Consider the following 112,400-nt stretch of genomic DNA (forward strand, 5'->3'; position numbering starts at 1 on the left):
GTTTTTCCGCGCGGTCGATAAAGCTGTCACTGAGCATTGCTCGCGCCAGTCCAGCCTGCCGCTGGTGCTCGTTGCGCTGCCGGAGAACCAGGCGGTCTTCCGTACGGTGAGCCATAACCCGTTTCTGTTACCCGACGGCATCGAGCGGGATCCGGCAACGCTTCAGCCCGCGCAACTGGCGGCAGCCTGCGCGGTTGTGTTACGCAAGCGTCATGACGATGGGCTGAACAAAGCATTCGATCGCTATGGCGTGGCGCTCGGTCAGGGAGCGGTGGGGCAACATTTGTCGGAGATTGCCCAGGCAGCGGTAGAGGGCAGGGTAGCTTTGTTGCTGGTTGAGGCCGAGCGTGAAATTGCCGGGACCATTGCGGCCAATGCGCTGAACCGCGAGGCTGCTGATAGCCGCAAAATTCATTCGAAGGACGTACTCGACGAACTGATTCTGGCGGTGATCCGCCAGGGCGGTGAGGTGGTGGTTGTACCGCCGGAACGCTCGATGCCGACTGAGACGGGGGCGGCAGCGGTTTATCGGTATTGATCGATTAGCCGAGACGTTGCTCAGTTACTTACGTCGGTTCAGCGCTGTGACGGCTACCCTCATCTCTGGCAAGCCAGGCTCCACAGGTTGCGCGTTAAACCTCAATCGATGGTTCAACGCAAACCCTGTGGGAGCTGGCTTGCCAGCGATGGCGTCAGCTCGGGCAAACCGTCACTCCTTGACGCTCATATATTCCTTGGCCCAGAGGATGTATTCCTCGGGCTGGGTGTAGGTGTGGGTCAACTCGGTCGCGCTCAAATCGGCGGCCTGGGTGAAGATTTGCCGCTGTTCGCGCAGGCTGTCGTAGGTGGCCTTGATCGCGGCGAAGTAGGCGCCGTGGCCGTCGATGGTCACGCGTACTCCCAGTTCGGCCAGGCGTTTGTCGTCGCGCAGGGCCGGGTTGCCGTAGGTGACCAGCATCAACGGCACGGTCAGATGTTCGGCGATTTGTTCCAGTTGATCGAAGTCCTGCACGCCGACCATGCAGATACCGTCAGCGCCCGCCGCTTGATATTGGCGGGTGCGGCTGATGATTTCCTGGTTCGGCAGAATGCCGGCATTGGTGCGGGCGATGATGGCCATCTCGGTGTCAACCCGGGCTTCCAGCGCCGCGCGGATCTTGCCGACGCCTTCGGCCACGGTGATCAGGTCGGTGGATTTGCGCCCGAATTGCGCGGGCAGCAGGGTGTCTTCGATGGTCAGTGCAGCGACGCCGGCGCGTTCCAGTTCGACGATGGTGCGCATCACGTTGAGGGCATTGCCGTAGCCGTGGTCGGCGTCGGCGATCACTGGCAATTGGGCGACGCGACCGATGCGCGTGGCCTGTTCGGCGAATTCGCTGAGGGTGATCAGGGCGAAGTCCGGTGCGCCGAGCACCTGTAGCGAAGCCACGGAACCGCCGAGGATACCTACTTCAAAACCCAGGTCAGCGGCGATACGGGCCGACATCGGGTCGAACACCGAAGCCGTGTGGTAGCAGGTGTCGGAGGCCAGCAGCTGACGGAAATTGCGGCGCAAATCTTGATGGGAAAGCCTGGTCATACGAGTTCCACCAATACATAAGGAATGGAAAGGCTTGAGCAAAGGTGTCAACGCCGAAGAATGAAAAGGCTATCACGCGAATGGGTCAAGAATCATGACGAATTTGCGCGGCAGGACTGGCGGCTGAAAGGTTTAATCTCCCGTGCTGGAAAATCAGGCCGCCACGGCATGTTGCTGTTGATGGGGCAGGAGCACCGCACGCACCGAATTGCCCGGCTGCAATTGCAGGCGTTTGGCGGTGAGTCGGTCGACCACCAGGCTGTTGCCGACAAGTCGACCGTGGGCCGCGGTGATGCGGCAGTTTTCCAGCCGGCGGTTGTGAATCAGCCACAGTGGCGCCTGCTCGTCGGGGGTGCCGAGGCTCAGGGTCAGTTCGAGGCTGTCGCGTACCGTGCGGATGCTGCGGATTGGCGCCTCGATGACCGGGCCACCGTCGAAAATGTCGATATAGCCTTTGTGCGCGAAGCCTTCAGCTTGAAGAATTTTCAACGCCGGCTGGGTGTTCGGATGCGTCTGGCCGATCGCCGCCTGCGCCTGTTCGGTGAGCAGGCAGGTGTACAGCGGCTGGCGCGGCATCAGTTCGGCGATAAAGGCTTTGTTGCCCAGGCCCGACAAGTGATCGGCGTGGGTGAAATCCATCTGGAAGAAATGCCGGCCGAGGCTGTCCCAGAACGGCGAGCAACCGTTTTCATCGGCACTGCCGCGCAGTTCGGCGATCATCTTCTCGCCAAACAGGTGCGGAAATTCGGCGACGAACAACAGACGACCCAGCGACAACAGGCGGCCATTGCTGCCGTTGCGCTGGTCATGGCGCAGGAACAGCGAGCACAGCTCCGATTGGCCCGTCAGTTCGTTGTTCAGGAACAATGTCGGGATCTGCCGCTGAATGCCCAGATCCGGCGCCGAACTGACGGTCACCCCGAGCCGGTAGTTGTACCAGGGCTCGCGCAAGCCAACGGCGCCGGCCATCGCGCTGACACCGACCACGCGCTGCTCATCATCCTCAAGGACAAACAGGTAATCGGCATCGGCGCGCTCCACCTGTTCGGCGAATGCGCGCTGTGCCCAACGCACTCGGTGCGCCAAGCGGTCTTCGTTCGCCGGAAGGGTGGTGAAACCTGGCCCTGCCTGTTCAACGAGGGTCATCAAGGCAGGCAGGTCGCTGACTTTTACCGGACGGACAATCATGCTCCAACTCCTTTGGCGTACCGATTCAGGCGCGGATGGCTAACGCGGCTCACAGAGCGACCAGCCGTATCGAGCTGCCATCGCTGACCTTCAGCGCCGCGCAGATGGCGGGTGTCAGGGGCAGCGGCTGACCGGGGTGATAGTCGAGTTCGGTGACCATCGCGCGGTAGTCATGCAGGGCGTCGTTGCTCAGCAGGTAACGGCCACGGGCGTCGGTCGATGCTTGTTGGCGGACGATGGCCGTTTGGCTGTCGGCGATCGAGCGAATGTTCGCGGTGCGCGCATACAGGGTCGGGCCGGCGTCGAACAGGTCGATGTAGCTGTTGGTTTCGAAGCCTTCCCGCGCGAGGATGTCGAAGGCTTCCTGGCCGTCCGGATGCACGCGGCCGATGCAGTCCTGCGCTGCTGGCGGCAGCATCGGTACGTAGATCGGGTATTGCGGCATCAGTTCGGCGAGGAACGTGCGGCTCTGCAAACCGCACAGACGCTCGGCTTCCGCGTAGGGCAGATCGAAAAAGTGCTTGCCCAGCGCATCCCAGAATGGCGAATGACCCTGCTCGTCGCTATAGCCGACGATTTCGGTGATCACCGCCTCGGAGAACCGCTGTGCATGCGCAGCAACGAACAGCAGGCGCGCCCGCGACAACAGTTCGGAAAACGGCGTACGCACCAGCGCGGCGTCAATGTGGAAACCGCGTAGCAAGGTATGCCCGCTGAGGTCATGGCATAGCGACAACGCCGGTACGCCGTGCTCGATGTTCAATTCCCGCGAAGCACTGGTGAAATGGCGGTTGCGCAGGCTGTAGAACGGCTCCTTGAAGCCGGCGGTGGCGAGGATTTCCGAGCAGCCGACCAATTGCCGGCGTTCGAGATCTTCCAGCACGAAGAAGTAGTTCTCCGGCCCCTGCGCCTTGGCGGCGCTATCGAAGGACGCGCACGACGCGGCGATTTTTTCGCGCAGGTGCTCGCTGTCATCCGGCAGCGAGGTCACGCCGATCAGGCTCTCGCGGGCCAGGCGCTGTAGCTGGGGCAGATCATTCTGCTCGACTGGGCGTAAGACCAGCATGGATGTACTCCTGTATCAAAAGGTTTGGCCCATTCGCCGAACCTGACTATCACTGTCGGTTTCCACGCGTTGAATCGGCGGTCGCCTGATTTGTTGTCAGGCGCCGCTCTTTTTCTTGTCAGCCTTTGCTCGGATCGGGCAGCGCTGTGCTGGCGCCGAGCTTGTTGAGGAAGAACAGGTACACCAGGCCCAGGGCAATCCAGATCAGGCCGAGTTTCTGCGCATCGACGCCCATGTTGTACATGATAGCGGCGACGATGATGAAGCCGATCACCGGGCAGAGCAGATGGCGCACAAACTGCCCCGACTTCTGCCGACGCCAGTAGTGGTTGATCACCGTCAGGTGCAGCAGCATGAAACCGCTGAGGGCGCCGAAGTTGATCAGCGAGGTGAGAATGTCGACCGCGTCGATGAACAGGTAGCAGATCAGCAGTGACAATACCGCTACCAGATAAATGCTCAGGTACGGCGTGTTGTGTTTCGGGTGGACCTTGGCCAGCACCTTCGGCAGCTTGCCGTCGCGGGCCATGCCGAACAGCAGGCGCGAGACGGCGGCCTGCGAGGTGATCGCTACAGCAACGCCCCAGGCCAGCGCCGTGGCGACGGCGGTCAGGGTCGCCAGCCAGCTGCCAGCGGCGATTTCGGCAATTTCATAAAACGCGGTGTCGGCGGATTTGAAACCCATGCCTGCCGCCAGATCGGTGGCGATCCACGTTTGTACGACGAAAATCGTGCCCATCACTGCCAGAGTGATCAGCGCTGCCTTGCCGACACTGCGGCCCGGATCTTCCTTGATTTCTTCGGCGAGGGTGGAGATCGCGTCGAAGCCGAGGAACGACAGCACGGCGATCGACACCGCTTGCATCAGCAGAGCGAAGTTGAAGGTTTCCGGGTGATACAGCGGCGCCAGTGTCAGCTCACCGTTTCCGCCACCGTTGTGCAGGGCGTTCCAGGCGTAGAACAGGAAGATGCCCAGCACCACCAGTTGTGCCAGCAGGAACAGCATGTTCATCCGCGCGGTGAAGGTGATGCCGCGCAGGTTGACGAATGTTGCGCTGACCAGAAACGCCAGGATGAAGCCGACCTTGGGAATGTCCGGGTAAAAATGGTTGAGCGCCATCGCCGAATACAGGTACAGCAGCGGCGGAATCAGCAGGTAATCGAGCAGCATCAGCCAGCCAGCGATGAAACCGACGTGTTGATTAAGCCCGCGTTGCGCGTAGGAATATACGGAACCGGCAACCGGAAAGGCCTTGGCCATGCTGCCGTAACTCAGCGCGGTGAACAGCATCGCCACCATGCCGATGATGTACGCCAGCGGCACCATCCCCGGTGCTTCGGCGTTGACGTAGCCATACACACCGAACGGGGCGATGGGGATCATGAAGATCATCCCGTACACCACCAGATCGGTCAGCGTCAGGCTACGTTTCAACTCTTGCTTGTAGCCGAATTCTTCAATTTCCATGAAGCGCAACTCCTTGTCAGCTATCGGTCGGTTTATGTTTTATCGGTCCATCGTTTACAGCAAAGGTGCGAGGTAACCTGCCCAGCGCGAGACCGCTTCGGGGCTGCGCAGCAGATCATTGCGCACCTCGATCAGCACCGCCTCAAGGCCCCTTGCATCACCGTGCACGGGCACGGTCATGTCGCCCAAGGGATCAATTTTGTACGGCTGGTTGCCCGCGACTTTCAGCGGGTGCGCTTGCAGCCCGTCGAGCAGGCACTGAGCATAGTCCTGGGCCTGGCCGAACAACACGCCGACTTCCAGTGGTCGCGGCTGGCCGTAATACACCGGGGTGAAACTGTGAATACCGACTACACGCACCGGCAGACCTCTGGCAATGCGCTCGTCGATCAACATCTGCAAGCGCGCATGAAACGGTTTGAACAATGTCTGTCGCCGGTACTCGCGGGTCGCCTCATCCAGCTCGCGGTTGCCGGGTATCGGGTAGATCTCGCTCTGCAGCGGGATGCTGTCCGGGGCATGGCGCGGGCGGTTGAGGTCGATCAGCAGCCGTGAATAATTGGCGCTGAGCAACGTGGCGCCGAGCTGTTCCGATAACTGTTCGGCCAGTTGCAGCGCGCCGATGTCCCAGGCGATATGTTCGCGGGCGGCTGCCTCGTCCAGGCCCAGATTGTTCAGGGCGTCGGGGATGTAGCGACTGGCGTGTTCGCACACGAGGATCAACGGATTCGTCGAATCCTCGCGGCTCAGGTTGTAGACCGGGCGGGTGTACAACCCAAGCTCGGCGGATTCAGTACAGGCGTGCATAGTGCTCACACAGGTCAGCGGGCGAGAGCTGTTCCGTCAGCGCCAATTCCTCGGTTTTCAGGGCGTAATAAGTGTCGAGCAACGGCTTGGGCAGCCATTCGTTGAAGGCTGCACTGTCACGCAGGCAATCCAGCGCCTGGGCCAGCGAGGCGGGCAGGGCGACGATGCCCCGGGCCTTGCGTTGCTCGTCGTTGAGTGAATCGGGAATTTCATCGGTAACCGCGTTCAGCGCCAGACGCTGTTCGATGCCCAGCCGCCCGGCAATCAGCAGCGCAGCCATGGCCAGATGCGGCGAGGCAGTGGCGTCCATGGCGCGGAATTCCAGGTTGAACTGCTGCGCGGCGGACTTGCCGCCCAAGGTCACAGTCGGGCAGATGCGCAGCGCCGCTTCACGGTTCTGCTGCCCCAGACACGCATACGACGCGCTCCAGTGGTGCGGCTGCAACCGCTGGTACGACAGCGGCGTCGGCGCGGTGAACGCGCACAGCGCCGGCAAATAGTGCAGGACGCCGGCAGCCCAGTGCTGACCGATGCTCGACAGACCATTGCTGGTGCCGGCGTCGTAGAGCATCGGCTGACCGGCCAGATCGAGCAGGCTGACGTGCAGATGGACACCGTTGCACACCGCCTCGGCGGCGGTCTTCGGCGCAAAACTCAGCTCCAGGCCCATCTGCCGGGCGATTTCCCGGCTGATTTCCCGCACGTTGACCGCGCGATCCGCCGCCGCCACGCCAAGGGTCGGGCGGCAGGTGATTTCGTATTGATGCTTGCCGTATTCCGGCAGGAACATTTCCGGCTCGACCCCGCCGGCGCGCAGGGCGCTGAGCAGCCAGCCGCCGAATTCGGCGCCTTGGCGCTGCGCCTCGAGAGAGAACGCCGCGTGTTCGGCAATACCTGCGTGCAGGTTGAATTCATGTTCGAAGGCGGCGTTGACCTGCAACCCCAACTCATCGTGATAGCGCTCGATTTCATCACTCAGCAGCGTGCGCGGGCAGGCACCCCACGCCTGGCCATCGGTTTCGCGAATATCGGCGTGAATGAAATCCAGCACCGGTGCATTGGCGTCCGGGCCGCTGCCGACAGTGACGCGGCTGCTCAGATCCGGAATCAGCCGCAGGTCGCCGTACGCGCCCCACGGATTGCTCGAAGCGATGATGTCTTGCGGCGTCAACGCACTGTTGGCCGGTACCCAACCGCAACCCGCGGCCTGGTAGTGCTCCAGCTCATCGCTGGGAAACGAGCGGCCACGGGTGATGCCGATCAGGTCGGTTGTCACCAGTGTGGTCATCGGCAACGGCGTCAGGCGCGGGCTCATGGCTGCATCTCCTGTAAACGCCCGAGCACAGTGTCGGTGTCGGTGATCCAGCAATAACCCTTGATCGCGTTGAGGCAGGCGTGATGGCGTTCGGCGCTGTACGTGGCGCACGCGTCTTCAACCAGCGTCACCAGATAGCCCCGGTCAGCGGCATCGCGCACGGCCATGTCGACACATTGGTCGGTGACGATGCCGGCGATGATCAGATGGCGGGTTTGCAGGTTGCGCAGTACGTAATCGATGTTGGTCGAGTTGAACACTCCGGAGGAGGTCTTCGGCAGCACGATTTCGTTCTCGGTCGGGGTCAGCTCAGCGATGACCTGCGCTTGCACGCTGCCCTTGGGCAAGTGCATGTCAGACAGTTTGTGATCCAGCGAGCGGTCGCGACCGTCGGCGGTCAGGCTTTCGATGATCGTGTGCAGCACGTTCTGCTGCGCCCGGCGAAAGGCGCCAAGCAGACGTTGCTGATTGGGCACCACTTGCTTGCGCGTGCGCTGGAGAAAATACTCGGCATCCGGCTCGCTCAGGTGCGGGTCGAATTGCGGTTCGAGCCAGGCGCGCTGCATGTCCACCAGCAGCAAAGCGGTGTGGTCGGTCGCAAACGGCAGGTCCCGAGGCGAGCGGTGGGGAAGGCTGAACATCCTTATTTGTCCTCCAGCAGGTGAGTCGCAAAGTCGTTGCGCAGGGCATCGATGCCTTCCAGGCGATCGGCCGGGTCCGGCACGCGCAAGGTCAGGCAGGCGATCAACGCCTCGACCTGCGCCAGCGCCGGTACCATGGTGTCGAAAGGCGACGCCGATTCCACCGGCGCGCTGATGATCAGATCGGCCAACTCGCGCAGCGGCGAGGCGTAGACATCGGTGAACAGCACCACCCGCGCGTTGTTGTTCTTCGCCGCCTGCGCAACGCGCAAAGCTTGGGTCTGATAGCGCCGGTAGTCGAACACGAGCACCACGTCCTGACGTTGCAGATCGTATAAACGATCGGGCAGCAGGGCGTTGTCTTCCAGGGCGAAGCAGCCGGGACGCAGCAGGCGCAAGTGGTTGAGCAGGTAATTGGCCAGCAGAATGCTGAAGCGGCCACCGAAACAGTAGACCTGATGGCGGCTGTCGAGCAGCCATTCCACGAGGATGCGCACATCTTCAGGCTGGGTCAGGGCTTGGGTGTCGACCAGCAAACGGTGACTGTCGGCGAGGTAATGCGTCCAGGCATCGTCCTTGTTCTGCTGCGAGCGCGGCTGCAACAAGGTGCGCGGGGAACGCAGGCGATGGTCCATGTCGCTGAGCAGGGCTTCCTGGAATTCGGCATAACCGCCGAAACCGAGCTTTTTCACCAGACGCACGATGGTCGGATCGCTGACGCCGGCATGTTCGGCCAGTCGCGCCATAGGCCCGAGACCGTTGCGCGGATACTGATCGAGCAGGGCGCGAACGACTTTGCGCTCCGACGGCGTCAGGTCCAGGCCGGGATCGGTGATCAGGTCTCTGAGAGGGGGCATCCGGGCTCCTGCTGGATGGGGGTGTCGAATTCGTTTCACAATCCGTTAAACGAGTATTTATGTAATGGGCATTACATGTCTAGCGAATTTTTGTACAGGTTTTCCGAGCACCAAAAGTGTGCAAGGTGCCCGTGTAATAAGGGCTACGTCGAAGTAACGCGCTGTTGTAGTCCTTTGCCGATTGCTATGTCAGACATTGCCTATCCCAAGCTCAGCGACTGGCCGGTGATAACCCTGAACGCCGAGGTTTTACGGCACAATGCGACGCGTATCGGCTGTGTGCCATTGTTTGTTTTATCATTCGACCGAGAACCTGCTCGTGCCAAGTAGCCGTTTGACACTGATTTGCCATGCGCGAACCGTCGCACAGAAACTGGCGCGTTTTCCTACGGACGAGCCTGTTGAAAATCTGGCTGTTCCGTCCGACGCGTTCAGGGCGCGATTGGCGGTAACGCGGCGGCTGGTGTGTGCCCCGGAGTTGCGGACTCAGCAAACGGCGGTGTGGTTTGGCGCTGATGCAGAGATTGATCAAGCCCTGCGCGATTGCGATTGGGGACGCTGGCACGGCCAATCGATCAAGGATCTGCAAGCCAACGAAAACCAGGCTTTGCAAGCCTGGCTGGCCGATCCTGAAGCGGCACCCCATGGCGGCGAGTCAGTCAGGCAACTGACGCAGCGGGTGGCAAAGTGGCTGGACACAATCGCTGCAACGCCTGGGCATGTCGTGGCGGTGACTCATCCGTTCGTCATGCGCGCGGCGCTGATGCAGGTGCTGCAGGGCGCGGCGTTCCACGCAATCGACATCGAACCGCTGGCGATGATCGACTTGCGCTTCAATGGCATCTGGCGGCTACGCTTGCCGGGCATGGCCCTTGACGAGGAATTCTGATGAAGCAGCTGCTGGTCATCGGCATTGGCGCCGGCAATCCGGACTACATCACCATGCAGGCGGTGAAAGCGCTGAATCGGGTCGATGTGTTCTTTCTGCTGGATAAAGGCCAGAGCAAGCAGACGCTGATCGATCTGCGCCGGGAGGTCTGCGAGCGCTACATCACCGGCCACGCTTATCGCTTTGTCGAAGCCAGCAGCCCGGAGCGCGAGCGCGGCGATGTCGACTACACGGCGAGCGTCGATGCACTGAATCGCGCCAAGCAGCAGACGTTCGAACAGCTGATCAATGAAGAGTTGTCCGAAGGCCAGTGTGGCGGATTCCTGATCTGGGGCGATCCGGCGTTATACGACAGCACATTGCGGATTCTTCAGGCGATTCAGGCATCAGGCCGCTGTCAGTTTGAATACGAAGTGATACCCGGGATCACCAGCGTTCAGGCCCTGGCTGCGCAGCACAAAATACCTTTGAACACGATTGGTCGCTCAGTAGAAATCACCACAGGCCGGCGATTGGCGGCGGGGCAGGTGAGTGAAGCGGACAGTCTGGTGGTGATGCTCGATGCCGAGGATTCCTACCAGCGGGTGGCGGATCGGCAGACCGAGATTTTCTGGGGCGCTTACCTGGGCACGCCGGACGAGATACTGATCAGCGGCCGGCTGGCGGATGTCGCCGATGAGATCGAACGGGTGCGCAAAGCGGCGCGGGCCGAGCATGGGTGGATCATGGATACCTATCTGTTGCGCAAGCCTTGAGTTCTCAGTGGCTGTACCGGCCCTATCGCGAGCAGGCTCACTCCTACATTTGAAATGCGTCCCCCCTGCAGGAGTGAGCCTGCTCGCGATGACGGTGGTCCATTCGATACGAATTTCGGACAGGCAAAAAGAAACCCGATGCAACGCAGTCACCAGTTCCCCTCACCCCAGCCCTCTCCCGGGGGGAGAGGGAGCCGACCGAGGTGTCTTGCGTCAGACATCGACCTGAATGACCGAGTCGATTATGGATTCAACTCAGCTCGTTCAGGCCGACATCACTCCTGCGCATTCCCCGATCAGTTCCCTCTCCCTCTGGGAGAGGGCTAGGGTGAGGGGCTTTTGAGCAGGCTAACGCGGATGTCGTGGCTAAACGCGTTCCAGCGCCAGCGCCACACCCTGACCGCCGCCAATGCACAAGGTCGCCAGTCCTTTTTTCGCATCACGCTTGAGCATTTCATGCAGCAATGTCACCAGCACGCGGCAGCCCGATGCGCCGATCGGATGACCGAGGGCGATGGCGCCGCCGTTGACGTTGACTTTGTCCAGATCCCATTGCAGGTCTTTGGCCACGGCCAGCGATTGCGCGGCGAACGCTTCGTTGGCTTCGATCAGGTCGAGCTGGTCGATGTTCCAGCCGGCCTTTTCAAGGCAGCGACGGGTCGCCGATACCGGGCCGATGCCCATGATCGCCGGGTCGACGCCAGCGTTGGCGTACGCAGCGATTTTGGCCAGAACCGGCAGGCCCAGCGCTTTGGCTTTCTCGGCACTCATCAGAATCACAGCGGCGGCACCGTCGTTCAGCGACGAGGCATTGCCAGCGGTGACGCTGCCGTCCTTTTTGAACGCCGGACGCAGTTTTGCCAGGGATTCTGCGCTGGTATCGCCGCGTGGCTGCTCGTCGACCTTGAACGCGACAGGATCGCCTTTGCGCTGCGGGATCAGGATCGGCGTGATCTCATCAACGAAGCGCCCGGCCTCGATCGCAGCGGCAGCTTTCTGCTGAGACGCGGCAGCAAAGGCGTCCTGCTGTTCGCGGCTGATCTGGTATTTGTCGACCAGATTCTCGGCAGTGATGCCCATGTGGTAATCGTTGAACGCATCCCACAGGCCATCGCTGATCATGGTGTCGACGATTTGCGCGTGACCCATGCGCAAACCGGTGCGCGCGCCCGGCATGATGTAGTTGGACAGGCTCATGTTCTCCTGACCGCCGGCGATGATCACCTCGGCGTCGCCGCAACGGATCGCTTGCGCGCCCAGGTGCAGAGCCTTGAGGCCCGAACCGCAAACCTTGTTCAGGGTCATGGCCGGTACGGCATGGGGCAGGCCAGCCTTGATCGCGGCCTGACGTGCCGGGTTCTGCCCGGCGCCAGCGGTCAGCACCTGACCCATGATCACTTCATCGACCTGCGCAGCGTCGAGGCCGGTCTGCTCAAGCAACTGGCGGATCACCGCCGCGCCCAGATCTACGGCGGACACGCTGGTCAGGGAGCCCTGAAAACTGCCGATCGCGGTACGCGTGGCGGCAACAATGACGACGTCTTGCATTTTCGAATTCCTCACTCGGCAGCGAACTGCATTTCCGGTACGTGATCCGGGACGATCAGTTTACCAGCGGTTTTGGCGACGATTTCCTCGACGCTGACGCCAGGTGCGCGTTCCTTGAGGACAAAAGCGCCATTTTCGATTTCCAGATAGGCGAGGTCGGTCAGCACGCGCTTGATGCAGCCGGCACCGGTCAGCGGCAGGCTGCATTTGGCCAGCAGCTTGGACTCACCGTCCTTGGACGCGTGGGTCATGATGACAATGATGTTGTCGGCGCCGGCCACCAGATCCATCGCGCCGCCCATGCCCTTGACCAGTTTGCCGGGGATCATCCACGAAGCGATGTTGCCTTCAACATCCACTTCAAAGGCGCCAAGCACGGTCAGGTCGACATGGCCGCCACGGATCATCGCGAAGGATTCGGCGGAATTGAATATCGACGCGCCGATCCGTGCCGTCACCGTTTGTTTACCGGCGTTGATCATGTCGGCATCGATGGTTTCTTCGGTCGGGAACGGACCCATGCCGAGCAGGCCGTTTTCCGATTGCAGCATGACTTCCATGCCTTCGGGGATGTAGTTGGCGACCAGCGTCGGAATGCCGATGCCGAGGTTGACGTAGTAGCCGTCCTGCATTTCGCGGGCGACGCGCTGAGCCATTTGTTCGCGGGTAAGTGCCATGTTGTTGTTCTCCGTAGGCCTGAATTATTTGCGGATGGTGCGCTGTTCGATGCGTTTTTCGAACGTGCCGCAAATGACCCGGTCGACGTAGATGCCCGGGGTGTGGATCTGCGTCGGGTCGAGTTCGCCGGGCTCGACGATTTCTTCGACTTCGACCACGGTGATCTTGCCGGCGGTGGCGGCCAGCGGGTTGAAGTTCTGCGCGGTGTGGCGGTAAACGACGTTACCGAAATGGTCGGCCTTCCAGCCTTTGACGATAGCGAAGTCGCCGGTGATGGACTCTTCCATCAGGTACTTGCGACCCTTGAATTCACGCACTTCCTTGCCTTCGGCAACTGGAGTGCCGACGCCAGTGGCGGTGAAGAACGCCGGAATGCCAGCGCCGCCCGCGCGCATTTTCTCGGCGAGGGTGCCTTGCGGGGTGAGGATAACTTCAATCTCGCCCTTGAGCAGTTGCTCTTCGAACAGCTTGTTTTCGCCGACGTAAGAGGCGATGACCTTGCTGATCTGGCGGTCGGTGAGCAGCACGCCAAGGCCGAAACCATCAACGCCGCAGTTGTTGGAGACGACGGTGAGATCGCGGGTGCCCTTGCGCTTGATCTCGGCGATCAGGTTTTCCGGAATGCCGCACAGACCAAAGCCGCCGGCGATAACGGTCATACCGTCTTCCAGCCCGGCCATCGCTTCCTCGTAGGAATACACACGCTTGTCGAAACCTGCCATAGGCACCTCTTTTATTATTTGCGGGCGGCTGGCTAGCCGAATGACTGGAGTGTCTCTCTGTGGAATATATTTGTTAAGTTGATTTTTGCGGTTGATTGATTGATAAATCTCACTAATACGCGTTCGGCGATGATCGTTCCCACGCTCCGCGTGGGAATGCCTCCAGGGACGCTCCGCGTCCAGTGACGCGGAGCGTCACGGGCTGCATTCCCACGCAGGAGCGTGGGAACGATCAGGGCCATCGCATCACGGCTTGCAGCTTGACGCTTGCGGCTTAGAACTGGAGCAAAGCGACCATGACCATCAAACAGATCCGTGCCTTTCTCGCCGTGGCCCATAGCCTGAGCTTCGCCGTGGCCTGCGAGCGTCTGCACCTGTCGCAGTCAGCGCTCAGCCTGACCATCAAGGCGCTGGAGGAGGGTTTGGGCGGGCGTTTGTTCAGTCGCAACACGCGCAATGTCGCGCTGACCCCGGAAGGCGAATCCCTGCTGCCACTGGCGCGCCGCTTGATCGCCGATTGGGACAACGCCGAAGACGAGATGCGCCAGCGTTTCAGCCTCCAGCGCGGACGCGTGACGCTGGCGGCGATGCCGTCATTTGCCGGCAATCTGCTGCCGCCGATTCTCAAGAGCTTCCGCGCGCGTTATCCGAACGTCAACGTCACGGTCAACGACGTGATCAACGAGCAAGTGCTGGAAATGGTCCGCGATCGTCAGGTTGAACTCGGTGTGGCGTTCGCGCCGATGCAGAGCACTTCGATGACATTCACGCCTTTGTATGTCGATCGCTTTGTCGCCGTGGTGCCGGCCGATTCAGCACTGGCCGGTCGCGCCGACATCGATTGGCAGACCTTGCTGGAGCAACCGTTCATCACCCTGCAGCGGCCATCGACCGTGCGGGTCATGCTGGAAGAGCATTTGCAGGCGCGCGGAATGAAGTTGCCGGTGGAGTTCGAGAGCCATCAATTGGCGACCGTCGGGCGCATGGTTGCCAGCGGGCTTGGGGTCAGCGCGGTGCCGGCATTGTGCGCGGGGCAGATGCGCGAGCTCGGTGCGCATTGCCTGACCTTGAATGACTCTGTGGAGCGGGCGATTGGCGTGTTGACCGAGCCGGGCAATGAGCTGTCGGCGGCGGCGCAGGCGTTGTTCGAGATTCTCAAGGCTGAAGATTTGCAGCGCCAGTTCGATTTCCCCCTCACCCCGGGAGCGCGGAAACAGAGCGCCGAACGCTGATTCAGTGTGGGAGCGAGCCTGCTCGCGAAGAACGATAACGCGGTCTAAGCCTTGGCCACTCGCCACAGATACCAGGCCGCGACCGTCCGATAAGGCGTCCACGCCTGGCCAATCTCGATCATCTGTTTGCGCGTCGGCTGCACCTCCAGTCCCTTCAGGCGCCGATAACCCTCGCGCACGCCAAAATCATCCGCCGGCAGGATATCCATGCGTTCGAGGCTGTAGATCAACAGCATCTCCACGGTCCAGCGGCCGACACCGCGCAGGCTGGTCAGGCGTTCGATCAGGGTTTCATCGTCCATCGCCCGTGCAGTCGGGTAATCCGGCACCACGCCGTCCAGAGTCGCCTGGGCTATCCCTTGAATCGTCGCAATCTTGCTCGCCGAGAAACCACAAGCACGCAGGCGCTCGACCTCGGTAGCCAGAATCTGCTGCGGACGCGGAAACGCCTGGCCGGGGAATAACTCCACCAAACGCCCAAGGATCGCATCGCCGGCCTTGGCGTGCAGTTGCTGATAGGCAATCGCCCGGACCAGCGATTCATAGGGATCGCGCGCCGGATGTGGCTGATGCAGGCACGGGCCGACGGCGCTGACATGGCGCTGCCAGTCAGTGTCTATCGCGGCCAGAAAAGCGCTGGCCATCTCACACATGTCAGCCATGTTGCGGTGATTCGGACATACCCATCGAAATCCCTGTTTGCGCGTTGGATTGCATGGCTCAAAAAGCCAATTGTTGAGTCATTTGCAGCGCGGCGTTTTCCAGCCTGAGCAGGAACGCCTTGCGCGGTTGTCCGCCACCATAACCGGTCAGCGAGCCGTCTGCGCCGATCACTCGGTGACACGGGACCACGATCGACAGACGATTGTGCCCGTTGGCCAGGCCGACCGCGCGGCTGGCGCCGGGTTTGCCCAGGCCCGCCGCGATAGCGCCGTAAGTGCTGGTATGGCCGTAGGGGATTTGCCGCAGCGCCGCCCACACCTCTTGGGCGAATGCGCTGCCGGGCAGGTGCAACGCCACGCTGAACTCGGTGAGTTTGCCGGCGAAGTAATCCGCCAGTTGCACTTCGATTTGCTGCAAGTGCGCGTTATGCCCCGGCGCGACTGCGTAGCCATAACGGTTTTGCAGGGCTTCGACTTCGCGGGTCAGTGCCGGTCGATCGAGAAATTCCAGCAACACCAGCCCACGGCGCTCGGCCATGGCGATCATCGGCCCCAGCGGCGTGGTCAGGCGGGTGAACAGCAACGGTTCACTATTGGCCGCGCGGCCCGGGGTGATATGGAAGGACTTCTGAAACGCGTCGCGAAAACCACTGAGCGACTCGTAGCCGGAGTCGAACGCGGCGTGATCGATCGAAGTGCCTTGCCTGATCCCGCCCAGGGCCATGCCGAGGCGCCGTGTGCGCAGCCAGGCGTGGAAAGTCATACCGAAGTGCTGCTTGAACCAGCGTCGCAGTTTCAGCGGTTCGATGCCCTCGCCGAGCAATTGCGCATCGCTCCAGCGCCGTTCGGGATCGGCGTCCACCGCATTCAGCAGGCGCTGCACCCAGTCCGGGGCGATGGCCGCTGCGTCCAGCGGTTTGCAGCGCAGGCAGGCGCGGTAACCGGCGCACAGGCATTCGTCGGCGTGGGCGAAGAATTCGACGTTCTCCGGTTTCGGCTTGCGCGCCGTGCAACTGGGGCGGCAAAAGATCCCGGTGGTTTTCACGGCGGTGAAGAACACGCCTTCATAGGCAGTGTCGCGCTCGAGCATGGCGCGAACCATTTCGGCGTGGGGCGGCAGGACAGCGGCTGGTATGTTCATGGCCAGAGAGTAAATCCGCTTTGTCGATGGCTCCACCGAAAAATCGACAGTGAATTTTTTCCCTTGTGCAGCACAATGAGCGGGTTGCCGCTTTCCAGGAAGCCAAACCATGCAGCCGTTTTCCATTCAGCACATCGATCATATCGTCCTGCGCGTCGCCGACCTGCAACGCAGCATCGATTTCTACGCCAGGGTGTTCGGCGCCGAAGTGGTCAGGCATAACCAGCCGCTGGGGCTAGTGCACCTGCGGGCCGGCACGTCGATGATCGATCTGGTCGACTTGCACGGCGAACTCGGGCGCAAGGGCGGTGGCGCGGCGCAGGAGCAGCGACGCAATGTCGATCACTTCTGCCTGCGCATCGAGCCGTTCGACGAAGCGGCGCTGGTCGCTCACTTGCAATCCTTTGGCTTGAGCGTGGAAAAAGCCGCCAGGCGTTTCGGCGCCGAAGGTTACGGCCTGTCGCTGTACTGCTTCGACCCGGACGGCAATCAGATCGAACTCAAGGGCGCGTCCGAGACTGCTCAGCCAGACGTTTCCTGAAGCAACAGTTCGCTCACTTGCGCCAGCGCCGAGCGGCTGTTTTGCGGTTGTTCAGACGCTTGCCCGAACAGCGCCAACTGCCGGTCGGCGCTGGTGCCGCTGGCGATGATCGCCCGCGCACGTTCGAACAACTGCGGCGCGTCCAACGCATGCGCGGTATCGGCAAAGCGCTGCTCGGCCAGTTCCAGCCACTGCGCGATCGAACAGTCGCCGTCGATGCCTTCGACCAGAAAACGCGCATGAATCCCTAAACGTTTGGCGCGCCAGCGGTTCTCTTCCAGCATCGAACGTGCGGTCTGGTCATACAGCAAGCCCGGCCGCCGTTGTGCACTGGCGTGCGCGACCAATACGCGAAAAAACGCCGCCAGGGTCAGTGCATCGTCGACCCGAGGGCAGGCGTCGGTCATGCGCAATTCGAGAGTCGGGTAACGCGCTGCCGGACGCACGCCCCACCAACATTCGCCCGGCTGGCTGATCGCACCGATGCGGATGAGAAACGCCAGATGCTCGTCGTAATGGCGCTGATCGGCAAACAGCGGCGGGATGCCCATGCGTGGCCACTCGTCACACGCGGTCTGCCGATAGCTCATGAACCCGCTGGCGGCGCCATCCCAGATCGGCGACGAGCAGCTCAATGCCAGGAGTAACGGCGTCCACGGCAGCACTTCGTTCATCACCGCGACGCGATCCAGCGGCTCTGCCACCTCGACGTGCACGTGCAGGCCGGACAGCACGCTGCGCCGGGCAACATGGCCGTAGTGTTCGAACAGGTGATGGAAATGCTCTTCGTCAGTCGGGACTTGTTCGCGCCAGTCGGCCAGCGGGTGACTGCCGGCGCTGAGCACGCCCAGACCAAACGGCTCAAGGGCGGCGCGCAAGGCTTGACGGCTGCCGCGGAGGAAATCGCCGGCGTGCTCGAAGTCGCTGAACACCGGCGAAGCCACTTCGATCTGCCCCTGAAACATTTCCGTGGCAAACCGCGGACCCAGCCTCGCCCGGCACGCCTCGATGGCCTGCAGCGACGGGCTGCCGACCATGCATAGGGTCTGCAGGTCAGTGATGAAATATTCTTCCTCAATGCCGAATCGCGGGGCGCTCATGGCGGTGCTCAAAGACTGTTTCTCATGGGAACCGCGCGTGACAGCCGTGGTTCAAGCCAGGCGACCAGCGCCCGAATGCACCGTTGGTCTTTTCCATTGCACTTGAGCGATAACGGCGATTCCAAACAAGTCCGATCAACGTTTTCTGGAGGCAGAAATGACCCATCCATCCAGCAACGACAAAGCGCTCAACGAAGACATTAATCCCAACGACGACGGTTTCGTCATCGGCACCGCCGGGCGCGATGAAGACCCCAACGCCACCACCGACGGGCAGGTCCGTCGTGACAACGAAGATGTCATGACACCCGAAGATACTCGCGGTCTGCCCGGTTATCCCGGCGCGGAAAAGAACAACCCTTCGAAACCGGTTCCCGACAGCAGCGTACCGGCCAATGGTGATCCATCCGTGCAAAACGACAGCGCCGACTAAACTGGCGCTATCGCCGACAGAGCCCAAGGAGGCCCCATGAACAACCCGATGCGCCATTGGGCGCTGCTCGCCTTGACCCTTTCGGTCGGTATCAGCCAGGCCTATGCCGAACCCGCCAAACGCGTCGACGTGATGCTGGTCGGCGGCGGCATCATGAGTTCGACGCTGGCGGTCTGGCTCAGTGAACTGGAGCCGGGTTGGTCGATGGAAATGGTCGAGCGTCTGGACAAGGTCGCCGAGGAAAGCTCCAACGGCTGGAACAACGCCGGCACCGGCCACTCGGCGCTTGCCGAACTGAACTACACGCCGGAAAAGGACGGCAAGGTCGATATCACCAAGGCTGTCGAGATCAACGAGGCGTTCCAGATCACCCGGCAGTTCCTCGCCTGGCAGGTGAAAACCGGCGTGCTGAAGAATCCGCGCTCGTTCATCAACTCCACGCCGCACATGAGTTTTGTCTGGGGCGACGACAACATTCGTTTCCTGAAGAAACGCTACGAGGCGCTGCAGGCCAGTCCGCTGTTCCGCCCGATGCAATATTCGGAAGACCCGCAGCAGATCAAACAATGGGTGCCGCTGATGATGGAAGGGCGCGACCCGACACAGAAAATCGCCGCCACCTGGACGCCGATCGGCACCGACGTCAATTTCGGCGAGATCACCCGCCAGTTCGTCAGCCATCTGCAAAGCCGCGACAACTTCAACCTCAAGCTGTCCACGGAAGTGCGCGACATCACGCGCAACGACGATGGCTCGTGGCACGTTGAGTACAAGAACCTCAAGGACGGCACCACGGCCGCCACCGACGCGAAATTCCTGTTTATCGGAGCGGGCGGGGCGGCGTTGCCGCTGCTGCAGAAGTCCGGTATTGAGGAAGCGAAAGACTACGCCGGGTTCCCGGTGGGTGGTTCTTTCCTGGTCACGGATAATCCCGAAGTCGCGCAACAGCACATGGCCAAGGCCTATGGGATCGCTTCGACCGGCGCGCCACCGATGTCGGTGCCGCACCTCGATACGCGAGTGCTCGATGGCAAACGGGTAATTCTGTTTGGGCCGTTCGCGACGTTCTCCACCAAGTTCTTGAAAGAGGGTTCGTATTTTGATCTGCCGGCCAGTACGACCCTGCACAATCTTTGGCCGATGGTTCGGGTCGGCGTGCGCGAGTTCGATCTGGTGCAATACCTCGCCGGCCAGTTGATGCAGTCCGATGACGACCGTTTCGAGGCGCTGCGCACCTACTTCCCCCATGCGAAGAAAGAGCAGTGGCGACTGTGGCAGGCCGGCCAGCGCGTGCAGATCATCAAGAAGGATGAGCAGCAGGGCGGGGTGCTCAAGCTCGGTACCGAAGTGGTCGCGTCGAAGGATGGCAGCATTGCCGGACTGCTCGGCGCGTCGCCCGGGGCCTCGACAGCCGCGCCGATCATGCTCGACCTGATGGGCAAAGTGTTCAAGGAAAAACTGGCCTCGGCGCCGTGGCAGGACAAGCTGCGCCAGATCGTGCCCAGCTATGGCACGCGCCTGAACGAGCACCCGGACAAGGTCATGGAGGAGTGGCGCTACACCAGCGAAGTGTTGCAACTCACGCCGCCACCGGGCATCGATCAGGCTCCGGCGCAAAACCCTCCGGGCAATATCGACGCTGTGCAGCAGAAGAATCTGGACAGCGATCCCGACCTCAAGCCCTGAGACTGGCAGATGTGGCGCGGGTCGAACTTTTTTGATCCGGCGCCACTCTGAACGTGTCGTAGGGTCGCGGTTCGACAGAAAAAACGCTTCGGCAGGCAGAAAAAGCTGCGTGGCGTGATAAATTCCCCCCACGTCGAGCCCACCCAGAATGGCCCCTGCCGGGTCCCACCAAGAGCGATCTACATGCAAGCAAAGGCCCGTGAGGTTTATGTGCCACCGGTGCTGCAGGATCTGCGGGCCGGCACAGCCGAACTGCACATCGCACTGGAAAAACGCCTTCCTTTTTTCTCCGACACCCTCGATACCCCCGCTTTCGAGCGCTTGATGCAGGCCTATTACGGGTTCTATCAGCCGCTCGAACAGGCGTTGCTCGCCAGTGGCGCGGTCCCGGACGATTTCAATCTGCTGCCTCGTCTGAAGGCTGACACCCTGCGCGCCGACCTGCGCGCACTGGGGGCAACCGCTGATGATTTGCCGCTGTGTGAAGATCTGCCAGTCATTGACTCCAGCGCCGCCAGTCTCGGCGTTTTGTACGTGCTCGAAGGCGCGACTCTCGGCGGGCAGATCCTGCGTCGGGAGATCGCCGCGCGGCTGAATCTGGACGCCGACAATGGCGCTGCCTTCCTCGATGTCTACGGCGCGGCCACCGGGCGGCGCTGGCGCGAGTTCATCGAATACCTGAGCAACCGGCCCATGGCGGCCAGCGAACGCGCGGCCGTGGTCAGCGCAGCACAAATCACATTCAGCTGTTTCGAGCAGTGGCTCGAGCGCCAGGAGGTACTGGCATGAACCCGCAAGACCCACAAGCCTTTGAAGAACTGCTGGCCAACTGTGCCGACGAGCCGATCCGCTTTCCCGGCGCGATCCAGCCCCATGGACTGCTGCTGACCCTGACCGAGCCTGCGCTGCAGATCATTCAGGTCAGCGCCAACGTCGCAACCCTGCTGGCCCGTGCGCCCGAATCCTTGATCGGCCAGCCGCTGCCCAGCCTGATCGGCGCCGAACACACCGCGCAAGTGCTGCAAGCCTTGCAACAGGAGACGTTCTCCGAGGCGGCGCCCCTGCGTTTCGAGCTCAACGGCACTGAATTCGAAGGTTTGCTGCACCGCCATCAGGGCGTGCTGATTCTCGAGCTTGAGATTCATGTAAAGAATTTCCAGCCGCGCAACGTCGCCGGGGTCAATACCCACTTGGGCCGCATGCTCCAGCGCCTGCAAGCGGCGACCACGCTGCAGGCCCTGTACGACATCAGCGTCAAGGAAATCCAGGCGATGACCGGTTACGACCGGGTGCTGATCTATCGCTTCGAGGAGGAGGGCCACGGTCAGGTCATCGCCGAAGCGTCCGATCCGTCGATGGAAGTGTTCAACGGCCTGTTTTTCCCGGCTTCGGACATTCCCGAGCAGGCGCGCGAGCTGTACCGCACCAATTGGCTGCGGATCATCCCCAACGCCGATTATCAGCCGGTGCCACTGGTGCCGAAGCTGCGCCCGGACACGCAGACGCCGCTGGACCTCAGTTTCGCCACGCTGCGCAGCGTCTCGCCGATTCACTGCCAGTACATGAAGAACATGGGCGTGCTGTCGTCGATGAGCATTTCCCTGCTCAAGGGCGACAAGCTCTGGGGCCTGATCAGCTGCGGCAATCGCCAGCCGCTGCACGTGCCGCATGAATTGCGCATGGCCTGCCAGACCATCGGCCAGGTCTTGTCGTTGCAGATCAGCGCCATGGAAACCCTTGAACTGACCCGCCAGCGTGAAGAGAAGGTCGAAGCGCTGGCGCGGCTCAATCAGGCGATGGTCGATTCGCCGCAAAACGTCTTCGACGGCCTCGCCCAGCAGCCAGCGACGCTGATGGCGCTGGTCAATGCCGGCGGCATTGCGATCATCGAAGACAAGCAGTTGCACCGTTACGGCAACTGCCCTGAACCGGAAGAAATTCGCGCGCTGCACAAATGGTTGCAGGCGCGCGGCGAGCCGGTGTTCGCCAGCCATCACCTGTCCAGCGTTTACCCGCCGGCGGCGCAGTATCAGTCGGTGGCCAGTGGTGTGCTCGCCATGAGCCTGCCCAAACCGGTGGACAACGGCGTGCTGTGGTTCCGTCCGGAAGTGAAGGAAAACATCAACTGGAGCGGCGACCCGCGCAAGCCGCTGGATCTGGAAAACTCCGACGCCGGCCTGCGCCTGCGTCCGCGTACCTCGTTCGAGATCTGGAAAATCGAGATGGCCGGGATCTCCACCAAGTGGAGCCACGGTGACCGGTTCGCCGCCAACGATCTGCGCCGCTCGGCGCTGGAAAACGATCTGGCCCGTCAGGTACGTCGCGAGCAGGAGGCCGTGCAGGCACGGGATGATCTGGTGGCGGTGGTTTCCCACGACCTGCGCAACCCGATGACGGTGATTTCCATGCTCTGCGGCATGATGCAGAAAGCCTTCAGTTCGGAAGGCGCGCACACCTCGCGGCGCATCTCCACGGCGATCGACACCATGCAACAGGCCACGGCGCGGATGAACACGTTGCTGGAAGACCTGCTCGATACCTCGAAAATCGACGCCGGGCGCTACTCCATCACCCCGCAGGCGCTGGAGGTCGGGCACATCTTTGAAGAGGCCCAAGCGTTGCTGTCGCCGCTGGCCCATGACAAGGACATCAGCATTTCCTTCCTGGCCGATCCTGACCTGCGCATCCACGCCGACCCTGAGCGGCTGTTTCAGGTGTTGTCGAACCTGGTGGGCAACGCCATCAAATTCACCCCGCGCATGGGCACCGTGGGCGTACACGCGAAATCGGTGGGCGATGAGATCGTGTTTATCGTGCGTGACAGTGGCGAAGGCATTCCCAAGGAGCACTTGCCGCATGTGTTCGATCGTTACTGGACGATGAAGGAAGGCAACCCGACCGGCACGGGCCTGGGTTTGTATATTACCCAAGGCATCGTCGAAGCCCATGGCGGCCAGATCGTCGCCGAGAGCGAGCCGGGGCAGGGCAGCGAATTCCGCTTCACCGTGCCGCGCCTGGCCTGAGTGCCCCCTGTAGGTTTCGATCGTTCCCACGCTCTGAATGGGACGCAGAGCGTCCCGGGCTGCATTCCCACGCAGAGCGTGGGAACGATCAGATTCGCATCCTCAGGGTCATTTTCTTCAATACCGCAAATCCCCCGCTCGCTACCGTAGCCACCTCGTTCCTCGTTTGAAGCAGGTGTGCAATGAGTCTGATTCTTTCCATGGCGGCCTTTGCCCTCGCCGCATCCATCACCCCCGGGCCGGTCAATATCGTCGCCTTGAGTTCAGGCGCGCAGTACGGTTTCCGCGCCAGCCAGCGGCATGTGGCCGGGGCGACGCTGGGGTTTGTGCTGTTGCTGGTGCTGATGGGGCTGGGCCTGCATGAAGTTCTGCAGTTGTGGCCATTCATGACCCGCGTGGTGCAATGGGCCGGGGTGGCGTTTCTGTTGTTCATGGCCTGGAAACTGGCCAGCGATGACGGCCAGCTGCACGCCAGCGAGTCCGGCCGCGCGCCGTCGATGCTCTATGGCGCGGTGATGCAATGGCTTAACCCCAAGGCCTGGCTGGCATGCGTGGCCGGCATGGGCGCATTTGTCGCTGATGGCGAGGCGCGGCTGGTCTGGCAGTTTGCGGCGGTGTATCTGGTGATCTGTTATCTGTCGGTGGGCTGCTGGGCATATGCCGGGACGTTCTTGCGCGGGTATCTGAGCAATGCGGCGGTGATGCGCTGGTTCAATCGGTTGATGGCGTTGTTGCTGGCGGTGAGTGCGCTTTATTTGCTGTTCACTTGATTCACAGGCTCACCACAACCCCCTGTGGGAGCGAGCCTGCTCGCGAATGCGGTGGATCAGTCAGTGAAGTGTTGAATGACACACCGCTTTCGCGAGCAGGCTCGCTCCCACAAGGGTTCAGTGTTCAACTTCGTGTATGAAGTCAGCCGCGATACTGCCCCGGCGTCGCCGCCAGATGCTGTTTGAACGCTCGCTGAAAATGCGCCTGATCGGCGAATCCAGCCTCTAGCGCTACATCGGCAATCAACCGCCCGCTGCGCAAGCGCTCGCGGGCGAACTGGATGCGCTGGTTGACCAGGAAGGCATGGGGCGTCATCCCGTAGCGCTGTTTGAACGCACGAATCAGGTATGACGGCGATAGTTGCGCCGCCGCGCAAATTGCCTCGAGGCTGAGCACTTCGGTGCAATGTTCACGAATGAAATCAGCGGCGCGTTCCAGCTTGAAATTCGGCTCGGCAACGGGCTCGTCCGCCGGATTCAGGCGCCCCTGCAAATCACTGAAAAACTCAACCGCCGCGCTGTGTTTCGCCAGCGCCTCCAACTGGTCGTCGAGCAGAACCTCATACAACCCCATCAATTTGCCAAACAGCTCGGCATCGGTCAGATGCGTGTCGGAGAACCGTCGAAATTCCAGCTCCGCCGCAAACCCCAGCTGATGCTGCAAATCCGTCAGCCACGGCGTTTCGACATACAGCATCACATACGACCAAGGCTGATCATCGATAGGATTGCAGGCATGCACATCACCGGGATTCATCAGCACCACGGTGCCGGCCGCCACCTCATACTGCGCCTGCTCATGCACATAGGTGCTGCGCCCAGCGGTGATCGCGCCGATGGAAAAGTGCGCATGGGAATGTCGCGCGTAACAGACTTCACGCCCATCCGCGATGGCCCGCGCCTCGATGAAGGGCAGGGCGTCGTCGCGCCAGAAACGCGGGGCTTTCTCGGGGTTTTTCGCTGTGGGGTGTTTCATCGTGATCGTCCCGGCAGGTCAGCGTCTGAGTGTATTAGCTCTGGCCAGCGAATGCCCGTTGCAGTGTCGTCACATCAAGCTTTTTCATCTGAAACATCGCCTGCATTGCAGCGCCGACTGTTATAGGCTCTGGGGAGCGTCACACCACGGGCGCGATGGAGCTAAACCATGACTGCATTTACCGGCGGATGCCTGTGCGGCGATGTGCGTTTTCAAGCCACTGGCGAGCCTTACCGGGTTGGACTGTGCCATTGCCTGGACTGTCGCAAGATCCACGGTGCGCTGTTTCATGCTTCGGCGATTTTTCCTGAGGACGCGGTGACCCTCAGCGGTGAAACCCATGAGTATCAAGGGCGGCACTTTTGCCCGCGCTGTGGCTCGTCGGTGTTCAACCGCAGTGGTGATGAGGTTGAGGTGAACCTCGGCGCGCTGGATGCGCCGAATCAGTTGAAGCCGACCTATGAGAGCTGGATTGTGCGGCGTGAATCGTGGTTGCCGGATTTTCCGCTGGCCAGGCATTACCGTGGTGATAGGGACGGCACGGGGCGGCGAGAGGAATAGGATTTATTGCATTCCTGAGCCCACCGAGGCCCCCTGTAGGAGTGAGCCTGCTCGCGAAGGCTTTTTATGGGGCGGTGGGGTATTTTTTGAGTGAGTACATATCCGTTGCTGCGGTAACGGCTGCTTATGGTTCCGCCCTTACGGCGGGTCACCTTTTTCAAACGCCAAAAAGGTAACCCAAAAGGCTTGCTCCTACGTTCGGCCCTCGCAGGCTCGGGTTCCTTCGCTGCGGGATCGATCCGGGCGCAGCGGCTCCGGTTTGCTTCGCTGCACCTCCTTCCGCTGTGTCTGGCTGCGCCAGACGGTCGCTGCGCTCCCACGCCCGTATCAATCCCTCCACTCAGCCTTCCGACGTCGCCGGTGGATCAAGATCAAAAGCGGTACTCGAGCTAACGCTCATCGTGTAGGAGCTGCCGAAGGCTGCGATCTTTTGATCTTGATCTTGATCTTGATCTTGATCTTGATCTTGATCTTGATCTTGATCTTGATCTTGATCTTGATCTGGTAGGAGTGAGCCTGCTCGCGATTGCTATCTCAAGGTACGAAAGAACAGCGGATCTACCCTGATCCCTGTGGGAGCTGGCTTGCCAGCGATGGCGGCCTTATAGCCGACCAGTCCCTGGCGGATATATACCCAATATCAACTGTGGGAGCGAGCCTGCTCGCGAAGGCGTTGGGTCAGTCAACATGCAAGTGGCTGAACGAACGCTTTCGCGAGCAGGCTCGCTCCCACAATTTGTTTTGTGGTGTCCGCTGCTATGGGTACATCCTCAGCTCCGTCACCCGCGAATAAACGCCAACAAATCCGCATTGATCGTTTCCGCTTGCGTCGTCGGCATGCCATGCGGGAAGCCGGGATACGACTTCAGTGTGCCGTTGGGCAGCAGTTTCGCCGATAACGGTGCGGAGTTGGCGTAGGGCACGATCTGGTCATCCTCGCCGTGCATGACCAGCACCGGCACGGTGACTTTTTTCAGGTCTTCGGTGAAGTCGGTCTGCGAGAACGCGACGATGCCGTCGTAGTGCGCCTTGGCGCCGCCGATCATGCCCTGGCGCCACCAGTTGGCGATGATCCCTTCCGCCGGCTCGGCGCCCGGGCGGTTGTAGCCGTAGAAAGGTCCGCTCGGCACATCGCGATAGAACTGCGCGCGATTCGCCGCCAACTGCGCTTGAAAGCCATCGAACACCGATTTCGGCAAACCGCCGGGGTTGCTTTCGGTCTGCACCATCAGCGGTGGCACGGCGCTGATCAATACCGCTTTGCTGACCTTGTCCTGACCATGCCGGGCGATGTAATGGATCACTTCGCCGCCGCCGGTGGAATGGCCGACGTGCACCACGTTGCTCGTACCCAGATGATTGACCACGGCCAGCACATCGTCGGCGTAGTGGTCCATGTCGTGGCCGTCCCAGACCTGGCTGGAGCGCCCGTGCCCGCGTCGATCATGGGCAATCACCCGAAAGCCCTGTGCCAGGAAAAACAGCATCTGCGCGTCCCAGTCATCCGAACTGAGGGGCCAGCCGTGGTGGAAGTGGATCACCGGCGCGTCGCGCGGGCCCCAGTCCTTATAGAAGATATCGACGCCGTCTCGAGTGGTGACAAAGCCCATATTCGTTACTCCTGACCTGTGATGGACAACCGCGATGTACGCGGACCGTTTGCGCAGAGGTACGACGACTCACTGCGAGCCGCTATCAACTGTAGGAGCAATGCCGGGGTCTGCATGACCGCTGGTCACAACGTCTGGCTTCAAGCGCAAATTAGGCTTTGCTGAAAGGGATAAGCGCGGGCGTCCGTAGGTTTTTGCGATCACAGCGACGCCCCTTTGCAATACGTGAGTCTGAGGAAATCACCCGATGCTGACCCTGAATATCAATGGCAAGGATCAGGAGCTCGATGTCCCCGCCGACATGCCGCTGCTCTGGGTTCTGCGCGATGTCGCGCACCTGACCGGGACCAAGTTCGGTTGCGGCATGGCCCAGTGCGGCGCCTGCACCGTACATGTCGACGGCGCGCCATTACGTTCCTGTATCACTCCGGCCACTGCGGTCGCCCACGGGCAGAAAATCCTCACCATCGAGGGCCTTTCCACCGATGGCTCGCACCCGGTGCAGCAGGCCTGGGCCGAGCTGGACGTGGTGCAGTGCGGTTATTGCCAGTCCGGGCAGATCATGTCCGCCGCCGCGTTGCTGGCGAAAATCCCCAAACCCACCGACAGCGATATCGATCAGGCGCTCTCCGGCAATATCTGCCGCTGCGGCACCTATCCGCGCATTCGCGCAGCGGTCAAACGCGCCGCCGAAATCGGCTGAGTCATTCTCTGGGAGAGGAACGATGGACAGTCCCGTATCGCGTCGCGGGTTTCTCAAGGGCAGCGCACTGTTAAGCGGCGGCTTGATGGTGGCGTTCGTGGTGCCGGGGGCCAATCGCTTTGCCCGGGCGGCAGAAAATCAGAACAAGACCTTCGCGCCCAACGCGTTCCTGCGCATCGCGGCGGACAACAGCGTCACCGTGCTGCTCGGCCATTCAGAAATGGGCCAGGGCATCTGGACCGGCCTGACCATGCTGATCGCCGAAGAACTGGACGCCGACTGGTCGAAAATCCGCGTTGAGCACTCGCCAGCCTCGGCGGCCGATTACGGCTTGCCGGCGTTTGGCGGCATGCAGATCACCGGCGGCTCGACGTCGACCTGGATGGAATTCGACCGCTACCGACTGGCCGGGGCGACGGCGCGGCAGATGCTCGTGGAAGCCGCAGCGAAACGCTTCGACGTCGCGCCATCGACGATTCGCACGGAGTCCGGCGTGGTCATCGCCGGGGACCAACGCGCGACCTACGGCGAACTGGCCGATGCCGCCGGGCAACTGCCGGTGCCGGATCCGAAAACCATTACCTTCAAGGAAGCCAAGGACTGGAAAGTCATCGGCAAACCGACCAAGCGCCTCGACACCCCGGAAAAGATCACCGGCCGCGCCAGGTTCGGCATGGACGTGCAGTTCGAAGGCCTGATGACCGCGATGGTCGCCCGCGCCCCGGTGTTCGGTGCCACGGTGAAATCCTTCGAAGGCGCCGCAGCGCTGGCGATTCCCGGCGTGCACAAGGTGGTGCAGGTGCCCAGCGGAGTAGCGGTGGTGGCCGAGCATTTCTGGGCGGCGAAGCTGGGCCGTGATGCGCTCAAGGTTGACTGGGATCTCGGGGCGCTGGCCGACATGAGCAGTGAAAAACTGCTGGAGAGTTTCCGCAAACTGGCGGCGACGCCGGGCACTTCCGCCACTCAGGCGGGGGACGCCAAGGCCAATTTTGGCAAAGCCGCGAAGAAAATCGAGGTCGAATACAGCGTGCCGTATCTGGCCCACGCGCCGATGGAACCGCTCAATTGCACGGTGAAAATCAGCGCCGGCAAATGCGAGATCTGGACTGGTACGCAATTTCAGACGCTGGACCAAATGGTCGCCAGCAAGATCACCGGGCTCAAGCCCGAACAGGTCGAGATACACACCGAATTCCTCGGCGGTGGTTTCGGTCGCCGCGCCAATCCGACTTCGGATTTCGTCGCCGAAGCCGTGCAGGTGGCGAAAGCGGCGGGCCTGCCGGTGAAAACCGTGTGGGCGCGCGAAGATGACATTCGCGGCGGCTACTACCGCTCGATGTACCTGCACAAAGCGCAGGTCGGGCTGGGCGCCGATGGTTTGCCGATGAGCTGGCAGCATGTGCTGGTGGGGCAGTCGATCATGGCCGGGACGATGCTTGAGGCGACGATGGTCAAGAACGGCATTGATGCCACCTCGGTAGAGGGCGTGGCCGACAGTCCGTATATCAAGGATCTGCCTCACCATCAGGTCGACCTGCATTCGCCGCAGACCGGCATCAATGTGTTGTGGCTGCGTTCGGTCGGCCATACCCACACGGGTTTCGTCATGGAATCGCTGATCGATGAACTGGCGACGGCGGCGGGCAAGGATCCGGTGGAGTACCGGCGAACGCTGCTCAAGGCGCACCCGCGCCACCTCGGCGTGCTCAATCTGGCGGTGGAGAAGGCCAATTGGGGCGCACCGTTGCCGGACGGGCATGCTCTGGGCGTGGCGGTGCACGAGTCATTCGGCAGCTATGTGGCGCAGGTCGCCGAGGTGTCGCAGGACAATTTGGCGATCCGCGTGCATCGGGTGGTCTGCGCGGTGGACTGCGGCATTGCAGTGAATCCGCAGAGCATCGCCGCGCAGATGGAATCGTGCATCACCTTCGGTCTCGGCATGGCCTTGCACAGCAAACTCACCGTCAAGGACGGCGGCGTCGTGCAGTCCAACTATCACGATTATCAGGTGTTGCGGCTCAACGAAATGCCGGTGGTGGAAGTGCATATCGTCGCCAGCAGCGAGAAACCCGGCGGCATCGGTGAGCCCGGTGTGCCACCGACCGCGCCGGCCGTGGCCAACGCCGTGTTCGCCTTGACCGGGCAACGCCTGCGCGAACTGCCACTGCAACTGTCGGGGGTGTGAGATGAAACGACATCTTGTGCTGGGCACCGTCGTTTTGCTTGGTCTCGGTAGCTACGCCTCGGACCTGTTTGCCGAAGATCAGGAAGCTCTGAAAGCCTTTGGCACGGTGCAGAAAGTCTTTCAGAGCCCGCGCTGCCAGAATTGCCACATTCCCGGCGATTCGCCGTTGCAGTTCGACGCCGGCATCCCCCACGCGATGAATGTGGTGCGCGGCATGGACGGCAAGGGCGCTGCCGGTTTGCCCTGCGCGACCTGCCACGCCGAAAGCAACCCGCCGGCCAGTTACGGCCCTCATGCGCCCCCGGGTGCGCCGCACTGGAGCCTGCCACCGGCGGCGCACAAAATGGCCTGGATCGGCCTGCCCTCGGACAAGCTCTGCGCGATGATCAAGGATCGTGCGAGCAACGGCGACCGGGATTTCGCCGCACTGTTAAAACACGTCAGCGAAGACAAACTGGTGCTCTGGGGCTGGAATCCCGGGGCAGGGCGCGCACCGGTGCCGGTGCCGCACGATATTTTCGTCGCGCAGTTCAAACTCTGGGCCGATGCCGGCGGGCCGTGTCCGGTGGCGCAGATGTGATGCCCCGTCGATTAAGCGCTACGCTGAACGCATGACTGTCTACGGAGTGTGCGCATGCTGGTGCCCGGAAAACCTGCCAATGAAGCTGCACGAATCGACGCGCTGCATGGCCTCAACCTCGACTCGGCGCCGGAGGAGCGTTTCGATCGTCTGACGCGCCTGGCCAAGCGCTTGTTCAACGTGCCGATCGCCCTGGTCACGCTGGTCGACACGGATCGCCAGTGGTTCAAATCCTGTGTGGGTCTGGATGTCAGCGAGACATCGCGCGACGTCTCTTTCTGCGGCCATGCGATTTTGCAGAACGAGCTGATGCTGGTCCCCGATGCGCTGGAAGATCTGCGCTTTCATGACAACCCGTTGGTCACCGGCGCGCCGAATATTCGCTTTTACGCCGGTTATCCATTGACGGTGCCGAACGGTAACAAAATGGGCACCCTGTGCCTGATTGATACCAAACCTCGCCATCTCGATGACGAAGAGCGCGCGCTGCTGCGTGACCTCGCGGAGATGGCCGAGCAAGAGTTGATGGCGGTGCAGATGGCAAGCATGGATGAGTTGACGTTGTTGTCCAATCGTCGCGGGTTCAAGCAATTGGCCCAGCATGCACTGGACGCCTGCGCACGTTTGAACCGACCGGCGACGCTGTTGTTTTTCGATCTCAACGACTTCAAGCAGATCAACGATCTGTACGGGCATGCCGAAGGCGACAGCGCGCTGAAGACCTTCGCCGATGTGTTGCGCATTGCCTTTCGCGAAAGCGATGTGGTCGGACGCCTGGGCGGCGATGAGTTCGTCGCATTGCTGACTGGCTCCAGCCACGTTGAAACCACGCGGATCATGGCTCGGCTCAAGGAAATCCTCGAAGAGCGCAACGCCACGCTGCACCGCGGTTACGCGATTCGCTTCAGCGTCGGCCAGATCGAATACGACCCCACGCGCCACGAAACCGTTGATCGGCTGCTGGCCGATGCGGATGGCGCGATGTATGCGCACAAACAGGCGTTGAAAGGCTGCTAGCACCGGCACCATCGCTGGCGAGCCAGCTCCCACACACTCCCCGTGGCAGCTGGCTCGCGATGGCGGTGGGTAAGGCAATTTGATGCTGGCTGATCGAATGTCTTCGCGAGCAGGCTCGCTCCCACAGATATGGTGCTGAACTGAAAATCCTCCGCGCCATCGAAACCTGTGGGAACGAGCCTGCTCGCAAAGGGCGTCAGCCGATTCATCCCCGGATTCGCCAGTGCTCAGCGCTTGGGCGGGCTCAGCTTCTGGTAAAACGCCAGCCATTTCTCATGACTGGCCGCGGCATCCTCGAGTTCGGGCGCGACCAGTGCCTCTTGCAGGGCTTTCGCTTCGAAGGCGTCGAACAGATGTCGGACAGCGGTGCTGGCGATGGCGTTGACCTTGTTTGATGCAAAGGTGTCGGGCACGGCGGTGCGTTCCTGTTGCGCCAGGGGCGCGCCGTGAATGTCCAGACGCGTGATGAACGCCTTGCATGTGGCATTGGCAGCGGGAACGGTTCCGCGCCGATATGCCTCGGCGTCGAGTGGCAGTGACTTCGCCACTTCCTTCGCGGCAGAGGCTTTGAGTGAGGCGATGTCGATATCACGCCGCAAGACCACTTCCGATCGGCGGGTGAACACCTCGAACACTCTGGCCGGCGTTCCATGCAGCAGCGCCAGAATGCCAAAGGGCGCCGCGTCATTGGCCATCTGCTTGTTCGCCGCAGCCGAGACTGGCTGCACGGCGAGCAATTCCAGACTGTGGCCTTCAATATCCTGCCGTTGCGCCAGTGGCAAACGGCAGAGCGCTTCCTTGATCAAGGCAATATGCGCGTCCTTCATCTGTTTGAGTCGCGCGCCAAGTGCCGCATGGAAAAGGCTTGTCACCTTGCCGAGCTGGGCAAACGAGGTGCGCAGGGATGCCAGCGGTACTGGTTCGCTGCTCGATTGCCAGCCCTGCATATCGCCTGCCAGCTTGCCGGCCAGATGCAAGTCACTCAGCGAATAAAGCGCCGCTGGAGTGTCGCCGCTCGATGCAGGAATGGACAGAACCTTGTCTTCGAGATGCGTATTGTCGACAAACACTTTGCGCAGATCCCCTTGAGCGACGCTGGTCGGCGTTGCAAATTCTCTGAGAAAAGCATGGTAGTAAAACCCCCGCATCAGCCGATTGTGTTTGCGAAAGGCACTGTCGGCCTTCTTCATCGTAGCGGTGTCGTACAGCGTGACCGGGCATTCGGCATCGCGCTGGACCAAACCTCTGGCAACGGCCCAGTCGACAACGATCGAAGCACAGGCATCCCCGCGCAGGAATTTGTAGAAATCTGCAGGTGCAGGGCCTTTGGTCAGGCTGGCCAGGTGTTCGAATGACATCAGGCGCGTCACGCCCGGAAGACGGCTTTCGATATACAGGACCACCTGTTTCAACCTGACCCAGCGCTGGCTGTTCATATAAGAGAGGGACGCAGGAATGTCGCGGATCAGGAATTCCGGTGCGATGCCGGACAACAGAAGATGGGTTGCCAGTGTCTTGTTCTTGAACGCTGCCAGATTGAACTGATGATCGATGAACCGCCGTACTTCGTCATAGGTTTCGCCCCAGAAATAGCTGTCTTCCAGACGTTGGCTGATGATCCTGTGCACATCCTCACCGGCGCTTGGTTCCAGGCTGAGAATCAATGCGGCGAGCAGCAGGCGTTCGCGATTGCTGGCCATGATGTGTCTGTCCTGAGCCGGTGGCGCGAGTTTTTTCACCAACTGGTTGCCCAGCGTCCGGGCGCGTGGTGTGCTCAGGATGCGGCTGATCAGGTAGTCGGCCTTGGCCTTGAGGGTGGTCAGCGGCAGATCGGTGTCGACCCCTTCGCTCAGATAGTCGATCAACGGTGCTGAGTCCTTGGGCAGGAACGCCTGGGTGGTGTCGATGACGAGCTGGCGTTGCGCTGCGGTAAAAGCCTGGGTTTGTCTGCCAGGCTGGCCCAACAGATGCCAATGGTTCATGTGCCCGGGCGGCATGTGCAGATTGACCTTGTTCCACTGCGCGAGCGCGAGGGCCTGCTGGACTGTTTTTGGTAATGGCAACTGGTAGAAACGCAGCATCTGCCCCAGCGTGACCTGGCCACTGGAGCGCAAGGCCCCGCCCGCCTTGCGCGCCTTGGTTTTGAGCAGATCACGGTAAAGTTTCAGATCAGGATGCTTTTCCACTTGCGGCGTCAATGTCACCCAGCCGTGCGCGCTGGCCGTGCCGACATGTCCGGATTCAGTCAACAGCAACGGACTGTCCCTGGGTAGATCGTGCTGTTGCACGATGGCCTGAAAATCCGCATTTTCCCTGAGCGTCTGCAACCCTCGCTGGCCGGATTCAATCCTCTTCGCCAATGCGGAATCCGGATGGGGTTCGCTGAACTCCTCATAATCCATGCGGGCTGTGGGTTCCTTGTTCCAGCTCAGGGCTTTGAGGCGCCGAACAATATGCCGATCGTCTTCAAGGTTGGCGAAGCTTTCCCGATAGCGGCGAATAGGGTCGGCGGTCTGCACGTAGTCACTGACGTAAGGCAGTTCAGGCCAGCTGTTTTTTCGCAGGCGTAGAGAAAGTGCTTTGGCCGCCGTGGCGTCTTCCGGCAATGGCAATTCGTAGCGGCTGAGCAATTGACCGAGCTTGAAGCGCGGGCCGCCACGGGTGGCGGACACGGACGAAGAATCGAGCGTGACCGGCGTGGCGAGAAAGCCGCGCTGCTCGAAGGGATCGCTGACCAGCAATACCTCATCGATTCGGTCGGCGATTGCCTTGAAATCCGCCAGCTGCCCGTCGCGCTCCTTGACCACAGCCGAAGTGGTTTGGCCGTTCTCATCGATGGCGGCAAGGCCGGTGGTTTTCAGCTCGGCGACGATGATTCTGGCCTGAGCGGTGTTTTGCGGTTCCGGATAACCATAGAACGCCAATACCACTTGGCGTGGAAAGCGATACAGCGGATTGGCCGACTTGCCGCCGATGTACGGCAAACCCAAGCCGGCAGGATCAATCCGTTGTGAGATCGACAACAGCATCGGCGCCATCTGCCACCAGCCGGAGTCATCTTCCAGAGTGAAAGTGCGAACGGCACTGGAACCGTTCGAGGGTGTCTGCGCCTGCAGGGTGTCGCCCTTGATCCTCAGGGTGTCCAGATCGATGTAAAAGCGACTCGCCCAGTCGAGAAATTCAGGGCGTTCGAGGGCGGTCCAGTAAAGCTCCATCCATTCGCGCAGCAGGCATGGCCGAGGAACTTCAAGCATGCGAGGCGGCTCGGCGGCAGTGACCACCGGTACGGCGGTCAATTCCGCGATGAGATTATGGATCAGTGTCTGTTGATGTACCGGTGTGTCGTTCATCTGCGCCTCCCTGGCGGCTGATAAGCATCGAGCGGCGAGTATCAAAGGCAGGGCAGGGTCGGTGGCGGTACATATGTAGTGCGGCAACCGTTCTGCAGGCATAAAAAAACCCACCGGATTCGGCGGGTTTTTCTATTGGCTACAGGAAGATCACTCTTCGATGTTGCCCATCGCGGTGGTGTTGAAGCCGCCGTCGACGTACATGATTTCTCCGCTGATGCCCGACGCCAGGTCGGAGCACAGGAAGGCGCCGGCGTTGCCGACTTCTTCGATGGTGACGTTGCGGCGCAGCGGAGTCTGCGCTTCGTTGGCGGCCAGCATCTTGCGGAAGTTCTTGATGCCGGAAGCAGCCAGGGTGCGGATCGGGCCAGCCGAGACGCAGTTGACGCGGGTGCCGTCCGGACCGAGGGATCCGGCCAGGTAACGCACGCCGGCTTCCAGCGAAGCCTTGGCCATGCCCATCACGTTGTAGTTCGGCATGGTGCGCTCGGCGCCCAGGTACGACAGGGTCAGCAGGCTGCCGTTGCGGCCTTTCATCATTTCGCGACCGGCTTTGGCCAGGGCCACGAAGCTGTAGGCGCTGATGTCGTGAGCGATGCGGAAACCTTCACGGGTGGTGGCTTCGGTGAAGTCGCCGTCCAGTTGGTCGCCCGGGGCGAAGCCGACAGAGTGCACGATGCAGTCCAGGCCGTCCCACTTTTTGCTCAGTTGTTCGAAGACCTTGGCGATTTCTTCATCGCTGGCCACGTCGCACGGGAAGCACAGCTCAGGGCTCGAACCCCAGCCCTGTGCGAACTCTTCGACGCGACCCTTGAGTTTGTCGTTCTGATAAGTGAAGGCAAGCTCAGCGCCCTCGCGATGCATGGCGGCAGCGATGCCGGATGCGATGGACAGCTTGCTGGCGACACCGACGATCAGTACGCGCTTACCGGCGAGAAAACCCATGTGTTGCTCCTCTTTCAGGTTATTGCGCAGTGGCTGGTGCCAGAAAAGCGGCTTCCAGCAACTGCTGTGTATACGGATGTTGGGGGGCGGCAAAAATACTCTGCGCGTCTCCCTGTTCGACCACTTGGCCATGCTTGACCACCATCAGTTGGTGGCTCAGCGCTTTGACGACAGCCAGGTCATGGCTGATGAACAAATACGTCAGGTTGTACTTGGCTTGCAGTGAACGCAACAGCTCCACTACTTGCCGCTGCACCGTGCGGTCGAGCGCCGAAGTCGGCTCGTCCAGCAGGATCAGCGCCGGTTTCAGCACCAAGGCCCGGGCAATGGCGATTCGCTGCCGTTGCCCTCCGGAAAATTCGTGGGGGTAGCGGTGCCGGGTTTCCGGATCCAGACCTACCTCCTTCAATGCCGCAATGATCGCCGCTTCCTGTTCGGTCGCGGTGCCCATCTTGTGTATCCGCAGGCCTTCGCCAACGATGTCATTGACGCACATGCGCGGGCTCAGGCTGCCAAACGGGTCCTGAAACACCACCTGCATCTCCCGCCGCAGCGGGCGAACCTCACTCTGCGTCAGGCAGTCTAGCTGCTTGCCTTCAAAGCGGATCGCGCCTTTGCTGCCGATCAGCCGCAAAATCGCCAGACCGAGGGTGGATTTACCGGAACCGCTTTCGCCGACGATCCCCAGGGTCTGACCCTGCGGCAGGCTGAAATTGATGCCGTCCACTGCCTTGACGTAATCCACCGTGCGCTTGAGCAGGCCTTTCTTGATCGGGAACCAGACTTTGAGGTCCTCGACTTCGAGCAGCGGCGCGCCGATTTCATTGCTCGTCGGGCCGCCGCTGGGCTCCGCGCCGAGCAATTCCCGAGTGTACGGATGCTGCGGCGAACGGAACAGCTCTGCGCACGATGCCTGTTCGACGATGCAACCGCGCTGCATGACACATACGCGATGCGCAATTCTTCGCACCAGGTTCAAATCGTGACTGATCAGTAGCAGCGACATGCCCAATCGAGCTTGGAGATCCTTGAGCAAATCGAGGATTTTCAGCTGAACGGTCACGTCCAGCGCGGTGGTCGGTTCGTCGGCAATCAGCAATTCCGGCTCGTTGGCCAGGGCCATGGCAATCATCACCCGCTGGCGCTGGCCGCCGGACAATTCATGGGGCAGGGCCTTGAGACGCTTGTGCGGCTCGGGAATGCCGACCATCTCCAGCAGCTCCAAAGTGCGCCTGGTCGCGACTTTGCCGCTCAGGCCCTTGTGGATGCCGAGCACTTCGTTGATCTGCTTCTCGATCGAATGCAGCGGATTGAGCGAGGTCATCGGCTCCTGAAAGATCATCGCGATGCGGTTGCCACGGATATGACGGATGGTCTTCTCGCTCAAATCCAGCAGGTTCTGCCCGGCGTAATTGATGCTGCCGGCCGGATGCCGCGCCATGGGGTAGGGCAACAGGCGCAGGATCGAATGCGCCGTGACCGATTTGCCCGAGCCCGATTCACCAACCAGCGCCAGGGTCTCGCCGCGCTTGATGTCGAAGCTCACGCCCTCGACCACGCGGTGGACGCGCTCGCCGAAACCGAATTCGACGGCGAGGTCACGCACTTCGATCAGATTGTCCTGATTCATTTCACTTCCTCGGGTCGAAGGCATCGCGAGCGGACTCGCCGATAAACACCAGCAGACTCAACATCAGCGCCAGCACGGCAAACGCACTCATGCCCAGCCACGGCGCCTGCAGGTTGGATTTGCCTTGCGCGACCAGTTCGCCCAGCGACGGACTGCCGGCCGGCAGGCCGAAGCCGAGGAAGTCCAGCGCGGTCAGGGTGCCGATGGCGCCGGTGAGGATGAACGGCATGAAGGTCATGGTCGAGACCATGGCGTTGGGCAGGATGTGGCGGAACATGATCGCGCCGTTCTGCATGCCCAGCGCGCGGGCGGCGCGCACGTATTCCAGATTGCGCCCGCGCAGGAACTCGGCGCGCACCACATCGACCAGACTCATCCACGAGAACAGCAGCATGATCCCCAGCAGCCACCAGAAATTCGGCTGGACGAAACTGGCGAGGATGATCAACAGATACAGCACCGGCAGCCCCGACCAGATCTCCAGAAAACGTTGCCCGGCGAGATCGACCCAGCCGCCATAAAAGCCCTGGAGGGCACCGGCAATCACGCCGATGATCGAGCTCAGCACGGTCAGCGTCAGCGCAAACAGCACGGAAATGCGGAAACCGTAGATCACCCGCGCCAACACGTCGCGGCCCTGATCGTCGGTGCCCAGCAGGTTGTCCGCCGAGGGCGGCGCCGGGGCCGGGACTTTCAGGTCGTAGTTGATGCTCTGGTAGCTGTAGGGGATCGGCGCCCACAGAATCCACGCGTCCTTGGCCTTGAGCAGCTCACGGATGTACGGACTCTTGTAGTTGGCTTCCAGCGGGAATTCGCCGCCGAACGCGGTTTCCGGGTAGCGCTTGATCGCCGGGAAATACCAGTTGTTGTCGTAATGCACGACCAGTGGCTTGTCGTTGGCAATCAGCTCGGCGCCCAGGCTCAGGCCGAACAGAATCAGAAACAGCCACAGCGACCACCAGCCACGCTTGTTGGCCTTGAACAGTTCGAAGCGCCGGCGGTTGAGAGGGGACAGGTTCATCTCAATGCTCTCTGCTTGCGAAGTCGATACGCGGATCGACAAAGGTGTAGGTCAGGTCGCCGATCAGTTTCACCACCAGCCCGAGCAGGGTGAAGATGAACAGCGTGCCGAACACCACCGGGTAATCGCGGTTGATAGCCGCTTCGAAACTCATCAGGCCGAGGCCATCGAGGGAGAAAATCACTTCCACCAGCAGGGAACCGGTGAAGAAGATACCGATGAATGCCGACGGAAAACCGGCAATCACCAGCAGCATGGCATTGCGGAACACGTGGCTGTAGAGCACGCGATGGCGGGTCAGGCCTTTAGCCTTGGCGGTGACCACATACTGCTTGTTGATCTCGTCGAGAAAGCTGTTCTTGGTCAACAGGGTCATGGTCGCGAAGTTGCCGATCACCAGCGCCGTGACTGGCAGTGCCAAGTGCCAGAAGTAATCGAGGATCTTGCCGCCCAGGCTCAGCTCATCGAAGTTGTTCGAAGTCAGCCCGCGCAGGGGAAACCAGTCCAGATAACTGCCGCCGGCAAACACCACGATCAGCAGGATCGCAAACAGAAACGCCGGGATCGCATAGCCGACGATGATCGCCGAACTGGTCCAGACATCGAAGTGGCTGCCGTGCCGCGTGGCCTTGGCGATGCCCAGCGGGATCGACACCAGATACATGATCAGCGTGCTCCACAGCCCCAGCGAGATCGACACCGGCATCTTTTCCTTGATCAGGTCGATGACCTTGGCGTCGCGGAAGAAACTGTCGCCGAAATCCAGCTGCGCGTAGTTCTTGACCATGATCCACAGGCGTTCCGGGGCCGATTTGTCGAACCCGTACATGTGCTCGATTTCCTTGATCAGCGCCGGGTCCAGCCCCTGCGCACCACGGTAGGACGAACCGGCCACCGCGACCTCGGCACCGCCGCCGGCAATCCGGCTGGTGGCGCCTTCGAAACCTTCGAGCTTGGCGATCATCTGCTCGACCGGCCCGCCGGGCGCGGCCTGGATGATCACGAAGTTGATCAACAGGATGCCGAACAGGGTCGGGATGATCAGCAGCAGTCGCCGAAAGATATACGCCAGCATCTGATTACTCCGTGCCCGCAGGGTCGGCTTGCAGTTGGGTTTCGACTTCTACGGCAGGCTTGGCGTCAGGCTTGACCCACCAGGTGTTGATGCCGATGTCGTACTTGGGCGAGGTTTTCGGGTGGCCGATGTGGTTCCAGTAGGCCACGCGCCAGCTCTTGATGTGCCAGTTCGGCACCACGTAGTAGCCCCATTGCAGTACGCGGTCCAAGGCCCGAGCGTGGGCTACCAGGCTTTTGCGCGAGTCGGCGTTGATCAGGCTTTCCACCAGTTGGTCAACGGTCGGATCCTTCAGACCCATGCTGTTGCGGCTGCTCGGCTTGTCGGCGGCGGCGCTCATCCAGTATTCGCGCTGCTCGTTGCCCGGCGAGTTGGACTGCGGAAAGCTGCCGACCATCATGTCGAAGTCCCGCGAGCGCACGCGGTTGATGTACTGCGAGACGTCGACGCGGCGGATCACCAGATCGATGCCGAGGTCGCTGAGGTTGCGCTTGAACGGCAGCAGCACCCGTTCGAATTCGGTCTGGGCAAGAAGAAATTCGATCACCACTGGTTTGCCGGTGGCGTCGACCATTTTGTCGTCGACAATCTTCCAGCCAGCCTCTTGCAGCAGTTGATAGGCCTCGCGCTGCTGCGTGCGGATCATGCCGCTGGCGTCGGTCTTGGGATTTTCGAAGGCTTCGCTGAACACCTGGGCCGGTAGTTTGCTGCGGAACGGTTCGAGGATCTTCCGTTGCTCGGCGTCGGGCAGGCCGGTGGCGGCCATTTCAGAGTTTTCGAAGTAGCTGCGAGTGCGCACGTAGGCGCCGTTGAATAATTGCTTGTTGGTCCATTCGAAATCGAACAGCAGCCCGAGAGCCTGACGCACGCGCACATCCTGGAACACCGGTCGGCGCAGGTTGAACACGAAGCCTTGCATGCCGGTCGGGTTGCTGTTGGGGATCAGTTCCTTGATCAAACGCCCCTCGGTGACCGCCGGAACGTTATAGGCGCTGGCCCAGTTCTTCGCGGTCATCTCCAGCCAATAATCGAACTGCCCGGCCTTCAGCGCTTCGAGGGCGACGGTGTTGTCGCGGTAGTAGTCGGTGGTCATCGTGTCGAAGTTGTAGAAACCACGGTTGACCGGCAAGTCCTTGCCCCAGTAATCCTTGACCCGCTCGTAACGTACCGAACGGCCGGCCTTCACTTGGGTGACCTTGTACGGGCCGCTGCCCAATGGGATTTCCAGATTGCCCTTGTTGAAGTCGCGGCTGGCCCACCAGTGTTTCGGCAGGACCGGCAACTGGCCGAGGATCAGCGGCAGCTCGCGGTTGTTGCTGTGCTTGAACTTGAACAAGACCTTCAGCGGGTCTTCGGCGATGGCTTCGGCAACGTCGTTGTAGTAGCCGCGAAACATCGGCGAGCCTTCCTTGGTCAGCGTCTCGAAGCTGAACACTACATCTTCGGCGCGCACCGGGTGGCCGTCGTGAAAGCGTGCTTCCGGGCGCAGGTAGAAACGCACCCAACTGTTGTCATCGGCTTTTTCTATCTTGCTGGCAATCAGGCCGTACTCGGTGAACGGCTCGTCGAGGCTGTGTTTGGTCAGGGTGTCGTAGATCTGGCCGATGTCATCGGCGGGCACGCCTTTGTTGATGAACGGGTTGAGGCTGTCGAAGCCGCCGAACCCGGCCTGACGAAACACGCCGCCCTTGGGCGCATCGGGATTCACATAGTCAAAATGCTTGAAATCGGCCGGGTATTTCGGCGGCTCGTTGTACAGGGTCACGGCGTGTTGCGGGGCGGCCCAGGCCAGCCCGGCGAACAGCAAGCCGCTGGCCTGCACGAGCAGGGTGCGAACAGCGTTCATCGATCTTTCTCCGAAGACTTCAGCCACCACGCGCTCAAGCCCAGGGTGTAGGGCGGCGTGGTGACAAAGGCCAACCGGTTGCGGTAGGCCAGACGGTGATAATTGAGGTACCAGTTGGGAATGCTGTAGTGCTGCCAGAGCAGCACGCGGTCGAGCGCCTTGCCGGCGGCGACCTGCTCGTCGCGGGTGCGCGCGGCGAGCAATTGTTCGAGCAGGTGATCGACCACCGGATTGGCGATGCCCGCGTAATTCTTGCTGCCCTTGACCTTCACCTGGCTGGAGTGGAAGTACTGCCACTGCTCAAGGCCCGGGCTCAGGGTCTGGCCGAGGGTCATCGAGATCATGTCGAAATCGAATTGGTCGAGGCGCTGTTTGTACTGGGCGCGATCGACGGTACGCAGGCGCGCCTCGATGCCGATGCTGTTGAGATTCTCGATGTACGGCTGATAAAGCCGCTCCAGGCTCGGGTTGACCAGCAGCAGTTCGAAACGCAGCGGTCGGCCGTCTTTGTCTTGCAGGCGCTGGCCGTGGAGCTTCCAACCGGCCTCGGCGAGCAGGGCGAGGGCTTTACGCATGGTCTCGCGCGGGATGCCACGGCCGTCGGTTTTCGGCAGGGTGAACGGCTCGGTGAACAGCCGGGCTGGCAACTGCTCCTTGTAAGGCTTGAGCATCAGCCATTCATGCCCGATTGGCAAACCAGACGCGGTGAATTCGCTGTTGGGGTAGTAGCTGGTGGTGCGTTTATAGGCATCGCTGAACAGTGCGCGGTTGGTCCATTCGAAGTCGAACATCAGGCCCAGCGCTTCGCGCGTTCTGACATCGGCGAAGGTCGCGCGGCGGCTGTTCATGAACAGGCCCTGAGTCTGCGTCGGGATCTGATGCGGGATCTGCACCTTGATCACTTCGCCACGACGTACAGCAGGGAAGTTGTAACCGTTGACCCAGTTCTTTGCCTGATGCTCGATGTAGATGTCGAACTCACCGGCCTTGAAAGCTTCGAAGGCGACATCGCTGTCGCGGTAGAACTCGACTTCCATGCGATCGAAATTGTACTTGCCGCGATTGACCGGCAGATCCTTGCCCCAATAATCCTTGACCCGCTCGAAAATCAGCTGCCGACCCGGCGTGACCGAGGTGATGCGGTACGGCCCGCTGCCCAGCGGCGGTTCGAAGGTGGTGGCTTTGAAGTCGCGGTCTTTCCAGTAATGCTGCGGCAGTACCGGCAATTCACCCAGGCGCAGGATCAGCAGCGGATTGCCCGAGCGCTTGAACACGAAACGAATGCGCTGCTTGTTGAGGATGTCGACCCGCAGCACTTCCTGCAGGGCCGTGCGATACAGCGGATGACCGTCCTTGAGCAGCGTTCGATAGGAGAATGCCACGTCGTAGGCGGTGATCGGCGCGCCGTCGTGAAAGCGCGCTTCGGGGCGCAAATTGAATACGACCCAGCTGCGATCTTCGCTGTACTCCACCGATTGTGCGATCAAACCGTAGCTGGAGGCGGGTTCGTCGCCGGACGGCGAATACTGCCCGGTGCCAACCATCAGCGGCTCGTTGAGCTCGTTGATGCCGTACTGGAGAAAATTGGCGGTGGTGACCGGGCTGGTGCCCTTGAAGGTATACGGATTGACCGTATCGAAGGTGCCGAACGCCATCACCCGCAACGTACCGCCTTTGGGCGCTTGCGGGTTGACCCAGTCGAAGTGGGTAAATCTGGCCGGGTACTTGAGCGTGCCGAACTGCGCATAACCGTGACTTTCGGTAATCGTCGCGCTTGCGGGTGAGCTCAAGGCCAGGCTGATCAGGAGCAGGGAGAGGGCACGCTTCAAGTCAGATCCGATCCAGCGGCTTGGGCTTTGTGGGCCGTACAGTAACAGCTTGTCTGGACAGGAAAAAGATGCGGGTTAATGCCGGGTTAATCGTTTGCGCGAAGAGCCCCTCACCCTGACCCTCTCCCAGAGGGAAAGGGGACTGATTGCGGTGATTGGAAGAGTTGCAGCGACTTGCAGTCTTGAATCGAACTCGAGTTTGAAAAGCATGGAGATCGGCTCCCTTTCCCCCTCGCCTGCGGAGAGGAGTGGGCTGGGGGGACCTGGCGAAAGATCAAACGCCCCTCACCCTAACCCTCTCCCGGAGGGAGAGGGGACTGATTGCGGTGATTGGAAGAGTTGCAGCGACTTGCAGTATTGAATCGAACTCGAGTTTGAAAAGCATGGAGATCGGCTCCCTTTCCCCCTCGCCCCCCTTGGGGGAGAGGGCTGGGGTGAGGGGGATGGATCCAAAGCACACCACAAAAACTTCATCCAAAAAAAAGCCCCTGAATTCTCAGAGGCTTTTTCAATCAATGCGGCTGATAAACCGTAAGCATCTGCCCCGGCTTCAACGCTTTACCCGCACCCGGGTTCCAGCGCTTGAGATGTTGCATCTCGACGTTGAAGCGCTTGGCCACCACATACAGGGTGTCGCCACGCTTGACCTTGTACTGGGTCTGCTGCTTGCTCTCGTTCTTGCCTTTGGTCGTGGTATTCGCCGCGACCACGGTGTTGACCCGGCCGGACTTGCGCGCCGGTGCACGCTTGGTGTTGTCCTGCATGACCAGGGTCTGGCCGACCTTGAGGTTCTTGCCGGTCAGCTTGTTCCAGCGCTGCAGATCCTTGACTTCGACCTTGTTGGCCTTGGCGATGGAGCCGAGGTTGTCGCCACGCTTGACCCGATAAGCACGTTTGAGCTGCGCCACTTCCGACGGATCGGCGCCTTCGAACACCGGTTTCAGCGAGCGCGGGCTGATCAGTTCGTCCGGGCGCATGGTCTGCAGACTGGCGGTCAGCAGTTGCGCCTTGGACGTTGGCACCAGCAAATGCTGCGGACCGTCGATGGTGGTGCGCTGTTTGAACGCTGGATTGAGCTGGAACAGTTCGTCTTCATCGATGTTCGCCACCGCAGCGACCTTGGACAGGTCCATGCGCTGGTTGATTTCGACGACCTGGAAGTACGGCTCGTTGGCGATCGGGTTGAGGTTGACGCCGTAGGCTTCAGGCGCCAGTACCACTTGCGACAGTGCCAGCAACTTCGGCACATAGGCCTGGGTTTCCGCCGGCAGCGGCAGGTTCCAGTAGTCGGTGGGCAGGCCGAGCTTCTCGTTGCGCTCGATCGCCCGGCTGACGGTGCCTTCACCGGCGTTGTAGGCCGCCAGAGCCAGCAGCCAGTCGCCGTTGAACATGTCGTGCAGGCGGGTCAGGTAATCCATCGCTGCAGTGGTCGAAGCGGTGATGTCGCGACGACCGTCGTAGAAACGCGTCTGGCGCAGGTTGAAGTAGCGCCCGGTGGACGGAATGAATTGCCACAGGCCCACCGCATCGGCGCGGGAGTAGGCCATCGGGTTGTACGCGCTCTCGATCACCGGCAGCAGGGCCAGTTCCAGCGGCATGTTGCGCTCTTCGAGGCGTTCGACAATGTAATGAATGTAGAGGCTGCCGCGTTCGCCGGCATTCTCGAGAAAAGAGGGATTACTGGCGAACCACAGGCGCTGTTGCTCGATGCGCGGATTGACGCCAAGGCCTTCCTGCAACTGGAAGCCCTGGCGCATGCGTTCCCAGATGTCCTGGGGCGCCACGGGAGTGGGCTTCTCGGTCAGCCAGATCGGCTTCTGCTTGGCTCGCGCAGCAATGTTCGGCGTGTGCGTCGCTTCAGTCTGCGGAGCGTGGCTGGAGCAACCCGCCAGCGTGGCGGACACAGCCACCGCGATGGCTTGCGCCAAGCGGGTCAAAGCATCTGAATTGACGGACTTACGTATGGATGACGACATTGGCTGGAAGTAAGTTCCGGGCAAAAATGTCGGGCGATTCTAGAAAGCGCACCCCCTGCGGTCAACCATTGAGAATTTTTGTCCCGGCCGGTGCGCTTGTCAGAACTTGTCCTTCCATGCCCGCAGAGCCGCAAATACCTCGCTCGGCTCCCGGTTTTGAGCGCCTTCCCGTTCGTCCACTTTTTGTGTAACCAATGTTTCAGAAGTGCGTAAAAACGGATTGGTAAGCTTTTCCAGGGCCAAAGTCGACGGCAATGTCATCACGCCGTTCTGCCGTTGCTGCGTGACCTTTTCCAGACGGGCGGCGACTTCCGGATTGCCCGGCTCGACGGCGGCGGCAAATTTCAGATTGCTCAAGGTGTATTCGTGGGTGCAGTAAACCAGCGTATCTTCCGGCAGGGCCGCGAGACGGCTGAGCGAGTGGTACATCTGCTCGGGCGTGCCTTCGAACAACCGGCCGCAACCGGCGGCGAACAGGGTGTCGCCGCAGAACAGCAGGCCATGGTGGTAATAGGCGATGTGCCCCAGGGTGTGGCCGGGCACCGCATAGACGTCGAAGTCCCAGCCGAGCACGCTGACGCTGTCGTTGTCCTTGAGCGCTATGTCACGCGCCGGAATGCTTTCGCTGGCCGGGCCGTAGACCTTGGCACCGGTCGCGGCTTTCAGGCGCTCGACGCCGCCGACATGGTCATGGTGATGGTGAGTGATCAGAATATCGCTGAGCACCCAGCCCGGATGCGCATCGAGCCACGCCTGCACCGGGGCGGCGTCGCCCGGATCGACCACCGCACAGCGCTGGGTCTGATGATCCTGTAACAACCAGATGTAGTTGTCGGTGAACGCGGGCAGGGCACTGATCTGTATCATCGTCGGAATTCGCCAAGCGGAAAACATTGGCGCATCTTAGTAGTTCCTGGCGCGTTGGAGAATGACATGACCGATAAAGCGTTCGCTCAGGCCGATCCCGACTGGCTGGCATTGATCAGCGCCGCCCGCGAATGGCTGTCGGGGCCGCTCGGGCAATTTCTGCTGGATGAAGAGCGGCGCATGCTCGACGACGAGCTCGGCCGGTTCTTCGGCGGTTATCTGGTGCATTACGGCCCGTCCGCCGAAACCCCGCCGGCCGCGCCGCAAGTGCAGCGTAACGTGCGTCTTGGCGCGCCGTTGCCCGGGGTCGAGATCGTCTGCGAAGAGCAGGCCTGGCCGTTGAGCGAGCACGCCGCCGACGTGGTGGTGATGCAGCATGGCCTGGATTTCTGCCTGTCGCCCCACGGTTTGCTGCGTGAAGCGGCGAGCAGCGTGCGCCCCGGCGGGCATCTGCTGATCATCGGCATCAACCCCTGGAGCACCTGGGGGCTGCGGCATTTCTTCGCCAATGATGCCCTGCGCAAGGCGCGCTGCATCTCGCCGTCGCGGGTCGCCGACTGGCTCAATCTGCTGGGCTTTGCGCTGGAGAAACGCCGCTTCGGGTGCTATCGTCCGCCGCTCGCGTCGCCCAAGTGGCAGAACCGTCTGGCCGGCTGGGAACGCAAGGCTGGTGACTGGCAGCTGTCCGGCGGTGGCTTCTATCTGCTGGTGGCGCGCAAGATCGTGGTGGGGCTGCGGCCGTTGCGCCAGGAGCGCCGCGAGCCGATGGGCAAGCTGATTCCGCTGCCGATGGCCAAGGTCAACCGCCGCCGCATCGAACCGTAAATCTTCTTTTATTTGTGGCCGGGCTTGTCCCGGCCGCGGTCATTGTCGATCCGTGATTGGCAGGACAGGCATTTTTCTGGAAAGACTGGCATGAGCGAAAGCGTGGAAAGCGTCGACACCGTAGAACTGTTCACCGACGGTGCCTGCAAGGGCAACCCCGGCCCCGGCGGCTGGGGCGCGCTGCTGGTGTGCAAGGGCGTCGAAAAGGAACTGTGGGGCGGCGAGGCCAACACCACCAACAACCGCATGGAGCTGCTCGGCGCGATTCGTGGTCTCGAAGCACTCAAGCGTCCCTGCGAAGTGCTGCTGGTCACCGACTCGCAATACGTGATGAAAGGCATCAATGAGTGGATGGCCAATTGGAAGAAGCGCGGCTGGAAAACGGCTGCGAAAGAGCCGGTGAAGAATGCCGACCTGTGGAAAGAGCTGGACGAGCAGGTTAATCGCCACAAAGTCACCTGGAAGTGGGTGCGCGGGCACATTGGCCATCACGGTAACGAGCGGGCTGACCAGTTGGCTAACCGTGGCGTGGATGAAGTTCGCGGTTACAAGCAGAGCTGATTTCGCTTCTAACCGTGGCGTAGCCGTTCGCGAGCAGGCTCGCTCCCACATTGGAATGCATTCCAGGCCTTGAATTGCAATGCATTCCAATGTGAGAGCGAGCCTGCTCGCGAAGAGCTCGCCACGGTCTGACTGAAACACCCCGCCGAGCGTGTTAACATCCGCGCCTTTGCCCGATTGACCCGTTGAGAGCTGAGCACTGATGGCCACCAGATCCGTTGTACTCGATACCGAAACCACAGGCATGCCGGTGACCGATGGTCACCGGATCATTGAAATCGGTTGCGTCGAACTGATCGGTCGGCGCCTGACGGGCCGGCATTTCCACGTTTATCTGCAACCGGATCGCGAAAGCGACGAAGGTGCGATCGGTGTGCACGGCATCACCAACGAATTCCTCGTCGGCAAACCGCGCTTTGCCGAGGTCGCCGATGAGTTCTTCGAATTCATCAAAGGCGCGCAGCTGATCATCCATAACGCGGCGTTCGACGTTGGCTTCATCAACAACGAATTCGCTTTGATGGGCCAGCACGATCGCGCCGACATCACCCAGCACTGCACGATCCTCGACACCCTGATGATGGCTCGGGAACGTCACCCGGGGCAGCGCAACAGCCTCGACGCGTTGTGCAAACGTTACGGCGTCGACAACTCCGGCCGTGAACTGCACGGCGCCTTGCTCGACTCGGAGATTCTCGCCGACGTCTACCTGACCATGACCGGCGGCCAGACCAGCCTGTCGCTGGCCGGCAACGCCTCCGATGGCAATGGCACGGGCGAGGGTGCCGACAACTCGGCTACGGAAATCCGCCGCCTGCCGGTCGATCGTCAGCCAGCACGCATCATCCGGGCGACTGAAGAAGAACTGGCGGCGCATCTGGTGCGGCTGGAAATCATCGCCAAATCGGCGGGGGCGCCGGCGTTGTGGACGCAGATTGCCGAGGCTGATGCGCAGGCCTGAAAAACCTGAAGATCAAAAGATCGCAGCCTCCGGCAGCTCTTACCGTGATTGCATTCCATAGTAGGGACCAGGCAGGCAGCGATTTTTTGCGTTTGGCGACATGGAGCCAAGTTGCCACTCTCGCCACATTCGCTGCAACCCACTACCCTGAGTGCACTGGTCAGGTGCAAACCTGCCGCCTCAGGACACTGAGCCTCATGTATAAAGAGTTGAAATTCACGCTGGCGATCATCCATCGCGACAACAAGGTCGACACCGTCGGCTGCGTCAAGGAATGAGGACTTTTCCCAGTATGCAACCGGTCATGAATCCGAAATACCCAGGGTTGTCGGTGCGCGTCGCCGACGAAGGTTTCGCGCCATATATCTGGGGCAGTGACTTCAGTTTCGAAGTCGCTGCCTATGGCGCTGCCGTGATCGGCAAGCCGGTCGAGCAGTGGCCGGTGACGCCGATCGTGCCGTACCGCAAGTGCTACGGTATTGATCCCGAAGAATTCAGCGCCTTTCACAACGCTCCCGATAGCGCGATTTTCATGGCGTATCTGGACGATGAGCCGGTCGGTCATCTGGTGATCAGCACCAACTGGAACGGTTTTGCCCACATTGATGAACTGGCGGTGCATGCCCCGGCCCGCCGCCATGGCGTGGCCAAGGCGTTGCTTGATGTAGCGCAGTTCTGGAGTCGCAAGAAAAAGCTGCCGGGCATCATGCTCGAAACCCAGAACAACAACCTCGGCGCCTGTCGTCTGTATGAGCGTTGCGGTTATGTGATCGGCGGCATCGACCAGTTGCGCTATCGCGGCATCGATCCGCACACCGCCGAAGTCGCCTTGTTCTGGTATCGCCTGTTCGATAATCCGCTGGAAAAACCACTCAGCTCGACAACATCGCCTCGGCTTGTTCCGTGACGATGGTCAGCAGTGTCTGAATCGCCGCCGACGGCGTGGCATGTTTGAAGGTCAGGGCGTAGAGACTGATCGGCACTGCCGGTGACAGCGGGCAGACGTCAAGCCCACCGGCGCGGGCGCCCAGCGCGGTGAAGGGGTCGACGATCGCCAGGCCTTCGCCGGCCTCGACCATGCTGCGCATCATCTGATGGGTCTGCACGCGGGTCTGAATGCTTGGCGCCGGGCGCAGGGCCTGGAGTTTGTTTTCCAGTGCCGGGCTCAGCGGATCCTGACCTTCGGGACCGACCATGGCCTGACCGGCCAGATCTGCCAGGGATATGTATTTCTGCTTGGGTTGCAGCCAGCCGTGCGGAGCGAGCAATTGCAGCTTGCCCTGGGCCAGCGGCTGGCAGTGGATATCGGGATGTTCGGGATCGTGCAGGCTCAGGCCCAGATCGCTTTCGCGCAGTAACAGGCTGCGGACGATGTCGCGAGTCGGCGCGCTGAGCAGGCTGCACGGTGCGTCGGGCAGGCGACGACGCAGGGTCGCAAGGCTTTGTGGCAGTAATTGTTGAGCCAGCGGCGGGGTGCCGATGATGCGCAAGGGCGGGGCGAGGTATTGCTTGAGGCTGCTGGCCAGGCGCTGCACCGGCTCCAGCGCCTCATAGATATGCGCGATTTCCACTTGCAGGGCGCGCGCTTCGGGGGTCGATTGCAAACGCCCGCGAACGCTGGCAAACAGCATGAACCCCAGCTGACTCTCGGCTTCGCGCAAACGCTCTTCGACTTCGGTCACCGGCAGTTGCAGCCATTCGGCGGCGGTGCCCAGGTGACCGGTCTGCAAGAGCGCCTGAATCACTTCGATGTGGCGTAAACGCATGCGTGAAGTCCATGTTCAGCAGGTGGGGTCAGACGCTGAATCCTACCCCAAGTCCGCTCGCATGACTTCTGCTCATAACGCTGGGTTATTGAGCGACGGTTGGCTCAGGTTCGCGAATCAGGGTAATGCCTGATTGAACCAGGAGAAACTCGCTGTCACTGACTTTATTGACCCGATCGCCAATAGCCAGTCTGTAAATGGGCTCCGAGCCAGTGGATCCGTCTGCAGACGGGTTCGATTCCTGGAATTCATGCACGGAATAAACGCGGCCTTCCGCATCTCTTGCATGAAACTGACCGACGAGTACTGCTGCCATCTGCTTAGAACCTCTGGAGATAAAACGCTTGATTTGCGGCTTTGTAGACCGTCACCAAGCTCGGTAAGTTTTCCTACAGGAAAAAAATATTCGCCGCGCAGGAAAAACCAATGACCACTGGTGAAAGCGCCACTGGATCATCTATAACTAGCGACTCTTCCCACGGACCATCGAGAGTCATCCATGAGCAATGTCTACAACGTCGCTGTAGTGGTCGGTAGCCTGCGCAAAGCATCGATCAATCGCAAAGTCGCACTGGCCCTCGCCGAACTGGCGCCGGCCAATCTCAAGCTCGAGATTGTCGAAATCGGTGAGCTGCCGCTGTACAACGAAGACATCGACGGCGCTTCTCCGCCGGCAGCCTACAGCACTTTCCGTCAGAAAGTGGCGTCATCCGACGCGGTGCTGTTTGTCACCCCCGAGTACAACCGCTCGATTCCGGCACCGTTGAAGAACGCCATCGACGTCGGTTCGCGTCCTTATGGCCAGAGCGCCTGGAGCGGCAAACCCGGTGCGGTGATCAGCGTATCGCCAGGCGCCATCGGTGGCTTCGGCGCTAATCAGCACCTGCGTCAGACGTTTGTTTTTCTCGATATTCACTGCCTGCAACAGCCGGAAGCGTATCTGGGCGGTGCGGGCGCCGCGTTTGATGAAGCGGGCAAGCTGAGCGACTCGGTGAAACCGTTCCTGCAAAAATTCATCGATGCGTACGGCCAGTTCGTCGAGCAACACAAGAAATAAGCTCACCGAAACTCACTGTGGGAGCGAGCCTGCTCGCGAAGGCGGACTGTCAGATAACAATTTCTCGTCTGACACTCCGCCTTCGCGAGCAGGCTCGCTCCCACATTTGTTTGATTTCCACCCGTTTCGCTATTTGAAGGCTTCTGCGAATGCTCGCTCCGTCACTGATTTTCCTGCTGACCATCACCCTCGTCATCTGGCAACCCAAAGGCCTCGGCGTCGGCTGGAGTGCAACGCTGGGCGCCGTGCTGGCGTTGATTTTCGGCGTCGTTCACCTCACGGATATCCCGCTGGTCTGGCAGATCATCTGGAACGCGACCGGCACCTTCGTGGCGCTGATCATCATCAGCCTGTTGCTCGACGAGGCTGGCTTTTTCAATTGGGCGGCGCTGCACGTAGCGCGTTGGGGGCGGGGCAGTGGGCGCAAATTGTTTGCCTTCATGGTGCTGCTCGGCGCGCTGGTCTCTGCGCTGTTCGCCAATGACGGTGCGGCGCTGATTCTCACGCCGATCGTGATTTCGATGCTGTTGGCGTTGCGCTTTTCACCGGCGGCGACGCTGGCCTTCGTCATGGGCGCCGGGTTCATTGCCGACACGGCGAGCCTGCCGCTGGTGGTATCGAACCTGGTCAACATCGTTTCGGCGGACTTCTTCCACATCGGCTTCAACCGCTATGCAGCGGTGATGGTGCCGGTCAACTTCGTCAGCGTGGCGGCGACGCTGGGCATGTTGCTGTGGTTTTTTCGCCGCGACATCCCGGCGGCGTACGATCCTGCACAACTGGAAAACCCGCATACCGCGATCCACGACAAAGCGACCTTCTATGCCGGTTGGGCGGTGCTGGTGATCCTGTTGATTGGCTGCTTCGCTCTGGAACCGCTGGGCATTCCAATCAGCGCTATTTCGGCGGTGTGTGCCGCGCTGCTGCTGGGTATCGCTGCGCGCGGTCACAAAATCTCCACGCGCAAGGTTATGAAAGAAGCGCCGTGGCAGATCGTGATTTTCTCGCTGGGCATGTACCTGGTGGTGTACGGCCTGCGCAACGCCGGGCTCACCAGTTACCTCGCCGGTTGGCTGGACGTGTTCGCTGAGCACGGTGTATGGGGTGCGGCCATGGGCACCGGGGTGCTGACGGCGCTGCTGTCGTCGATCATGAACAACTTGCCGACGGTGTTGATCGGCTTGCTGTCGATCGACGCCAGTCAGGCCAGCGGCGTGATCAAAGAAGCGATGATCTACGCCAACGTGATCGGCAGCGACCTGGGGCCGAAGATCACTCCGATCGGCAGTCTGGCGACCTTGTTGTGGTTGCATGTGCTGGAGCGCAAGGGCATTCACATTGGCTGGGGCTATTACTTCCGCGTCGGGATTGTGCTGACGGTGCCGGTGTTGCTGGTGACGTTGGCGGCGCTGGCGGTGCGGTTGTCCCTATAGACCGAGTTGCTCTTTTCGCGAGCAGGCTCGCTCCCACAGGGATCGCATTCCACATTTGAAATGCATTCTCTGTGGCAGCGAGCCTGCTCGCGAATTGGGTCAGACACCACAAATCTCAGGTTTGCCCCGGCACATTCGGCCAAAGATCCGCCACCAGAAACAACCGCTCGGCCTCTTCCCATTCGCCCAGGGTATTCTCGGTCAGGCGCACCATCAACTGCGCCGGGGCCAGTGCTGGCAGGTCTTCCAGCCACAAGCGCAGGTGCTCATCTGTCCAGACCTGATCCGCCGGGTAATGCGCCGGCGCCAGCCAGGCGTGGCGGGGCAGGGGTTGCCAGCGGCCCGGCGGGCGTTGGGCGACAAACGCCGGCCAGTCCTTCTGATGCAGCCAGCTGCCACGCAAATGTTGCGGATGCGCGCCGTGCGGTGAGTCGGCCTGCCCGGGCCACGGATACAGCAGATAACCGCCCAGCCACAGCTGCGCGCTGAAGGTTTCGATATCCAGCGCCGCGAGCACTTCGCGGCTTTCCGGGCGCGCCGAGATCGGCAATTGATGCTCGGCCAGATGCGCCAGTTTGCGATCCAGCCGATCATGACAACCCGGCCCCAACCACTGCGCCGGATCGCGGCCATCGCCATCCTGCGGGCCAAGGTAGAGCTTGATCGCGAGTTCCAGATGGTGCACGCCGTCGCGGTCACGCAGCAGCATGTCCAGCTCGCCGAGGGTGTGCCCGGCGCGGCGGATTGGCAGGTTGGCGGCGATCAGTTCGATGCCCGGCGCATGCGAGACGGCGAACTGCCAAAGACGCTCGTAATACAGACCCAGACGCCGGGTGCGCGCCTGCGCCAGCCATTGCAGCAGGGCGTAACTGTCGTGGTCGAGCTGGCGCAGCCAGTGTTCGAGGTGCTGTGGGTCGTGCACCCAGTCGCTGCCGGCGAGCGGATGGCGCTGCGGCCACGGCGTAGCGGCGAGCATCGGCGGCGCGAGGATCACCCACGCCAGGTCCCGCACTTCGGGATGGCGTAATCGATGGGGCAATTGCAACAAGTCGGGAAACAGGATCATCTTGCGAGCATAGCCTTAAACCTGAGCGCACCCTTGAGGCTGAAAGGATTTTGTCTATCTGGCGCTTTCGCCCATAATCGGGTTTTCGCGTTTTCGATTGTCCGCAGAGGTCCCATGGAGCAATTTCGTAATATCGGCATCATCGGTCGCCTGGGCAGTTCCCAGGTGCTGGATACCGTCCGCCGACTGAAACGCTTTCTGCTCGACCGTCACCTGCATGTGATCCTCGAAGACACCATCGCTGAAGTCCTGCCCGGCCACGGCCTGCAAACCTCGTCGCGCAAGATGCTCGGCGAAGTCTGCGACATGGTCATCGTCGTCGGCGGTGACGGCAGCCTGCTCGGCGCTGCGCGTGCGCTGGCCAGGCACAATATTCCGGTGCTCGGCATCAACCGTGGCAGCCTCGGCTTCCTTACCGATATTCGCCCGGACGAGCTGGAAATCAAGGTCGCCGAAGTGCTCGATGGCCACTATCTGGTGGAAAACCGCTTCCTGCTGCAAGCCGAAGTGCGTCGCCATGGCGAGGCCATCGGCCAGGGCGATGCGCTCAACGACGTGGTGCTGCACCCGGGCAAATCGACGCGGATGATCGAATTCGAGCTGTACATCGACGGCCAGTTCGTCTGCAGCCAGAAGGCCGACGGCCTGATCGTCGCCACGCCCACCGGCTCCACTGCCTACGCCTTGTCCGCCGGCGGGCCGATCATGCATCCCAAGCTCGACGCTATTGTGATTGTGCCGATGTATCCCCATACCTTGTCGGGACGGCCGATCGTGGTCGATGGCAACAGTGAGCTGAAAATCGTCGTGTCCAAAGATATGCAGATCTACCCGCAGGTCTCCTGCGACGGCCAGAACCACTTCACCTGCGCACCGGGCGACGCCATTACCGTGAGCAAGAAAGCGCAGAAGCTGCGCCTGATTCATCCGCTCGATCACAATTACTACGAGGTGTGCCGCACCAAGCTTGGCTGGGGCAGCAAGCTGGGGGGCGGAGGCGACTGATGCTCGATCCCGCGCGCAGTTACGACCTGATCGGTGACGTGCACGGATGCGCCATGACCCTCGAACACTTGCTGGACCGTCTCGGTTATCACAAGCAGGGCGGGGTCTGGCGGCATCCGTCACGCATGGCGGTGTTCGTCGGCGACATCATCGACCGTGGCCCGCGCATTCGCGAGGCGCTGCACATCGTCCACGACATGGTCGAAGCAGGGCAGGCGCTGTGCATCATGGGCAACCACGAATTCAACGCGCTCGGCTGGGTCACCCCGGCGCCACCGGGCAGCGGCAAGCAGTTCGTGCGCGAACACACCAAGCGCCATGCGCGGCTGTTGCAGGAAACCCTGACTCAATTTGAAGACCATCCCGGCGACTGGCATGACTTCCAGCAGTGGTTCTACGAGCTGCCGCTGTTCGTCGATGCCGGGCGCTTCCGCGTCGTCCATGCGTGCTGGGACGCCGGTCTGATTGAGCCGCTGCGGGCGTTGTTCCCCAATGGCTGCGTCGATGAGCATTTCCTCCAGGCCTCGGCGGTGCCCGGCAGCTTCGCCTGCACCGTGTTCGATCGCCTGCTGCGCGGCACCGACATGCGCCTGCCCGGTGGCCTGACCATGACCAGCGGCGACGGTCTGGTGCGTTCGTTCTTCCGCACCAAGTTCTGGGAAGACGACCCGAAAACCTACGGCGACATCGTCTTCCAGCCCGATGCACTGCCCGAACCTGTCGCGCAGACGCCGCTGACTTCCACCGAAAAGAATTCCTTGCTGCGCTACGGCGTCGACGAGCCGTTGCTGTTCGTCGGCCACTACTGGCGCAGCGGCAAACCGGCGCCGATCCGCCCGAACCTCGCGTGTCTGGATTACAGCGCGGTGCTCTACGGCAAATTGGTGGCCTATCGTCTGGACCAGGAAACGCGCCTGGATCCGCAAAAATTCGTCTGGGTCGATGTCGAGCGGCCGGAGGTGCTGCAATGAGTGCGGTAGCGGTATTGCGCCTGCCGTTGGCGGTGGATTTGAGCGGTTTTGTCAAACTGCTGCAACGCATGCAAGTGCCCCATCGGGTCAGCGAAGAGGCGGGCGAGCAGGTGCTGTGGGCGCCGGAGGAAATCAGCGAGGACGTGCGTTCGTTGTACGAGCGCTTCCCGGCCGGCGACCCGGATCAGCAACTGGACATTCCCGTGGGCCAGACCTTTAAACGGCCGGGTTTTGCCGAACAGTTGAAACACGCCAGGGCGACCGGGTTGATTCTGTTGTTGAGCCTGATCGTTGGCGGTCTGACTTTCCTCGGCGAAAACCTTGAGACCCTGCGCTGGCTGACCTTCCTCGATTTTCGCGTGATCGGCGAGTACATCCACTTCACGCCGCTGGCCGACAGCCTCGCGGCAGGGCAGTGGTGGCGGCTGGTCACGCCGATGCTGATCCATTTCGGCATCCTCCATCTGGCCATGAACGGCATGTGGTACTGGGAGCTGGGGCGGCGTATCGAGTCGCGCCAGGGCAGCATCAACCTGATCGGCCTGACGCTGCTGTTCAGTCTGGTGTCCAACTACGCGCAGTTCGTCTGGAGCGGCCCGAGCCTGTTTGGTGGGTTGTCCGGCGTGCTTTATGGCTTGCTCGGGCATTGCTGGATTTTCCAGCTGCTGGCGCCGAACCCGGCCTATCGCCTGCCGCGCGGCGTGCTGGTGATGATGCTGGTGTGGCTGGTGGTGTGCATGTCCGGGCTGATCTCGCTGATCGGTTTCGGCCAGATCGCCAACGCCGCGCACCTGAGCGGGTTACTCATCGGATGCTTCACCGGTTTGTTGGGCGGTATGTATAACCGCCGTAAACTGGCCGTCTAACATTTTTTGTTTCAGCAAAGAGCACGGAGACCCTGATGTCCTCTTTCAACGACATGATCAGCAACATCACCCCGGACATCTACGAAAGCCTGAAACTGGCCGTGGAAATCGGCAAATGGTCCGACGGCAACAAACTCACTGCCGAACAGCGCGAGCTGTCGTTGCAGGCGATGATTGCCTGGGAAATCCAGAACCTGCCTGAAGACCAGCGCACCGGTTACATGGGCCCGCAAGAATGTGCGTCGAAGTCGATCGAAGTGCCGAACATCCTGTTCAAGTCGGATGCCATCCATTGATCGAGATTGGCCGCGGTGCAATCAGCAAAATGTCGGCGCGCCTGGACGGGTCGAACGTGCAATACGCGTTTCGTCTGGATGACGTCGAGGTGCCGGTCAATCCGTTGATCGGCAGCACGTTGCGTCTGGAATTTTTGGGGGCGATCCACTGCACCCATTGCGGGCGCAAGACCAAAACCAGTTTCAGTCAGGGTTATTGCTACCCGTGCATGACCAAACTGGCGCAGTGCGACCTGTGCATCATGAGTCCGGAGCGTTGCCACTTCGACGCCGGCACCTGCCGCGATCCGGAGTGGGGCGAGAAATTCTGCATGACTGACCATGTGGTTTACCTGGCCAATTCGTCAGGCATCAAGGTTGGCATCACCCGTGCTACGCAGTTGCCGACCCGCTGGCTCGACCAGGGCGCGAGTCAAGCCTTGCCAATCATGCGTGTGTCGACACGCCAGCAATCGGGCTTTGTCGAGGACCTGTTCCGCAGCCAGGTGGCGGACAAAACCAACTGGCGCGCCCTGCTCAAAGGTGATGCGGCGGCGGTGGATCTGGCGCAGGTGCGCGATCAGTTGTTCGAAAGCTGCGCCGAAGGCCTGCAAGGGTTGCAGGAGCGATTCGGCCTACAGGCGATTCAGACGATTGCCGATGTCGAACCGCTGGAAATCCGCTATCCCGTCGAGCAATACCCGGCGAAAATCGTCAGCTTCAACCTGGACAAGAACCCGATTGCCGAAGGCACGCTGCTGGGGATCAAGGGTCAGTACCTGATCTTCGACACCGGCGTGATCAACATTCGTAAATACACGGCGTACCAGCTCGCCGTGCATCAATAAGGATTCCCGCATGCGCACCGAACAACCGAAGATGATCTATCTCAAGGACTATCAGGCGCCCGAGTACCTGATTGACGAAACCCACCTGACCTTCGAGTTGTTCGAGGACCACAGCCTGGTTCACGCGCAACTGGTGATGCGCCGCAACCCGGAGCGCGGCGCCGGCCTGCCGCCGCTGGTGCTCGACGGCCAGCAACTCGAGCTGCTGTCGGTGACGCTGGCGGACCAGGAGCTGAGCGCCGCTGACTATCAAGTCTCCGACAGCCACCTGACTCTGCAGCCAACCAGTGAAACCTTCACCCTCGACACCAGCGTGCGCATCCACCCGGAAACCAATACCGCGCTGGAAGGCCTGTACAAGTCCGGCACGATGTTCTGCACCCAGTGCGAGGCCGAAGGCTTTCGCAAGATCACCTATTACCTCGACCGCCCGGATGTGATGAGCAAGTTCACCACCACCGTCGTGGCCGAACAGCACAGCTACCCGGTGTTGCTCTCCAACGGTAACCCGATCGCTTCCGGCCCCGGCGAAGACGGCCGGCACTGGGCGACTTGGGAAGACCCGTTCAAGAAACCGGCGTACCTGTTTGCGCTGGTCGCCGGTGATCTGTGGTGCGTCGAAGACACCTTCACCACCATGAGCCAGCGCAATGTCGCGCTGCGCATTTATGTCGAGCCGGAAAACATCGACAAGTGCCAGCACGCGATGAACAGCCTGAAGAAGTCCATGCGCTGGGACGAAGAGGTCTACGGTCGCGAGTACGATCTGGACATCTTCATGATCGTCGCGGTCAACGATTTCAACATGGGCGCGATGGAGAACAAGGGCCTCAACATCTTCAACTCCAGCGCCGTGCTGGCCCGTGCCGAAACCGCCACCGACGCCGCGCACCAGCGGGTCGAGGCGATCGTCGCCCACGAATACTTCCACAACTGGTCGGGCAACCGCGTGACCTGCCGCGACTGGTTCCAGCTGTCGCTCAAGGAAGGTTTCACGGTATTCCGCGATGCCGGTTTCTCCTCGGACATGAACTCGGCGACGGTCAAGCGCATTCAGGACGTGGCGTACCTGCGTACCCACCAGTTCGCCGAAGATGCAGGTCCCATGGCCCACGCCGTGCGCCCGGACAGCTTCATCGAGATTTCCAACTTCTACACCTTGACCGTGTACGAAAAGGGCTCGGAAGTGGTCGGCATGATCCACACCTTGCTGGGCGCCGAAGGCTTCCGCAAGGGCAGCGATCTGTACTTCCAACGCCACGACGGCCAGGCCGTGACCTGCGACGACTTCGTCAAGGCCATGGAAGATGCCAATGGCGTTGATCTCAGCCAGTTCAAACGCTGGTACAGCCAGGCCGGCACACCGCGTCTGGCCGTCAGCGAGTCCTACGACGCTGCGGCGAAAACCTACAACCTGACCTTCCGCCAGAGCTGCCCGCCGACCCCGGACAAGGTAGAAAAACTGCCGTTCGTGATTCCGGTCGAGCTCGGGCTGCTTGATAGCCAGGGCAACGAAATCGCCCTGCGTCTGGCCGGCGAAGCTTCAGCACAAGGCACCACTCGGGTGATCTCGGTGACCGAAGCCGAGCAGACCTTCACTTTCGTCGACATCAACGCACAGCCGTTGCCGTCGCTGCTGCGCGGCTTCTCGGCGCCAGTGAAATTGAGCTTCCCGTACAACCGCGATCAACTGATGTTCCTGATGCAGCACGACAGCGACGGCTTCAACCGCTGGGATGCCGGTCAGCAACTTTCGGTGCAAGTGCTTCAAGAGTTGATCGGCCAACATCAGAAAGGCGAGAGCCTGAAGCTCGATCCGCGTTTGGTGTCGGCGCTGCGCACGGTGCTGTCCGACGAGTCGCTGGATCAGGCGATGGTTGCCGAAATGCTCTCGCTGCCGGGTGAGGCCTATCTCACCGAGATCAGCGAAGTGGCTAACGTCGAGGCGATTCATGTCGCTCGCGAGTTCGCCCGCAAGCAACTCGCCGAAGGCTTGTTCGAAGCGCTGTGGCTGCGTTATCAGGCCAACCGCGATCTGTCGAAAAAGACTCCGTACGTGGCCGAGGCAGAGCACTTCGCTCGTCGCGCCTTGCAGAACATTGCCCTGTCGTACCTGATGCTCAGCGGCAAGCCGGAAGTGCTGGCGGCGGCGCTGGAGCAGTTCGAGACCGCCGACAACATGACCGAGCGCTTGACTGCGCTGGCGGTGCTGGTCAACTCGCCGTTCGAAGAACAGAAGGCTTTGGCTTTGGCCAGCTTCGCCGAGCACTTCAAGGACAATCCGCTGGTCATGGATCAGTGGTTCAGCGTGCAGGCCGGCAGCACCTTGCCGGGCGGTTTGGAGCGGGTGAAGGCGTTGATGCAGCACCCGGCGTTCAACATCAAGAACCCGAACAAGGTGCGGGCGCTGATCGGCGCGTTCGCCGGGCAGAACCTGATCAACTTCCACGCGGCGGACGGTTCCGGTTATCGCTTCCTTGCCGATCTGGTGATCGAACTGAACGGCTTCAACCCACAGATCGCCTCGCGCCAACTGGCCCCGCTGACCCGCTGGCGCAAATACGACAGCGCGCGTCAGGCGTTGATGAAGGCTGAGCTGGAGCGGATTCTGGCGTCGGGGTCGCTGTCCAGTGATGTGTATGAAGTGGTAAGCAAAAGCCTCGCGTAACCCGATCCTGTAGGAGCTGTCGAGTGGAACGAGGCTGCGATCTTTTGATTTTGATGATCATAAAGGTCCGTATTCCAGCTTCCGACCGCCCCTCACCCTAACCCTCTCCCAGAGGGAGAGGGGACTGACCGAGGTGAATATTCGAGTTACACCGACCTGAAATTCTGGCATCGAACTAAGGTCTTGAAACCAACAGAAATCGGCTCCCTTTCCGCCTCTCCCATTGGGAGAGGGCTGGGGTGAGGGGCTGGTTATCTCCAGCACCACATAATCCCAAGTAAAAAAAATGCCGCTCAACGAGCGGCATTTTCATTTGCACAAGAAACAATTATTTACGCAGGTCAAACCGATCCAGATTCATCACCTTCGTCCATGCCTTGACGAAATCATTGACGAACTGCGCCTTCGCGTCGGAACTGGCATAGACCTCGGCCAATGCGCGCAGTTGCGCATTGGAGCCGAACACCAGATCCACTCGAGTCGCCGTCCACTTTGGCGCCCCGGTCTTGCGGTCACGGCCTTCAAACTCATCGGCATCCCGCGAGGTCGGCGTCCACTCCACACCCATGTCCAGCAGGTGGGTGAAAAAGTCATTGCTCAGCGTTTCGGTTTTGTCGGTGAACACGCCATGCCGCGTCTGGCCGACATTGGTGTTCAATACCCGCAAACCACCCAGCAGCACGGTCATTTCCGGTGCCGTGAGCGTCAGCAACTGCGCCTTGTCGATCAGCAGGGTTTCTGCCGCAACCGTGTATTTGCCTTTGCTGTAATTGCGGAAACCATCGGCGATCGGTTCGAGGAAGCCGAACGATTCGACATCAGTCTGCTCCTGCGAAGCATCGACGCGGCCCGGTGAAAACGGCACCGACACCGAATGCCCGGCGTTTTGCGCAGCTTTTTCCACCCCGGCGTTACCGGCCAGGACGATCAGGTCAGCCAACGAGATCTTCTTGCCATTGGCAGCAGAACCGTTGAACTCGTTCTGAATGCCTTCCAGTGTGCTTAGCACCTTGTCCAATTGCTCGGGCTGGTTGGCCTGCCAGAACTTCTGCGGGGCCAGACGCAAGCGTCCGCCGTTGGCGCCACCGCGCTTGTCCGAACCGCGGAAGGTCGATGCCGCCGCCCACGCGGTCGAAACCAGTTGCGACACTGACAACCCTGAAGCCAGCACCTTGTTTTTCAGCGCAGTGGCGTCGCTGTCATCGATCAGCGGGTGCGTCACGTCGGGCAGCGGGTCTTGCCAGAGCAATTCCTCTTGTGGCAATTCCGGGCCGAGGTAGCGAGAGAGCGGACCCATGTCGCGATGGATCAGCTTGTACCAGGCGCGGGCGAACGCGTCGGCGAGCTGATCGGGATTGGCCAGAAAGCGCCGCGAGATTTGTTCGTAGGCAGGATCGAAGCGCAACGCCAGATCCGAGGTGAGCATGGTCGGCGAGAGCTTCTTGTTAGGATCGTGAGCGTGGGGAACGGTGCCTGCACCGGCGCCGTTTTTCGGTTGCCACTGATTGGCGCCCGCCGGGCTTTTGGTCAGCTCCCACTCGAAGCCGAACAGGTTTTCCAGATAGTTGTTGCTCCACTGCGTTGGTGTGGTGGTCCAGGTCACTTCCAGACCACTGGTGATGGTGTCGGCGCCTTTACCGGTGCCGAAGGCGTTTTTCCAGCCCAGACCCTGTTGCTCCAGACCGGCCGCTTCCGGCTCTGGGCCGACATTGTCGGCCGGGCCGGCGCCGTGGGTCTTGCCGAACGCGTGGCCGCCTGCGATCAGCGCCACGGTTTCTTCGTCGTTCATGGCCATGCGGCCGAAGGTTTCGCGAATATCCTTGGCCGAGGCCACCGGGTCCGGGTTGCCTTCAGGGCCTTCCGGGTTGACGTAGATCAGGCCCATCTGCACGGCGGCGAGGGGATTTTCCAGATTGCGTTCACCCTGATCGGTGCGGCTTTCTTCACGGCCATGCAGATCGGGCTCAGCCACCAGCGTGCCGTCGCCGGGCTCCTGCACCGGGCCATTGCTCTTGCCGTAACGGTTGTCGCCGCCCAGCCACTCGGTTTCCGAACCCCAGTACACGTCTTCATCCGGTTCCCAGACATCGGCGCGGCCCCCGGAAAAACCGAAGGTCTTGAAGCCCATGGATTCCAGCGCGACGTTGCCGGTAAGCACGATCAGGTCGGCCCAGGAGATGTTGCGTCCGTATTTCTGCTTGATCGGCCACAGCAAGCGACGGGCCTTATCGAGGCTGACGTTGTCCGGCCAACTGTTGAGCGGGGCGAAGCGTTGCTGTCCGGAGCCGGCGCCACCACGGCCATCGGCAGTGCGATAGGTCCCGGCGCTGTGCCAGGCCATGCGCACGAACAGCGGGCCGTAATGGCCGAAGTCGGCCGGCCACCAGTCCTGGGAGTCAGTCATCAGCGCTCTGATGTCTTGTTTCAACGCCTGAAAATCGAGGCTTTTGAAGGCTTTGGCGTAGTCGAAGTCCTGGCCCAGCGGATCGGACTTGGGAGAATGCTGGCTGAGGATTTTCAGATTGAGTTGATTCGGCCACCAGTCACGGTTCGTCGTACCGCCGCCGGCGGCGTGGTTGAACGGGCATTTCGATTCGTTTGCCATGTTCGTATCCCTATCAGGTCTGCGGCCGGCTCGTGCCGACTTCGGACTGGTAAGGCTAGACCCGAGTTGGCAAGTCGGCTAATAGGCGCGGTATTGGTCGGTGATAGCCAGACTCTTTTACTGCCTCCGCTGTCGCTATGAATAACAGCGCTTTTACTTCGAATGGGTCTTAAAGACTGTCAGTTCTGACAGTGGTCAGTGTTGAGCGATGACAATAAATTGCAGTCAATGCGAAGCGGTCTTAATCACCTATAAGGGAATAGCGACATGTCTCAGAAAACAGCAAGTGATTATCTGAAAAAACCAAATGCGTCCGGTAACTTTGTCGCGTCTGAAAATGGGAAAGAATTTCTCCGTGGTAATTCATTTGTTTTCCATGATGCAAATACGGAATTTGTAATTATCGGAAACGACGGTAACAAGCACTGGGTCGCTTTTTCTGTTCCGACCTCTCTCGAAGGCGATGGGCCCCACACCGTTCCGTACCCATCAGGACAACTGACGTGGGACGTCGTTATCAGTGGCGAGTCCAAACCCATTCAATCCGGTTCGGTCACTGTAACTTTTGCCGACCATCGAAAATCTGTAAAAGGCACGGTCAGTTTGCTGTTGAAAAAAGAGGGGAGCGAAGTGACAGGCAATTTCAAACTTGATAGATGAAACATCAGTAGGTTGGAGCTGCCAGAAGTCGGGTAGCTGACGGCTCCAACCATTTCTCCTTCGACAAGTAAGACTTCAACTCGATTGCGCGGTATCGTCCTCGGGCACTTCATCAAGTATTTCATCCTGCCCCGGCAGTTCAGTGATCACGCTGAAGTCCGAGACCTCAACCGCGCCATTGCCATACCCCAGCAAATGAAACGAGAACGCTTTGCGCGGCTGCGGGTTTTCAAAGCTGAAATCCATCTCCAGCGGCTGGTCCGCCGTGGCGATCATTTCTGCTGGCAGGCCCAGTTGCACGTCCTGTTCAAATTCCTTGGCCTTGAGCTGAATGTACGCCGCCTGCTGCGGATCGACCGAGCGCACGGTCAGGCGCACGCGGGTGTGCGAGCCTTTGGGCATTTCCAGGTATTGCGCGCCGATCAGGTTGTCGGCCCAGTCATCCTTGATCTGCGCTTGCAGAGGGATGATGTTGTTGCTGCCGAACTGGTAGCGATGATTGAGTGGTGTGCGCAGCAGGGACAGGTCCAGCGCATCGGCGCGCGCGGCGATCTGCCGGGCCGGATGGCCGCTGTAGGTGCCTTTGTAGGTGGCGCTTTCGGCGATGAAGCCGGTGCTTTGGTAGTAGCGGCAGCGGCGCGGCAGGTCGCATTCGGAGAAGATGCCCTGGCCGTCGTGGTAGCGCAGCTTGCCGTTGGTGAACGACATGATTTCTCGCCCGGAATCGTAGTCGCGAAACAGCGAGCGGCCGCTCAGCGCAGTCGGCACCGGCAGGTCGAAATAGTCGAGGATCGAGGTGCTCAGATCGACGTGGCCGTAGACCCCGGCATTCAGACGCGGCAGTTGCGCCTGCTCCGGTGCCAGCGTCAGGTTGAAACCCCACGAGGAGGCCAGTCGCACACCGTCGATGCCGTGGGATTCATCCGAGGTGATCACTACCAGCGTGTCCTTGAGAACGCCCTGGCGCTCAAGTCCGGCAAGAAACTGATCCAGCGCATCGTCGAGATAACCGACGGCAGCCTGCTTGGGCGTCTCATAACGCTGCAGATAATCCTCCGGTGCCGAGTAGGGCTGATGGGTGCCGACCGTCAGCAGCGTGAGCATCCACGGCTGTTTTTGCTTCTTCAGTTGGCCGACGTAATCCAGCGCACCTTCGAAAAACGCCTTGTCGTCCTTGCCCCAGGGGAATTCCAAATAGTTGCTGTTGCTGAACCATTCCAGACCATGGGTCGCATCGAAACCGATGTGCGGCATGATCTTGTCTTTGGCCATGAAGCGCAGGCCGGCGCCCTGCAAATAATGAGTGCTGAAGCCGTGCTCGCGTAGTTGCGCCGGCAGGCAGGCCTGATTGCGCTCGTTGAGGGTGAGCATTTCCACGCCTTTGGGCGTGCCGTTGTTGAGCTTGTCGTAGTCACCGCAGAGCATGGCATACAGACCGCGAATGGTCTGATGGGTGTGCAGCACGTAGTCCGGGGTGTTCATGCCGCGCTCGGCCCAGCGGCTGAGGTTGGGCATCAGGTCTTCCTGATAATGACTGCCGATCGCCTCACGGTTGGCGCGGATGTAGGCGCCGGGGATGCCTTCGAGCGCGATGATCAATACATTGCGCGCCTGGCCCGGCGCGGCGAGCAGCTTCTGGCCATTGAGGTCGACGTCGGTGAGCCCGGCCATCGCCGGTGCGGGTTCCTCAAGGTCACCGTCGAGCCATTCCTCGGCCTGGATCTGCAGGTCGGCGACTTCACTGGCAAGCAACTGATGCGGCAGGTTGTACAGGCGCCAGGCGTCGCCGTCATTCGGCCACAGGTTTAGCGCGCCCCATTGCGCGGCGAACAAAGCGATCGGCGCGGCCCACGCAGCGCGCGGCAACGCCGGACGAGCCAGACCGCGCCCCATAAATTGGGCCAGCAGCCAGAAAACCAAAGCACCCAGCAAAGCCATGGCCAGGGCAGGGTGCGCAAGTCCGCCGCCAGTGGAGTTTTCGACGAATTGCGGGTCGATCAGATAGTGAATATCCGAAGGCGTCGGCAGGCGGCCGACGGCGCTGACCAATTCTGCCGTGGCGATCGCCAGCAGCGCCCAGAACATCAGCACCGGCAAGGCCAGCCACCATGCGCGGCGATGCAGCGTTACCACCAGCAAACTGCCCACGGCCAGATCCGACAAAAAGCCCAGCGGTGTCGACCAGCCCAACGCTGCACGCAGGCACACCGGCACGACCAATACCAGAACGATGAGAGAAAAAAGACGGGCATTCGGCCGCCGCAGCCAATTGAAAAGAGCGCTCACAAAAAGGCCTGCTTGTCATCAAAGGGTCAAAAGAGTGTGGGTGATGATACCAAGGGCAGGAAGGCTGATCGGCTTTTTAAACCTGTGGTTTGCGATCATTGGAAAAGTGTGCGCACCAGCGCTCGCGCGCCTTCTGGCCGATGTGTGGCTTTTCAGCCAAGACAGTTTTTTGTTTCAGACTGTTGTAGGTACTCCGCTGCTCAAGAATTTACTCGGCAGGCATCAAACCGCACAGTGCTATCGATATGCAATAAAGGTATTTAATATCTATTTTTTATAGCTATAAAGTCAGGCCTTTCAGCCCACCCATGCTGCGAGGTTGTCATGGCCACACCGTTCAAACGTTCTGCGCTGACTCTGTTGGCCGCAACTCTGGCAGCGGGCGCGCTGTTCAGCAGCGGCGCCCGGGCCGAGGGCAAAATCAGCATCGCCCAGCAATTCGGCATCGGTTACCTGATTCTCGACGTCGTGCGCGATCAACAACTGATCGAGAAACACGGCAAGGCCCAGGGCCTGGAGATCAAGGTCGACTGGAACAGCATTTCCGGCGCCACGGCGATGAACGAGGCGCTGCTCACCGGTGCGCTGGACGTCGTCTCGGCCGGCGTGCCGCCGATGCTCACCGTGTGGGATCGCACCAAGGGCAAGCAGAACGTCAAAGCCATCGCCGCGCTGGGCTCGATGCCCAATTACCTGCTCACCAACAACCCGAACATCAAAACCCTCAAGGACTTCAGCGACAAGGATCGCATCGCCGTGCCAGCCGCAGGCGTAGGCTTCCAGTCTCGTACCCTGCAAATTGAAACCGCCAGGGAATTCGGTAATGACCAGTTCAAGAAGTTCGACAACATTTCGGTCAGTCTGCCGCACCCGGACGCCACCGCCGCGCTGATCGCCGGTGGCTCGGAAATCAACGCGCACTTCTCCAGCCCGCCGTTCCAGTACCAGGCACTGCAAAACCCCAACGTGCATAAAGTGCTCAGTTCCTACGACATCCTCGGCGGCCCGGCGACGTTCAACGTGCTCTACACCACTGAAAAATTCCACGACGAAAACCCGAAAACCTACAAGGCGTTCTACGACGCACTGGCGGAAGCGGAGAACATCATCAAAGCCGACAAACCCGCCGCCGCCCAGGCCTACATCCGTGTAGAGCAATCGAAACTGCCGCTGGCACTGGTCGAGCAAATCGTCAAAGACCCGGAAATCGACTTCACCGTCGTACCGCAACGCACATTCATCTACGCCGAGAAATTGCAGGAACTGGGCGTGCTGAAAAACAAGGCGGGGAGCTGGAAGGATTACTTCTTTGAAGAAGCGCATGGTGGTGCGGGGAGTTGATCGAACAGGGGCAACGTGTGTTGCCCCTTTTGCCATTCAAGATTCGCCATCATCAAAAATGCTCTCAATCGGCAGCTCAAACGCCCGGGCAATCTGAAACGCCAATGGCAGGCTCGGATCGTAGCGTTCGTTTTCGATGGCGTTGATCGTCTGGCGCGACACGTTCAGGCGTTCGGCCAGATCGACCTGCGACCACTTGCGCTCGGCGCGCAATTCCTTGAGACGGTTTTTCATTGGTAGCGGTGTCGCGCAATGTGCAGGCCGACAATCCACATCAGCCCCATTACCGGCCACACACACGTCCACGGGATATGCGGGGCGCCGACGTTCTCCAGAAAACCGTAGCTGAAGGTCACCAATGCCGAGGCGGCAAAGGCGAACCCCAAGGCTTCGAACTGGATGCGCAGATGCATTTCGTCCATGCGTCGCATGTTCCGCACGATGGCCCAGCACATCAGGGCCGCCGGAATGATCGGCGTCAGTGCGACGGCCGAGCGCAGCAGGAGGTGCGCATCCATCAGGTATTGCGAGGCAATCAATGATGCGGTCAGCACCAGCATGTAGAGGAATAATGCTGCGCCCAATTCGAGGTGGTACCGGTTCATTCTTCACTTCCTATGTAAAAGACCCTTTACATGGTTGCTGATGTTGATTCAGATGTAAAGCACGCTTTCCATCAGGCTGGTTACTCCGAACACGCTCGAGCCGGATAACTTGCAGCCGGGTTCACGCTTCTGGACAGCGTAGTAGCCACTCAGTAGCATTTGCCTCCAACGGATTTTCCCTTCGCACGTCGTCCGACGTGGAACGCTCAAGGAATCGACATGCGCGACACTCCCGCTGACTCACAACGAACGGTCGTGACCCTGGTCAACGGCGAGATTCGCTGTGACACCCAGATCAGTTTCAGCTCCGTCTCGCTCGTCGATGGCGAAATTCGCGTGCATCGTGCTGAAGGCAATCAGATCGAGGTGCCTGTGCCCGGGGCGGACTTCGCGCTGCGCTTTGATCTGCAGGGGATGCACAAAGTACCGGAGGCGCCACAGACGCCGGTCGAACCGGTGCCTGCCGACGACAGTTTGAAGTTGTTCAACTCGAAAACCGTGTGGGTCACACTGGCGCTGTGGTTCTTCGTGAGTTCGGTGTTCGGTTGGTTGGGGATCGTGGTAGCAGTCGGATATTTCGCTTACCACTGGCGTCAGGTAACGAAGCGCAAGGAACAGTTGGCCAAGGGGACCGTCGTTGAACCCATGACCCGTTCCAGCGCAGGGATGTCACCGGAAAGCGTGCGCAACGCATTGGCCCGCAAGCGTTAATTCTGCACACATCAAAAAAACGGGGCGGCCTGATCATCGATCAAGCCGCCCCGTTTTTCTGTCAGGCGAACAGTCTTTCAGTCAGCGATCAATGCATCTTGCTGTGATCGTGGCCGCCCATGTTGGTCAGCGCGCGAATCGGTGCTTTGACTTCGATGGTTTCTTTCTCGCCCTTGGCGTTTTCCACGGTCAGGGTCAGCGGCACGTTTTCGCCTTCCTTCAACTGACCGGTCAGGCCCATCAGCATGACGTGGTAGCCGTTCGGATCGAAGCTCACGGCTTTGCCGGCAGGCAACTCAACCGACTTCACCGGGCCCATGGTCATCACATCGTTCTTCATGCTCATTTCATGAATCTGAACGTCCTTGGCCACTGGCGAGGCAACGCTGAGCAGCTTGCTGTCGCTGTCGGCAGTGACGGTCATGAACGCGCCGCTGGCGGACTGGGTCGGCACGGTGGCACGGACCCAGGCATCGTTGACTTTGGTCTGCGCCGACACCTGGAAGGCCAGGCCGAGCAGGGACAGTGCACATACGGTGCGTTTGAGGTGATTCAGAACGGGATGCATCAGCAGACCTCCATAACAGTAAGCAAATCTTCCGTGCACTCTTGGGCTGTCAGCGAAGTGGACAGGCCCAGGCGCAACTCACCACGCGAATCGTAGACGTAGCTGGTGGACGTGTGGGAGATGGTGTAGGTGTCGCCGGCCGGGACTTTCTCGTAGAACACGTCGAATTCCTTGGCGGTGGCCTTGGTTTCCTCAAGCGTGCCGTACAGCGCGACGAAGCTCGGGTCGAAGGCTTTGACGTAGGCGTCGAGGATCTGCGGCGTGTCGCGCTCAGGGTCGAGGGTGATGAACACCACTTGCAAACGGTCGCCGTCGCGGCCCATCAGTTTTTTTATCTGTGCGGCGCGGGCCAGGGTGGTGGGGCAAACGGCCGGGCACTGGGTGAAACCGAAAAAGATCATCGGCATCATCCCGCGAAAGCTCGACAGAGACATGGTTTCGCCTTCGGGATTCTTCAGCTTGAAGGTGCGTCCGAGGATCTTGTCGCTCAGATCCTTGCCGTACTTGTACGACAGTTGGCCACGGGTATCGCAACCGGCGAGTAGGCCGAGCCCGAGCACGCCCATTCCCGCAAGTACCTTGCGGCGAGTCAACAAAGCCGTCATCTAATACCGCCTTTTGCAGCCCGCCAGTCGGCAGGACTGGCGAGGGGTTAACCGTAAAAGCGCCGCATGATAGCAAACTGAGGCTGATCGCCGGCTGCCGATCGCCGCGCGGTGCGGGATCGGACGACAAAAGGTGTAAGAAGAAATGACGAATAAGCCATGCGTTCGCCGCGACCAAACTCGATTTAAATAGTATGACGATTGGAGACGGGTGCAGAAACACGTATTCTTGCCGCTGCGCTGCAAAGACCAAAACAACAACAGGAGTCTGTAATGCAACCGATTCGTCTCGGCCTGGTGGGCTACGGCAAGATCGCCCAGGATCAACACGTTCCCGCCATCCTCGCCAACCCGGCGTTCCAGTTGGTGGCGGTCGCTACCCAAGGCAAACCTTGCGCCGGGGTGGAGAACTTCCAGTCGCTGGGCGAACTGCTCGAGAACGGCCCGAGCGTCGATGCGATTGCTTTCTGCACGCCGCCACAAGGGCGCTTCGCGCTGGTGCAACAGGCATTGGCGGCCGGCAAGCACGTGCTGGTGGAAAAGCCTCCCTGTGCGACATTGGGCGAAGCCATGGCCCTGGTCGATCAAGTCGCCGTACAAGGCGTCAGCGCTTTGTTCGCCTGGCACTCGCGCTACGCACCGGGCATCGCCGCCGCCCGCGACTGGCTTGCCGGCCGCACCCTGCAAAGCGTGCAGATCGACTGGAAGGAGGACGTGCGCAAGTGGCATCCGGGTCAGGCATGGATCTGGCAGCCGGGCGGTCTCGGCGTCTTCGACCCGGGCATCAACGCCTTGTCGATCGTCACCCACCTGCTGGCGCTGCCGCTGTTTGTCGAAGCCGCCGAACTGCGCGTGCCGAGCAACTGCCAGTCGCCGATTGCCGCCTCGATCAAAATGTCTGATGCGCATCAGCTCGACGTGCGCGCCGAGTTCGATTTCGACCATGGCCATGACGAACTGTGGAACATCGAAATCCGTTGCACCGAGGGCGTTCTGCGCCTGGACAATGGCGGCGCGGTGCTGAGCATCGACGGCGTGCGCCAAAGCGTCTCGGAGGAGGGCGAGTACGCAGCGGTCTACCGCCACTTCCAGCAATTGATAAGCGACAAGGCCAGCGACGTGGATCTGCAACCGTTGCGCCTGGTGGCGGACAGTTTCTTTGTCGGTAGTCGGGCGTTGGTTGAGCCGTTCTACGATTGAGTGAATTTCAGCTTGAGTCGTCAGGGCGCGTAAGCAGGTCTGCGTCGCGCAGGCCGCCAGACAAATAAAGCCTGCTTTTAACAGCAGGCTTCGTGGTCACTTTATTGGCTGCGTTCTGTAGGTTTCATACAGTTGCTGAATGTCGGGATTGTCCAGATTCGCGTAGACGATTCCTTCCTTGTCCAAACCGTCCAACCCTTTGATACCGCCAATCACTTCGGGCCATTCCTCACGGCTTGAGATGTCTACGACGTTGGGCTTCAGATAGTCGTCCAGGTAGCCTCTGGAAGGATCGCGGATCTCGTCGCTGAGCGCCCGTAAATACGCATCTTTGTTGGTCTTCGACCAATCGATGGCGAACTTGGCTCGATAGCACAGTTCCATGTGAACGAGCAGGATGGTCCGCCCATTACCATCCAGAAACGGATGAGCGAAAGCCAATTGGCCCATCACCTCGCCGGGGCGCTCGCGGAAGCGTTTTTTGTTTGTAGCGAGCTCCAGCGCATATTCGACGGATCTTTTGATCAGCTCAGGTCGCTCGAAAGGTGTGTGATGCGGATCTTCTTTTGATCCTTTGAAAACCGCGAGGTGGGGAACAAGCTCATTCCTGTCTTTGCCTGACCATGGGTAGAAACCGGCAAACAGGATTTCATGAGTTTTGAGTATCGCTTGATAGTCGATGGATCTCTTTTTTGCCAGATGAGCAAGGGCGTCTTCGATACTGGCTTCGAAAGAGAGATGTTCCGATTCCTTTACTTCAACCGGGTCTTTCAGCTTGAGCGAGTTGCGAAGGTAGCCTTCAGTTTCGAAATCGCCGAAGGGGTCGAATGTCATGCGCTGAGCTGCTTTTTCGAACGCCTTTTTTCCTGAAGGTAACGTCCTTGCAAGGCCATGATTTCTGCCTTGTTCAACACACCCTTTCGCTTCAGATTAACCAGCAACTGCTCAACATTATCCAGCTCGACGGCATCACCAGCCAGTTGCGTTATCGTTGCCGCCATGCGGCTCAGGCCGTCACGCTCGGCGCCAATGCGGTGTTTTTCTGCAAGCTTGCATACTTCGCTCGCGACGCTGTCAGTGGCTGATTCGCTCATTGTTAACCCCTCGTTTTCTCTGTCGGAGCATAGCATGGCGCCGTTCCGCCGGATTAGCCGCCTAGCATTTCGACTCGTGGCATTGTCCTCTTTGAGTTGACGGTGAAACGCTTTTCAGCCGATTTATCCCTTTGCTGTGCGTCAGTAATCTGTACCCAACTTGAACGCAACAACAAACTTCAAACTTGAAAAGGGACGCACACCATGACCACTCCAACCTACAACCGCCTGAACAAAGACGACGCTATCGTGCTGCTGGTTGACCACCAGACCGGTCTGATTTCGCTGGTGCAGGACTTCTCGCCGAACGAGTTCAAGAACAACGTGCTGGCGCTGGCGGATCTGGCCAAGTTCTTCGACCTGCCAACCATCCTCACCACCAGCTTCGAACAAGGCCCGAACGGTCCGCTGGTGCCGGAGCTGAAAGAGATGTTCCCGGACGCGCCGTACATCGCTCGCCCAGGTCAGATCAACGCCTGGGACAACGAGGACTTCGTCAAGGCAATCAAGGCCACCGGGCGCAAGCAGATCATCATTGCCGGTGTCGTAACGGATGTCTGTGTAGCGTTCCCGACCCTGTCGGCACTGGCGGAAGGTTTTGATGTGTTCGTGGTGACTGATGCGTCCGGCACTTTCAACACCACTGTTCAGCAAGCCGCGTGGAGCCGCATGACTCAGGCTGGCGCGCAGATGATGAACTGGTTCTCTGTAGCATGTGAGCTGCACCGCGACTGGCGCAACGACATTGAAGGCCTGGGCAATCTGTTGTCGCAGCGCATTCCCAACTACCGCAACCTGATGAACAGCTACTCGGCGCTGACGCAGCAGAAGTAAGCCTTCAATCCAAAGCGAAAGCCTGCCTCGATAGCAGGCTTTTGCGTTCTCTACAGAACGCCGTTCGTCCATTGCCGGGCACTTGTCATGCAAGGGCATTTCACACGTTCAGGTACCTATCGCTGAATAACATCGGAGACCGACATGGGCATTGATGAAAACGCACCGGGCAACCAGTCGCAACAAGCCGTGACGCGCCCCACCGACAACGAGACCGGGCACGATCCCAAGCGCGAAAACCCCGAGGTGCCTTTGCCGCCGGACGATGAGGCGCCTGTAGAAGAAGACATGTCGGATGTGGAAGCGGCCAATTCGGTTTCGACGGAGCATCCGCCGTCACGCTGATCGTGTGGTTTCAAGGGGAATGCTCCCTGTGATGGTCAACCCGGACAGTTCCCTCTCCTCGGGGAGAGGGTTAGGGTGAGGGGCTTTCTCTGGCACCCTGATGCAGTTCAGTCACCGACATCGTGAAAACCAGTTTCGAGCGCCCATGGTTGGCATATCCATGCGCCACATCCGTCCGCGCTACCGCCGAACACCCAGGCCCGACAATCAGCTCGGCATCGCCAACTTTCAGATGCAACGTGCCTTTCTCAACATGAAACAACTCGGTGGTGCCATTCGGATGACCGGCTGAAGCAAATGACTCGCCGGGAAACAGCTCCCAGCGCCACAACTCGAGCATGTTCGGGCCGCTGGTGCCGGCTAGCAGGCGCGCTGATCCACCCAGCTCACCGGTCCACAGCGTGGGGATGTCCTCACTGTCGATCAGATGCGCCGCCGGGGTGGCGGCGACGTTGACGAAGTCTGCGACGGACAAGCCCAGCGCCGCGGCGATTTTGCACAATGTCGCGATGCTCGGGTTGGCCGAGCCTTTCTCGATCTCGACCACCATGCCTTTGCTCACGCCGGAGCGCCGGGACAATTCGTCCAGCGTGATGCCCTGTTGTTTGCGCGCCTGTTTGAGCGTGCGGGAAACCGCTGCGCTGACGGTCTCGACGTCGGCGCCGGCCTCGGTCGGTATATTGACTTTCTTGGTCATTGATCGCTAGCATCGTTTGAAATTCGGGTATGAGGGGGATTCTGGGATGCTGTCTGTCGTGCCGTCAATCGATCCGGCTGTTGCGCAACTGGCGCCGGGCTTCAGAGCGCTGAGTATTGTCGTCCAAGCGGCGCCGATTACTCAGGCATGCGTGGCCGGTGAAGCACTGGCCAAAGCCTGCCAGATCGTCGCCAACGGTGGTCCGGCATGGGCGCCCGCGCACTTGCAGGCCTGGGCGGAAGTGTTTCGCCAGTTCGGCGCCAAGCCGCAGCGCACGCCGTGCTCGGCCGAGGCTCTGCGCAAACGGGTGTTGCGCGACGGCGAGTTGCCGAGCATCGATCCGGTGGTTGATCTGTACAACGCCATCAGTCTGGAATACGCGATTCCCGTGGGGGGCGAGAATGCCGAGGCCTACGTCGGCTCACCGCGTCTGGTCGTCGCCGATGGCAGCGAACCGTTCGACACGATAAAAGAAGGCCAGCCCGCGCATGAATTCCCGGACGCCGGCGAAGTGGTCTGGCGCGATGACCAAGGCGTGACCTGCCGGCGCTGGAACTGGCGCCAAGGCGTGCGAACCCGCCTCGATGCGCAGGCGCAGCACATGTGGTTCATCCTCGAAAGCCTGCCGGCCATGCCGCTGGAAGCGCTGACCGAGGCCGGCGACAAGCTCATCGAAGGCCTGCAGCAAATGATGCCCGGCGCCGAGATCGAAAGCATGTTGATCGGGCCGGGGGCGCGTTAGGTTGGATATGAGCGCCAGCCCGTTTCGTCAGCGGCACCGCGATTCCCTGTGGGAGCGAGCCTGCTCGCGAAGGCGGCGGCACATTCAACATCATGTTCGCCTGACTCACCGCTTTCGCGAGCAGGCTCGCTCCCACAATGTTCCGTGTTGACCATTGATTTGGTGGCGCCACAGATCCTCAGTGGGAGCGGGCTTGCCCGCGAATGCGGCAGCACATTCAGCATCTTGCCGGCTGATCCAGCGCTTTCGCGAGCAGGCTCGCTGCCACAGATTGACTTCTGGTCTCAGTAAGGGCTCGCCGTCGGGCGGACGATCAGTTCGCTGACGTCGACATCCGCCGGTTGTTCAACGGCGTAGGCAATCGCGCGGGCGATGGCTTCGGCGGGGATGGCGATCTTGCGGAATGACTTCATCTCTTCGCGGCCGCCTTCATCGGAAATGCTCTCGGCCAGTTCCGATTCGGTCACGCCCGGTGCGATGACGGTGACGCGGATATCGCCGCCCACCTCCTGACGCAAGCCTTCGGAAATCGCCCGTACGGCGTATTTGGTCGCGCAGTACACCGCCGCAGTAGGGCTGACTGCGTAGGCGCCGATTGAGGCGATGTTGATGATCTGCCCGGCGCGCTGGCGCTGCATCAACGGCAGACTGGCGGCGATGCCGTGGAGTACGCCACGGATGTTGACGTCGATCATGCGGTTCCACTCATCGACCTTCAGCGCGTCCAGCCGCGACAACGGCATGACCCCGGCGTTATTGACCAGCACATCGACGCGGCCGTAATGCTCCACGGCAAAATCGACGAAGCGCTGCACATCCTGCTGATCGGTGACGTCCAGTGCGCGGAACTGCGCGTGGCCACCGGCGCCGTTGATCTCTTCGGCAATCACGGCCAGACGCTCGGTGCGCCGTGCGCCCAACACCACTTTGGCGCCACGTTCGGCGAGCAGGCGTGCGGTGGCTTCGCCGATGCCGCTGCTGGCGCCGGTAATCACGATCACTTTGTCTTGAATGTTCAGCATGATGTCGTCCTCTTCTATGTGCCCGTGAGTGGGCTTGGAAGAAGATTAAGTGCGGCGGCTCATGGGCTATTAATCGATTCCTCCACGGGATTTGCCCAATTCTGCTGCGTCGCTTTTCGAACGATCTTCAGGCCCCGCGTGGCGCGTCGCGATAGGCGCTCGGGGTGACGCCGATTTCGCGGCGGAATACCTGGGAAAAGTGGCTGGGGCTGGAGTAGCCAACCTCCAGGCCAATGTCGATCACGCTGCGTGCGGTCTCCAGCAACAGATGACGCGCGCGGCTCATGCGCAGGCGGATGAAGTATTGCGAGGGCGACAAACCGGTGGCTCGCTTGAAGGTGCGGCTGAAGTGGTAGTCGCTCAGCCCGGCGATGGCGGCCAGATGACTGAGGCTGAAATCCTCCGCCAGATTCGCATTCATGGCTTCAAGCACCCGGTGCAGTTTGTAGGCGGGCAGGGCGTTGTCGCGGCGCGGGTTGCTGTCGGGGTCGAGGTAATGACGCAGCAGATGGATCGCCAACGCCTGAGCCAGGCTGTGCACCAGCAGTGCGCTGGGCTGGCGCTGTTGTGTGAGTTCGATGCGCAGTTGCTCAAGGATGAAGCTGACCTGCTCGTCACGCGCACCGGACACATCGACAAACGTCACTGCACCGGCCTGTTCGCCGAACGCTTCGCGCGCCGCTTGTTCGATCAGGCCCAGGCCGAGGTAGAGGTGCATGACTTCGAAGACCTCGCAACCTTCGGTTTGCCAGCGCATTTCATAAGGTTCGCGGGTGTTGGTCAGGAAGAAGTCGCCCGCCGTGACCTGGCTCGCCTGCCATTCTCCACCCAACGAACGTTCCTCGACCCGGGCAGTGCCGGCCAGTACCAGCACCAGCAGCGGTTCGGCCACGCATGGCACGCGGATCGGCTCAAGCAGGGTTTGATGGCGGAACAGCTGCACCACTGCATCCTTGATCTGCGGCCGCGGCGTGGTCGTTTCCGCAACACCGGGCAGATGCTCCGGCATGGCTTCGGCAGCGATGCGCGCGGGCTGGCTGATTGTCGGCGTAGCAGGGCTGGCAGGGGGCACAGAACGCTCCATCAAAAGCTTTGGCTGCGAATGATTTTGCAGGTTAGGGCGGGCGAATGAGAAATTCCAGCGCAAAACTCCGACAGTCCCGGCAATCGCCCGAAAGCCCGGTGGGGGACAGTGCGCGACAGTGAAGCCGTGTTTACGAGCGCGCCATCAGGCGCAACACCGATTCGCTATCGAGGAGTTAAAACCATGACTGATTTCAACCACACCCTGCCCCAAGAAGTCGCCGGTAAAGTTGCACTGGTCACTGGCGCGGCCAGTGGCATCGGCAAGGCGATTGCGCTGATGCTGCACGCTCGCGGCGCCAAGGTGATTGCCGAAGACCTCAACCCGGCTGTCGAAGAACTGGCTCGTCCCGATCTGGTGCCGCTGGTGGCGGACATCATCGAGGACGGCGCCGCCGAACGTGCAGTAGGCCTTGCCGTCGAGCAGTTCGGGCGCCTGGATATTCTGGTCAACAACGCCGGGATCATTATCAACAAAGCAGTGATCGACATGAGCCGCGACGACTGGGAAAAGATCCAGGCAGTGAATGCCACGGCCGCCTTCCTGCACTGCCGCGAAGCGGTCAAGGCGATGATCCCGAACAAGTCCGGTGCGATCGTCAATATCGCTTCCTATGCGTCGTACTTTGCCTTTCCGACCATTGCCGCCTACACCGCTTCCAAAGGTGCGCTGGCACAATTGACCCGCACGCTGGCCCTGGAAGTCATCGAGCACGGCATTCGCGTCAATGCCATCGGCGTCGGCGATGTGGTGACCAATATTCTCAACGATGTGGTCGAGGACGGCCCGGGCTTCCTCGCGCAGCACGGCGAAGCAGCACCGATCGGTCGGGCGGCGCAGCCGGAAGAAATCGCCGAAATCGTCACCTTCCTCGCCTCCGACCGCGCCAGTTTCATGGTCGGCTCGGTGGTCATGGCCGATGGCGGCATGACGGTAACGGCGGGTTGATCGTGGCGTGAGAAGCCATGGGCGCGTGTGATAACGCGCCCATGGCTTTGCCAGTAAGACGAGCACGCAGAATCAGGCAAATCTGCAGCATCTTTGATCTAGTCGCCGCTGGATAAAACTGGCTAATCTTCCTCCGCAGTTGACCCACCTTCGTCTGCTTTCGAGGCCCTTTGCATGGATAACCACGACGCTTCCATTCTCCACGACACGGCGGTGTATCGCGCCGAACTGGTGCGCTTGCTGACTCAACGCTTCGACGCGCCAGGCACCTACGAAACCGCGATTGCGCCGCTGCACGTGATCCGTCTCGATGGCCCGTCCGAGCTGATTCACGTTGTGCACCGGCCGGCGCTGTGCCTGATCGTGCAGGGGCGCAAGGAAGTCGGGCTGGGCGACGAACGTTTCCTCTACGACCCGCTGAATTATCTGGTGGTGTCGGTGACATTGCCGGTGTCGGGACGGGTGATCGAAGCCTCGCCCGAGGCGCCGTATTTTTGCGTACGGCTGGATTTCGATCCGGCGCAACTGACGCAACTGATAGCCGAATCGCCGCTGACCGGCATGCCACAGGACGCCGGTCGCGGCATGTTTCTCGACAAGATCGACGTGACATTGCTCGATACCATGCTGCGTCTGGTGCGCCTGCTGGATAATCCACGCGACATCGGCATGCTCGCGCCGATGGCGTTGCGCGAGCTGTATTACCGCCTGCTGCGCGGCCAGCACGGGCATCTGCTGTATGAAATCGCCGTCAGCGATTCGCAGACCCACCGGGTCACGCGCGCTATCGACTGGCTGAACAAGAATTTCACCGAGCCGCTGCGTATCGACGCGCTGGCGCAGGTGGCCAACCTGAGCAACTCGGCGCTGCATCACCGCTTCAAAGCCGTCACCGCCATGAGCCCGCTGCAATATCAAAAACAGCTGCGCCTGCAAGAGGCGCGGCGGCTGATCATCAATGAAGGGCTGGACGTGTCCAGCGCCTGCTACCGCGTCGGCTACGAAAGCGCTTCGCAGTTCAGCCGCGAATACAACCGCCAGTTCGGCTGCCCGCCGTCCAAGGAACTCAGCCGCCTGCGTCAGACCGGTTGATTACCGCGCGGGTCCTGCCCATTGCTCACGAAACCCCAGCAGAAAATCCACAAACGCCCGCACCCGTTGCGGCACATAGCGGCCATGCGGGTAGAGCAGGGTGTAGGGGCGCGAACGTCCGGTATACGGTTGCAGCACTTCAATCAGGCGGCCATCGGCGAGTTCCTGCTCGACGATGAAACGGTAAGTCTGAAACAGCCCGGCGCCGTGTTTGGCCAGTGTCACACCGCCGAGTACATCGTCGGAACAGGAATAGCCACCGTCGGAAATCACTTCCAGGTCCCGGCCGTTTTCCTGAAACAGCCAGGAAATCCGCCGCCCGCTGCTGGGCAATTCGAACTGGATGCACTCATGCGCGATGAGATCGTCCAGCGTCTGCGGCGTGCCGGCTCTATGCAGATATTCGGGGGCGGCGACCACCACCAGGGCGGCGTCTTCCAGCAGGCGCGCGATCAGGGTCGAGTCCGGTTGTGCGCGCACGCGTATCGCCAGGTCGTAGCCCTCTTCAACGAAGTCGATATTGCGATTGCCCAAGTGCACGTCGACCGTGACCTCGGGGTACAACGCGCGAAATTTCGGCAGCAGCGGCAGGATGCGGTGATGCCCGTAGGTGGTCGGCAGGCTGATGCGCAGTCGACCCGATGGCGAAGTCTGCGCGCCCATGACTTCCTGCTGCGCTTCGACCAGTTGCGTCAGCGCCTGGCTGCATTGTTCGAAGAAGCTGCGGCCGGCGTCGGTGAGACGGATGCTGCGCGTGGTGCGCGCGAACAGTCGCGAACCCAGGCGTTGCTCCAGACGCAGAATCGATCGGCTCACTGCGGCCGGCGTGACCCCGGCCAGTTGCGCGGCGGCGGTGAAGCTGCCGGCTTCGGCGGCCAGGCAGAACAGTTCGATACTGCCTAACTGCAAATCTTCAAAATGGCGTTTCATTGTGGCTCGCACCGAGGATCGACGGACGTTCATCCTCTGTGTACCACAACCAACGACGCCGCCGGTATCCACCGGCGGCGTTGCAGGGTTTCGATCAATGGCCGGCGCTCTGGCCACCGTCGACATGCAGGATCTCGCCAGTGACGAAATTTGCCCCGTCGAGGTAGAGGATCGCTTGCACGATGTCGTCGATTTCCCCCATGTGGCCGACCGGGTGCAGGCTGCCCAATGCCTGATGGGTTTCCTCGGCGTGCATCGGCGTCTTGATGATGCCCGGCGACACGGCGTTGACCCGGATGCCGCGCTTGGCGTACTCGATCGCCAGGGATTTGGTCGCGGCGTTGATGCCACCCTTGGTCAGCGACGCCAAAACCGAAGGGACGCCGTCGATTGCATGATCGACCAGGCTGGTGGTCACGCTGACGACGTGGCCGCTGCCGTGTTTTTCCATCTCGGCGATGGCCAGTTGCGAGATGTAGAAAAAGCCGCTCATGTTGGTCGCCACGACCTGGGCATAGTCCGCCTGGCTGTAAGCGGTGAACGGCTTGGCCAGAAAGATCCCGGCATTGTTGACCAGCGTATCGACGCGACCGAAGCGGGCAACAGCGGCGCGAATCACGCGCTCGGCGGTTTGCGGATCGGCAATGTCACCGGCGACGGTCAGAACATCCGGGTCGCTCGACTCTTTGATCGAGCGCGAGGTAGCGACCACTTGATGGCCAAGGGCGCGAAAGCCTTCGACCAGACCTGCACCAATGCCTTGCGAAGCGCCGGTGATGACAACTACTTTTTTCGATGTGCTCATGATGATTTCCTCTGTCGCTGGCCCGTCAGGATGGCGGGTGGCTGTTGGAGAGGACTTTAGGAAGTTGCGAGGAGTTGATAAATGGGGGCTGAGGTACATCATTTGTACTGTGGTGTATTTAATCAGAGCGGGCCTCGAATGATTGTCCCGTTTGAGTGGACGGTGAAACGCTTTTCAGCCGATTTATCCCTTTGCTGTGCGTCAGTAATCTGTACCCAACTTGAACGCAACAACAAAACTCCAAACTTGAAAAGGGACGCACACCATGACCACTCCAACCTACAACCGCCTGAACAAAGACGACGCTATCGTGCTGCTGGTTGACCACCAGACCGGTCTGATCTCGCTGGTGCAGGACTTCTCGCCGAACGAGTTCAAGAATAACGTGCTGGCGCTGGCGGATCTGGCCAAGTTCTTCGACCTGCCAACCATCCTCACCACCAGCTTCGAACAAGGCCCGAACGGCCCGCTGGTACCGGAGTTGAAAGAAATGTTCCCGGACGCGCCATACATCGCTCGCCCAGGTCAGATCAACGCCTGGGACAACGAAGACTTCGTCAAGGCGATCAAGGCCACCGGGCGCAAGCAGATCATAATTGCCGGTGTGGTAACGGATGTGTGTGTAGCGTTCCCGACGCTGTCGGCGCTGGCAGAAGGGTTTGATGTGTTTGTGGTCACCGATGCCTCCGGCACCTTCAACACCACCGTGCAGCAAGCCGCATGGAGCCGCATGACTCAAGCCGGCGCGCAGATGATGAACTGGTTCTCGGTGGCCTGTGAGCTGCACCGCGACTGGCGCAACGACATTGAAGGTCTGGGTAACCTGCTGTCGCAGCGCATTCCCAACTACCGCAACCTGATGAACAGCTACTCGGCGCTGACGCAGCAGAAGTAAGTTCACCGCCCACGAAAAAGCCTGCTTTCAACAGCAGGCTTTTTGTTTCCTACGGCTGCGGCCATTTGGTTGTTGTGTAGCTTGCCACACCGCTTTCGCGAGCAGGCTCGCTCCCACAGTTGACTGTGTTTGCTCAGGAGAATGCAATTTCCTGTGGGAGCGAGCCTGCTCGCGAATAAGGCGGCACAGTCACCCGAGCAATTCACTGATCCACTGCATCTCTTGCTTCAGCGCAAGAATTTTGTCCTCCGGCAACGTCTGTTGCGCTCGCGTAAACTGCCCCAATGTCTTCTGCCGCTGCTTCAGCCTGCGTTGCCATTTGTGCAGAAATGCCGGGCAGCGTGCCTGCAGATGCAGCGGTCCGAAAAACAGTTCCCTGGCATCGTAAGTCACCGGATCAGAGGCCCGCTCGGCAACGATAATTTCGTAGTCGAAGCGGTTCTCATGCAGCACCTCTTCACAGACGATGCGGTAGCCGTTATCCATCAACCACTGGCGCAGCGCTTGCTCGCCGCCGTTGGGTTGCAGGATCAGCCGTTCGTGGCCATTGAGGTGAGCTTTGCCGTTCTGGAAAATATCGCGAATAGTTTCGCCGCCCATGCCGCACAGGGTGATGGCGCTGATGCCGTCGTCAGGCCTGATCGCCGCCAGACCATCGGCCAGACGCACGCTGATCTGCCCCTGCAGATCGTTGTCATTGACGGTGCGTTGCGCCGCGTGAAATGGCGTGCGCGCGACCTCGCCAGCCACCGCCGCTGTAATCAGGCCTCGGCGCATCAGGGCAACCGGCAAATAGGCGTGATCCGAGCCGATATCCGCCAGCCGCGCGCCGACCGGCACGTGGGCAGCGACGCGCTCCAGGCGCATGGACAATGTCTGTTGGTTCAATGGCGACCCCGTTCACCCAGCGGTGGAAAAAGGGGTGCGACTCTGGCGAGCAACGCTGACGCTGTCAATTAAGGGATGGAATTACTCGAACCATCGGCAGCACGGCGCTGCCGATGGACGCTTGCGCTTAGCCGGCGAGCGTTGCGTTGTCGATGACGAAGCGGTATTTCACGTCGCCCTTGAGCATGCGCTCGTAGGACTCGTTGATCTGGTCGGCGCGGATCAACTCGATGTCGGAAACGATGCCGTGCTCGGCGCAGAAATCCAGCATTTCCTGAGTCTCGGGAATGCCGCCGATCATTGAACCGGCGATGGTGCGCCGCTTGGTGATCAGGTTGAATACGTTCGGCGACGGATGCGGCGATGCGGGCGCTCCGACAAGGGTCAACGCGCCATCGCGCTTGAGCAGCACGAGGAACGCGTCGAGATCGTGCGGCGCTGCGACGGTATTGAGGATGAAGTCGAAGCTCTTGGTGTGTGCCGCCATTTCCTCGGCATTGCGTGACACCACCACTTCGTCCGCGCCCAGTGCCTTGGCCGCTTCACGCTTGGATTCGGAAGTGGTGAATGCGACGACATGGGCGCCCATGGCGTGGGCCAGTTTGATGCCCATGTGACCCAAGCCACCGATGCCGACCACGCCGACTTTCTTGCCGGGGCCGGCGTTCCATTGGCGCAGCGGCGAATAAGTGGTGATGCCGGCGCAGAGCAGCGGCGCGACGGCGGCCAGTTGCGCCTCGGGATGACGGATGCGCAACACATAGCGCTCGTGCACGACGATGTTTTGCGAATAGCCGCCGAGGGTCCAGCCCGGTGCGTCCGGGGTCGGGAAATTGTAGGTGCCGATCATGCCGTCGCAGTAATTTTCCAGACCGGATTCGCAGTCATCGCAGTGCTGGCAGCTGTCGACGATGCAGCCGACACCGACCAGATCGCCGACCTTGTAGTTTTTGACGTGATCGCCGACCGCCGAGACGCGGCCGACGATTTCATGGCCGGGCACGCAGGGGAATTGCGTGCCAGCCCATTCGGCGCGCACCTGATGCAAGTCGGAATGGCAGATGCCGCAGAAGGCGATATCGATCTGCACGTCGTGCGCCGCCGGGGCGCGGCGGTTGATCTGCATGGGCTCAAGGGGTTTGTCGCCAGCGTGGGCGCCGTAGGCTTGTACGAGCATGTGAGCATCCTCCATGGGGTTGTCGGACGCCCATTGTTGCGCCTGGGTCGGAGCGCGAGGTAGTGCATTTCTGTGAAATGCTTGCCTGATTCTGCTGTTGATTGCGCAACCGAAAGGCAGCCGTATGGCTGCCGTTTCAGGCTCAACGCGGATTGGGCTGGTCGTCCATCTCGGCGTTATCGGTTTCCTGACGTACCCGCTCCGGATCCAGACCGGTGTCGTCATCATCCAGCGGGATTTCGCCTTCGTTGTCGGGTAGCTCGTCGATGCCGCGTTCCTTCATCGGATCGACCTCGGTACGCCCCGGACTCAGCGGGTCGGGCGTGGTTGGGAGCGGATCGTCACCTTGCTTGCCTTGATCGTTATTCATCTCACACCTCGTCATCGCCGTTTTCTATGGCTTGTGCAAGTTGGAGGTGCGGGCGATTTTCGCCGTTCGATTTTTTTGCCTGCCTTCGGTCGCCTCGCAAAAAAGCGGAATTTCTCCGACGCGCGCGGCTCCATAAATCAACAGCCAGAGGCGAGGACGCAATGATGAGCAGTTCATTCAAGGTCGGCGAAGCGGTGCGCTGGAATTCCGAGGCCGGCGAGATCCACGGCAAAGTGGTCAAGGTGCACACTCGCGATACCGAGTTCATGGGCCGCCACCGGCCGGCTTCGAAAGACGCGCCGCAGTACGAGGTCAAGAGCGACAAGACCGGCCACCTGGCCATGCATCACGGCGACGCGCTGAAGCACGCTTAGAAACGTGCCAGTCGGTAGGCGTCGACACTCGGCAGCGCGAGAGTCGCGCCTGAGACCATCTGCCCGATCAATTCCGCCGTCAGCGCCGCTTGAGTCAGGCCTAGATGCTGATGACCGAAGGCAAGCAAGACCTTGCCGTCGCAAACCTGATCGATCACCGGCAGGGAATCCGGCAGCGACGGGCGAAAGCCCATCCACGGTGTCGCGCCATCAGCGTTCAGATCCTTGCGAAACAGGCGTTGGCTCAAACGCTGCAACTGCCAGGCGCGCGCCATGTTCGCTGGCCGCTCCAGCCCGGCGAATTCGACCGTGCCGGCCAGGCGCAGCCCATCGCGCATCGGCGTCATTATGAATTTGCGTTCCAGCGAGGTGACGGGGAAGGGCAGGCGATCATGCTCGTGCGGCAGCATCAGGTGATAGCCACGTTCGGTGTCCAACGGTACCTGCTTGCCAGTCAGCGCGGCAGTCAGTTTCGCCGAATGCGCACCGCAGGCCAGTAACACGCGTCTGGCCGTTACCCCGCCATTACCGGTCACTAATAAAACACCGTTCTCCTGCACGCAGCCGCCCTGAACCTGCTGCTGGAGAAAACTCACGCCGCTGCTGCGAGCCGCTTCGACCAGTGCGCAGACCACCCGATAGGGATCAAGGAAATGCCCGGTGCGCGGGAAAAACAGTCCGCCCTGAATCTGTTCGCTGAGCTGCGGCGCCGTTTCGCGGATCGCCCCCGCCTGCCAGTAATCCACCGGCACCTGCTGCTGATGCAGCCGTGCCTGCAAAGCTTCGATGGCCTGACGGGATTCAGGTGTTTCGAAGACCAGTAACGAGCCGTCAACCTTGAGCAGATCCGGGCGCTGGATATCGCTGAGCAAGCGCTGCCACGCATCCAGGCTGCTTTCATTGAGCGCGCGCAGGCCGGCGACGGTTTCCTGAAAAGGCTCGGGCCGCAGATTCAGCAGCAAGCGGGTGAACCACGGCAGGGCGCGCGGCAGGTATTTCCAGTCCAGGCGCAGCGGCCCCATCGGGTCCATGAGCATGGCTGGCAAGCGCTTGAGGATCGAAACATCAGCGATCGGAAATACCTGCTCGGTGGCCAGATGTCCGGCGTTGCCGAACGAAGCGCCATGCCCCGGTTCCTGCTGATCGATGACCACCACGCGCAAACCCCGGCGGGCCAGGCGCAATGCGCAAGCCACGCCAATGATCCCGGCGCCGACCACGGCGATGTCGTGCGAAGGATTATTCGCCATGGCGTGTCGCTTCCCATTGGCCATCGAGCAAGCGCCGAAGGTTGAGCGGATTGGTCTGTTGCAGCGCCGTCGGCAGCAAGCTGTCGGGGAAATCCTGATAGCACACCGGCCGCAGGAAACGCAGGATCGCCGCAGTGCCGACCGAGGTGCTGCGCGCATCTGAGGTCGCCGGATAAGGCCCGCCATGCACCATCGCATCGCAGACTTCCACGCCGGTCGGCCAGCCATTGACCAGCAGGCGCCCGGCCTTGCGCTCGAGGGTTGGCAGCAACGTACGCGCCAAAGAAAGGTCTGCGTCATCCATGTGCAGGGTCGCGGTCAGTTGACCTTCGAGATGGGCGCAGACCTGACGGATTTCTTCGTCACTGCTGCATTGCACGATCAGCGATGTCGCGCCGAACACCTCAGCCTGCAAACGCTGATCGTCGAGAAAATCCGCTGCATCGGTGCTGAAGACATGCGTCTGACACTGATTCGGGCCGCTGCCGACTTGGCCAACCGCTATCGCGCGTGCACGGGGGTTGTCTTGCAGAGCGGTCACGCCTGCTTGATAGGCGCCGAAGATGGCGGGCGTGAGCATGGTTTGCGCCGCGCTGCGCGGGATCAGTTCAGCCACCGCGCTGAGGAACCCGTCGAGCGCCGGGCCTTTGCGGGCAATCAGCAATCCCGGGTTGGTGCAGAACTGCCCGGCGCCCAATGTCAGCGACGCGACAAACCCTTCGGCCAGCGCCTGCGCGCGATTTTCCAGCGCGGCGGGAAACAGCAAAACCGGGTTGATCGAGCTCATTTCCGCATACACCGGGATCGGCTCGGGCCGCGCTTGCGCAGCTTTCATCAAGGCCAGACCGCCAGTGCGCGAGCCGGTGAAACCAGCGGCTTTGATGCGCCAGTCGCTGACCAATGCGATGCCGACTTCGTAGCCAGAATCGAACAACAAGGAAAACACGCCCTCGGGCAGAGCGCAGGCTTTGACCGCTTGCGCGACTGCGCGGCCGACCAGTTCGCTGGTGCCCGGATGGGCGCTGTGCGCCTTGACGATTACCGGGCAACCGGCCGCCAGTGCTGCGGTGGTGTCGCCACCGGCCACGGAAAATGCCAGCGGAAAGTTGCTCGCGCCGAACACCGCGACCGGCCCCAAGGCAATCTGCCGCTGGCGCAGGTCGGAGCGCGGCAGCGGTTGGCGTTGTGGTTGCGCACTGTCGACGCGCACGTCCAGCCATTCACCCGCGCGCACGGAACGGGCGAACAGGCGCAATTGCGAGCAGGTGCGGCCACGTTCGCCCTGGAGGCGTGCACGCGGCAGACCGGTTTCGGCGTGGGCGCGTTCGATCAGTTCGTCGCCAAGGTTTTCGATGTGTTCGGCAATGCTTTCGAGAAATGCCGCACGGGTGCTCAGGCTGGTTTCGCGGTACGCATCTTGCGCCGTCCAGGCCAGGGCACAGGCCTGTTCCACCTGTTCGGCTGACGCCCCGGCGAACTGCGGTTCAAGTGCCTGGTTGGTCGCCGGATCAATCCCGCGAAAGGCCGGACGCGTACCCGTCACGGATTGTTGGCCGATCAGCATGTTGCCCGTCAGAGTCATGGTGTCTTCCTGTGAAATGAGCGAGGCCTGCCGCGAATCGTTTTGACTCGCGGCAGGTAGTAGTCAGGCGAAATTCTGCTCGGCGGACCAGTTTTCGTACCAGTGACGGAACAGCGAATACTGCTTCTCGGCATAGCGTCTTTGCGAATCGCTCAGCACGTCGCTTTCGTTGAAGTGCAGGGTGTATTCCTTGTCGCCGTTGAGCACCATCAGATGCTTGTAATACAGCACCAGATCGCAACCTTCGTCGAACGAGGACAGCACCGCCAGCGCCGACTCCAGCTCCCGCGCCTGGCGCCTGGCCTTGGCATCGCCTTGCGCGGCCTGCTTGCTCAGCGCCACCAGTTGCAGCACTTCGCGAGGAAGGGCGTTGCCGATGCCGGTAATGGCGCCGGTAGCGTTGCAGTTGACGAAGCCGTGCACCACTTGCGTGTCGACGCCGACCATCAGCGTCACGTCGTCATCCTTGGAGGTGATGTTCTCGGCCGCGTAGCGCAGGTCCGCGCCGCCGCCGAATTCCTTGAAACCGATCAGGTTCGGGTACTCGCGGCGCAGTTCGAAAAACAGATCGGCGCGGGTGGCGAAGCCGTAATAAGGGCTGTTGTAGATCACCGCCGGCAAGTTCGGTGCGGCTTGCAGGATCGCGGCGAAGTGGGCCTTTTGCGCCGTCGCCGAAGCGCCACGGGACAGCACGCGCGGGATGACCATCAAGCCTTGCGCGCCGACTTTCGCCGCATGCGCTGCGTGGGAAACCGCTTCTCGGGTGTTCACCGCGCCAGTGCCGACGATGGTCGGCACCCCGGCAGCGACCAGCCGCGCCACGCCTTCCTGACGCTCGGCTTCGGTGAGCAGCGGCCAGTCGCCCATCGAGCCGCAGTAGACCACGGCGCTCATGCCGACATCGATCAGCTCGCGTCCCTTGGCCACCAGCGCATCGAAGTCCGGTTTGCGCTGGGCGGTGCATGGGGTCATCAGGGCCGGCATGCAGCCGGTGAAGATGTTGTCGCTCATGATTCAACTCCTTGGCATTTCGTTTGATTCGAAGTGAAAAATCGGCGTGGCGGCTCAGATGCCCCACGCGAACGGGTCGCTGTCGTCGATCAGCAAGGTGCTGTCGGCGGTCATGTAGGCGCGGCCGGTGATGAACGGGCGAATGCGTTCGCCCTCCCATTCGAAGCGCCCTTCGAACTGGCTGCCGGTAATGCTCGCCTGGATCCATGGCGCGCCCGCTTGCAACTTGTCGTCGGCGGCCAGGCAGGCAAGTTTGGCGCTGGTGCCGGTGCCGCACGGTGAGCGGTCGTAGGCTTTGCCGGGACACATGACGAAGTTGCGGCTGTCGGCCCGATCGTCATCGGCGAACAGTTCGATGTGGTCGATGACCGCGCCGTCTTCGCCAAAAATGCCCTGATCTTCCAGCGCCTTGAGCATCGCCCAGGTGTACGCGGTCAGGTGTTCGACGTTGTCCATCGTTAACCTCTGGCCATGCTCGGAGACCAGATAAAACCAGTTGCCGCCATAGGCGATATCGCCGACCACGCGGCCATAACCCGGCACCTCCACCGGTACCTGTTTGCGATAGCGGTAGGCGGGCACGTTGCCCAGGGTGACCGAGCCATCGTCATGCAAAGTCGCGCTGACTTGCCCCACCGGCGTGTCGATCTTGTGTACGCCCGGCTGGATTTTCCCCAGATGCTGCAACGAATTGATCAGGCCGATGGTGCCGTGGCCGCACATGCCCAGGTATCCGGCGTTGTTGAAGAAGATCACCCCGCAGGTGGCGTCTGCCGACACCGGCGGACAATACAGCGCGCCGACCAGAACATCGTTGCCACGCGGCTCGAGCAGACAGGCGCGGCGCCACTGATCGTGCTGGCTGCGCAGGGCATCGCGTTTATCGACCATGCTGTTGCCGGACAGCTCGGGGAAGCCGCTCATCACCAGCCGCGTCGGCTCGCCGCCGGTGTGGGAATCAATGACGTGTACTCGTTTCATGAAGAGATCCCGTTGGATGATTTCAGTAGGCGCCGGCAGGGCGGGCGCTGACGGTGGACGAGGGCGCAGGGCTGTCGCTTTCTTCGTCCTCGTCGTCCAGGCGCAGCAGATGGGCAGGCACGCCGGTCGCTGCGCCCCAGTAGTAAATGCCGGTGGCGCAAGCGGCGACGACGATCGTGTCGAACGGATGGGTGAGGATACCCAGGCCACCGAAGGTGCCGAGTTTCGACAGCACGATAGTCACCGCGTAGAAGGCGATCAGCCACGCCGATGAACGCACCTGACGCGCCAGACTCAGGTGTGCGGTCGGCACAAAGCGGCCACAGAACAGATAGATGACAAACATCAGGATTTGCAGGCCGAGCAGCCACGACACGGTGTTCCAGCCCGACCAGTAAACGATCAGCGCGGCGATGATGAACGACACCGGCCCGAGCAGGCCCATGCTCTTGACCCGGAACGGGCGCGGCATGTCCGGCGCATTGCGCCGCAGCGCCGCAACCGATACAGGCGCCACCGCATAGCTCAACACCAGCGCGGCGGAGACCACGTTGATCAGCGCTTCCCACGACGGGAATGGCAGGGTCCAGAACACCGACAGGGCGAAAGTCAGCCACAGCGCCGGACGCGGGATGCCGGACTTTTCATCGATGTGGGTGAAGACCTTGAAGAAGGTGCCGGTCTGCGCCCAGCCGTAGATCACTCGCGGCGTGGCGTTCATGTAGATGTTGCCGCAGCCGCTCGGCGAGATCACCGCATCGGCGACCACCAGATAGGCCAGCCAGCCGACACCGAGCGCCAGGGCGATGTCGCGATAGGGCAGGGCGAATTCCTTGCTGATACCGGCCCAGCCGTTGGCGAGCATTTCCGTCGGGATGCTGCCGAGAAAGGCCATTTGCAGCAGCACGTAGATCAGGGTCGACAGCAGCACCGAGAGAATCAGCGCGATGGGAATGGTGCGCTGTGGATTCTTCACTTCGCTGGCCACGGAAATGATTGGCGTCAGGCCCAGGTAGGCAAAGATGATCCCCCCGGCAGAGACCGCCATCTCCACACCGGACAGGCCGAATGGAGCGAATCCCTGAACCTGAAAGTTCTCCGGTTTGAAGAAGGTGAACAGCACGCCGATCACCAGCAGCGGCACGATGAATTTGAACACGCTGACCAGATTGTTGGCCTTGGCGAAGGTCTTCACGCTGCGGTAGTTGAGCAGGAAAAACACGCAGAGCAGGCCGAACTGCACCAGCCAGCCGAGGATGGTCGGGTCGCCGCTAGCCGCCTTGGTCAGGCCGGGAAACCATGCCGCCGCGTATTGGCGCGAGGCGACCACTTCGATCGCCACCAGACTGGAAAACGCAATCAGCGTAATGAAACCCATCAGGTAGCCGAGCAGCGGACCGTGGGAATAAACCGGGTAGCGCACCACGCCGCCGGCACGGGGCAATGCCGCGCCCAGTTCGCAGTAGACGATACCCAGCAGCAACACGGCGAAACCGCCCAGCAACCAGGAAAAAATCCCCGCCGGACCGGCAATCGCCGAGACATGGCTGGCGGCGAACAACCAGCCGGAGCCGAAGATCGCGCCGAGTCCGATAAAGGTGAGGTCGATCAATGAAAGCTGTTTTTTGAACTTGCCTTGGCCTGACATGGCATCGCCTTCTTGTGAGTTATTGGATAGGCAGTTGTGTCACGGGGACGAGCAGACTTTGCACGGGTCGACGGCGGCGGCGATTGATGTTTTATGCCGGGATCGATGACGAATTCGGCACAATGGCGCCGATGAATGCGCGGCCTCGACAGGGCCGCGACGTTGCTGCAATCTGCTGGCGGACGGCGTTTCTGGCGCTTCATCGCAATGGAGATTTTTCATGCAGCCTGGGTTTTCGATCCTGTGCCAAGGCACTGACGGCCTGCGTCCGCAGACCCTCGAAGAGATGGTCGCCGGTGCCGCGCAGCTGTTGCCGATACTCGATGTGATCCCGAATGCGGCGATCTTCATCAAGGATCTGCACGCGCGCTATGTGCTGGCCAACCGCACGCTGGTGCAGCGTTGTGGCTTGAAGGACCTGCGCCCGTTGCTGGGGAAGACCAGCGCGCAAGTGTTCCCGGCGCAGTTGGGCCCGGGTTACACCGAGCAGGATCGCAAGGTGCTGGAGGAAGGTTTTGTGTTGGAGGATCAGCTCGAACTGCACCTGTATGGCAGTCGCGAGCCGGGCTGGTGCCTGACTCACAAGAGGCCGATCTACAACCGTGACGGGACGATCATCGGCCTGGTGGGGATCTCGGTGGATCTGCAGTCAGCCAGCGAAACCCACCCGGCGTTCGAGCGCCTGGCGGCGGTCGATGAATACATCCGCGGCAACTTCAACCGGCGGGTGACGCTGGGTGAACTGACGCGGATCGCCGGGATATCCGTGGCGCAACTGGAGCGCTATTGCAAACGCGTTTTCCACCTGACACCACGGCAGATGATTCAGAAAGTCCGCCTGGAACACGCGCATCGATTGCTGCACAGCGACTTGCCGATTACCGAGGTTGCGCTGCAATGCGGCTACACCGATCACAGCGCTTTCACCCGTCAGTTCAAGGCCTCGACCGGGTTTACACCACGCGAATACCGGCAAGCCACCGGGCATTAGACCAACACGGCCAGCCAGGCCGAGAGCAGCAGAAGAAGGGCCAGTGCCGCGTTCATTCGCTTGAACGCTTGCGGTGAGCTGAGCAACCGCGCGCTGCCAACGCCGAGCAGCGCCCAGAGCGTCATGCACGGCAGTGACACCAGCAGAAATGCCAGCGACAACACCAGCAGGCGTAGCGTCTTGTCGCCGCCGCCAACGAATACGCTGACCACCGCCACAGCCATCATCCACACCTTCGGGTTGACCAGTTGCAGCAGCGCCGCGCCGAAGACGCTCAAGCCTTGTTCCTGCGCAGATTTCGGGTCCAGCGATGGCGGCGGGCTGCGAAAGATCTGCCACGCCAGCCAGCTCAACCAGAGCACGCCACCCCAGGCCATCGCTTGCTGCATGCGCGGAAAGCGCAACAGGGTTTCACCAGCGCCGAGCCCGACCACCAGCACAATCAGCGCCGCCGCCGCGCAGGCGCCGAAGATGATCGGCAGCGTGGCGATCAACCCGCGCCGCGAACTGTGGCTCAGCACCAGAATATTGGTCGGCCCCGGCGTGATCGAGGCAACGAAAGCAAACAGCAGAAAGGGCAGTAAAGAAGCCATGGTGCAAATTCCTGAAAGTCGAAACAGGACACCATGATCGTCAGTGGGCAGGCCTCAGTCTGGAAGATTTGAGCAGCGTTTGCGGTAGTCCGCCGGGGTCAGTTGATAGGCGCGGCGGAACCAGCGCCCCAGATGACTCTGATCGGCAAAACCAAGCACGCTGGCCACCTGCGCTGGCGTCTCGCCGCGTGCGAGCAATTGCCGCGCCTTGGCCAGGCGCAACTGGATCAGGTAAGCGTGGGGTGCCAGACCGAAAGCGGCCTTGAACGCGCGGGTCAGGCGAAAACGATCGATACCACAGGCTTGCGCTAGGTCGTCGAGGCCGATGTCTTCGTAGTTGTGGGCATGCAGATAGTCGCGCGCAACCTGCGCAACCAGTGGCAGGCGCGGATCGAAGTCCTGACGCTTGCGCCAGTCGAGGTGGCGGGTGAGGGACGCCAGCAGGCCATCCAGCGCAGTCTGCCGGACGATGCGCAGATCGCCGTCATGTAACGCGTGGAAGGCTTGCACGATCGCCGTCGACAGGCGCGGATCGTGGCTCAGGGTGTAGGCAAAGCCTGGCTGACTGTCGGCGGGCGCCTCTTCGAACAGCGCATGCAGTTCGCGCTCCAGCCAGTGCGGATCCAGATACAGCATCGAATAGGTAAAGCCGTCCTCGGTCGGCGCATGGCCATCGTGGATTTCTCCCGGCTCGAGCAGAAACACATGCCCCGGCGTACTGCGATGACGCACCCGGCGACAATTGAACTGCTGCACGCCTTGCTCGGTCACTCCGACGAGAAAACTGTCATGCCAGTGCGGATCGTAGGCATGCCCACGGAAATGCGCACGAATCGACTCGATCCCGGTATCGACATCCTGGGAGAGAGAGATCCAGTTGCGTTTGTCCATGGGAGGATTCCATAGGTCGGTTGAGCAGGGGCGTTTCTAAAATACCGCGTGGCGGAGGAGAGTGTTTAGAAGATTTGTGCAGGTGCGCAGGGGGATCGAGTCAGGCAATGTGTCCTGGATGGGGTGGGACCACAAAACGCAGACGAAAAAAAACCGCCTTCGCGGGGCGGTTTTTCAATCCTCGGTTTGGAGCCGAGGCCATGTGCTTCACTAGCCACACCAACATGTCCGCGCATGGTATTGAGTTTCTCCCGTCAGTGCAACGAAGGTTTAGCGTGATGTGCGAGGTTTTTTCGGAACGTCCAACGCATGTAACTGAATTCAGGTCTGTCAATAAACATTGTCAGAAATACGGTTTTACAAAGGTTCAGGCGTAGCCGCAGAATAACCTTGGCTACTCGGGTTTTCTCTTCTGATTTCTGCGTTAAGATGCCTGCGCTCATCTTGTTGGTAGAGCTGTGAGGTTTGGCTGGGGGCGCAAAAGGTTTCACGCCCTCTGACGCGGATTCGCACCCGCGCCGGAATGATGTCTCGGAGGGATTTCAACCGGCCGCCTCACTAGCTACACCAACATGTAGGCTGAAGGCACGCATGGTCCGGTAAGTTTGCTGGAGGTTTGGCCGCCAGCCATGGAGGCCAAAACGTATGAAGCTTCTGCTGCGTACGCTGAGCCTTGTATGGAGATTGTTGAAAGCCTTGCGCTTTTACGAGTTCCTGCGAGATCACTTTGATGACTTGAAATAAGGTCGTCTAAGTGGGGAAAGACCCGTTTCGGTTTCGACTGATACGGGTCTTTTTTTGTGTGAATGATGCTGTCAAAAATGAGATTGTCAGTTTTATGCTTTCGACTTTGTAGGGCGTTTCGCTTAGTGACTTAAGCAATAGCATAAAGATCAATCCAATAGCGGCTCATGCTCGACCAGCTATTGATTGCGTCAATAACAACCATTAAGTCAATGAAGTTCTCATATCCATGGTGCGGCGTAAGATCGGCTCCATACCCAACCACTGCAACTCGGAGCACATCATCATGAAACGCCAGACTATCCTCGGTATCGCTTTCTCGGTTTTTGCACTGAATGCCTTCGCCGCCACCGAAACCGACCCGCTGTTCAGTGATGCGGTCGCCGCCACTCAAACAGACCGCTTGTTCAGCGACGCAGTAGCCGCCACCGAAACCGACCCGCTGTTCAGCGATGCAGTCGCTGCGACCGAAACTGATCCACTGTTCAGCGATGCAGTAGCCTCTGATGGCTCCGATCATCTGCAAGGCAATCGGGTCGCCGAAGGTGGCGCTGACCGTCTGCTCGAACGTCGCACCGCTTGAGCGCAACGATGAACATCGATAACGAATGCCGCTTCAACCACAGGCGGCATTCATTCTATTCACGCTTTACAACTCTGCTCTAAACCGCACTCGGCAGCACGGCCTTGTCGCGATCGCGGCTCTTGAATGTCGCCCAGAAACACAGCAGTACCGCCACGGAAAAACCGGCGGGGAACAGCCAGATGCTTCTCCAGTCATGCCCTGCGCTTGATGTGAAGTGGTCGGTAATCCGTCCCGCGATCCAGAAACCAATCAACATGCCCAATCCGTACGTAGCCAAGGTGATCAAACCTTGCGCCGAGCTGCGGAAGCGTTCCGGTGCCTTGGCATCGGTGTAGATTTGCCCGGACACGAAGAAGAAGTCATAGCACACACCGTGCAGGGCAATGCCGATCAGCAGCATGAATGCCTGATCGTCGTTATTGCCAAAAGCAAACAGCACGTAACGCAACGCCCAGGCAGCCATGCCGACCAGCAGGGCGATCTTGATGCCGAAGCGATGGATGAACAACGGCAGCAGCAACATGAACAGCACTTCCGACACCTGACCGATGGCCATCTTCGCTGTCGGGTTGGTCACGCCGATCTCGGCCAGAAACGGATTGGCATTCTGGTAATAGAAGGCCAGCGGAATGCAGATCAGGATCGAGGCGAGGAAGAACACCAGATAGCTGCGGTCCTTGAGCAAACCCCACGCATCGACGCCGAGCATCTGCTTGAGGCTTGATGAGCCGGCTGCGGTTTTCAGCGGCGCGGTGTTCGGCAGGCTGAAGCTGTAAAGCCCCAACAGCAGCGATGCGACGGCGGACATCAGGAACGTATTGCGCAAGCCTCCGGCCGCGATGCTTTGCTGCGAGTCCCAGGCGAACACGAAGCTGATCACCACGCCGGCGACGATCCAGCCCACCGTGCCCCACACGCGAATGCGCGAGAACTCCAGCGCCGGGTCTTTGATCTGGCGGAACGCCACGGCGTTCACCAGTGCCAATGTCGGCATGTAGACCATCATGTAGGCGAGCACATAGGGATAAAACGCGCTGAAGTCTGCCGCGCGATAGAGCTGATAGAGCAACACTGCGCCAAGCAGATGCAGCACTGCCAGAATGCGTTCGGCATTGAAGAAACGGTCGGCAATCAAGCCAATGACAAACGGCGCCAGAATCGCACCCCAGGATTGCGTGGCGAAGGCCATGCCGACCTGGCCGCCGCTGGCAGCCAGCGTTGTCGCCAGAAAAGTGCCGAGGGTGACGAACCAGCCGCCCCAGATAAAGAACTGCAAAAACATCATCACGCTGAGTCGCGCATTCATTACGTTCATTTCAGATCACCGTATTGTTTTTATGTCGGTAACGCGGATGAATCAGTCGTCGGTCAGGCCGAGCAGGCGTCGGTTGGAAGCAGCGTCAGCGTTGACTCCGGCGAAGTCGTCGAAGGCCTTGGCGGTCTTGCGGATCATGTGTCGCTCGATGAACGCCGCGCCTTGCGCCGCGCCCTGTGCGGAGTCTTTCAGGCAGCACTCCCACTCGAGCACGGCCCAGCCGTTGAAGTCGTATTGGCACAATTTGCTGAAGATCGATTTGAAATCGATCTGGCCGTCGCCCAGCGAGCGGAAGCGCCCGGGACGCTCGACCCAGCCCTGATACCCGCCGTAGACGCCGGAGCGCGCATCGGGGCGGAATTCGGCATCCTTGACGTGAAACATGCGGATACGTTGGTGGTAGCGATCGATGAAGCCGAGGTAGTCCATTTGCTGCAGCAGCAGGTGGCTCGGGTCGTAGAGGATTGCGGCGCGAGGGTGATGATTCACCGCTTCGAGAAACTGTTCGAACGATGCACCGTCATGCAAGTCTTCGCCGGGATGGATTTCGTAGCACAGATCGACGCCAGCCTCTTCGAAGCAGTCGAGGATCGGCAGCCAGCGCTTGCCCAGTTCGGCGAAACCTTGCTCGACCAAACCGGCCGGACGTTGCGGCCATGGATAGACGTAGGGCCAGAGGAGGGCACCGGAAAAGGTTGCATGGGCGGTAAGTCCCAGGCGCTGGCTGGCACGGGCGGCCAGTTTCAACTGCTCAATGGCCCATTCGGTGCGCTCCTGCGGCTTGCCGCGCAGCGCTGGCGGGGCGAAGTCGTCGAACAGGCTGTCGAACGCCGGATGCACCGCGACCAATTGCCCTTGCAGGTGCGTCGACAACTCACTGATCACCACACCGGCGCGGGCGCAGACGGCGATGAGTTCGTCGCAGTAATCCTGGCTCTCAGCGGCGCGCTGCAAATCGATGAACCGCGTGCCGAGGGTCGGTACCTGAATGGCTTTATAGCCTTGCGAGGCGGCCCACTCGGCGATGTTGGCGAGGGAGTCGAAAGGCGCTTCGTCGGCGATGAATTGCGCGAGGAAAATCCCCGGGCCCTTCAAGCCTGTGGCGTTCTGCCGAACATTATTCATGGCTTGCAGCTCCTGTAAATTGGCCGGGGATCTCGCTCCACTTTTCATTGCCGAGGTCGTTGGCGATCGCGGTTTCAATGAAGGCCATGCCGCGCAGGCCGGTCTCGATGCCCGGTACGCCCGGTGCCAGATGGCCCTCGGCGCCATGCACAATCGCTTCGGCGAGATCGCCGTACAGGTTGGCCATGGCTTCCAGATAACCTTCGGGATGCCCCGCAGGCAGGCGCATGCGTCGGGTTGCGGCGGCACACAGCCACGGCTGACCGACCCCGGAGCGCAGAACGCGGATCGGCTCGTTCAACGGTCGATGAATCAGGCTGGCCGGCTCCTCTTGGCGCCACTCCAGCCCACCCTTGTCACCGTAGACGCGGATCTTCAGCGGGTTTTCCTCACCGGCGCAGACCTGACTGGCGAGCAATACACCACTGGCGCCGTCGCGCATTTTGAACAGCATCGCCACATCGTCATCCAGTTGCCGACCCTCGACATGCGAGCCGAGCATTGCGCTGATGAACTGGATCGACTGGCCGGTGACGAACTCGGCGAGGGAAAACGCATGGGTGCCGATGTCGCCGATGCAGCCGCCGATCCCGGATTGCGTCGGGTCGTCGCGCCAGCCGGCCTGTTTGTTGCCTTGCCCGGCGACATCAGTGCTGAGCCAGCCTTGCGGGTACTCGACGAGGACTTTGCGCACGCGCCCGAGCACGCCGCTGGCGACCATTTCGCGGGCCTGCCAGACCATCGCGTAACCGAGGTAGGTGTGTGCCAGCCCGTAAATTCGCTGGCTGTTGAGGACCACCGAGTGCAGCGCCTGCACCTCGGCGAGGTTCAGCGCCGCGGGTTTCTCGCTGAACACGTGAAAACCGGCGCGCAATGCCTCACGGGCAATCGGTGCGTGCAGATGATTCGGAGTGACGATGACCAGCAGTTGCATGCGCTGCTCGGCGGGCAGGGCGGCCTCGCGGGCGAGCAGGGTTTGCCAGTCGTGGTAGCAGCGTTCGGCGGACAATCCCAGAGTCGCAGCGGTGCGCTGATTATTCTCCGAGTCGCGGCTGAACGCGCCGCAGACCAGTTCGAAGCGTCCGTCGAGGCCGGCGGCTTGCCGGTGGGCACGGGCAATGAATGAACCTTCACCGCCTCCAACAAAACCCATTCTTATTTTTGCGGCAGCGTACATGGCAGTCGTCTCGGTAGCTGGATGCAATGTTGATAAGTGATGTAACCGGTTACATCGTGGGCGAAATCTAGGCTTGAATTAGCCGAGTGTCAAATGCCAGCGGATGATCGACAGCGTTTCGATCGCTCGTCGCCTGCGGTAAGCTCCGCGCCTGATCGGGATGAATCAACGAGGTGTTTTTGTCCAATATTCGCGAAGTGGCTCGGCTGGCCGGGGTTTCCGTGGCGACGGTTTCGAGGACTTTGAAATCGCCCGAGCGTGTGCTCGCGCCAACCCGTGAGCGCGTCATGGCTGCGGTGGAGCAGGCCGGCTATCGGCCGAACCTGATGGCCGTGCAGTTTCGTTCGCGGCGCACCGGCAATCTGGTGATTCTGGTGCCGACCATCGCCAACACCTTTTTTGCCCGGGTCATCAGCGGCGCGCAGCAAGCGACGCAGGCGGCCGGTTATCGCCTGCTGCTGTGCGACACCCAGGGCCGGGAAGAACTGGAGCGACAATTCGCCGAGCTGGTTTACGCTTATCAGGCCGACGGGGTGATCCAGTTGCGCGCCTACGATCCTTTCGAAAACGCTTCGGCCGACGCCGATCTGCCGCCGATCGTTAACGCCTGCGAAGTGCTCAAGGCCGGGCGCTATCCAACCATCAGCCTGGACAACGTCGCCGCCGCTAAAGCCATGACCGAACACCTGATCGCCTTGGGACACAGCCGCATCGGCCTGATCAAAGGCTCAAAAAATAGCCCGCTGACTTTAGATCGACTGACGGGTTACGAAGCGGCATTGCGCGAGGCCGGGATTGCCTTCGATGAAGCACTGATCTGCCATGGCAATTTCAGCCTTGAGGCCGGTTTTGCCGGCGCGCAAAAGATGCTCGCATTGGCCGAGCGGCCGAGTGCGCTATTCTGCGAAAACGATGAAATGGCCATTGGTGCGCTCAAGCGCATCCGGCAGGCCGGGCTGCGTGTGCCCGAGGATATTTCCCTGGTCGGTTTCGATGACATTCCCATGGCTGCGTACTGCGATCCACCGCTGACCACCATCTCGCAACCAGCCGAGGCTTTCGGGGCCAAGGCGGTCGAGATGCTGATTGCGCTGATCGAAAAACAGCCGCTGACAGAGAGGCATGTCGTCCTGCCGTTCGAGCTGACACCACGCAGCAGCACGGCCCGCATCGACAACTCGGGCAAGCGCTAACCGAATCACGCCGCTGGCGGCTTCGCCAGCGCAATCCCCGCTGCGCCCAACCGCTTCAACACCTCAAACAACAAATCGCTCTTGGTCAGCCCGACAATCCTCGGGCTGCCGACATAGCCGGTGACCGTGAGGGTTATGCCGTCCGGCGACAATTTGCTGAAGCGTACGAATGGCGCCGGTTTGTCGAGGATGGTCTCGTTCTCGTGATACGCATCCAGCAGCAGTTGTTTGACCTGCTCAGGATCGATATCCAGCGGGAACACCAGCTCCAGCGATGCCACGCCCTGAGCACTGCCGCCGAGGGTAACGTTGCGCAGGTTCTGCGAGATCAGTTGCGAGTTGGGCACGATCACGATCGAGCGGTCGCTGAGCTGGATTTCCGTGGCACGCACGTTGATCCGGCGGATGTCGCCCTCGACGCCGCTGATGCTGATCAGATCGCCGACCTTGACCGGGCGCTCGGTGAGCAGGATCAGGCCGGAGACGAAGTTCTTGACGATTTCCTGCAAGCCAAAGCCGATCCCCACTGACAGCGCACTGACGATCCACGCCAGATTGGTCCACTGCACGCCCAGCGACGACAGCGTCAGCAGAATCACAAAGGCGTAGCCGATATTGGAAAACAGGGTGCTCAGTGAGGCGCACATGCCCGGGTCCATGTCGGTTTTGGGCAGGAACTCGTTGTCGAGCCAGCGGCTCAATGCACGGATCAGCCAGATACCGATCAGCAGTGCCAGCAGCGCGTTGAGCAGATGCGCCGGGACGATATTCAGCTTGCGCAAACCGGCGCCGCCGAGGATCGACATGATGTTGGTGACCAGTTGGCCGAGGGTGGTGCCGATGCCGCCGACAAACAACGAAATCAGCGCCATCAGCATCAGGCCGGCGCGGCTGACGCCGGACAACAGGATCGACGTCTGCTCAAGGCGCCGATCGCTGACGCCGAGCAATTGCTTGAGCGCCTGGCCGCTCGCGTGTTTCGGCGAAAACAGGTGCTCACAGGCGTCCTTCACCAGCTGAATCAGCAAGTAGAAGCCCGACAGCACGACGTAGCCCCACACCAGCTCATAACTGATGAACCGTGCCAGCGACACATAGCCGGCCAGCAGGGCGATGGCCGTCACCAACATCGAGAGACTGGCGACGCTGTAGATCAGCCCGGCGAACACGCTGTTCGTAGCCGACGCGTCATTGGCTGCGACCAAGGCCTTGCGCACTTTGCCGATGCGCAACAGCATCGTGCCGATGATCGCCAGCACCACCATGGAAATCACGCCGCGCCCGGTCATCACGATGTGGCTGCTCATGCCTGTGGCATTGGCGACTTGCACCAGCGTCACCAACACCAGCAACGAGCAGGCGAGGATCCGTGGATAAGGCTTGAGGGCCAGCGCCACTGGATCGGCAATCGCCGGCAGGCGCCAGGACGGGTGCGCGGTGGAGAGCAATGCGCGGCTGAGCCCGGTGATCAGCACGCAGGCATAGACGACTTTCTCGAATTCTTCGGAGAAGGTTTCCAGCACCGGAGGCAGTGCGTCGTGGCGGGTGCAGGCGTAGAACAACAGCTTCAGGGCGATGGCGGTGGTGATGAAGGTCGCGATAGCTGAGGCGAAGGCCAAGGCACTGCGGCGCAAGCGGCCCTCCGCCACGCGATGAATGCAGAACCAGGTCAGCCCGCGCTCAGCCAGACGTCGGCCAAAGGTCCAGATCAGCAGTGCCAACAGCACCAGTACGCAAGTATAAAAACGCTCGCCCGGCGCCCAGACCGTCGCCCATACGTCAGCCACCTGCTCGACGAACAGTCGCAGGCGCTGGCGGTCATCTTCGCTTGGATTGACCAGCGGCGCCCAGAAATACGGGCTCAATACGCTGCGCGTGCTCAGGGTCAGTTCGCTTTCCAGCAGGGTGCGGCGGATGCCGGCGATTTGCGTGATCAGATCGGCGGCGTTCTGTTTCAGTGCGGCGAGGCTTTTCAGGGTGCCATCGACCTTGCTTTTCTGCTCCGCCAGCGCCGCCCGCTGCGCGATGATATCGGCTTGCTCGGCGGCTACCTCGGCGTCTGGAGCGGTGCCGAGCACGCCCAGTTGCACCGCCAGTTGCGCCTGTTGCGGCAAAAGCGCTGCCGACAACCGATCGACATCGAGAATGAACGCCTGCACCCGATCCTGCGGGCCTTCGAGCTGGTTGTAATTGTTCGCCGCCGAAATCTGCTGCTTGAGCCCGTCGAGGCGTTGTTGCAGGGCTTGCAGATCGCTTTGCGAAATCACAGGTAGCGGCGCTGCGCCTGAGTTCGCCGGCGCGGCAACATCCGCCGCCCACAACGCAGCGCTGCCCGGCATGAGCAGTAGGAACAGAATGAAAAACAACGACTTGAATGAACAGCGCATGGGGGCGGCGGGCTCGAGTGGATCACACAGTCTATGAGGGTAGGTGATCGCGCCGAACGGGGCGGAAAACTTTCTCGGCAAGAGGCGCTTAAACGCTCATCCAATCCGGCGGAATGATCCGCGCAGCGAGCGGTCAACCGGCAATAACAGCTTCGAGAGCGTGCCATGTCCATCGCCAAGGAAACGATTGAATACCTGCGCCAACATTCACTGATCATCACCACCGCCGAATCCTGCACGGCCGGGGAAATCGTCATGTTGCTGTCGGAGGTGCCCGGCAGCGGCGAGCTGATCGAGTGCGGCTATGTGGTCTATTCGCCGCAAGCCAAGCAGCGCCTGCTGCACGTCAGCCCGGCGACCATGGACACCTTCAATCTGACCAGCGTGGAAGTGGCCAGTGAAATGGCCATCGGCGCGTTGCGCGACAGCACGGCCAACGTTGCCGTTGCCACCACCGGCATTCTCGGCCCCGACGATATGGATGGCATCAAGGCCGGTACGGTGTGCTTCGCCTGGGCGTTTCAGTTCGATGACCGACATTTTCTGTTCAGCGCCCAACAATGGTTTGCCGGATCGCGCAGTGAAGTGCAGACCCTCGCTTCTGAATTCGCCCTGCAGCAGTTGCCTGTCTATCACCGTCGCGCCTTGCGCGGCGAAGGAGGGTGGCGCCGATGAAACCTGACGCCGACCATCCCGATCTGCAAAGCCGACAGTTCCCGGTGCAGGAGGACATGGCCTTTCAGCTGAAGGTCTGGCGCTTCGAGCACATCGGTTGGTATCTGCTGGTGCTGTGCATGCTGCTGGGCCTGTTGGGGCTGTTTTCCCGTGGCGTGCTCAGTTTGCAGGACGCCCGCAGCGACGACGGCAAAGTCCAGGTCGAGTACGAGATGTTCCACCGCAACGGCTCGACCAACCCGCTGAAACTCAGCGTGCATGCGGCGCCTGAGACCACGGTCGAGTTGGACATCGGCGGCGAACTGCTCGATGGCTTCAGCATCGAAACCATGCAACCGGCCCCGGTGCGTATGCGCAGCTCAAAACAGGGCATGCGCTTGTGGTTGCAGGCGGATGCCCAGGGCCAGGCGACGCTCTATGTGACGCTGCGCGGTGACGGATTGGGCCTGTTTCGCAGCCATATCCGCGTGCCGGGCTCGAGCGAAGTGAAGCTTACTCAATTCATTTATCCATAGGTGACCCATGGACTCGGTCTTGCGCGCACTCGCGATGTATCTGGCACTGATGGTGCTGTTCAAAATTGCCGGTCGGCGTTCGCTGGCCGAGCTGACGACGTTCGATTTCGTGCTGCTGATGATTATCGGTGAAGCCACCCAGCAAGCGCTTCTTGGCGATGACTTTTCCCTGACCAATGCGATTCTGGTGATCATCACCCTGATCGCCATCGACGTCGGTTTCTCCTTGCTCAAACAGCGTTCCAGCTGGGTCTCGCGATTGATCGATGGCGAGCCGACCATCATCGTCGAGAACGGCAAGCTGTTGCACCGACGCCTGCGTCATGCGCGGCTGGTCGAGGCGGATGTCATGGAGGCGGCGCGCTCCAGTCAGGGCATAGAAACCATCGACCAGATCAAATTCGCAATCATCGAGCGCAACGGCAAGATTTCCGTAATCCGCCAGGATCCGGAAGGCGGCTGAACCTTTGACGCCGCACGGCTGCAATTTTTTTGAACGCTGAAAAAGCCTCACAGCCCAATGCTTACAAGTCATCGGAGGATTGCGAAATGAACGAGGCAGCGAGTTACTTCTCCATCGCCGTGGCGGTGATCATTCTGCTGGTCGATCTGTGGGCGATTGTCAGTGTGTTTCGCAGCAACAAAAGCGTCGGCGTCAAAGCCGCCTGGGCGATCGGTCTGATCGTATTCCCGGTGCTCGGCCTGATCGTGTGGGGCATCGCCGGCCCGCGCGGCGTCAAGGAAGGGCCTTCGTCGCCGGAGCACAGTAAGGGTTAAAAACCCTGATTTGCGCACATCCGGAAAATTGGAGGTGAACGATGAAAGCTGTTGTATTTCATGGCGTCGGGGACATCCGCCTGGACGATGTTCCCGAGCCAACCATTCAAGCGCCGACCGATGCCATTGTCAGGCTGACCGCGTCGGCCATTTGCGGCACCGATCTGCATTTCATTCGCGGCAGTGCGCCGGACATGCAGCCCGGCACGATCCTTGGGCACGAGGGCGTGGGGATTGTCGAAGCGCTCGGTGAAGATGTGCGCAACCTCAAGGTTGGCGATCGCGTGCTCATTCCCTCGACCATTGCCTGCGGCAACTGCTCGTACTGCCGCGCCGGCTATTTCGCCCAGTGTGATGTGGCCAACCCCAACGGTAAAACCGCTGGCACGTCATTTTTTGGCGGGCCGAAAACCACCGGGCCGTTCGATGGCCTGCAAGCCGAGAAAGCGCGCATCCCTTTCGCCAACATTGGTCTGATCAAACTGCCGGACGCCATCACCGACGATCAGGCGATTGCCATGTCGGATATTTTTCCCACTGCCTGGTTCGGCGCCGACATGGCCCGGATCAAGGACGGCGACACGGTGGCGGTGTTCGGCTGCGGACCGGTCGGGCTGTTTGCGATTATCAGTGCGAAGCTGATGGGCGCCGGCCGGGTGTTCGCCATTGATGGCCTGGAAGATCGCCTCGCTCGCGCGCAGGCATTGGGTGCCGAGTGCATCAACTTCGAGAAAGAAGATCCAGTTGAAACCATTGCGCGCCTGACTGCGGAAATTGGCGTGGATCGGGTGATCGAAGCGGTGGGCATCGACGCCAACCATTCCCATCATGGCCATCATCATCCTGCGCAGTGGCAACCGGGCGATGCGCCTTCGCAAGCGCTGGAATGGGCGGTCAAGGCTGTGGCCAAGGCCGGCACGATTTCCATCATCGGAGTCTATCCCGCCGGGTTCGACAGCTTCCCGATCGGCGAGGCGATGAACAAGAACGTACGCATCAACATGGGCAACTGTCATCACCGCAAATACATTCCCAAGCTGATCGAAATGACCCTCGCCGGGCGCGTCGACCCAGCGAAAGTGCTGACGCAGGACGAGCCTTTGACTGACGCGATTTCGGCGTTCAAGGCTTTTGATCAACATCAATCCGGCTGGATCAAGGTCAAGCTGGAACCGGGTAGCGATACCACTGCTGACAGGAGATCGTCATGAAAAAAATCTGTGTATGTCTGGGGTTCTGCTCGATGTTTCTGTTGAGCGGCTGCTTCGATTCCAACGATGCACCCAACAAGGACGGTGACAAAAGCAAACCGTCGGTGCAGATGCAGACCGAGAAGCCTGAGGAGGGCAAGTAACTCCACTTGGCAACAACCTGTGGGAGTGAGCCTGCTCGCGAAGGCGTCAGGTCAGACAATTCGGTGCTGACTGATGCTCCGTCTTCGCGAGCAGGCTCGCTCCCGCATTGGTTCAGTTCGAGTAGCGGTATTCCAGCCATGCCCAATACAGTAAAGCCACAGCACTGATCCCGCCTCCGAGAAAACACACCGCCACCCAGCCATATTGCGCATAGGTATACGTCGCCGCGATCGCGCCCAAACCACTGCCCACCGAGTAAAAGCACATATACGCACCGACCAGTCGACTCTGCGCATCGGGCCGTGTGGCGAAGATCAGGCTTTGATTGGTCACGTGCACTGCTTGCACGGCGAAGTCGAGCAAGATCACCCCGACGGCCATCGCCAGCAGCGAACTGTCGACAAATGCGATGGGTAGCCAGGACAGCGTCAGCAGCGCCAGGGCGATGCCGGTGGTGCGATTGCCCAAGCCGCGATCGGCCAGGCGCCCAGCCCGTGCGGCGGCGAGCGCACCCGCCACACCGGCCAGACCAAACAGGCCGATCTCCGTATGCGACAGCGACAATGGCGGCGCGCTGAGCGGCAGCACCATCGACGTCCACAACACGCTGAAGGCGGCGAAGATCAGCAGGGCGAAGATGCCGCGCACGCGCAGTACCCGCTCAGTCAAAAACAATTCCAATACCGAGCGCAGCAGTCGCCAGTAACTGCCCTGTGCGGGCGGTTTTGCCGAGGCGGGCAGGGTGCGCCATAACAGCAGGGCCAAGCCGACCATCAGTACGGCCGAGACAAAATACACGCCGCGCCATCCGGCCAGATCAGCCACTACGCCGGAAACGAAACGCGCCAGCAAAATGCCCAGCACCACGCCACTGGTGACGGTGCCTACGGCGGCGCCGCGCTGCTCCGGGCGTGCAAGGCTGGCGGTGCAGGCGACCACCACTTGCACCACCACCGCCAGAAGACCCACCAGCATCATGGCGCCGAGCAACACTCCCCAGCTCTCGGACAGGCCCACGGCACACAGCGCCGTTGCAGACAACAACAGTTGGCTGACGATGAGTTTCTTGCGATCGAGCAGATCACCCAGCGGCACAATGAACAGCAGCCCGACCGCATAGCCGGCTTGCGTGGCCGTGACCACTACGCCGATTGCACCGGATGAAACCCCGAGGCTGGCGGCCATCGATTCCAGCAATGGCTGCGCGAAGTAAACATTGGCCACCGCCATCGCGCAGGTGATTGCAAAGAGAAAAGTCTGCAAACGACTCAGTGCCGTTGCTGCGCTGTCAGCTGCGGCTTGCGCATTGACCAGGGTTTGCGTCTGGCAGGGCATCCTTGCTTCCTCTTAGTGTGGTTTTGAATTGAAACCGATATGTTGATCTTTATTCATTCGGGTTGTTAAATGCAACCACATTCAATAGCCGATCCATCAGGAACCACATGGCCCGACAACAAACATTGGCGCAGAGCGAATGCCCGGTGGCTCGAACCCTCGAAGCCATTGGCGATCGCTGGGCCTTGATGATCATTCGCGATGCGTTCGATGACGTGCGCCGGTTCAGCGAATTTCAGAAACGTCTGGGCCTGGCCAAGAACATCCTCACGGTCAAACTGAAAATGCTCGTCGAGCTCGGCGTGTTGCAGATTCAGCCCGCGTCGGACGGCAGTGCCTACAAGGAATACGTGCTCACCGACATGGGCCGCGCGGTGTTCCCCATCGTCGTCAGCCTGCGGCAGTGGGGCGAGCGCTTCCTGTTCGCGGAAGGCGAGGAGCATTCGATTCTGCTCGACAACGAACGGGCCGAGCCCGTTGAGACAATCGTCGTGCGCTCCAGAGCGGGCGCGGTGCTGGCCCCGGCGGACTGTCACCGAAAAGTGGTGACGCGCCGGCAATGAAGCCGGGCGGATAGCCGTGGCGCGTATCGATAGCCGCGCCTTCTCGTGACATGTCGGGTCGGCGTCTGGCGGGTTTTTGATCTAGGCTGTTTTCGATCCTCGATCAGCAGCGGTGCGCCGTTGCCATATTTCCAGCAACGCGATTACCGGAGTGCCTGATGAGCCTTTCACCTTTCCACCTCGCCATCCCGGTCTACGATCTTGCCGCTTGCCGGCGTTTTTACGGTGAAGTGTTCGGCCTGGAGGAGGGCCGGTCCAGCGCGCAATGGGTCGACTTCAACTTCTACGGCCACCAATTGGTGATCCACGAACAGCCGAAAACGGCTGCCCAGCAAAGCATCAACAGCAACCCGGTAGACGGTCACGACGTACCGGTCCCGCACTTCGGCATCATTTTGCAGTGGGAGCAATGGGAAGCACTGGCCGAGCGACTGAAGTCATTCGGCACGCAATTCGTGATCGAGCCCTACATTCGATTCAAGGGTCAGGTCGGCGAACAGGCGACCATGTTTCTACTCGATCCCTGCGGCAATGCGCTGGAATTCAAGGCGTTCAAAGACATGAGTCAGGTGTTTGCCAAATGATCACAGCGTAGTGATCTGCCCGTTGCGATCGCGCTCATAAACCTTGTTGGCCTGCAGCTTTTCCTTGAGCCAGCGCTCGGCCGTGCCCAGCGGCCGTTGGCGTGCCCATAACAGGTCGACGCCGATTTGCCAGTCGGTATGCGGGTATGCCGACAGCTGCAACTCGACCAGTTCGCCATTGCCCAGTTCACGCTGGATCAGTTGGCGCGGCAGGGTCGCCCAGCCGAGGCCGGCGCGGACCATTTCCAGCAGCGCCAGATAGCTTTCCGCTTGCCACAGCTGCGTCGAACGCAGGTATTCACTGCTCGGCAGTTTGCTGGCGTGCGCACTGAACGCCAGGCGCCGGTGCACGTGCAAATCATCGAACGTGACGTTGTCCAGTTGCGCCAGCGGATGATCGGGATGGCAGACGTGCAGCATGATCAGTTTGCCTAGTTGCTGGAACGCCAGTTCCCGGGGATAGCCTGGTTGCGAAAACGCCACCCCCAGCACCGCCTCGCCACTGCTGACCAGTTCGCTGACATCGCCGTAGACCGGGTGACGAATGATCAGATCGACAAACGGGAAGGCCTGCTCGAACGCTTGCAGCACCGGCATGATCGGGCCGTACGGCGTTTCAATCGCCAGGGTCAGACTCGGTTCGACGCTATCCGAGAGGCAATCAGCGTGGGCCTCGAAGGTCATGCAGCGCTCCAGTACCGCTTCTGCCTGCACCAGTAATTTATGCCCGCTGGCGGTGAGGGCAGGGCTGCGATTGCGGCGGTCGAACAGCTCGACGCCAAGGTCGGTTTCAAGATTGGCGATCGCTGCGCTGATGGTCGATTGCGTCTTGCCCAGCTTGCGCCCGGCGGCGGAGAACGAGCCGCTTTTCACCACTTGGACGAACATCAGCAACTGATCGAGTGAGAAGCGCACGCGGTGTACTCCGAGGTTGAGCGAAATGGCGATTGTGCCGCGTCTTTGCCATCGAAAAAAGCGATGGTTGCCAATTTGTTTCATCGTTAAAAACATTCAAGGATGACCCCGCGTCTTCGAACGCCGGGGCCGATTCTCTCTGTGCATCTGTCCCTGAGCGCCCGCGATTACAACCAACGCTGCCCCTTCAGGAGCTTGTGCCATGACTACACAATGCGTTCACCCGGTCGATGAGGTGTTGCCCCTGCGGCAGCTGGTCACCTTCGGTCTGCAGCATGTTCTGGTGATGTATGCGGGAGCGGTGGCGGTGCCGCTGATTCTCGGCAGTGCGATGGGGCTGACGTCGGCTCAGGTGGTTTTACTGATCAACGCCAACCTGCTGACGTCCGGTGTGGCGACGCTGATTCAGACCCTCGGCTTCTGGAAGTTCGGCGCGCGTTTACCGTTGATTCAGGGCTGCTCGTTCATTGCGCTGGCGCCGATGATCATGATCGGCAAGGAGTTCGGCCTCAGCCAGATCTTTGGGGCGGTGATCGCCGCCGGCTTCCTGACCATCGCACTGGCGCCGGTGTTCAGCCGCTTGCTGCGATTCTTTCCGCCCGTGGTGATTGGCAGCCTGATCACCATCATCGGTATTTCACTGATGCCGGCGGCGGCAATCTGGCTGGGTGGCGGTAATCCCGATTCGCCTGACTTCGGTCGCCCGGCCAATCTGCTGCTGGGCCTGGCCACGGTCAGTGTGACGCTGGTGATTTATGCGAAATTCAGCGGTTTCATCGGCAACCTCAGCGTGCTCATCGGCTTGTTTGTCGGCAGCCTGATCGCTGCCGCCTGTGGCATGACGCACTTCAATCGGGTCAGCGAGGCGGCGTGGTTCGAGTTGAGCGCGCCAATGGCGTTTGGCCCGCCAGAATTTTCTCTGGTACCGATTCTGATCATGACCCTGGCGATGCTGGTGATCATGGCCGAGACCACTGGCAACTGCCTGGCCATCGGCAAACTGGTCGGCAAACCGACTACGCAGCAGACCCTCGGCAACGCCTTCCGCGCCGACGGCTTGTCGACCATGCTCGGTGGTCTGTTCAACAGCTTTCCCTATAACGCCTTCACGCAAAACACCGGCCTGATTGCGCTTTCGAGCATCAAGAGCCGCTTCGTCGTCGCCGCCGCTGGCGCAATCATGGTGTTGATGGGCTTGTTTCCCAAGCTCGGCGCGCTGATTGCGGCGGTGCCGACGCCGGTGCTGGGCGGCTGCGCGATCGTCATGTTCGGCATGACCACGGTGGCGGGCATTCAGGAACTGTCACGGGTGCAGTTCGAAGGCACACGCAACGCCATTATTGTTGCGGTGTCGGTCAGCGTCGGCGTCTTGCCAATGTCCTTCCCGGCCCTGTTCGAACACGTCGGCCCGACGCTGAAACTGGTGCTCGACAGCGGCATTTTCCTCGGTGCGATCACCGCCATTCTGCTCAATGTACTGCTCAACAAACAAAAACCATCGACCGACGCCGTCGGCGCTTCCACGGCCGAACTGGCCGACTGACTTTTGTCTTTTTCCACTGCCCAGGAGTTACCCATGAATCAATTCACTCAGCTTGTTCCGGCCGGCGTCAGCGATCTGGACCTGTCATTGCTGCGCCAGACCATCGCCCTGTCGCAGGCGTCGAAGCAACGTGGCCGGCACCCGTTTGCGGCGCTGGTGGCGGATCGCGACGGCAAGGTGATTGCCGAAGCGGGCAACAATTCGATGCCGCCGGAAGGTGATCCCACCCAGCATGCCGAACTGGTCGCGGTGGCTGCGGCGGCGAAGCGGTTGTCACCCACGGAGCTGGAGGCGTGCACGCTGTACACCAGCGCCGAACCTTGCTGCATGTGCGCGGGCGCGGTGTATTGGACCGGTGTCGGGCGAGTGGTGTATGCGTTGTCGGAACATGCTTTGCTCGGGCTGACCGGCGATCATCCGGAGAACCCGACGTTCTCGTTGCCGTGTCGCGAAGTGTTTGCCAAAGGGCAGCGCACGGTGAGCGTTTTCGGGCCGATGCTGGAGGCAGAGGCGGCTGAACCGCATAAAGGTTTCTGGTCTTAGTTGTTATGGATCGTTCCCACGCTGCTGCGTGGGGACGCATTCGCTGACGCTCTGCATCACTTTTACTTCGCCGGGATGACATCCACACATTCCCCAGCGGAATGCCCCCCATGAAATCATTGAATTTTTCTTCTCCACGCTCACCGCGTAGCGTGTCGCATAGACAAGGAGAATCGCCATGACCCAACCCGCCACTGACGCCGCCGGCAAATTCGACACCTCCCGCGCCAATGAGTATGCCCGGCAAAGCCGCATTGCCCTGGCTGGCTACGATGCCTGTCACGACCTGTCGGCCTGCATGCTCGCCGCCAGCCTTGGGCAGTCGCGTCCGGCAAACGTGCTGGTGGTGGGCGCGGGGGGCACCGCACAGGAAATCATCGCCATGGCCGCGCTGGAGCCGGAATGGCGCTTCACTGCGGTCGATCCTTCCGGGCCGATGCTGCATGCTGCGACCGAACATCTGCGCGCCAATGATCTATTGCACAGAGTCCAGATACATCTCGGTCACGTCGAAGACTTGCCGGCCGACGCATCTTTCGACGCCGCCACCCTGATCGGTGTACTCCATCACCTGGGCGGTGATGAGGCCAAGCAACAAATACTGCGCTCCATTCAGGCCCGCCTCAAACCCGGCGCGCCATTGATCGTGGCCGGCAATCATTACGCTTACGCCAGTCAGCCGTTGCTGCTGCAAGCCTGGAGCCAGCGCTGGCGACAGCAGGGCGCAACCGTTGACGAGGTGCAGGCGAAGCTCGGGAAGATCTTGCAGGGCGCTGATCCGCCGCACTCGGAGGCGGCGGTTCAAACATTGCTGCATGACGCCGGATTCGGCGATGCAACACGGTTTTTCAGCAGTCTGTTCTGGGGCGCCTGGCTGACGTGCAAGCTCAGCCAGGCGACCCGATTTGCCTAAGCCTCCGTCCAGTCCAGCGCTGCCGTCTCGCGCCATTTCACGTCGGTGATCCCATAGCGCTCGGCCTGGGGTTTGGAAACCACTTTCAACGGTGGTTTACCCGGTTTCGGAATCGGCGCAATACCGGCGTCACAGCTCGCCCAATGCCAAGCGTCGGCGTTGCGCATACTCTTGGCGCGAATGACGAATGATTTTGGCTGGTCGTGATGTTTGTATTCGATGACGAAAATATCGGTGCTACGCATGAGTTCCTCCTTACGCTCATACGTAAATGATTTTGTCCGACAAGAAAAATTCAAAGGATTTTCTGGCCGGATGATCAGCGTCATTCAGCGCTCTAAAACGCGGTTCTTCATGAAACCGCGCAGGTTCATCAGGAACAGGCAAAGCTGAAGAACGATCAGCGCGTAAGCCCCGGCATGGACGCCCCAGATTACCCACAAAAGATTGCTCAGACTGAAACAAACAAAGCCGCTCATGCGCCGTTGCGGTCGTTGCGAACCGATCAGCCACGCGGCCAGAACGGTGACCAGCATCGCCGGCCATTGCACCCAATCCAGATATGCCAACACCCTTTCCTCTGCACAGATTTGCTTGATGCAGAAAGGGTACACAGCAACCGAAGGATGGTCACCGATGAGCCTTGAACCTTGTCCCAACAAAAAACCACTTGGATCAGAAACCCAAGTGGTCGGAAGTATTCGGCGCTTTAATCAAGCCACCGGAATAGGATTTTCCAGCAGCGACAGGTTGAAC

112 protein-coding genes (2 of these 112 cut by a window edge) are annotated in these 112,400 nt (G+C 60.7%); 52 read left to right on the plus strand and 60 right to left on the minus strand.

Annotated features, from left to right (window positions below; translation table 11 throughout):
• Window positions 1–538, plus strand: partial view of a baeRF3 domain-containing protein gene (locus HU724_RS11250; protein ID WP_186569206.1) — the end only. The gene continues 638 nt to the left of window position 1, outside the view; only the last 538 of its 1,176 coding nucleotides appear in the window; its start codon lies off the left edge, out of view; it ends in the stop codon at window positions 536–538.
• A 171-nt stretch (window positions 539–709) separates the two neighbouring features.
• On the opposite strand, the gene HU724_RS11255 is transcribed toward HU724_RS11250, so the two are convergent.
• The 8 genes from HU724_RS11255 to HU724_RS11290 all read right to left on the minus strand — a co-directional run bounded on the left by HU724_RS11255 (window position 710) and on the right by HU724_RS11290 (window position 8,921).
• Window positions 710–1,579, minus strand: a complete 870-nt coding sequence (locus tag HU724_RS11255; protein ID WP_024012471.1) for an isocitrate lyase/PEP mutase family protein — start codon at window positions 1,577–1,579, stop codon at window positions 710–712.
• A 153-nt stretch (window positions 1,580–1,732) separates the two neighbouring features.
• Window positions 1,733–2,767 carry an arginine N-succinyltransferase gene (astA, locus tag HU724_RS11260; protein ID WP_016774124.1) on the minus strand — a complete coding sequence of 345 codons (1,035 nt, stop codon included), beginning with the start codon at window positions 2,765–2,767 and terminating at the stop codon, window positions 1,733–1,735.
• A 49-nt stretch (window positions 2,768–2,816) separates the two neighbouring features.
• Window positions 2,817–3,833 carry an arginine N-succinyltransferase gene (locus HU724_RS11265; protein ID WP_186569207.1) on the minus strand — a complete coding sequence of 339 codons (1,017 nt, stop codon included), beginning with the start codon at window positions 3,831–3,833 and terminating at the stop codon, window positions 2,817–2,819.
• A 118-nt stretch (window positions 3,834–3,951) separates the two neighbouring features.
• Window positions 3,952–5,301, minus strand: coding sequence for an APC family permease (locus HU724_RS11270; protein WP_186569208.1), 1,350 nt, complete (start codon window positions 5,299–5,301; stop codon window positions 3,952–3,954).
• Between the two features lie 54 nt (window positions 5,302–5,355).
• Window positions 5,356–6,108 carry an N-formylglutamate amidohydrolase gene (locus HU724_RS11275; RefSeq protein ID WP_186569209.1) on the minus strand — a complete coding sequence of 251 codons (753 nt, stop codon included), beginning with the start codon at window positions 6,106–6,108 and terminating at the stop codon, window positions 5,356–5,358.
• Window positions 6,092–7,423, minus strand: coding sequence for a type I glutamate--ammonia ligase (locus tag HU724_RS11280; protein ID WP_186569210.1), 1,332 nt, complete (start codon window positions 7,421–7,423; stop codon window positions 6,092–6,094). The genes HU724_RS11275 and HU724_RS11280 overlap by 17 nt, the downstream gene beginning before the upstream one ends.
• On the minus strand, window positions 7,420–8,064 hold the full coding sequence (locus tag HU724_RS11285) for a cysteine hydrolase family protein (RefSeq protein WP_186569211.1): 645 nt from the start codon (window positions 8,062–8,064) through the stop codon (window positions 7,420–7,422). Before HU724_RS11285 ends, HU724_RS11280 begins: the two co-directional genes overlap by 4 nt.
• Window positions 8,065–8,066: 2 nt before the next feature.
• Window positions 8,067–8,921: a MurR/RpiR family transcriptional regulator gene (locus tag HU724_RS11290; RefSeq protein WP_186569212.1), complete on the minus strand. Its 855-nt coding sequence runs from the start codon at window positions 8,919–8,921 to the stop codon at window positions 8,067–8,069.
• Window positions 8,922–9,180: 259 nt separating this feature from the next.
• On the opposite strand from HU724_RS11290, the gene HU724_RS11295 reads away from it, so the two are divergent.
• Both HU724_RS11295 and cobF read left to right on the plus strand, forming a co-directional pair.
• Complete coding sequence (locus HU724_RS11295; RefSeq protein ID WP_189691508.1) at window positions 9,181–9,810, plus strand: histidine phosphatase family protein; 630 nt, start codon at window positions 9,181–9,183, stop codon at window positions 9,808–9,810.
• Complete coding sequence (gene cobF / locus HU724_RS11300) at window positions 9,810–10,565, plus strand: precorrin-6A synthase (deacetylating) (RefSeq protein ID WP_186569214.1); 756 nt, start codon at window positions 9,810–9,812, stop codon at window positions 10,563–10,565. The genes HU724_RS11295 and cobF overlap by 1 nt, the downstream gene beginning before the upstream one ends.
• A gap of 366 nt (window positions 10,566–10,931) precedes the next feature.
• On the opposite strand, the gene HU724_RS11305 is transcribed toward cobF, so the two are convergent.
• From HU724_RS11305 to HU724_RS11315, 3 genes are read right to left on the minus strand one after another with little or no spacing between them, the layout of a single operon-like run.
• Entirely contained in the window at window positions 10,932–12,113 is a 1,182-nt protein-coding gene (locus HU724_RS11305; protein ID WP_186569215.1) for an acetyl-CoA C-acetyltransferase, read from the minus strand.
• A gap of 11 nt (window positions 12,114–12,124) precedes the next feature.
• Window positions 12,125–12,790: a CoA transferase subunit B gene (locus HU724_RS11310; RefSeq protein ID WP_039762320.1), complete on the minus strand. Its 666-nt coding sequence runs from the start codon at window positions 12,788–12,790 to the stop codon at window positions 12,125–12,127.
• A gap of 24 nt (window positions 12,791–12,814) precedes the next feature.
• A complete protein-coding gene (locus HU724_RS11315; protein WP_016774135.1) occupies window positions 12,815–13,513 on the minus strand; it encodes a CoA transferase subunit A in 699 nt (232 codons plus the stop codon).
• A 296-nt stretch (window positions 13,514–13,809) separates the two neighbouring features.
• Between HU724_RS11315 and HU724_RS11320 the strand changes: the two genes are divergently transcribed.
• Window positions 13,810–14,745 (plus strand): LysR family transcriptional regulator, encoded by a 936-nt coding sequence (locus HU724_RS11320; protein ID WP_041478631.1) that lies wholly within the window; start codon window positions 13,810–13,812, stop codon window positions 14,743–14,745.
• Window positions 14,746–14,789: 44 nt separating this feature from the next.
• Here the strand turns inward: HU724_RS11320 and HU724_RS11325 are convergent, their stop codons facing one another.
• Complete coding sequence (locus tag HU724_RS11325; protein WP_186569216.1) at window positions 14,790–15,407, minus strand: DNA-3-methyladenine glycosylase family protein; 618 nt, start codon at window positions 15,405–15,407, stop codon at window positions 14,790–14,792.
• 58 nt (window positions 15,408–15,465) lie between these two features.
• Window positions 15,466–16,548: a bifunctional transcriptional activator/DNA repair enzyme AdaA gene (locus tag HU724_RS11330; RefSeq protein WP_186569217.1), complete on the minus strand. Its 1,083-nt coding sequence runs from the start codon at window positions 16,546–16,548 to the stop codon at window positions 15,466–15,468.
• A 109-nt stretch (window positions 16,549–16,657) separates the two neighbouring features.
• Here HU724_RS11330 and HU724_RS11335 point away from each other — a divergent pair, with 109 nt between their 5' ends.
• The gene (locus HU724_RS11335; protein ID WP_186569218.1) at window positions 16,658–17,089 is read left to right on the plus strand and encodes a VOC family protein; all 432 of its coding nucleotides are present in this window, start codon (window positions 16,658–16,660) and stop codon (window positions 17,087–17,089) included.
• Here the strand turns inward: HU724_RS11335 and HU724_RS11340 are convergent.
• On the minus strand, window positions 17,071–18,189 hold the full coding sequence (locus tag HU724_RS11340) for a carboxylate-amine ligase (RefSeq protein WP_186569219.1): 1,119 nt from the start codon (window positions 18,187–18,189) through the stop codon (window positions 17,071–17,073). The genes HU724_RS11335 and HU724_RS11340 overlap by 19 nt on opposite strands.
• Before the next feature lie 157 nt (window positions 18,190–18,346).
• Between HU724_RS11340 and HU724_RS11345 the strand changes: the two genes are divergently transcribed.
• The 5 genes from HU724_RS11345 to HU724_RS11365 all read left to right on the plus strand — a co-directional run bounded on the left by HU724_RS11345 (window position 18,347) and on the right by HU724_RS11365 (window position 24,101).
• Window positions 18,347–18,622 carry a hypothetical protein gene (locus tag HU724_RS11345; RefSeq protein WP_133339836.1) on the plus strand — a complete coding sequence of 92 codons (276 nt, stop codon included), beginning with the start codon at window positions 18,347–18,349 and terminating at the stop codon, window positions 18,620–18,622.
• Between the two features lie 36 nt (window positions 18,623–18,658).
• Window positions 18,659–20,308 carry a malate dehydrogenase (quinone) gene (gene mqo, locus HU724_RS11350; protein ID WP_186569220.1) on the plus strand — a complete coding sequence of 550 codons (1,650 nt, stop codon included), beginning with the start codon at window positions 18,659–18,661 and terminating at the stop codon, window positions 20,306–20,308.
• 183 nt (window positions 20,309–20,491) lie between these two features.
• Entirely contained in the window at window positions 20,492–21,097 is a 606-nt protein-coding gene (locus HU724_RS11355) for a biliverdin-producing heme oxygenase (protein WP_016774141.1), read from the plus strand.
• Window positions 21,094–23,331, plus strand: coding sequence for an ATP-binding protein (locus HU724_RS11360; RefSeq protein ID WP_186569221.1), 2,238 nt, complete (start codon window positions 21,094–21,096; stop codon window positions 23,329–23,331). Before HU724_RS11355 ends, HU724_RS11360 begins: the two co-directional genes overlap by 4 nt.
• A 182-nt stretch (window positions 23,332–23,513) precedes the next feature.
• Window positions 23,514–24,101, plus strand: a complete 588-nt coding sequence (locus HU724_RS11365) for a LysE family translocator (protein ID WP_186569222.1) — start codon at window positions 23,514–23,516, stop codon at window positions 24,099–24,101.
• Window positions 24,102–24,243: 142 nt separating this feature from the next.
• Here HU724_RS11365 and HU724_RS11370 read toward each other — a convergent pair whose 3' ends face one another.
• On the minus strand, window positions 24,244–25,077 hold the full coding sequence (locus HU724_RS11370; RefSeq protein WP_186569223.1) for an AraC family transcriptional regulator: 834 nt from the start codon (window positions 25,075–25,077) through the stop codon (window positions 24,244–24,246).
• Window positions 25,078–25,245: 168 nt separating this feature from the next.
• Here HU724_RS11370 and HU724_RS11375 point away from each other — a divergent pair, with 168 nt between their 5' ends.
• Window positions 25,246–25,638 (plus strand): GFA family protein, encoded by a 393-nt coding sequence (locus HU724_RS11375; RefSeq protein ID WP_186569224.1) that lies wholly within the window; start codon window positions 25,246–25,248, stop codon window positions 25,636–25,638.
• Window positions 25,639–26,417: 779 nt separating this feature from the next.
• Here the strand turns inward: HU724_RS11375 and HU724_RS11380 are convergent.
• Complete coding sequence (locus tag HU724_RS11380; RefSeq protein WP_122746957.1) at window positions 26,418–27,248, minus strand: alpha/beta fold hydrolase; 831 nt, start codon at window positions 27,246–27,248, stop codon at window positions 26,418–26,420.
• A 247-nt stretch (window positions 27,249–27,495) separates the two neighbouring features.
• On the opposite strand from HU724_RS11380, the gene HU724_RS11385 reads away from it, so the two are divergent.
• Genes HU724_RS11385 through HU724_RS11400 form a run of 4 tightly spaced genes read left to right on the plus strand, consistent with a single transcriptional unit; the run spans window position 27,496 to window position 31,733 of the window.
• Complete coding sequence (locus tag HU724_RS11385) at window positions 27,496–27,951, plus strand: (2Fe-2S)-binding protein (RefSeq protein WP_010459764.1); 456 nt, start codon at window positions 27,496–27,498, stop codon at window positions 27,949–27,951.
• Between the two features lie 22 nt (window positions 27,952–27,973).
• Window positions 27,974–30,136, plus strand: a complete 2,163-nt coding sequence (locus HU724_RS11390; protein WP_186569225.1) for a xanthine dehydrogenase family protein molybdopterin-binding subunit — start codon at window positions 27,974–27,976, stop codon at window positions 30,134–30,136.
• Window position 30,137: 1 nt separating this feature from the next.
• Complete coding sequence (locus HU724_RS11395; protein WP_186569226.1) at window positions 30,138–30,716, plus strand: hypothetical protein; 579 nt, start codon at window positions 30,138–30,140, stop codon at window positions 30,714–30,716.
• A gap of 54 nt (window positions 30,717–30,770) precedes the next feature.
• The gene (locus HU724_RS11400; protein WP_186569227.1) at window positions 30,771–31,733 is read left to right on the plus strand and encodes a sensor domain-containing diguanylate cyclase; all 963 of its coding nucleotides are present in this window, start codon (window positions 30,771–30,773) and stop codon (window positions 31,731–31,733) included.
• Window positions 31,734–31,960: 227 nt separating this feature from the next.
• Here the strand turns inward: HU724_RS11400 and HU724_RS11405 are convergent, their stop codons facing one another.
• From HU724_RS11405 to gloB, 9 genes are all read right to left on the minus strand, one after another.
• Window positions 31,961–35,185 carry a hypothetical protein gene (locus HU724_RS11405; RefSeq protein WP_217847188.1) on the minus strand — a complete coding sequence of 1,075 codons (3,225 nt, stop codon included), beginning with the start codon at window positions 35,183–35,185 and terminating at the stop codon, window positions 31,961–31,963.
• A 48-nt stretch (window positions 35,186–35,233) separates the two neighbouring features.
• Window positions 35,234–36,028 (minus strand): enoyl-ACP reductase FabI, encoded by a 795-nt coding sequence (gene fabI / locus HU724_RS11410; protein WP_014339032.1) that lies wholly within the window; start codon window positions 36,026–36,028, stop codon window positions 35,234–35,236.
• 19 nt (window positions 36,029–36,047) lie between these two features.
• Window positions 36,048–37,658 carry an ABC transporter ATP-binding protein gene (locus HU724_RS11415; RefSeq protein ID WP_186569229.1) on the minus strand — a complete coding sequence of 537 codons (1,611 nt, stop codon included), beginning with the start codon at window positions 37,656–37,658 and terminating at the stop codon, window positions 36,048–36,050.
• Window position 37,659: 1 nt separating this feature from the next.
• Window positions 37,660–38,679: an ABC transporter permease gene (locus tag HU724_RS11420; protein ID WP_016774153.1), complete on the minus strand. Its 1,020-nt coding sequence runs from the start codon at window positions 38,677–38,679 to the stop codon at window positions 37,660–37,662.
• A gap of 1 nt (window position 38,680) precedes the next feature.
• Window positions 38,681–39,754, minus strand: coding sequence for a microcin C ABC transporter permease YejB (locus HU724_RS11425; RefSeq protein ID WP_186569230.1), 1,074 nt, complete (start codon window positions 39,752–39,754; stop codon window positions 38,681–38,683).
• Window positions 39,755–39,758: 4 nt separating this feature from the next.
• Window positions 39,759–41,600 carry an extracellular solute-binding protein gene (locus tag HU724_RS11430; protein WP_122506907.1) on the minus strand — a complete coding sequence of 614 codons (1,842 nt, stop codon included), beginning with the start codon at window positions 41,598–41,600 and terminating at the stop codon, window positions 39,759–39,761.
• A complete protein-coding gene (locus HU724_RS11435; RefSeq protein WP_186569231.1) occupies window positions 41,597–43,429 on the minus strand; it encodes an extracellular solute-binding protein in 1,833 nt (610 codons plus the stop codon). Before HU724_RS11435 ends, HU724_RS11430 begins: the two co-directional genes overlap by 4 nt.
• Window positions 43,430–43,941: 512 nt before the next feature.
• A complete protein-coding gene (locus tag HU724_RS11440) occupies window positions 43,942–45,405 on the minus strand; it encodes a transglycosylase SLT domain-containing protein (protein WP_186569232.1) in 1,464 nt (487 codons plus the stop codon).
• Window positions 45,406–45,504: 99 nt separating this feature from the next.
• Window positions 45,505–46,272, minus strand: a complete 768-nt coding sequence (gene gloB / locus HU724_RS11445; protein ID WP_122750756.1) for a hydroxyacylglutathione hydrolase — start codon at window positions 46,270–46,272, stop codon at window positions 45,505–45,507.
• Window positions 46,273–46,338: 66 nt separating this feature from the next.
• Between gloB and HU724_RS11450 the strand changes: the two genes are divergently transcribed.
• The 4 genes from HU724_RS11450 to HU724_RS11465 all read left to right on the plus strand — a co-directional run bounded on the left by HU724_RS11450 (window position 46,339) and on the right by HU724_RS11465 (window position 49,526).
• Window positions 46,339–47,097: a class I SAM-dependent methyltransferase gene (locus HU724_RS11450; RefSeq protein ID WP_041480625.1), complete on the plus strand. Its 759-nt coding sequence runs from the start codon at window positions 46,339–46,341 to the stop codon at window positions 47,095–47,097.
• A 90-nt stretch (window positions 47,098–47,187) separates the two neighbouring features.
• Window positions 47,188–47,658 carry a ribonuclease HI gene (gene rnhA / locus HU724_RS11455; protein WP_007910572.1) on the plus strand — a complete coding sequence of 157 codons (471 nt, stop codon included), beginning with the start codon at window positions 47,188–47,190 and terminating at the stop codon, window positions 47,656–47,658.
• A 202-nt stretch (window positions 47,659–47,860) separates the two neighbouring features.
• Window positions 47,861–48,619, plus strand: a complete 759-nt coding sequence (gene dnaQ / locus HU724_RS11460) for a DNA polymerase III subunit epsilon (protein WP_133339872.1) — start codon at window positions 47,861–47,863, stop codon at window positions 48,617–48,619.
• A 292-nt stretch (window positions 48,620–48,911) separates the two neighbouring features.
• Entirely contained in the window at window positions 48,912–49,526 is a 615-nt protein-coding gene (locus tag HU724_RS11465) for a GNAT family N-acetyltransferase (RefSeq protein WP_016774208.1), read from the plus strand.
• Here the strand turns inward: HU724_RS11465 and HU724_RS11470 are convergent.
• Window positions 49,492–50,385: a LysR family transcriptional regulator gene (locus HU724_RS11470; RefSeq protein WP_186569233.1), complete on the minus strand. Its 894-nt coding sequence runs from the start codon at window positions 50,383–50,385 to the stop codon at window positions 49,492–49,494. The two genes, HU724_RS11465 and HU724_RS11470, sit on opposite strands and share 35 nt — an antisense overlap.
• An 85-nt stretch (window positions 50,386–50,470) precedes the next feature.
• Window positions 50,471–50,701: a hypothetical protein gene (locus tag HU724_RS11475; protein ID WP_016774209.1), complete on the minus strand. Its 231-nt coding sequence runs from the start codon at window positions 50,699–50,701 to the stop codon at window positions 50,471–50,473.
• 183 nt (window positions 50,702–50,884) lie between these two features.
• Between HU724_RS11475 and HU724_RS11480 the strand changes: the two genes are divergently transcribed.
• A complete protein-coding gene (locus HU724_RS11480) occupies window positions 50,885–51,442 on the plus strand; it encodes an NADPH-dependent FMN reductase (RefSeq protein ID WP_186569234.1) in 558 nt (185 codons plus the stop codon).
• Between the two features lie 149 nt (window positions 51,443–51,591).
• The gene (locus HU724_RS11485) at window positions 51,592–52,875 is read left to right on the plus strand and encodes an arsenic transporter (RefSeq protein WP_186569235.1); all 1,284 of its coding nucleotides are present in this window, start codon (window positions 51,592–51,594) and stop codon (window positions 52,873–52,875) included.
• 115 nt (window positions 52,876–52,990) lie between these two features.
• Here the strand turns inward: HU724_RS11485 and HU724_RS11490 are convergent, their stop codons facing one another.
• On the minus strand, window positions 52,991–53,941 hold the full coding sequence (locus HU724_RS11490; protein WP_186569236.1) for a DUF1853 family protein: 951 nt from the start codon (window positions 53,939–53,941) through the stop codon (window positions 52,991–52,993).
• A 114-nt stretch (window positions 53,942–54,055) separates the two neighbouring features.
• On the opposite strand from HU724_RS11490, the gene HU724_RS11495 reads away from it, so the two are divergent.
• Genes HU724_RS11495 through pepN form a run of 6 tightly spaced genes read left to right on the plus strand, consistent with a single transcriptional unit; the run spans window position 54,056 to window position 60,574 of the window.
• On the plus strand, window positions 54,056–54,946 hold the full coding sequence (locus HU724_RS11495; protein ID WP_186569237.1) for an NAD(+) kinase: 891 nt from the start codon (window positions 54,056–54,058) through the stop codon (window positions 54,944–54,946).
• A complete protein-coding gene (locus HU724_RS11500) occupies window positions 54,946–55,917 on the plus strand; it encodes a metallophosphoesterase (RefSeq protein WP_024012499.1) in 972 nt (323 codons plus the stop codon). Before HU724_RS11495 ends, HU724_RS11500 begins: the two co-directional genes overlap by 1 nt.
• Window positions 55,914–56,783 (plus strand): rhomboid family intramembrane serine protease, encoded by an 870-nt coding sequence (locus HU724_RS11505; protein WP_186569238.1) that lies wholly within the window; start codon window positions 55,914–55,916, stop codon window positions 56,781–56,783. The genes HU724_RS11500 and HU724_RS11505 overlap by 4 nt, the downstream gene beginning before the upstream one ends.
• 35 nt (window positions 56,784–56,818) lie before the next feature.
• Window positions 56,819–57,079: a YeaC family protein gene (locus HU724_RS11510; protein ID WP_042609561.1), complete on the plus strand. Its 261-nt coding sequence runs from the start codon at window positions 56,819–56,821 to the stop codon at window positions 57,077–57,079.
• Window positions 57,076–57,906: a DUF2797 domain-containing protein gene (locus HU724_RS11515; RefSeq protein WP_186569239.1), complete on the plus strand. Its 831-nt coding sequence runs from the start codon at window positions 57,076–57,078 to the stop codon at window positions 57,904–57,906. Before HU724_RS11510 ends, HU724_RS11515 begins: the two co-directional genes overlap by 4 nt.
• A gap of 10 nt (window positions 57,907–57,916) precedes the next feature.
• Window positions 57,917–60,574 (plus strand): aminopeptidase N, encoded by a 2,658-nt coding sequence (pepN, locus tag HU724_RS11520; protein ID WP_186569240.1) that lies wholly within the window; start codon window positions 57,917–57,919, stop codon window positions 60,572–60,574.
• Between the two features lie 328 nt (window positions 60,575–60,902).
• On the opposite strand, the gene katG is transcribed toward pepN, so the two are convergent.
• Complete coding sequence (gene katG, locus HU724_RS11525) at window positions 60,903–63,179, minus strand: catalase/peroxidase HPI (protein ID WP_186569241.1); 2,277 nt, start codon at window positions 63,177–63,179, stop codon at window positions 60,903–60,905.
• 267 nt (window positions 63,180–63,446) lie between these two features.
• On the opposite strand from katG, the gene HU724_RS11530 reads away from it, so the two are divergent.
• Window positions 63,447–63,839, plus strand: coding sequence for a hypothetical protein (locus HU724_RS11530; protein ID WP_186569242.1), 393 nt, complete (start codon window positions 63,447–63,449; stop codon window positions 63,837–63,839).
• Between the two features lie 75 nt (window positions 63,840–63,914).
• Here HU724_RS11530 and HU724_RS11535 read toward each other — a convergent pair whose 3' ends face one another.
• Window positions 63,915–66,125: an LTA synthase family protein gene (locus HU724_RS11535; protein ID WP_186569243.1), complete on the minus strand. Its 2,211-nt coding sequence runs from the start codon at window positions 66,123–66,125 to the stop codon at window positions 63,915–63,917.
• A gap of 324 nt (window positions 66,126–66,449) precedes the next feature.
• On the opposite strand from HU724_RS11535, the gene HU724_RS11540 reads away from it, so the two are divergent.
• Window positions 66,450–67,466: an ABC transporter substrate-binding protein gene (locus HU724_RS11540; protein ID WP_186569244.1), complete on the plus strand. Its 1,017-nt coding sequence runs from the start codon at window positions 66,450–66,452 to the stop codon at window positions 67,464–67,466.
• Window positions 67,467–67,502: 36 nt separating this feature from the next.
• Here the strand turns inward: HU724_RS11540 and HU724_RS11545 are convergent, their stop codons facing one another.
• Complete coding sequence (locus HU724_RS11545; RefSeq protein WP_101159038.1) at window positions 67,503–67,700, minus strand: helix-turn-helix transcriptional regulator; 198 nt, start codon at window positions 67,698–67,700, stop codon at window positions 67,503–67,505.
• The gene (locus HU724_RS11550) at window positions 67,697–68,071 is read right to left on the minus strand and encodes a hypothetical protein (RefSeq protein ID WP_133339896.1); all 375 of its coding nucleotides are present in this window, start codon (window positions 68,069–68,071) and stop codon (window positions 67,697–67,699) included. The genes HU724_RS11545 and HU724_RS11550 overlap by 4 nt, the downstream gene beginning before the upstream one ends.
• Before the next feature lie 219 nt (window positions 68,072–68,290).
• On the opposite strand from HU724_RS11550, the gene HU724_RS11555 reads away from it, so the two are divergent.
• On the plus strand, window positions 68,291–68,782 hold the full coding sequence (locus tag HU724_RS11555) for a hypothetical protein (protein WP_186569245.1): 492 nt from the start codon (window positions 68,291–68,293) through the stop codon (window positions 68,780–68,782).
• A gap of 88 nt (window positions 68,783–68,870) precedes the next feature.
• On the opposite strand, the gene HU724_RS11560 is transcribed toward HU724_RS11555, so the two are convergent.
• Window positions 68,871–69,350, minus strand: a complete 480-nt coding sequence (locus HU724_RS11560; protein WP_186569246.1) for a copper chaperone PCu(A)C — start codon at window positions 69,348–69,350, stop codon at window positions 68,871–68,873.
• Window positions 69,350–69,955, minus strand: coding sequence for an SCO family protein (locus tag HU724_RS11565; RefSeq protein ID WP_016774221.1), 606 nt, complete (start codon window positions 69,953–69,955; stop codon window positions 69,350–69,352). Before HU724_RS11565 ends, HU724_RS11560 begins: the two co-directional genes overlap by 1 nt.
• Window positions 69,956–70,228: 273 nt before the next feature.
• Here HU724_RS11565 and HU724_RS11570 point away from each other — a divergent pair, with 273 nt between their 5' ends.
• Window positions 70,229–71,155, plus strand: coding sequence for a Gfo/Idh/MocA family protein (locus HU724_RS11570; RefSeq protein ID WP_186569247.1), 927 nt, complete (start codon window positions 70,229–70,231; stop codon window positions 71,153–71,155).
• Window positions 71,156–71,251: 96 nt separating this feature from the next.
• On the opposite strand, the gene HU724_RS11575 is transcribed toward HU724_RS11570, so the two are convergent.
• On the minus strand, window positions 71,252–71,989 hold the full coding sequence (locus HU724_RS11575) for a Fic/DOC family protein (RefSeq protein WP_186569248.1): 738 nt from the start codon (window positions 71,987–71,989) through the stop codon (window positions 71,252–71,254).
• Window positions 71,986–72,249: a hypothetical protein gene (locus HU724_RS11580; RefSeq protein WP_016774224.1), complete on the minus strand. Its 264-nt coding sequence runs from the start codon at window positions 72,247–72,249 to the stop codon at window positions 71,986–71,988. The genes HU724_RS11575 and HU724_RS11580 overlap by 4 nt, the downstream gene beginning before the upstream one ends.
• A gap of 204 nt (window positions 72,250–72,453) precedes the next feature.
• On the opposite strand from HU724_RS11580, the gene ycaC (HU724_RS11585) reads away from it, so the two are divergent.
• A complete protein-coding gene (gene ycaC / locus HU724_RS11585; protein ID WP_016774235.1) occupies window positions 72,454–73,083 on the plus strand; it encodes an isochorismate family cysteine hydrolase YcaC in 630 nt (209 codons plus the stop codon).
• Between the two features lie 144 nt (window positions 73,084–73,227).
• Window positions 73,228–73,428, plus strand: coding sequence for a hypothetical protein (locus tag HU724_RS11590; protein WP_186569249.1), 201 nt, complete (start codon window positions 73,228–73,230; stop codon window positions 73,426–73,428).
• Between the two features lie 70 nt (window positions 73,429–73,498).
• Here the strand turns inward: HU724_RS11590 and HU724_RS11595 are convergent, their stop codons facing one another.
• On the minus strand, window positions 73,499–74,125 hold the full coding sequence (locus HU724_RS11595; RefSeq protein ID WP_186569250.1) for a helix-turn-helix domain-containing protein: 627 nt from the start codon (window positions 74,123–74,125) through the stop codon (window positions 73,499–73,501).
• 46 nt (window positions 74,126–74,171) lie between these two features.
• On the opposite strand from HU724_RS11595, the gene HU724_RS11600 reads away from it, so the two are divergent.
• The gene (locus HU724_RS11600; protein ID WP_186569251.1) at window positions 74,172–74,867 is read left to right on the plus strand and encodes a B3/B4 domain-containing protein; all 696 of its coding nucleotides are present in this window, start codon (window positions 74,172–74,174) and stop codon (window positions 74,865–74,867) included.
• 284 nt (window positions 74,868–75,151) lie between these two features.
• Here the strand turns inward: HU724_RS11600 and HU724_RS11605 are convergent, their stop codons facing one another.
• Together HU724_RS11605 and HU724_RS11610 are read right to left on the minus strand one after the other, a co-directional pair.
• Window positions 75,152–75,889, minus strand: coding sequence for an SDR family oxidoreductase (locus HU724_RS11605; RefSeq protein ID WP_024012510.1), 738 nt, complete (start codon window positions 75,887–75,889; stop codon window positions 75,152–75,154).
• Between the two features lie 127 nt (window positions 75,890–76,016).
• Entirely contained in the window at window positions 76,017–76,973 is a 957-nt protein-coding gene (locus HU724_RS11610) for a helix-turn-helix domain-containing protein (RefSeq protein WP_437180350.1), read from the minus strand.
• Window positions 76,974–77,156: 183 nt separating this feature from the next.
• On the opposite strand from HU724_RS11610, the gene HU724_RS11615 reads away from it, so the two are divergent.
• Complete coding sequence (locus HU724_RS11615; RefSeq protein WP_186569252.1) at window positions 77,157–77,921, plus strand: SDR family NAD(P)-dependent oxidoreductase; 765 nt, start codon at window positions 77,157–77,159, stop codon at window positions 77,919–77,921.
• A gap of 174 nt (window positions 77,922–78,095) precedes the next feature.
• A complete protein-coding gene (locus tag HU724_RS11620) occupies window positions 78,096–79,013 on the plus strand; it encodes an AraC family transcriptional regulator (protein WP_073475257.1) in 918 nt (305 codons plus the stop codon).
• On the opposite strand, the gene HU724_RS11625 is transcribed toward HU724_RS11620, so the two are convergent.
• Window positions 79,014–79,943: a LysR family transcriptional regulator gene (locus tag HU724_RS11625; protein ID WP_130928647.1), complete on the minus strand. Its 930-nt coding sequence runs from the start codon at window positions 79,941–79,943 to the stop codon at window positions 79,014–79,016.
• A gap of 94 nt (window positions 79,944–80,037) precedes the next feature.
• Window positions 80,038–80,748 carry an SDR family NAD(P)-dependent oxidoreductase gene (locus HU724_RS11630; RefSeq protein ID WP_016774234.1) on the minus strand — a complete coding sequence of 237 codons (711 nt, stop codon included), beginning with the start codon at window positions 80,746–80,748 and terminating at the stop codon, window positions 80,038–80,040.
• Between the two features lie 265 nt (window positions 80,749–81,013).
• Between HU724_RS11630 and ycaC (HU724_RS11635) the strand changes: the two genes are divergently transcribed.
• Complete coding sequence (ycaC, locus tag HU724_RS11635; RefSeq protein WP_016774235.1) at window positions 81,014–81,643, plus strand: isochorismate family cysteine hydrolase YcaC; 630 nt, start codon at window positions 81,014–81,016, stop codon at window positions 81,641–81,643.
• A gap of 189 nt (window positions 81,644–81,832) precedes the next feature.
• Here ycaC (HU724_RS11635) and HU724_RS11640 read toward each other — a convergent pair whose 3' ends face one another.
• From HU724_RS11640 to HU724_RS11650, 3 genes are all read right to left on the minus strand, one after another.
• Window positions 81,833–82,531 carry a tRNA (adenine(22)-N(1))-methyltransferase gene (locus tag HU724_RS11640; protein WP_302474588.1) on the minus strand — a complete coding sequence of 233 codons (699 nt, stop codon included), beginning with the start codon at window positions 82,529–82,531 and terminating at the stop codon, window positions 81,833–81,835.
• 127 nt (window positions 82,532–82,658) lie between these two features.
• Entirely contained in the window at window positions 82,659–83,708 is a 1,050-nt protein-coding gene (locus HU724_RS11645) for an NAD(P)-dependent alcohol dehydrogenase (protein WP_186569253.1), read from the minus strand.
• A gap of 142 nt (window positions 83,709–83,850) precedes the next feature.
• The gene (locus tag HU724_RS11650; protein WP_110645810.1) at window positions 83,851–84,078 is read right to left on the minus strand and encodes a hypothetical protein; all 228 of its coding nucleotides are present in this window, start codon (window positions 84,076–84,078) and stop codon (window positions 83,851–83,853) included.
• A 164-nt stretch (window positions 84,079–84,242) separates the two neighbouring features.
• Between HU724_RS11650 and HU724_RS11655 the strand changes: the two genes are divergently transcribed.
• Window positions 84,243–84,452, plus strand: coding sequence for a hypervirulence associated TUDOR domain-containing protein (locus HU724_RS11655; RefSeq protein WP_122507430.1), 210 nt, complete (start codon window positions 84,243–84,245; stop codon window positions 84,450–84,452).
• On the opposite strand, the gene HU724_RS11660 is transcribed toward HU724_RS11655, so the two are convergent.
• From HU724_RS11660 to HU724_RS11680, 5 genes are all read right to left on the minus strand, one after another.
• Window positions 84,449–85,702, minus strand: a complete 1,254-nt coding sequence (locus HU724_RS11660) for an NAD(P)/FAD-dependent oxidoreductase (RefSeq protein WP_186569254.1) — start codon at window positions 85,700–85,702, stop codon at window positions 84,449–84,451. The two genes, HU724_RS11655 and HU724_RS11660, sit on opposite strands and share 4 nt — an antisense overlap.
• Entirely contained in the window at window positions 85,692–87,284 is a 1,593-nt protein-coding gene (locus HU724_RS11665; protein WP_186569255.1) for an aldehyde dehydrogenase (NADP(+)), read from the minus strand. Before HU724_RS11665 ends, HU724_RS11660 begins: the two co-directional genes overlap by 11 nt.
• A gap of 63 nt (window positions 87,285–87,347) precedes the next feature.
• Window positions 87,348–88,295, minus strand: a complete 948-nt coding sequence (locus tag HU724_RS11670; protein WP_110599051.1) for a dihydrodipicolinate synthase family protein — start codon at window positions 88,293–88,295, stop codon at window positions 87,348–87,350.
• Window positions 88,296–88,349: 54 nt separating this feature from the next.
• Entirely contained in the window at window positions 88,350–89,276 is a 927-nt protein-coding gene (locus tag HU724_RS11675; protein ID WP_186569256.1) for a 4-hydroxyproline epimerase, read from the minus strand.
• A 22-nt stretch (window positions 89,277–89,298) separates the two neighbouring features.
• Window positions 89,299–90,924, minus strand: a complete 1,626-nt coding sequence (locus HU724_RS11680; RefSeq protein WP_186569257.1) for an APC family permease — start codon at window positions 90,922–90,924, stop codon at window positions 89,299–89,301.
• A gap of 220 nt (window positions 90,925–91,144) precedes the next feature.
• Between HU724_RS11680 and HU724_RS11685 the strand changes: the two genes are divergently transcribed.
• A complete protein-coding gene (locus HU724_RS11685) occupies window positions 91,145–91,915 on the plus strand; it encodes an AraC family transcriptional regulator (RefSeq protein WP_186569258.1) in 771 nt (256 codons plus the stop codon).
• Here the strand turns inward: HU724_RS11685 and HU724_RS11690 are convergent.
• The gene (locus tag HU724_RS11690) at window positions 91,912–92,508 is read right to left on the minus strand and encodes a LysE family translocator (protein ID WP_186569259.1); all 597 of its coding nucleotides are present in this window, start codon (window positions 92,506–92,508) and stop codon (window positions 91,912–91,914) included. The two genes, HU724_RS11685 and HU724_RS11690, sit on opposite strands and share 4 nt — an antisense overlap.
• Window positions 92,509–92,562: 54 nt before the next feature.
• Complete coding sequence (locus HU724_RS11695; protein WP_186569260.1) at window positions 92,563–93,399, minus strand: AraC family transcriptional regulator; 837 nt, start codon at window positions 93,397–93,399, stop codon at window positions 92,563–92,565.
• Window positions 93,400–94,429: 1,030 nt separating this feature from the next.
• Here HU724_RS11695 and HU724_RS11700 point away from each other — a divergent pair.
• On the plus strand, window positions 94,430–94,726 hold the full coding sequence (locus HU724_RS11700) for a hypothetical protein (RefSeq protein WP_042609596.1): 297 nt from the start codon (window positions 94,430–94,432) through the stop codon (window positions 94,724–94,726).
• A 79-nt stretch (window positions 94,727–94,805) separates the two neighbouring features.
• On the opposite strand, the gene HU724_RS11705 is transcribed toward HU724_RS11700, so the two are convergent.
• The 3 genes from HU724_RS11705 to HU724_RS11715 are packed head-to-tail and all read right to left on the minus strand — an operon-like array spanning window position 94,806 to window position 98,322.
• Entirely contained in the window at window positions 94,806–96,044 is a 1,239-nt protein-coding gene (locus HU724_RS11705) for a nucleoside permease (RefSeq protein WP_186569261.1), read from the minus strand.
• Between the two features lie 42 nt (window positions 96,045–96,086).
• Complete coding sequence (locus HU724_RS11710) at window positions 96,087–97,169, minus strand: sugar phosphate isomerase/epimerase family protein (RefSeq protein ID WP_186569262.1); 1,083 nt, start codon at window positions 97,167–97,169, stop codon at window positions 96,087–96,089.
• Window positions 97,162–98,322 carry a Gfo/Idh/MocA family protein gene (locus HU724_RS11715; RefSeq protein ID WP_186569263.1) on the minus strand — a complete coding sequence of 387 codons (1,161 nt, stop codon included), beginning with the start codon at window positions 98,320–98,322 and terminating at the stop codon, window positions 97,162–97,164. The genes HU724_RS11710 and HU724_RS11715 overlap by 8 nt, the downstream gene beginning before the upstream one ends.
• Window positions 98,323–98,525: 203 nt before the next feature.
• Here HU724_RS11715 and HU724_RS11720 point away from each other — a divergent pair, with 203 nt between their 5' ends.
• On the plus strand, window positions 98,526–99,539 hold the full coding sequence (locus HU724_RS11720) for a LacI family DNA-binding transcriptional regulator (protein ID WP_186569264.1): 1,014 nt from the start codon (window positions 98,526–98,528) through the stop codon (window positions 99,537–99,539).
• Between the two features lie 5 nt (window positions 99,540–99,544).
• On the opposite strand, the gene HU724_RS11725 is transcribed toward HU724_RS11720, so the two are convergent.
• The gene (locus HU724_RS11725; protein ID WP_186569265.1) at window positions 99,545–101,926 is read right to left on the minus strand and encodes a DUF3772 domain-containing protein; all 2,382 of its coding nucleotides are present in this window, start codon (window positions 101,924–101,926) and stop codon (window positions 99,545–99,547) included.
• A gap of 165 nt (window positions 101,927–102,091) precedes the next feature.
• On the opposite strand from HU724_RS11725, the gene HU724_RS11730 reads away from it, so the two are divergent.
• The 6 genes from HU724_RS11730 to HU724_RS11755 all read left to right on the plus strand — a co-directional run bounded on the left by HU724_RS11730 (window position 102,092) and on the right by HU724_RS11755 (window position 105,247).
• Complete coding sequence (locus tag HU724_RS11730) at window positions 102,092–102,601, plus strand: CinA family protein (RefSeq protein ID WP_186569266.1); 510 nt, start codon at window positions 102,092–102,094, stop codon at window positions 102,599–102,601.
• Complete coding sequence (locus tag HU724_RS11735; RefSeq protein ID WP_186569267.1) at window positions 102,598–103,116, plus strand: hypothetical protein; 519 nt, start codon at window positions 102,598–102,600, stop codon at window positions 103,114–103,116. The genes HU724_RS11730 and HU724_RS11735 overlap by 4 nt, the downstream gene beginning before the upstream one ends.
• Window positions 103,117–103,123: 7 nt before the next feature.
• On the plus strand, window positions 103,124–103,579 hold the full coding sequence (locus HU724_RS11740; RefSeq protein ID WP_186569268.1) for a DUF421 domain-containing protein: 456 nt from the start codon (window positions 103,124–103,126) through the stop codon (window positions 103,577–103,579).
• Between the two features lie 86 nt (window positions 103,580–103,665).
• On the plus strand, window positions 103,666–103,893 hold the full coding sequence (locus HU724_RS11745; protein ID WP_024012535.1) for a PLD nuclease N-terminal domain-containing protein: 228 nt from the start codon (window positions 103,666–103,668) through the stop codon (window positions 103,891–103,893).
• A 41-nt stretch (window positions 103,894–103,934) separates the two neighbouring features.
• Window positions 103,935–105,104 (plus strand): zinc-dependent alcohol dehydrogenase, encoded by a 1,170-nt coding sequence (locus tag HU724_RS11750; RefSeq protein WP_073475215.1) that lies wholly within the window; start codon window positions 103,935–103,937, stop codon window positions 105,102–105,104.
• Window positions 105,101–105,247 carry a hypothetical protein gene (locus HU724_RS11755; protein WP_016774259.1) on the plus strand — a complete coding sequence of 49 codons (147 nt, stop codon included), beginning with the start codon at window positions 105,101–105,103 and terminating at the stop codon, window positions 105,245–105,247. The genes HU724_RS11750 and HU724_RS11755 overlap by 4 nt, the downstream gene beginning before the upstream one ends.
• Window positions 105,248–105,359: 112 nt before the next feature.
• On the opposite strand, the gene HU724_RS11760 is transcribed toward HU724_RS11755, so the two are convergent.
• Window positions 105,360–106,583 (minus strand): MFS transporter, encoded by a 1,224-nt coding sequence (locus HU724_RS11760; RefSeq protein WP_186569269.1) that lies wholly within the window; start codon window positions 106,581–106,583, stop codon window positions 105,360–105,362.
• 107 nt (window positions 106,584–106,690) lie between these two features.
• Between HU724_RS11760 and HU724_RS11765 the strand changes: the two genes are divergently transcribed.
• On the plus strand, window positions 106,691–107,146 hold the full coding sequence (locus HU724_RS11765) for a winged helix-turn-helix transcriptional regulator (protein ID WP_071171887.1): 456 nt from the start codon (window positions 106,691–106,693) through the stop codon (window positions 107,144–107,146).
• A 158-nt stretch (window positions 107,147–107,304) separates the two neighbouring features.
• Window positions 107,305–107,730: a VOC family protein gene (locus tag HU724_RS11770; protein WP_024012539.1), complete on the plus strand. Its 426-nt coding sequence runs from the start codon at window positions 107,305–107,307 to the stop codon at window positions 107,728–107,730.
• Here HU724_RS11770 and HU724_RS11775 read toward each other — a convergent pair whose 3' ends face one another.
• Window positions 107,731–108,645 (minus strand): LysR family transcriptional regulator, encoded by a 915-nt coding sequence (locus tag HU724_RS11775; RefSeq protein WP_125926065.1) that lies wholly within the window; start codon window positions 108,643–108,645, stop codon window positions 107,731–107,733.
• Window positions 108,646–108,847: 202 nt separating this feature from the next.
• Between HU724_RS11775 and HU724_RS11780 the strand changes: the two genes are divergently transcribed.
• From HU724_RS11780 to HU724_RS11790, 3 genes are all read left to right on the plus strand, one after another.
• Window positions 108,848–110,188, plus strand: coding sequence for a nucleobase:cation symporter-2 family protein (locus tag HU724_RS11780; protein WP_186569270.1), 1,341 nt, complete (start codon window positions 108,848–108,850; stop codon window positions 110,186–110,188).
• Between the two features lie 33 nt (window positions 110,189–110,221).
• Window positions 110,222–110,731, plus strand: coding sequence for a nucleoside deaminase (locus tag HU724_RS11785; RefSeq protein ID WP_186569271.1), 510 nt, complete (start codon window positions 110,222–110,224; stop codon window positions 110,729–110,731).
• A 178-nt stretch (window positions 110,732–110,909) separates the two neighbouring features.
• Window positions 110,910–111,644, plus strand: coding sequence for a class I SAM-dependent methyltransferase (locus tag HU724_RS11790; protein WP_186569272.1), 735 nt, complete (start codon window positions 110,910–110,912; stop codon window positions 111,642–111,644).
• On the opposite strand, the gene HU724_RS11795 is transcribed toward HU724_RS11790, so the two are convergent.
• The 3 genes from HU724_RS11795 to HU724_RS11805 all read right to left on the minus strand — a co-directional run.
• Window positions 111,641–111,889 (minus strand): DUF6555 family protein, encoded by a 249-nt coding sequence (locus HU724_RS11795; protein WP_016774267.1) that lies wholly within the window; start codon window positions 111,887–111,889, stop codon window positions 111,641–111,643. The genes HU724_RS11790 and HU724_RS11795 overlap by 4 nt on opposite strands.
• A gap of 84 nt (window positions 111,890–111,973) precedes the next feature.
• Window positions 111,974–112,180: a hypothetical protein gene (locus HU724_RS11800; protein WP_050977883.1), complete on the minus strand. Its 207-nt coding sequence runs from the start codon at window positions 112,178–112,180 to the stop codon at window positions 111,974–111,976.
• A 177-nt stretch (window positions 112,181–112,357) separates the two neighbouring features.
• Window positions 112,358–112,400, minus strand: the 3' end of a protein-coding gene (locus tag HU724_RS11805) for an SDR family oxidoreductase (protein ID WP_186569273.1). It continues 722 nt past the right edge of the window; only the last 43 of its 765 coding nucleotides appear in the window; the start codon falls outside the window, past its right edge; its stop codon occupies window positions 112,358–112,360.

This window comes from Pseudomonas iranensis, assembly GCF_014268585.2.
Taxonomy (GTDB): Bacteria; Pseudomonadota; Gammaproteobacteria; order Pseudomonadales; family Pseudomonadaceae; genus Aquipseudomonas; species Aquipseudomonas iranensis.

Coding starts and splice junctions, on each gene's coding strand:
- HU724_RS11375 (WP_186569224.1), top strand. CDS start 25,246: ATGACTGCATTTACCGGCGGATGCCTGTGCGGCGATGTGCGTTTTCAA.
- HU724_RS11430 (WP_122506907.1), bottom strand. CDS start 41,600: ATGAACGCTGTTCGCACCCTGCTCGTGCAGGCCAGCGGCTTGCTGTTC.
- HU724_RS11770 (WP_024012539.1), top strand. CDS start 107,305: ATGAGCCTTTCACCTTTCCACCTCGCCATCCCGGTCTACGATCTTGCC.
- HU724_RS11745 (WP_024012535.1), top strand. CDS start 103,666: ATGAACGAGGCAGCGAGTTACTTCTCCATCGCCGTGGCGGTGATCATT.
- HU724_RS11610 (WP_437180350.1), bottom strand. CDS start 76,973: ATGGAGCGTTCTGTGCCCCCTGCCAGCCCTGCTACGCCGACAATCAGC.
- katG (WP_186569241.1), bottom strand. CDS start 63,179: ATGGCAAACGAATCGAAATGCCCGTTCAACCACGCCGCCGGCGGCGGT.
- HU724_RS11645 (WP_186569253.1), bottom strand. CDS start 83,708: ATGCTCGTACAAGCCTACGGCGCCCACGCTGGCGACAAACCCCTTGAG.
- HU724_RS11305 (WP_186569215.1), bottom strand. CDS start 12,113: ATGCAAGACGTCGTCATTGTTGCCGCCACGCGTACCGCGATCGGCAGT.
- HU724_RS11540 (WP_186569244.1), top strand. CDS start 66,450: ATGGCCACACCGTTCAAACGTTCTGCGCTGACTCTGTTGGCCGCAACT.
- HU724_RS11330 (WP_186569217.1), bottom strand. CDS start 16,548: ATGAACATACCAGCCGCTGTCCTGCCGCCCCACGCCGAAATGGTTCGC.
- HU724_RS11680 (WP_186569257.1), bottom strand. CDS start 90,924: ATGTCAGGCCAAGGCAAGTTCAAAAAACAGCTTTCATTGATCGACCTC.
- HU724_RS11380 (WP_122746957.1), bottom strand. CDS start 27,248: ATGGGCTTTGTCACCACTCGAGACGGCGTCGATATCTTCTATAAGGAC.
- HU724_RS11265 (WP_186569207.1), bottom strand. CDS start 3,833: ATGCTGGTCTTACGCCCAGTCGAGCAGAATGATCTGCCCCAGCTACAG.
- HU724_RS11280 (WP_186569210.1), bottom strand. CDS start 7,423: ATGAGCCCGCGCCTGACGCCGTTGCCGATGACCACACTGGTGACAACC.
- HU724_RS11465 (WP_016774208.1), top strand. CDS start 48,912: ATGCAACCGGTCATGAATCCGAAATACCCAGGGTTGTCGGTGCGCGTC.
- HU724_RS11710 (WP_186569262.1), bottom strand. CDS start 97,169: ATGAATAATGTTCGGCAGAACGCCACAGGCTTGAAGGGCCCGGGGATT.
- HU724_RS11780 (WP_186569270.1), top strand. CDS start 108,848: ATGACTACACAATGCGTTCACCCGGTCGATGAGGTGTTGCCCCTGCGG.
- HU724_RS11510 (WP_042609561.1), top strand. CDS start 56,819: ATGTCCTCTTTCAACGACATGATCAGCAACATCACCCCGGACATCTAC.
- HU724_RS11480 (WP_186569234.1), top strand. CDS start 50,885: ATGAGCAATGTCTACAACGTCGCTGTAGTGGTCGGTAGCCTGCGCAAA.
- HU724_RS11370 (WP_186569223.1), bottom strand. CDS start 25,077: ATGAAACACCCCACAGCGAAAAACCCCGAGAAAGCCCCGCGTTTCTGG.
- HU724_RS11685 (WP_186569258.1), top strand. CDS start 91,145: ATGCAGCCTGGGTTTTCGATCCTGTGCCAAGGCACTGACGGCCTGCGT.
- HU724_RS11255 (WP_024012471.1), bottom strand. CDS start 1,579: ATGACCAGGCTTTCCCATCAAGATTTGCGCCGCAATTTCCGTCAGCTG.
- HU724_RS11360 (WP_186569221.1), top strand. CDS start 21,094: ATGAACCCGCAAGACCCACAAGCCTTTGAAGAACTGCTGGCCAACTGT.
- HU724_RS11655 (WP_122507430.1), top strand. CDS start 84,243: ATGAGCAGTTCATTCAAGGTCGGCGAAGCGGTGCGCTGGAATTCCGAG.
- HU724_RS11290 (WP_186569212.1), bottom strand. CDS start 8,921: ATGCCCCCTCTCAGAGACCTGATCACCGATCCCGGCCTGGACCTGACG.
- HU724_RS11765 (WP_071171887.1), top strand. CDS start 106,691: ATGGCCCGACAACAAACATTGGCGCAGAGCGAATGCCCGGTGGCTCGA.
- HU724_RS11345 (WP_133339836.1), top strand. CDS start 18,347: ATGACCCATCCATCCAGCAACGACAAAGCGCTCAACGAAGACATTAAT.
- HU724_RS11620 (WP_073475257.1), top strand. CDS start 78,096: ATGGATAACCACGACGCTTCCATTCTCCACGACACGGCGGTGTATCGC.
- dnaQ (WP_133339872.1), top strand. CDS start 47,861: ATGGCCACCAGATCCGTTGTACTCGATACCGAAACCACAGGCATGCCG.
- astA (WP_016774124.1), bottom strand. CDS start 2,767: ATGATTGTCCGTCCGGTAAAAGTCAGCGACCTGCCTGCCTTGATGACC.
- HU724_RS11555 (WP_186569245.1), top strand. CDS start 68,291: ATGCGCGACACTCCCGCTGACTCACAACGAACGGTCGTGACCCTGGTC.
- mqo (WP_186569220.1), top strand. CDS start 18,659: ATGAACAACCCGATGCGCCATTGGGCGCTGCTCGCCTTGACCCTTTCG.
- rnhA (WP_007910572.1), top strand. CDS start 47,188: ATGAGCGAAAGCGTGGAAAGCGTCGACACCGTAGAACTGTTCACCGAC.
- HU724_RS11385 (WP_010459764.1), top strand. CDS start 27,496: ATGCTGACCCTGAATATCAATGGCAAGGATCAGGAGCTCGATGTCCCC.
- HU724_RS11505 (WP_186569238.1), top strand. CDS start 55,914: ATGAGTGCGGTAGCGGTATTGCGCCTGCCGTTGGCGGTGGATTTGAGC.
- HU724_RS11270 (WP_186569208.1), bottom strand. CDS start 5,301: ATGGAAATTGAAGAATTCGGCTACAAGCAAGAGTTGAAACGTAGCCTG.
- HU724_RS11715 (WP_186569263.1), bottom strand. CDS start 98,322: ATGGGTTTTGTTGGAGGCGGTGAAGGTTCATTCATTGCCCGTGCCCAC.
- ycaC (WP_016774235.1), top strand. CDS start 81,014: ATGACCACTCCAACCTACAACCGCCTGAACAAAGACGACGCTATCGTG.
- HU724_RS11650 (WP_110645810.1), bottom strand. CDS start 84,078: ATGAATAACGATCAAGGCAAGCAAGGTGACGATCCGCTCCCAACCACG.
- HU724_RS11400 (WP_186569227.1), top strand. CDS start 30,771: ATGCTGGTGCCCGGAAAACCTGCCAATGAAGCTGCACGAATCGACGCG.
- HU724_RS11485 (WP_186569235.1), top strand. CDS start 51,592: ATGCTCGCTCCGTCACTGATTTTCCTGCTGACCATCACCCTCGTCATC.
- HU724_RS11625 (WP_130928647.1), bottom strand. CDS start 79,943: ATGAAACGCCATTTTGAAGATTTGCAGTTAGGCAGTATCGAACTGTTC.
- HU724_RS11605 (WP_024012510.1), bottom strand. CDS start 75,889: ATGCTGAACATTCAAGACAAAGTGATCGTGATTACCGGCGCCAGCAGC.
- HU724_RS11530 (WP_186569242.1), top strand. CDS start 63,447: ATGTCTCAGAAAACAGCAAGTGATTATCTGAAAAAACCAAATGCGTCC.
- HU724_RS11315 (WP_016774135.1), bottom strand. CDS start 13,513: ATGGCAGGTTTCGACAAGCGTGTGTATTCCTACGAGGAAGCGATGGCC.
- HU724_RS11670 (WP_110599051.1), bottom strand. CDS start 88,295: ATGAGCGACAACATCTTCACCGGCTGCATGCCGGCCCTGATGACCCCA.
- HU724_RS11730 (WP_186569266.1), top strand. CDS start 102,092: ATGTCCATCGCCAAGGAAACGATTGAATACCTGCGCCAACATTCACTG.
- HU724_RS11450 (WP_041480625.1), top strand. CDS start 46,339: ATGACCGATAAAGCGTTCGCTCAGGCCGATCCCGACTGGCTGGCATTG.
- pepN (WP_186569240.1), top strand. CDS start 57,917: ATGCGCACCGAACAACCGAAGATGATCTATCTCAAGGACTATCAGGCG.
- HU724_RS11795 (WP_016774267.1), bottom strand. CDS start 111,889: ATGCGTAGCACCGATATTTTCGTCATCGAATACAAACATCACGACCAG.
- HU724_RS11570 (WP_186569247.1), top strand. CDS start 70,229: ATGCAACCGATTCGTCTCGGCCTGGTGGGCTACGGCAAGATCGCCCAG.
- HU724_RS11470 (WP_186569233.1), bottom strand. CDS start 50,385: ATGCGTTTACGCCACATCGAAGTGATTCAGGCGCTCTTGCAGACCGGT.
- HU724_RS11590 (WP_186569249.1), top strand. CDS start 73,228: ATGGGCATTGATGAAAACGCACCGGGCAACCAGTCGCAACAAGCCGTG.
- HU724_RS11545 (WP_101159038.1), bottom strand. CDS start 67,700: ATGAAAAACCGTCTCAAGGAATTGCGCGCCGAGCGCAAGTGGTCGCAG.
- HU724_RS11425 (WP_186569230.1), bottom strand. CDS start 39,754: ATGCTGGCGTATATCTTTCGGCGACTGCTGCTGATCATCCCGACCCTG.
- HU724_RS11310 (WP_039762320.1), bottom strand. CDS start 12,790: ATGGCACTTACCCGCGAACAAATGGCTCAGCGCGTCGCCCGCGAAATG.
- HU724_RS11420 (WP_016774153.1), bottom strand. CDS start 38,679: ATGAACCTGTCCCCTCTCAACCGCCGGCGCTTCGAACTGTTCAAGGCC.
- HU724_RS11760 (WP_186569269.1), bottom strand. CDS start 106,583: ATGCCCTGCCAGACGCAAACCCTGGTCAATGCGCAAGCCGCAGCTGAC.
- ycaC (WP_016774235.1), top strand. CDS start 72,454: ATGACCACTCCAACCTACAACCGCCTGAACAAAGACGACGCTATCGTG.
- HU724_RS11405 (WP_217847188.1), bottom strand. CDS start 35,185: ATGCCTGCAGAACGGTTGCCGCACTACATATGTACCGCCACCGACCCT.
- HU724_RS11340 (WP_186569219.1), bottom strand. CDS start 18,189: ATGAGCGCCCCGCGATTCGGCATTGAGGAAGAATATTTCATCACTGAC.
- HU724_RS11660 (WP_186569254.1), bottom strand. CDS start 85,702: ATGGCGAATAATCCTTCGCACGACATCGCCGTGGTCGGCGCCGGGATC.
- cobF (WP_186569214.1), top strand. CDS start 9,810: ATGAAGCAGCTGCTGGTCATCGGCATTGGCGCCGGCAATCCGGACTAC.
- HU724_RS11735 (WP_186569267.1), top strand. CDS start 102,598: ATGAAACCTGACGCCGACCATCCCGATCTGCAAAGCCGACAGTTCCCG.
- HU724_RS11575 (WP_186569248.1), bottom strand. CDS start 71,989: ATGACATTCGACCCCTTCGGCGATTTCGAAACTGAAGGCTACCTTCGC.
- HU724_RS11800 (WP_050977883.1), bottom strand. CDS start 112,180: ATGCTGGTCACCGTTCTGGCCGCGTGGCTGATCGGTTCGCAACGACCG.
- HU724_RS11440 (WP_186569232.1), bottom strand. CDS start 45,405: ATGTCGTCATCCATACGTAAGTCCGTCAATTCAGATGCTTTGACCCGC.
- HU724_RS11395 (WP_186569226.1), top strand. CDS start 30,138: ATGAAACGACATCTTGTGCTGGGCACCGTCGTTTTGCTTGGTCTCGGT.
- HU724_RS11695 (WP_186569260.1), bottom strand. CDS start 93,399: ATGGACAAACGCAACTGGATCTCTCTCTCCCAGGATGTCGATACCGGG.
- HU724_RS11600 (WP_186569251.1), top strand. CDS start 74,172: ATGCTGTCTGTCGTGCCGTCAATCGATCCGGCTGTTGCGCAACTGGCG.
- fabI (WP_014339032.1), bottom strand. CDS start 36,028: ATGGGTTTTCTCGCCGGTAAGCGCGTACTGATCGTCGGTGTCGCCAGC.
- HU724_RS11755 (WP_016774259.1), top strand. CDS start 105,101: ATGAAAAAAATCTGTGTATGTCTGGGGTTCTGCTCGATGTTTCTGTTG.
- HU724_RS11665 (WP_186569255.1), bottom strand. CDS start 87,284: ATGACTCTGACGGGCAACATGCTGATCGGCCAACAATCCGTGACGGGT.
- HU724_RS11565 (WP_016774221.1), bottom strand. CDS start 69,955: ATGACGGCTTTGTTGACTCGCCGCAAGGTACTTGCGGGAATGGGCGTG.
- HU724_RS11560 (WP_186569246.1), bottom strand. CDS start 69,350: ATGCATCCCGTTCTGAATCACCTCAAACGCACCGTATGTGCACTGTCC.
- HU724_RS11390 (WP_186569225.1), top strand. CDS start 27,974: ATGGACAGTCCCGTATCGCGTCGCGGGTTTCTCAAGGGCAGCGCACTG.
- HU724_RS11285 (WP_186569211.1), bottom strand. CDS start 8,064: ATGTTCAGCCTTCCCCACCGCTCGCCTCGGGACCTGCCGTTTGCGACC.
- HU724_RS11500 (WP_024012499.1), top strand. CDS start 54,946: ATGCTCGATCCCGCGCGCAGTTACGACCTGATCGGTGACGTGCACGGA.
- HU724_RS11675 (WP_186569256.1), bottom strand. CDS start 89,276: ATGAAACGAGTACACGTCATTGATTCCCACACCGGCGGCGAGCCGACG.
- HU724_RS11415 (WP_186569229.1), bottom strand. CDS start 37,658: ATGAATCAGGACAATCTGATCGAAGTGCGTGACCTCGCCGTCGAATTC.
- HU724_RS11550 (WP_133339896.1), bottom strand. CDS start 68,071: ATGAACCGGTACCACCTCGAATTGGGCGCAGCATTATTCCTCTACATG.
- HU724_RS11705 (WP_186569261.1), bottom strand. CDS start 96,044: ATGAACGTAATGAATGCGCGACTCAGCGTGATGATGTTTTTGCAGTTC.
- HU724_RS11325 (WP_186569216.1), bottom strand. CDS start 15,407: ATGGCTGACATGTGTGAGATGGCCAGCGCTTTTCTGGCCGCGATAGAC.
- HU724_RS11750 (WP_073475215.1), top strand. CDS start 103,935: ATGAAAGCTGTTGTATTTCATGGCGTCGGGGACATCCGCCTGGACGAT.
- HU724_RS11355 (WP_016774141.1), top strand. CDS start 20,492: ATGCAAGCAAAGGCCCGTGAGGTTTATGTGCCACCGGTGCTGCAGGAT.
- HU724_RS11790 (WP_186569272.1), top strand. CDS start 110,910: ATGACCCAACCCGCCACTGACGCCGCCGGCAAATTCGACACCTCCCGC.
- HU724_RS11580 (WP_016774224.1), bottom strand. CDS start 72,249: ATGAGCGAATCAGCCACTGACAGCGTCGCGAGCGAAGTATGCAAGCTT.
- HU724_RS11335 (WP_186569218.1), top strand. CDS start 16,658: ATGCAGCCGTTTTCCATTCAGCACATCGATCATATCGTCCTGCGCGTC.
- HU724_RS11630 (WP_016774234.1), bottom strand. CDS start 80,748: ATGAGCACATCGAAAAAAGTAGTTGTCATCACCGGCGCTTCGCAAGGC.
- HU724_RS11320 (WP_041478631.1), top strand. CDS start 13,810: ATGACCATCAAACAGATCCGTGCCTTTCTCGCCGTGGCCCATAGCCTG.
- HU724_RS11475 (WP_016774209.1), bottom strand. CDS start 50,701: ATGGCAGCAGTACTCGTCGGTCAGTTTCATGCAAGAGATGCGGAAGGC.
- HU724_RS11365 (WP_186569222.1), top strand. CDS start 23,514: ATGAGTCTGATTCTTTCCATGGCGGCCTTTGCCCTCGCCGCATCCATC.
- HU724_RS11740 (WP_186569268.1), top strand. CDS start 103,124: ATGGACTCGGTCTTGCGCGCACTCGCGATGTATCTGGCACTGATGGTG.
- HU724_RS11595 (WP_186569250.1), bottom strand. CDS start 74,125: ATGACCAAGAAAGTCAATATACCGACCGAGGCCGGCGCCGACGTCGAG.
- gloB (WP_122750756.1), bottom strand. CDS start 46,272: ATGATACAGATCAGTGCCCTGCCCGCGTTCACCGACAACTACATCTGG.
- HU724_RS11700 (WP_042609596.1), top strand. CDS start 94,430: ATGAAACGCCAGACTATCCTCGGTATCGCTTTCTCGGTTTTTGCACTG.
- HU724_RS11725 (WP_186569265.1), bottom strand. CDS start 101,926: ATGCGCTGTTCATTCAAGTCGTTGTTTTTCATTCTGTTCCTACTGCTC.
- HU724_RS11490 (WP_186569236.1), bottom strand. CDS start 53,941: ATGATCCTGTTTCCCGACTTGTTGCAATTGCCCCATCGATTACGCCAT.
- HU724_RS11690 (WP_186569259.1), bottom strand. CDS start 92,508: ATGGCTTCTTTACTGCCCTTTCTGCTGTTTGCTTTCGTTGCCTCGATC.
- HU724_RS11785 (WP_186569271.1), top strand. CDS start 110,222: ATGAATCAATTCACTCAGCTTGTTCCGGCCGGCGTCAGCGATCTGGAC.
- HU724_RS11495 (WP_186569237.1), top strand. CDS start 54,056: ATGGAGCAATTTCGTAATATCGGCATCATCGGTCGCCTGGGCAGTTCC.
- HU724_RS11295 (WP_189691508.1), top strand. CDS start 9,181: ATGCGACGCGTATCGGCTGTGTGCCATTGTTTGTTTTATCATTCGACC.
- HU724_RS11275 (WP_186569209.1), bottom strand. CDS start 6,108: ATGCACGCCTGTACTGAATCCGCCGAGCTTGGGTTGTACACCCGCCCG.
- HU724_RS11615 (WP_186569252.1), top strand. CDS start 77,157: ATGACTGATTTCAACCACACCCTGCCCCAAGAAGTCGCCGGTAAAGTT.